The organism is Cellulosimicrobium sp. SL-1 (assembly GCF_011033075.1).
Classification (GTDB): domain Bacteria; phylum Actinomycetota; class Actinomycetes; order Actinomycetales; family Cellulomonadaceae; genus Cellulosimicrobium; species Cellulosimicrobium funkei.
The window spans coordinates 113,368-228,452 of sequence record NZ_JAACJC010000010.1 but is presented as its reverse complement, the minus strand read 5'-3'; the positions used below and the strand labels follow the sequence as shown (position 1 = coordinate 228,452).

The window sequence follows — 115,085 nt, the reverse complement described above, 5'->3', positions numbered from 1 at the left end:
CCGGGACACGGGGATGGTCTGGAAGTAGTCCGTGGCCGCTCGCACGGTGTCGTCGAGCATGACGTGGCCGCTGCCCGTCGGGGGGTCGGTCAGCATGCCCAGCTCGGTGCCGTTGACGACCAGCTCCGTCGGCGCGGCGACCTGGATCGACGCGGCCGGGAGCGTCCCCGTCCGTCCACCGTCCGCGGTGAACGCGAGCGACAGGCCCGGGACCACCGCGTCCCAGGGCAGCTCGACGGTCCACGCCCGGTTGCTGTAGACGACGTCGCGACGACCCTCGGTGTCGGTCACGTCGTCGCGTGGGACGGCGCTCGGGGGTGCGAGGGGCAGCGTCGTGCGAGGCCGCCCGTCCACGGACACCGCGACCGTGAGCGACGACACCGCGGAGGTGGGGGTGACCAGGAGCAGCGCCGCGCGCTCGGCCACGAGCGTCGGCATGTTGCGCGCGGTGTTGCCCGCGGGGTCGATCGTGTGGCTCTGGGCGAGCTGCACCATGGCGCCGAGCGCGCCTGTGAGGTCGTTGCGCACCGGGCGGGGCGACCCGTCGGCGCGTGTGTCGTAGAAGCCGAGCGGGCCCGGGTCCTCGGGGACGGCGCCGGCCGCCGCCGTCCCGGTCGGCGCCCAGGGCGGCGCGGCCGTGGCCGCAGCGGCGGCGGCCAGGAGCGTTCCCGCTCCGACCGCCGAGAGAAGGGCGAGCGCCGCGGCCGTGCCGAGGCGTGCGAAGCGGCGGGGCGGACGCTGGTGTCGGGTCACGGGTGGGTCCTCTCGCTGGCGGAACGTCGTTGTCCGTGCTCTGCGAAGGGGCGTGCCGGCGCCCTGCTCACGAATCGATGTTCGTGAGCGATCCTGCGTGATTTCACACTAGAACTGTCACGCTCGCGCTGTCCAGTGGTGGTGTTCTTCCGCCATCGCGCCCAGCCGGGTCGCCGCGGCTGCCACCGTCGTGCCTGGAGGCCTAGGCTCGGTCCATGTCGTCCTCCTCCCGGTCCGGCCTCACCGTCGGCTACGCCGCCATGCTCGAGCAGTTCCACCCGACCGAGGCCGTCGCGCTCTCGGCCTACGCGGAGGAGCACGGCTTCTCCGGGACCATGGCGGCCGACCACTTCCAGCCGTGGGTCCCGGCGCAGGGCGAGTCGTCGTTCGTGTGGAACGTGCTCACGGCGCTCGGCGAGCGGACCCGGGGCGACCTGGGCCCCGGGGTCACCGCGCCGACGTTCCGCTGGCACCCCGCGATGGTCGCCCAGGCGTCGGCGACGCTCGCCGCGATGTACCCCGGCCGGCACTGGCTCGGGCTCGGCTCCGGGGAGGCGCTCAACGAGCACGTCGTCGCGGGCTACTGGCCCGAGGCGCCCGAGCGCATCAACCGCATGTTCGAGGCGATCGACGTCATCAAGAAGCTGTTCCAGTCCGGGCTCGACAACAAGGACGTCAAGCACTCCGGGCAGTTCTACAAGATGGAGTCCACGCGGCTGTGGACCATGCCCGAGGTCGCCCCCGAGATCCTCGTCGCGACCGCCGGCCCCGTGACCGCGAAGCGCGCGGGCCGCCACGCCGACGGCCTCATCACCGTGGGAGCGCCGCTCGAGAAGATCTCCATGCTGTTCGGCAAGTTCGACGACGGCGTGCGCGAGTCCGGCCGCGACCCCGAGGCGATGCCCAAGGTGCTCCAGCTCCACCTCTCCTGGGCCGCGACCGACGAGGAGGCGCTCGCGAACGCGATGACCGAGTGGCCGAACGGCGGCATGAAGTTCCCCAAGGCGGACATCCGCTCGCCGCACGACTTCGAGCAGATGGCCAAGCTCGTGCGCCCGGAGGACTTCGAGGGGCGCATGGTCATCTCCGCCGACCCGGACGAGCACCGCGCGTACATCCAGAAGTTCGTCGACCTCGGGTTCGACCGCATCTACCTGCACAACGTGGGCCGCAACCAGCGCGAGTGGATCGAGGTCTTCGGCCGCGAGGTGCTCCCGAAGCTCACGCGATGAGCGAGCACGACACCGCACCCGGCGGGCCCGACGGCGGCGCGGGCCCCGACCGGTCCGCGCGCCTCACGGTGTGGGCGCCCGAGGGCCTCGGCGAGGTCCGTCCGGGCGACGACCTCGCCGCGCTCGTGGGCGACCTGCTCGCGAGCGAGGCGCTCGCGGAGGGCGACGTCGTCGTCGTGACGAGCAAGGTCGTCTCGAAGGCCGAGGGTCGCGTCGTGGCCGCGGCGGACCGCGAGCAGGCGATCACGGACGAGACGGTGCGCGTGGTCGCGACGCGCGAGCGTCCCGGGCAGCCGCCGCTGCGCATCGTCGAGAACCGGCTCGGCCTCGTCATGGCCGCGGCGGGCGTCGACGCGTCGAACACCCCGGAGGGCACGGTCCTGCTGCTCCCGCTCGACCCCGACGCCTCCGCGCGGGGGCTGCGGGGCGCGCTCCGCGAGCGGTTCGGCCTCGACCGGCTGGGCGTCGTCGTGACGGACACCTCCGGCCGGGCGTGGCGCGACGGCCTCGTCGACATCGGCATCGGGGCCGCCGGGGTCGTCGTCGCGGAGGACCTGCGCGGCGGCGTGGACTCCCACGGGCGGCCGCTGTCGGTCACCGTGACCGCCGTCGTCGACGAGGTGGCGGCCGCGAGCGAGCTCGTGCGCGGCAAGGCGGCGGGGCGGCCCGTCGCCGTGGTGCGCGGGCTCGGGCGGTACGTCGGGAGCGAGGACGGTCCGGGCGCCCGTGTGCTCGTGCGCGGCTCGGGCGACGACCTGTTCCGCGAGGGCAGCGTCGAGGCGTACGCCCGCGGGCAGGCCGACGCCCGCCGCGACCAGGAGGGCGACGCCGCGCGGGAGGCCGCGTACGCCGACGGCTACCGCGCCGGGTTCGCCGAGGGGTACCGCGAGGGCTCCGGGAACGAGCCGGTCGCGGACTGAGGTGGGGCGCGCCCGCGGCGGCGAATCCCCTGGCGTGCGCCCCGTCGTCGCCGCTAGCCTGCCCGGATGCTCCCCTCCGACTGGATCGCGCACCGCCGCCCCGACGACCGCGAGCACGTGGGCTGGATCCGCCCCGAGGGCGACGCCTGGGTGGCCGTGTCGCTGCTCGGGCACGAGCTCACCGGACCGGTCGACTGGCTCGAGGCCGAGGAGGCGCTCGACGCGAGCAGCCTCGCGTGGCTCGCCGACGTCTGGGTGCTCGAGCAGGACGACGCGCCGCCGCTGCGGGTCCGGCTCGTCGAGGTCACGCCGGACGGCGTCGTCGTGCAGACGGACGACTTCGGGGCGATCGACGTCCCCGTCGAGCGCTACGACCTCCCGTGGCCGCCCCCGCCCACGCTGCGACCGCGCCGGCCCGACGACCCGGACGGCCGCGTCCTGTCGTCCCGACCCTGACGGCCGTGCGGCTGCGCGCCGCGCGCGGTCAGCCCGCGTCCGTCGTGCCTTCGTAGAGGCCGATCTGGTTCCCGTCGGCGTCCTCGAACGCGGCCCACCACGAGGTGGGGCTGATCTGCGACTTCTCCAGCACGACGCGCCCGCCGAGCTCACGGACCTTGGCGAGCGTCTCCTCGATGGAGTCGACCTCGATGTAGCTGCGCGGGCTCGTGAAGCCCTCGGAGCGTGGGGCGAGGCCGCCGCCGCTGATCTTGTTCGGGGCCTGCCACATGGGGTAGCCCTCGAAGCCGGGAACCTCCGCGATCTGCCAGCCGAAGAGCTCGCCGTAGAACTGCGTGGCCCTGCCGTTGTCGCTCACCGGGATGTCGATGTGCGTGATGTCTCCGTGCGCCATGGTTCCTCCCCGTGCCGGTGACGGGCGGACACCCGCCGAGCACCAGCCTAGGGACGGCGGTGCCGCGCGCACCAGGGCCCGGCCGGACCGTGCGACCGGGGTCAGCGCTCGTCCGGCGCCGGGGAGCGCTCGACGGCGGAACCCTCAGGCTCCACCTGAGGGTCGGCCTCGGGGTCCGCGGGCTCCGACGGAGCGGCGTCGTCCCCGTCCGGTACGGCGTCGGCGGCGGGAAGGGAGTCCGTGCCGCGCAGGTCCTCGGCGGGCCGCGGCGCGTCGTCGCCGGAGAGCCACCGCAGCCAGCCCGAGCCCGGGTCGGGCTCCAGCACGAGCGCCCGGACGAGCAGCGTGAGCGGGATCGCGAGGATCGCCCCGAGCGGCCCGATGACGAACGTCCAGAAGACGACGGACACGAAGCTCAACGTGAGGCTGAGGTTCACCGCGTCGGCGACGAACTTCGGCTGGACGAGCACCTGGAGCACGACGTTCACCACGCAGTAGACCGCGACGACGGCGAGCGCGAGCTGCCAGCCCCCGACCACGAACGCCATGACGACGGGCGGCACGAGCCCCAGGACGAAGCCGATGTTCGGGATGAAGTTCGTGACGAACGCGAGGATCGCCCACACGGTCGGGGCCGGCACCGACAGGAGCCACAGGGCGACGCCGTCGATCACGGCGACGACCGCGCCGAACGACGCGTTGACCACGAAGTAGCGCCGCACCCCGCCGCTGAACCGGGTCGCCCGGTCGACCGTCGCGGCGCGCTCGGCGCCGAACACCGAGCCGGCGGTGGAGTACCGCGCGGCGTCGGCGGCCATGAAGATCGCGTAGGCGAGCACGAAGAAGAACGCGGTCGCGATGCCCAGGGCCATGCCGGACACGTTGCCCGCGAGGCTGACGACGCGTCCCGGGTCGAGCCACGACGTGGCCGCCTCGGCGATGTCCGTGTCGATGCCGACCGCGGCGAGCTGGTCCACCACGTCGTCGACCGCGCGCACGAGGGCGGGGAGATACTCGCGGACGAGATCCACGAACCGGACGCCTGCGAACGCGAGCATCGCGACGAGCGCCGCGAGGATGAGGTACGCGACCGTGACGACGGCGGACGTCGCGGCCCACCGCGGCCAGCCCCGACGCTCCAGGGGGAAGCGCACGGGGTGGCAGATGATGACGATGACCGCGGCGAGGAACATCGGGGCGAGGACCTCGCGGGCGGCGTGGACCCCGGCGAGGACGACGACGCCGGCGGCGAGGGCCAGGAGCGTGCGCGTGGCGGGAGGGAGCCCCGGGGCGGGAGGCGTCGTCGTGGTCACGCGCCGACGATAACCGCCGGGGTGCGTCGCGCACCCGGGCGTCCGCGCGCGGCGCGGCGGGTCAGCCCTTCGCGGCCTTGGCGGCGGCCTTCTGGGCCTTCTTGAACGTGCGCACCTCGGCGAGCGACTCGGGGCTCGTGACGTCGGCGATGGACCGGCGGGAGCCCTCGTCCCCGTAGTGGCCGGCGGCCTCGCGCCACCCCGCGGGCCGCACGCCCCGCTGCTTGCCCAGGAGCGCGAGGAAGATGCGCGCCTTCTGGTCGCCGAACCCGGGCAGCGCCCGCAGGCGCGCGAGCACCTCCGCGCCCGTCGGCTCGCCGTCCGCGCCCGGCGCGGTCCAGATCCGGGTCGTGTCGCCGTCGTACTCGTCGACGACGACGCGCGCGAGCTCCTGCACCCGGCCGGCCATCGAGCGCCCGTAGCGGTGGATCGCGGGCGGCGTCGTGGCGAGCGTGACGAACGCGTCGGGGTCGGTGTCCGCCACGGTGCGCGGGTCGATCGAGCCGAGGCGGTCGCGGATCTTGCGGGGCCCGGCGAACGCGTGCTCCATCGGGTACTGCTGGTCGAGCAGCATCCCCACGAGGAGCGCGAACGCGTCGTCGCTGAGCAGCGCGTCCGCGTCGGGGTCGCCGGTGATCCAGAGCTGGTCGGTCATGCCCCCATCATGGCAGCCGGCTGCCCGGGAGCACGGCGCAGCCGTCCGGTCCGGAACTCGTCGACGCCCGCGCGCCGCAGGACCGCGCTCGTCCAGCCGGGCAGGAGCCGCAGGCCGTCCGCGCCGGTCACGCGACGCACGTCGTCGACGACGTACTCCACGCCGCGGCGCTCGAGGACGAGCTCCCCGGCCGCCTCGACGTTGCGGACCCAGTCCACGTCGGGGCCGTACGTGAGGGCGAACGCGACGCGGACCGGACCGCTCGGGTCGTCGCGGTAGGCGAACGCGAAGACCGGGGTGCGGTACTCCCGCCCGCTGCGCCGCCCGACGTGGCGGACGACGGCCATCGGCCCGACGCCCGTCGCGACGCGGAGCACGACGGGGTTGAGGAAGCGCCTGTTGCTGCGGGTCACCCAGCGCGGGATCGGCATGGGCCCATCGTCACCCGGCGTGCCCCCGGCCCGCGACCTATCGTGGCGGCGTGCCCACCCGACTCCTCCTGCTCAGCGACACGCACGTCCCGGTCCGCGCCCGGGCGCTCCCGGACCAGGTGTGGCGCGCGGTCGACGACGCGGACGTCGTCGTGCACGCGGGCGACTGGGTGAGCGCCGACCTGCTCGACGCGCTCGAGGCGCGCGCGGCGCGCCTCGTCGGGGTCGCGGGGAACAACGACGGCCCCGACCTGCACGCGCGCCTGCCCGAGGTGGCGCGCACCACGGTCGAGGGGCTGCGGCTCGCCGTCGTGCACGAGACGGGCGGGAAGGACGGGCGCGAGCGTCGAGCCGACGCCGCGTTCGGGGACGTGGACCTGCTCGTGTTCGGGCACAGCCACATCCCCTGGGACACCACGTCGCCGGGCGGCCTGCGCCTGCTCAACCCCGGATCGCCGACGGACCGCCGTCGGCAGCCGGTCGGGACGTTCCTCACGGCCGTCGTCGACGACGGCGCGCTGCGGGACGTCGAGCTCGTGCCCGTCGCGCGCTGAGTGCTCACGCCGCGCCGGCGCGCGCCCGGTGCTCCGCCGGGCTCACGCCGCGCACGCGCTTGAACGCGGCGCTCAGCGCGAACGGCGTCGCGTACCCGACGGCGCGCGCGACCGCGGAGAGCGTCGCGTCCGGCTCGAGGAGGAGGTCGGCGGCCAGGTCGAGCCGCCAGCCGGTGAGGTAGCCCATCGGCGGCTCGCCGACGAGCGCCGTGAAGCGGCGCGAGAACGCCGCCCGCGACAGCCCCACCTCCCGCGCGAGCGCATCGAGGGTCCAGGCGCGCGCCGGGTCGTGGTGGATGAGCCGGAGCGCGGCCCCGACGACGGGGTCGGCGTCGGCGCGGTACCAGCCCGGTGCGTCGTCGCGCGAGAGCCACGTGCGCAGGCACGAGATGAGGAGGAGGTCGAGGAGGCGGTCGAGCACCGCCTCCTGGCCGGGGAGGTCCTGCACGACCTCCCGGGCGAGCATCTCGACGAGCGTCCCGTCCACGTCCCCGCGGCGCAGGACCACGCGCTGGGGCAGGACGCGCAGCACCCGACGCCCGACCTCGCCGTCGAGCGGGTACGTGCCCGTGACGATGACGGTCTCGCCGTCCGGGTCGTTGCCCCACGACCGCACGCCGAGCACGGTCATGGGGGAGGGGCCGCCGTCGACCGCCCGGCACATGTCGGACGCCGGGCCGACGACGACCTGGGGCGCCGTGGTCGGCGCGTCGGCGACGACGTAGTGGTCCGGGCCGCGCAGGAGCACGACGTCGCCCGCGGCGACGTGCTCGCCCGGGTCGGACGACGTGCCCCCGGCCCCGGGGCCGACCCACCCGGACCCGCGCAGGACGGGGACGATCGTCAGCGGCGCCTCGTCCTCGATGCGCATGCCCCACGGCGCGCGCAGGTGGCTCCGCAGGAGGAAGGCCCCGCGGGCGCGCGGCCCGTCGAGCAGCCCGGCGACGACGTCCATCGCGCCAGCGTACGCCGGGGCGTGGCGAGACGATTACGTATGCGCGCGAGCCGGTCGGCCATGGAACGTCTCGCGGCGCGGCGGTTGGGTGGGACCCGTACCGCTCCACCACTCGCACCTCGGGAGACACCATGCCTGCCTCGACCCCGCCCACCGCCGCCCCGTCGGCGGCGCCCGCCCGCACGACGGCGCCGACCGCCGCACCGGCACCTGCGCCCGGCACCGTCCTCGTGCTCGGCGCGACCGGCAAGACCGGCCGCCGCGTCGCGGACCGGCTCGACGCGGCCGGCGTCCCCGTGCGCCGGGCGTCGCGCTCCGGCGACGTGCGCTTCGACTGGGACGACGACACGACGTGGGAGCCCGCGCTCGCGGGGGCCGCGGCCGTGTACGTCGCGTACGCGCCCGACCTCGCGGTCCCCGGGGCCCCGGAGACCGTGGCCCGTCTCGCGGCCCGCGCGCACGACGCCGGTGCGCGCCGCCTCGTGCTGCTCTCGGGGCGCGGCGAGGACGAGGCGCAGCGCGCGGAGGAGCTCGTCGGCGCGGCGTTCCCGGCGCGCACGGTCGTGCGGTGCGCGTTCTTCGACCAGAACTTCAGCGAGAGCTTCCTCCTCGAGCCCGTGCTCGACGGCGTCCTCGCGCTCCCGGTCGACGACGTCGCGGAGCCGTTCGTCGACCTCGAGGACGTGGCCGACGTCGCGGTCGCGGCCCTCACGGACGATGCCCTCGCGGGGCGCGTCCTCGAGCTCACCGGGCCGCGCGCGCTGACGTTCCACGAAGCGGTCGCGGAGATCGCCGCCGCGAGCGGGCGCGGCGTCCGCTACGAGCCCGTCGCCATGGAGGCGTTCGTCGCGGGCCTCGCTGCGGCCGGGCTGCCCGACGACGTCGTCGACCTCATGCGGTACCTCTTCACCGAGGTGCTCGACGGGCGCGGGACCCCCGTGACCGACGGCGTCCGCGTCGCGCTCGGCCGCGAGCCGCGGGACTTCCGCGAGTACGCGGCCCGCGAGGCGGGCGCGTGGGTCGCAGGCACCGGCGCCGGCACCCGCACGGTGGAGACCACGCCATGACCGCGTTCGCGACCCTCGTCGTGGCGGCCGCCGTCGCGACGGGGCTCGCGGGCGGCGTGCTCTTCGCGTTCTCGACGTTCGTGATGGGCGGGCTGCGCCGCCTCCCGCCGGGCGAGGGCGGAGCCGCGATGGTCGCGATCAACCGCGACGCGCTCCGGCCGCCGCTGATGCTCCTGCTCGCCGCGAGCGTCCTGCTCCCCGCGGCGGCGGCCGTCGTCGGGCTCGTCGGCGGGGACTCCGGGGCGGGGCGGGCGCTCGCGGGCGCGGTCGTCGCGGTCGTCGGGATCCTCGGCGTGACGGCCGTGGGCAACGTCCCGGTCAACGAGCGGCTCGACGCCGCGGCCCGCGAGGGCGACCTGGCGGCGGCGTGGACGGCGTTCCTCCCGCGCTGGCTCGCGTGGAACCACGTGCGCACGGTGGCCGGCGCGGCGTCGAGTGCGCTGCTCGCCCTCGCGCTGGTCTGAGGTGCGCGGGTGCCCGCGCCGGGTCCCGCCGCGGAATAGCCGCGGCCGGGACCCGGTTGCGCACGACATGAGCGACGTCACAGCGGCCGTGCCGGCCGACGAGCAGGACACCGTCCGTCGGGTCCTGGAGGGCACCGAGACCTGGGCCGTCGTCGGCCTGTCGAACAACACCGCGCGCGCCGCGTACGGGGTCGCGCGCGTGCTGCAGCAGCACGGCAAGCGGGTCGTGCCCGTGCACCCGTCGGCGGAGACCGTCCACGGCGAGCAGGGGTACGCGAGCCTCGCGGACGTCCCGTTCCCCGTCGACGTCGTCGACGTGTTCGTGCGGTCCGAGCTCGCGGGCGACGTGGCCGACCAGGCGATCGCGATCGGCGCGAAGGCGGTGTGGTTCCAGCTCGACGTGATCGACGAGGACGCCGCGCGGCGCGTGCGCGACGCGGGCCTCGACATGGTCATGGACCGCTGCCCCGCGATCGAGCTGCCGCGCCTCGCCGCGGCCGAGGAGGCCTGACCGTGCCCGCGGTCGACACCACGACGCGCCTCGGCTCAGGCGCTGCGGCGCGGCTCGCCGACGAGCAGGTCGTGTGGCTCGTCACGGTGGACCCGCACGGCACGCCGCAGCCGACGCCGGTCTGGTTCCGCTGGGACGGTGCCGACGAGATCGTCGTGAAGTCCCAGCCGCGCACGGCCAAGCTGCGCAACGTCCGCGCGAACCCCCGCGTCGCGGTGCACCTCAACAGCACCCCGTCGGGCGGCGACGTCGTCGTGCTCACCGGCACGGCGTCGGTCGACGACGACGGTCTCTCGGCCGCGGAGCGCGCGGCGTACGACGCGAAGTACGACGACGGCATCCGCGGCCTCGGCACGACGCCCGACGGCTTCCACGACGACTACGCCGTGACGCTGCGCGTGCGCCTCGAACGGCTGCGCGGCTTCTGAGGGTCCCTCAGGCCGGGGGCTCGAACGTCAGCACCGGCCTGCCGGTGCGCGGGTGCGTGAGGACCTCGCACCGCACGCCGTAGACGGGGTCCAGCACGTCGGGCACGAGCACGTCGTGGACGTCGCCCGCCGCGACGACGCGGCCGTCCGCCAGCACGACGACGTGGTCGCACGTCTGGGCCGCGAGGTTGAGGTCGTGGAGCGCGGCGAGCACGGTGACGCCGCCGTCCGCGAGGTCGCGCAGGACGCGCATCGTGTCGAGCTGCGCGGCGATGTCGAGGTGGTTGGTCGGCTCGTCGAGCAGCAGGAGCGCGGGCTCCTGCGCGAGGGCGCGCGCGAGGTGCACGCGCTGGCGCTCGCCGCCGGAGAGCGTCGCGACCTCACGGTCCGCGAACCCCGCCATCCCGACGCGGGCGAGCGCCGCCCGGGCGAGCTCGCGGTCGGTCGCGGAGTCGCCCGCGAGGAGCGAGCGGTGCGGGATGCGGCCGAGCAGCACGGCGTCGAGCACGGAGAGCGGGAGGTCGGTCGTCGCGTCCTGCTCGACGAGCGCGAGCACCCGCGCCCGCTGCCGACGCGGCAGCGCGAGCAGGTCGGCGCCGTCGAACCGCACGCGGGCGCCGTCCCGGCCCGGGTCCGCCGACGGCGCCCGGACGCCCGCGAGCACGCGCAGGAGCGTGGACTTCCCGGAGCCGTTCGGGCCGAGCAGCCCGCTCACCGCACCCGCGGGCGCGGTGCAGTCGACGCCGTCGAGGACGAGGCGACCGTCGACCGACCACGACACGCGCTCCGCGTCGAGCCCGGTCGTGCCCACGACGGCGGGGGCGCTCACGCGGTCCTCCGTCCGCGCCACAGCAGCAGGGCGAACACCGGGGCGCCGATCGCGGCGGTGACGATGCCGACGGGCAGCTCGCGCGGCGCGAAGACCGTGCGCGCGAGCGTGTCGGCCCAGACGAGGAACGTCGCGCCGAACAGCGCGGAGAGCGGGAGGAGCAGGCGGTGCCGCGCGCCGGTGAGGAGCCGGACCGCGTGCGGCAGGATCAGGCCGACGAACCCGATGGACCCCGACTGGGACACGAGCGCGCCGGTGAGCAGCGCGACGCCCACGAGGAGCGTCCAGCGCACGCGCGCGACGTCGACCCCGAGCGCGGAGGCCGCCGTGTCGCCGAAGGTGAAGGCGTCGAGCACCGAGCCGGTCGACGCGAGCAACGTCCCGAGCACGAGCGTCGCGCCGCCCGCGACCGCGACGGAGGTCCACGTCGCGCCCGCGACGGACCCCATGAGCCACGACAGGATCTCGCGGTACGAGTCGCCGGTCGCGGACCAGAAGATGACGAAGCTCGTCGCGGCCGCCGCGAGCTGGCTCACCGCGAGCCCGGCGAGCACCGTCCGCGTGGGCGTGAGCGCCCCGAGCGCGCCCGCGAGCCCGAGCGCGGCGACGAGTGCGAGCACCGCGCCGCCGAAGGCCGCGACGGGGAGCAGGACCGTCCAGCCCGCGACCAGCACGAGCACCGCGCCGAGCGACGCGCCGGACGACAGCCCGAGCAGGTACGGGTCGGCGAGCGGGTTGCGCGTGAGCGACTGCATGACGACGCCGCACACGGCGAGACCGGCCCCCACGGCCGCGGCGGTGAGCACGCGGGGGAGCCGCAGCTGCCACACCATGCCGTCCTGCAGGGCGCCGAGCGGCTCCAGGCCCAGCAGCCCGCCGAGCCCGAGGTGCGTCGCGACCGAGCGCCACACCTCGCCGACGGCGAGGTCGGCCGGCCCGATCGTCACCGTGACGAGCACCGTCGCGACGAGCGCGACGACGCCGGCCGGCACCCACCAGGCCGCGCCACGCCGCGCGCGACCGGCCGGGCCGGTGCCGTCCGGGCGACGGTCGGCCGCGGCGGGCGCGGGCCGGGTGCGCAGGGTCGTCACAGGTCGAGCGCCTCCAGCTGCGCGGCGAGGTCCACGACGGCGTCGACGTTGCGCACGCCCGCCTCGGTCGCCGGGAACGGGATCGTCAGGTAGCGGCCCTCGCGGACGGCCGTCATCTCGGCCGTGGCCGGGTTGGACTCGAGCCGCTCGATCTTCGCCTCGGCGGTGTTCCAGGCGGCGTCGACGAGGACGAGCACGTCCGGGTCGGCGGCGACCGCCTCCTCCCACGCGTACGACGTCCAGGTGTCGTGCACGTCGCCCGCCACGTTCTCGAGCCCGACGGCGTCCATGATCATCTGCGGCGCGCCGATGCCCGCCCCGACGTACGGGATGTCGTCGCCCGACGAGTACCACAGGGCGGTCAGGCCGCGGTCGTCGCGGACGACGCCGTCGAGCGTCGCGCGCTGCTCCGCGACGAGGTCCGCCGCGGCGTCCTGCGCGTCGAAGATCGTGCCGACCTCGGTGATCTCGGCGAACACGTCGTCGAACGTCAGCGGGTCGGGCATGTACTCCGGCGCCTTGCACGCGGCGGGGGAGACGTAGGTCGCGACGCCGAGCTGCGCGAGGGTCTCGCGGTCGCCGGCGCCGTCGGCCGTGAGGTTGGACTCCCAGCCCGCGTACACGAGGTCGGGCTCGGTCTCCAGGACCGCCTCGGCACCCGGGACCTGGTCCGAGAGCGGCTCCATGACGGCGGGGACGTCCGCGGCGGCGTCGGCCAGCGACTCGGGCACCGGCCCGTCGGCGAACGCGCTCGCGACGATCCGGTCGCCGAGCCCGAGGGCCAGGAGCATCTCCGTGGTGCTCGACTTGATCGTCACGACGCGCTCGGGCGCGGCGTCGAACGTCACCTCGAACCCGCAGTCGTCGAGCGTGAGCGGGTACGCGGTGCTCCCGGGCGTGCTCGACGACGTCGCGCCGCCCGCAGAGGTCGGGTCGCCCCCGGGCGTCGTGCCGGACGAGCAGGCGGCGAGCGCGAGGGCGAGCGCCGCCGCGCCGACGGCGGCGCGGACGGGTCGGCGAGAGGCAGGGGACGGCGTGGGACGCGAGGGCACGGAGCTGCTCCGGGTGCGAGGCGGGGAGAGAGCCGGACGGCGGTCCCCGGGCGGGGACGCGGGCTCTCCAGGGTCGGACGCGCCATCTCGCGTCGGGCGGACCCGCGACCCAAGGACGAGGTCGCTCCGGCGAACGATCGAGGGGTTCGCGGTCCGTCGTCCAGCCTACACACGCGACCGTGACAGAGTGTGCGTCGTGACCGAGCCGTCGAACCCGCCCGCCCCCGACCCTGCGACCTCGCCCCTGCGCGCCGTGGTGACCGGCGCGTCGTCGGGCATCGGGGAGGCGTGCGTACGGTTCCTGCGCGCCCGGGGCTGGGACGTCGTGGCGTTCGCGCGCCGCGCGGACCGGCTCGCCGAGGTCGCGGAGCGCACGGGCGCCCACCCCGTGGTGGGCGACGTGACCTCCGACGACGACGTCGCGCGCCTCGTCGCCGAGGCAGGTGCTCGCGGGCCCGTGCACGCGCTGCTCAACATCGCGGGCTTCGGCCTCGGCGTCGACCCGGTCGACGAGGCGAAGATCGACGAGTGGCGCGCGATGTACGAGACGAACGTGCTCGGCACCGTGCGCGTGACCCGGGCCTTCCTGCCGCTCCTGCGCGCGTCGCGCCGCGGCGACATCGTGCTCATGACGTCGACCGCGGGCCACGACACGTACGTCGGCGGCTCCGGCTACGTCGCGTCCAAGCACGCGCTGCTCGGCGTCGCGAAGACGCTCCGCCTCGAGCTCGTGGGCGAGCCGATCCGCGTCATCGAGATCGCGCCGGGCCTCGTGCACACGCCCGAGTTCTCGCTCAACCGCTACCACGGGGACCAGGCGGGGGCCGACGCCGTCTACGAGGGCGTCGTGGACCCGCTCACCGCCGACGACGTCGCCGACGTCGTGACGTTCGCCGTCACGCGCCCGCACCACGTGAACATCGACTCGCTGATCCTGCGGCCCGTCGCGCAGGCCTCGACGTACTCCCTGTGGCGCGCGCCGCTCGTCCCGAAGGGCGTGGAGCCCGCGCGCGACGCCGACGCGTCCGCCCGCTGACCGGGACCCGTCCGGGAGCAGAGCCGCTCCGAACCGACGATGGCGCCCGGGGCCGGCCCGGCGTCTACTGGACCACGGGAGGACGCGCATGACGGGGCAGCGGCAGGCAGCCGGGCAGGCGGGCGGACGGGCGGCGCTCGCGGGCGTCGTCGCGGCGGCCGTCGGGTTCGCCGTGGCCGAGCTCGCCGCGGCCGTCGTCGCGCCCGGGTCGAGCCCGCTGTTCGCCGCCGGGGCGGGGGTCGTCGACGCGGTGCCGGGGCCCCTCAAGGACTGGGCCGTCGCGACCTTCGGCACCGCGGACAAGGCGGTGCTGCTCGGGGTCTTGGGCGTCGTGCTCGCCGCGGGCGCGGCCCTCAGCGGCTGGCTCGAGCTCCGCCGTCCGCCGTCCGGCGCACTGCTCCTCGCCGCCGTCGGGGCGGTCGGGGCGGTCGTCGCCGCCACCCGGCCGGGCGGGGACGTGGCCTGGGCGCTGCCCAGCCTGGTCGGCGTGGGGGTCGCCGTGCTGCTGCTGCGCGCGTCGCTCCGGACGCTGCGCGGCCCTGCCGCGCCCTCCGGCGCCGACGACGCGGCGACGACGCCCGACGGCCTCGACCGCCGCAGGTTCCTCCTCGTCACGGGACTGGCCGCGGCGGCCGGCGTCGTCGCGCTCGCGACGTCGCGCGCGGTGTCCGTCGGCTCGCGAGCCGTGACGGCCGCGCGCGCCGCGCTGCGGCTGCCCGCCCCCGCGACCCCGGCCCCCGCCGTGCCCGCCGGGGCGGACCTGCGCGTCCCCGGGCTCGCGCCGTACGTCACCCCGAACGCGGACTTCTACCGCATCGACACGGCGCTGCGCGTGCCGCAGGTGGACCCGGCGTCGTGGACGCTGCGCGTCTCGGGGCTCGTCGACGACCCGTTCGAGATCACGCTCGACGAGCTGCTCGCGCTCCCGCTCGTCGAGCACCACCTCACGCTCACGTGCGTGTCCAACGAGGTCGGCGGGGACCTCGTGGGCAACGCGCGGTGGCTCGGGTACCCGGTGCGCGAGCTGCTCGCGCGCGCGGGAGTGCAGGACGGCGCCGACATGGTGCTCTCGACGAGCGCCGACGGGTGGACGGCGAGCACGCCGCTCGACGCCCTCACCGACCCCGACCGGGCGAGCCTGCTCGCCGTCGGGATGAACGGCGAGGCGCTGCCGGCCGAGCACGGGTTCCCCGCCCGGCTCGTCGTGCCCGGGCTGTACGGCTACGTGTCCGCGACGAAGTGGGTCACCGAGCTCAAGGTCACGACCTTCGCCGACGACGTCGCCTACTGGTCCACGCGCGGGTGGTCGGAACGGGGACCGATCAAGCTCGCGTCGCGCGTCGACACCCCGCGCGACGGCGCGGCCGTGGAGGCGGGGGAGGTCGTCGTCGCGGGCGTGGCGTGGGCCCAGCACACGGGCGTCGAGGGCGTCGAGGTGCGTGTGGACGACGGCCCGTGGCGCGCCGCGACGCTCGCCGCCACGGTGGGCCCGGACACGTGGCGGCAGTGGTCGTACGCGTGGGACGCGACGCCCGGGGAGCACCGGCTGACGGTCCGCGCGACCGACGCCGACGGGCGCACCCAGACGGCCGACGTCGCCCCGCCTGCGCCCGACGGCGCCTCGGGCTGGCACGAGGTCGCCGTCCGCGTCCGGTGACCGGCCCGACGAGGGGCCAGGCGAGTGGCCCGGGTCCTGGACCGGAGGTTGTCCCGCGACGGGCGTGCTGGCACCATGTGCGGGTGACCTCCGCGCGCCCCACGAGCAGCACGCTCGTCCTGGCGCGCCCGCGGGTCCTCCCCGCCACCTGTTGTTGAGGGCTCGCGGCGCCCTGCGCAGCCTCGACCTGGTGTCCGCGAGCAGCCTCCCGCCCCTCCCTCCCTGCGACGGGGCGTGACGGTCGCCGGTCCCGCGCCACGGCTCAGCGATGAGTCCGACGCCACGACCGGGTCTGCACCCACGGACGCCAGCCGAGCACAGGACGCGAGACCACCATGTACGTTCCCCCGCACTTCCCCCGCTACCGCCCGACCACCGTGCCGTCGTCGGCACCCGCCCTCCCCGCCCTCACCGCGTCGGCTGCCGCCGGGCCCCCGCTCACGCTCGAGTGGCTCGTCGCTCGCGACATCGACGCCTACACCGCGCGCCGCCGGGCGGCGGCTACCATGGAGGCACAGGCGTCGACCCGGCCATCACCGGCGAGCCTCCGGAAGAACGGGAACCCCGCCGCGGGGCAGGCCTGACGGCCCGCGGCAGGTCCTCACTAGACCCGGACGGGTGGGCCCGTCACAGCCTGCGACGAGCGGTCGGCGACCGCCCGTGGTGCCCGACGACGTCGGGCACCTGCGGGGACGGCGCCGGCAAGCGAGGTGGTACCGCGGCGAGCCCGCCCCAGGTGGGGGAGTCGTCCTCGCAGGAGAGCACGACCGACCCGTACCACCACGGCGGACACCCCGCCGGCCGCTACCTCACCGGAGTCCTCGAGACCATGGCCTATCCGCTGCACCGCGCACCCTCGTCCGCCGCCGACTCGCACCCCGGGGCCGCGTTCGGCGTCCCCGCGTCCCCGGACCTGCCCGCGATCGAGCGCGAGGTCCTCGCCTACTGGGAGGCGGACGACACGTTCCGCGCCTCGGTCGAGCGCAACCCCGCCGGGGAGAACGGCAGCAACGAGTTCGTCTTCTACGACGGCCCGCCGTTCGCCAACGGCCTGCCCCACTACGGGCACCTGCTCACGGGCTACGCGAAGGACGTCGTGCCGCGGTACCAGACGATGCGCGGCAAGCACGTCGAGCGTCGCTTCGGCTGGGACACGCACGGCCTGCCCGCCGAGCTCGAGGCGATGGACCAGCTGGGGATCAAGACCAAGGAGGAGATCCTCGAGCTGGGGATCGAGCGGTTCAACGACGCGTGCCGCGCGTCGGTGCTCAAGTACACGAGCGAGTGGCAGGACTACGTGACCCGCCAGGCGCGCTGGGTCGACTTCGAGCACGACTACAAGACGCTCGACCCGACGTTCATGGAGTCGGTCCTGTGGGCGTTCAAGCAGCTCTACGACAAGGGCCTCGTCTACGAGGGCTTCCGCGTGCTGCCCTACTGCTGGAACGACCAGACGCCGCTGTCCAACCACGAGCTGCGCATGGACGAGGACGTGTACCAGGTCCGCCAGGACCCGGCGGTCACCGTCGGCTTCCGGCTCGAGACGGGCGAGCTCGCGCTCATCTGGACGACGACGCCCTGGACGCTGCCGTCGAACCTGTTCGTCATGGTCGGCCCCGACGTCGAGTACGTCGTCGTGGAGTCGTCGTTCACGGGCGTCAAGGAGCGCTACGTGATCGCCGCCGAGCGTCTCGAGGCGTACGCGCGCGAGCTCGCCGACGAGGGCGTCGAGGACGTGACGACGCAGGTCGTCGAGCGGTTCACGGGTGCCGACCTCGTCGGGCGGTCGTACACGCCGCCGTTCTCGTACTTCGCCGGGCACGCCGGTGCGCACCGGGTCGTCGAGGCAGACTTCGTCACGACCACGGACGGCACCGGGCTCGTGCACAACGCCGGCGCGTTCGGCGAGGAGGACAAGGTCGTCTCCGACCGCGAGGGCGTCGAGCCGGTGCTCCCGGTCGCGTCCGACGGCAAGTTCGTCTTCCCCGTCGTCGACTACGAGAGCCTCCAGGTCTTCGACGCGAACGCGCTCATCATCGACCACCTCAAGGGCCGCACGCGCCACGACGCCGCGGCCGCGCAGGGGGAGGAGACGCCGGACCTCCCGCTCGGCGCCACGAGCCCCGGCACGGTGCTGCTGCGCCGCGAGTCGTACGCGCACTCCTACCCGCACTGCTGGCGCTGCCGCAAGCCGCTCATCTACATGGGCGTCTCGTCGTGGTTCGTCGCGGTGTCGAAGTTCAAGGACCGCATGGTCGAGCTCAACGAGCAGATCTCCTGGACGCCCGACCACATCCAGCACGGCCAGTTCGGCAAGTGGCTGGAGAACGCGCGCGACTGGTCGATCACGCGCAACCGGTTCTGGGGCAGCCCGGTGCCGGTGTGGCGCTCGGACGACCCGCAGCACCCGCGCGTCGACGTGTACGGCTCGTTCGCCGAGATCGAGCGGGACTTCGGCACCCTCCCGCGCAACGAGAAGGGCGAGCCGGACCTGCACCGGCCGTTCGTCGACCGCCTCACGCGCCCCAACCCGGACGACCCGACGGGCCGCTCGACCATGCGCCGCGTCGAGGACGTCATGGACGTCTGGTTCGACTCGGGGTCCATGCCCTACGCGCAGGTGCACTACCCGTTCGAGAACACCGACTGGTTCGAGCACCACAACCCCGGCGACTTCATCGTCGAGTACATCGGCCAGACGCGCGGCTGGTTCTACACGCTGCACGTGCTCGCGACCGCGCTGTTCGACCGCCCGGCGTTCCGCTCGGCCGTCTCGCACGGCATCGTGCTGGGCTCCGACGGCCGCAAGATGAGCAAGTCGCTGCGCAACTACCCGGACGTCAACGAGGTCTTCGACCGCGACGGCTCCGACGCGATGCGCTGGTTCCTCATGAGCTCGCCCATCCTGCGCGGCGGCAACCTCGTCGTCACCGAGGACGGGATCCGCGACGCGGTGCGCCAGGTGCTGCTCCCGCTGTGGAGCACGTACTACTTCTTCACCCTGTACGCGAACACGTCGAAGGCGCAGGCGCGGGCGGGCGAGCCCGTCGAGCCCGCCGGGTACGTCGCGCAGAAGGTCGCGCCCGAGCGCGTGGCCGGGCTCCCGGCGCTCGACCGCTACCTGCTCGCGCGCACCCACGACCTCGTGGTGCGCGTGACCGGGCAGCTCGACGCGTACGACATCGCGGGCGCGTGCGAGACCGTGCGCGAGCACCTCGACGTCCTGACCAACTGGTACGTGCGCACCCAGCGCGACCGGTTCTGGGCGGAGGACGCCGACGCGTTCGACACGCTGTACACGGCGCTCGAGACGCTCACGCGCGTCATGGCGCCGCTCGCCCCGCTGCTCGCGGAGGAGGTGTGGCGCGGCCTGACCGGCGGGCGCTCGGTCCACCTCACCGACTGGCCGGCGTCCACCGAGGAGGTCGGCGAGCGGTTCGTCGGCGAGGACGGCTCGTCCGCCGTGGCCGTGCGTCACGTCCCGGACGCGTCCCTCGTCGCCGACCCGGCGCTCGTCGCCGCGATGGACGAGGTCCGCGCCGTCGCGTCGGCCGCGCTCGGCCTGCGCAAGGCGCACCAGCTCCGGGTGCGCCAGCCGCTCGCGCGGCTCACGGTCGTCGTGGACGACCCGGGGGCGCTCGCGCCGTACACGGACCTGCTGGCGCGCGAGCTCAACGTCAAGGCCGTCGAGCTCGAGTCCACCGACTCGGACGCCGCGGAGCGCTTCGGCATCACGCAGCGCCTCGCGGTCAACGCCCGCGCCGCGGGCCCGCGCCTGGGCCGCGGGGTGCAGGCCGTCATCAAGGCCGCCAAGGCCGGTGCGTGGCGCGTGGACGACGCCGGGGAGGTCGTCGTGACGACGGACGACGGCGACGTCGCGCTCCTGCCCGCGGAGTACGAGCTGACGACGGTGGTCGCCGACCGCGGCGTCGCCGAGGGGGAGGCGCCGAGCATCGCCGCCGCGGTGCTCGCGAGCGGCGGGTTCGCCGTCCTCGACCTCGCGCTCGACGACGCGCTGCTCGCCGAGGGCTACGCGCGCGACGTGATCCGCGACGTGCAGGACGCGCGCAAGGCCGCCGGGCTCGACGTCGCCGACCGCATCCGGCTCTCGCTCGACGTGCCGGGCGAGTGGCTCGCGGCCGTCGAGGAGCACCGTGACCTCGTCGCGCGCGAGACGCTCGCGGTCGAGGTCGTCGTCGAGACGTCGCCGACCGACGTGCGCTCCGTGCGCGTCGAGAAGGCCGACGGCACCGTCCCGGACGCTGGCCCCGTCGAGGAGGCGAACCTGTGAGCGCCGCACGCAAGGACTCCGGCGCCGCACGACGGCAGAGCGCGAAGGACGCCCGCGCGGCGGCGGAGGACGCCGCCGCGCAGGCGGACCTCGAGCGCGTCTACCAGCACATCGTGTCCCGTGCTCCCGAGCACGACTTCGACCCGACGATCGACCGGGTGCGGCGCCTGTTCGAGCTGCTCGGCGACCCGCAGCACGCGTTCCGGACGATCCACCTCACCGGGACCAACGGCAAGACGAGCACCGCGCGCGTCGCGGAGCGTCTCGTGCGTGAGCACGGCCTGCGCACCGGCCTGTTCACGAGCCCGCACCTGACGAGCGTCACCGAGCGGATCGTCGTCGACGGCGAGCCGCTCTCGGCGCGCCGGTTCGTCGAGGTGTGGGAGGACGTCTACCCCTACGTGCAGGTCGTCGACGCGGAGCTCGCGGAGAGCGGGCAGTCACAGCTCAGCTTCTTCGAGGTCCTCACGGGCGTGGCGTTCGCCGCGTTCGCGGACACGCCCGTCGACGTCGCGATCGTCGAGGTCGGTATGGGCGGCGAGTGGGACTCGACCAACGTGGTCGACGCGGAGGTCGCCGTCGTGACACCCGTCGCGCTCGACCACGAGCGGTGGCTCGGGAGCACGCTCGAGGAGATCGCGACGGTCAAGTCGGGCATCGTCAAGGAGGGCGCGACCGTCGTCTCGGCCGCGCAGCGCCCCGAGGTCGAGGAGGTGCTGCGGGCCCGGGCGGAGCGCGTCGGCGCGCGCCTGCTGCGCGAGGGCGTCGACCTCGACGTCGCCGCGCGCCAGGTCGCGGTCGGCGGCCAGCTCCTCGACCTGCGCACGCCCGCTGCGCTCTACACCGAGGTGTTCCTCCCGCTGCACGGCGAGCACCAGGCGCACAACGCGCTGCTCGCGCTCGGCGCGGTGGAGGCGTTCCTCGGCGGCCGGGCGCTCGACGGCACGCTCGTCGAGGCGGCTTTCGCGGACGTCACGTCGCCGGGACGGCTCGAGGTCGTGCGGTCCAGCCCGACCGTCCTCGTCGACGCGGCGCACAACGCCGCGGGGGCCGAGGCGCTCGCGACGGCGCTCGGCGAGGCGTTCGACCTGCGCCACCTCGTCGGCGTCGTCGCGATCATGGCCGACAAGGACGCCGAGCCGCTCCTCGCGGCGCTCGAGCCGGTGCTCGCGGAGATCGTCGTGACGCGCAACAGCTCGGAGCGCTCGGCCGACCCGACGGAGCTCGCCGAGCTCGCGGCCGACGTCTTCGGCGAGGACCGCGTGCACAGCACCGAGCGCCTCGACGAGGCGCTCCAGGTGGCGGTCGACCTCGTCGAGCGCGACGACGCCGTGGGCGTCGGCACGGGCACGGGCGTCCTGGTCACGGGCTCGGTCGTGACGGTGGCCGACGCGCGCGTCCTGCTCGGTCGCGGCTGACGCCCGGACGCCGCGCGGCGCGCGGCGGCCGGGTGTTTGATGGAGGCGACGACGGCGGCGGGCACGCCGGGCGCGGCCTGCCGACGTCGCGGGGGCTGTCGGCGCCCGGAGCACCGGGCGCACGGACCGATGGAGGGATGACCGGTGAAGAAGCTGCTCAACGATCCCCAGGACGCGGTGACGGAGTCCCTCGAGGGCTTCGGCCAGGCGCACGCCGACCTCGTGCAGGTGCACCTCGCGCCCCCGTACGTGTCGCGCGCCGGCGGCGCGGTGGCCGGCAAGGTCGGGCTGGTCTCGGGCGGCGGCTCGGGCCACGAGCCGCTGCACGCGGGCTTCGTCGGGCCGGGGATGCTCGACGCCGCGGTGCCGGGCGCGGTGTTCACCTCGCCGACGCCCGACCAGATCGTCCCGGCGATCCTCGGCGCCGACTCGGGCGCCGGCGTGCTCGCGATCGTCAAGAACTACACGGGCGACGTGCTGAACTTCGAGACGGCGGTCGAGCTCGTCGAGGCCGAGGGCACCGAGGTCACGAGCATCCTCGTCAACGACGACGTCGCGGTCGAGGACTCGCTCTACACCGCGGGTCGGCGCGGCGTCGCGGGGACGGTCGCGGTCGAGAAGATCGCGGGCGCGGCGGCCGAGCGCGGCGACGACCTCGGCACCGTGACGGAGATCGCCGGGCGCGTCGTGGCGAACGTGCGCTCGATGGGCGTCGCCCTCACGGCGTGCACCGTGCCGCACGTGGGCAGGCCGAGCTTCGACCTCGGCGACGACGAGGTCGAGATCGGCATCGGGATCCACGGCGAGCCCGGGCGGCACCGGATCCCGCTCGCGTCGGCGGACGAGATCACGCAGCGGCTGGTCGATCCCGTGGCCGACGACCTGGGCCTCGCCGACGGCGAGGACGTGTTGCTGTTCGTTAACGGAATGGGCGGTACCCCGCTGTCCGAGCTGTACGTCGTCTATCGTCAGGCGAGGAGGCTGCTCGAAGGGCGCGGCGTACGCGTGACGCGCTCGCTCGTCGGCAACTACGTCACGTCGCTGGAGATGCAGGGTGCGTCGGTCACCGTGCTGCGCCTGGACGACGAGCTCACCGCCCTGTGGGACGCTCCCGTCCACACGGCCGCGCTGCGCTGGTGAGCGGGTGCCCTTTCGTGCAGTCTCCTGGAGTCGGCGCACCGCCGGCTCGACGGCGAGGAGAGGTGGGGCATGACGCTGGACGTGGCCTGGGCCGAGCGATGGACCCGGCTGAGCGCGGAGCGGATCGCGGCGGCGCGGGACGAGCTGACGGAGCTGGACCGCCAGATCGGTGACGGCGACCACGGCGAGAACCTCGACCGGGGTTTCCGCGCGGTGGTCGCCAAGCTCGACGGGGCGGCCGACGGCGAGCAGCCGCCCGGCCAGATCGGCGACGTGCTCAAGCTCGTGGCCACGACGCTCATGTCGTCCGTCGGCGGCGCCTCGGGCCCGCTCTACGGGACCGCCTACCTGCGCGCCGCGAAGGTGACCGGCCTCGCGGAGCTCGACGCGCACGGCGTCGTCGCGCTGCTCGAGGGAGCGCTCGAGGGCATCTCCGCGCGCGGCAAGGCGCAGGTCGGCGAGAAGACGATGGTCGACGCCTGGCAGCCCGCGGTCGACGCGGCGGAGGCCGCGGCCGACGCGGGCGGCTCGACGGCCGACGTCCTCGCGGCCGCCGCCCGGGCCGCGCGCGAGGGCGCCGAGGCCACCGCGCCGCTCGTGGCGACGAAGGGCCGGGCGAGCTACCTCGGCGAGCGCAGCGCGGGCCACCAGGACCCGGGCGCGACGTCGACCGCGATCCTGCTCGAGGCCGCGCGCGACGCGGCGGCGGCGTGAGCGGCGTGGCCGGACCGGTCGGCACGCGGGCCCGGGTCGCGCTCGTCCTCGTCTCCCACTCGCAGCGCCTCGCGCAGGGGGCCGTCGAGCTGTCCGCGCAGATGGCGCCCGGCGTCCTGCTGCTCGCGGCGGGCGGGACGGACGACGGCGGCCTCGGCACGAGCTACGACCGCGTCTCCGGCGCGATCGACGAGGCGCTGCGCGTCGCGGACGGCGTCGTCGTGCTCGCGGACCTGGGCTCGGCCGTGATGACGGTCGAGTCGGTGCTGGACCTGGAGGACGGCTTCGACGGGCGCGTGCTGCTCGCGGACGCGCCGTTCGTCGAGGGCGCCGTCGCGGCGGCCGTCACCGCGCACGGCGGCGGCGACGTGGCCGAGGTCCTCGCGTCCGCGGAGCACGCGGGCGGCACGTTCGCCGTCCCCGCCGCGGCACCGGAGGCGGGGGAGGAGAACCCTGCGGACGGCGCCCCGCCGGCGGGGGAGGCCCGCGCCGTCGTGACGTTGCGCAACCCGCTCGGCCTGCACGCCCGGCCCGCCGCCGTGCTCGCCCGCCTGGTCGCCGGGTTCGACGCGAGCGTCGCGATCGACGGCGTCAACGGGGCGAGCGTCCTCGAGCTCATGAAGCTCGGCGCGACCGGCGGGCAGGAGCTCACGGTCACGGGGGAGGGCCCGCAGGCCGCGGACGCCGTGCGCGCGGTGGTCGAGGCGGTGGAGGGCGGGTTCGGCGAGGTCTGACGCCGCGGAGGTGTGACCTCCGTCACCCGATATTGCAGTTGATGCAAAATTGCAGGGGATGCAAGAATGCTCCTCGTGCCGACGACTCCGCCTGACGTGCCCGCTCGCCCCTCCGTGGCCGAGCGGGCCGCGGCATGCCTCGTGCCGTCGCCCGGCGGGCTGCGGGAGCGCAAGAAGCGCGCGCGCCGCGAGGCCCTCGTCGACGCCGCGCAGACCCTCGTCCTCGACCGCGGCCTCGACGCCGTGACGGTCGAGGACATCTGCGCGGCCGTCGGCGTCTCGCCCCGCACGTTCTTCAACTACTTCCCCGCGAAGGACGACGCCGTGCTCGGCCTCGAGGAGTTCTCGGTCCGACCGGACGTCGTCGCGGCCTTCGTCTCCGGCGGTCCGACGGGCGCGCTCCTCGACGACCTCGAGGTCGTGGTGGCCGACGTGCTCGCGCACGAGGTCGTCACTCCCGAGCGCATGGCGCGCACGCTCGAGCTCGTGCAGCGCGAGCCGCACCTCGTCGCGCGCCACGTCGCGTGGGTCGAGGGCCACCGTGCGGAGCTCGTCGAGATGCTCGTCGCACGTCGCGCGGTCCGGCCGTTCGTCCCGGACCCCGAGCTCCTGGCGCTCGTCGTCATGAGCCTCCTGCGGGCGAGCACGGTCGAGTGGCAGCAGCGGGGCCGCGAGGGCGAGCCGGTGGACCACCTGCCGGGCGTCGTCGACCAGCTCCGCGCGCTGCTCCGCGACACGCGCGCCCCTGATCCCGCGGCCCCCTGACCGCAGCCCCTCGCCCCGCGCGAGGACACCACCGCTCGGGTCTCCCGCCCGACCTCCCGCACCTCACCAGCCCCCACCCGACGACGGGCCGCGCCCGTCGGCGTGCGCCCGTCCGTCCCGACCGAACCGGATCCTCATGGCCTCCTCCACCGCAGCACCACACGTCGACGGCGGCAAGCCGCTCGTCGTGCTCACCCCGCGCACCGTGTGGGTGATCTTCGGCGCGCTCATGGCGTCGATGTTCCTGTCCTCGCTCGACCAGTCGATCGTCGGCACCGCGATGCCGACGATCGTCGGCGAGCTCCACGGCGTCGAGCACCAGGGCTGGGTCATCACGGCCTACATCCTGGCGATCGCCATCGTCATGCCGCTCTACGGCAAGTTCGGCGACCTCTGGGGCCGCCGCTGGCCGTTCCTCGTCGCGATCGGCCTCTTCACGGTCGCGTCGGCCGGCGCCGGGTTCGCGCAGTCGTTCCCCGAGCTCGTCGCCTGGCGCGGCGTCCAGGGCCTCGGCGGCGGCGGTCTGATGATCCTGTCGCAGGCGATCATCGCCGACATCGTCCCCGCCAAGGACCGCGGCAAGTACATGGGTCCCATGGGCGCGCTCTTCGGCATCGCCGCGGTCATCGGGCCGCTCCTCGGCGGCTGGTTCACCGAGGGCCCGGGCTGGCGCTGGGCGTTCTGGATCAACGTGCCCATCGGCGTCGCCGCGTTCGTCGTGGCGTGGGTCGCGCTCAAGCTCCCCTCGCACCGCGCGGGCCGCAAGATCGACGTCGCGGGCATCTTCTTCCTCGTCGTCGCGACGTCCGGCATCGTCCTGGTGACGAGCTGGGAGTCCCTGACGACGTCGTCGGGCTACGACTGGTCCGACCCGTGGCTGCTCGGCCTCGTCGCGGCCGTCGTGGTGTCGGTCGTCGCGTTCGTCCTCGTCGAGAACCGCGCCGAGGAGCCGCTGCTCCCGCTGCACCTGTTCAAGAACCGGACCTTCACCATCGCGACGCTCATCGGCCTCGTGCTCGGCATGGGCATGTTCTCGGCGCTCGCGTTCCTCCCGACGTTCCTGCAGATGTCCACGGGCGCCGGGGTCACCGAGTCCGGGTTCCTCATGCTCCCGATGATGGTCGGCGTCATGATCACGGCCATCGGGTCCGGTATCGCCATCACCAAGACCGGGCGGTACAAGATCTACCCGGTGGTGGGGCTCGCGATCACCGCGGCCGGGATGGTCTGGCTCACGCGCATCACGGGCGACATGTCGATGTGGCTCTTCGGTGCGATGATCTTCGTCATGGGCGCCGGGATGGGCCTCGTCATGCAGACGATCGTGCTCGCCGTGCAGAACTCGGTCGACCCGCACGAGATCGGGACCGCCACGAGCGCGAACAACTTCTTCCGCGAGATCGGCGCGGCCGTCGGGACGGCGCTGTTCAGCACCATCTTCACGTCGCGGCTCGCCGACAACCTCGAGGGCGTCTTCGCGGGCGTGCCGGGCGGTGCGGCCCCCGCCGGCGCGGAGGGCTCCTCGCTCACGCCCGAGCTGGTGCAGCAGCTCCCGGAGCCGATCCACACGGGCGTCGTCGACGCGTTCACCGACGCGCTCGCCCCCGCGTTCTGGTACCTGGTCCCCCTCGTCCTCGTCGGGTTCGTGCTCGCGCTGTTCCTGCGCGAGGTCAAGCTGTCCGACGTCGCCGGGATGGTCGCGCGCGGCGAGGCCGTCGCGGACCACGGCGACCTGCGCGAGGACGCCCCCGCGACGGGCCAGGTCGACGGTGCCGCGGTCGTCGTGCCCGCGGGCGGCGGTGGACCGGACGACGAGCGCCCCGGGAGCCGGGAGCGCGACGGCGCGCCGGTATCCTGACCGGGTGAGCACCTCACCGTCGCAGCCCGCCGCGCAGCCGTCCCGCCACGGCCGCGCGGCGGGCCCGGTGCGTCCGTCCCCGGGCGACCGCATCAAGCCCAAGAAGCCCGCGAAGGTCCAGTTCGCGTCGACCACGCTCCTGCTCGAGGCGTTCCTCGTCGTGTTCGCGACGCTCGTGGCCTACGGCCTGCGCGACGTGCCCTACTCGCGCGGCCCGCTCGAGCTGCCCTCCGCGACGTCGATCTGGGTCGTGGGCGGGGTGCTCGCCGTCGTGCTCGTCGTGCTGTCGCGCATGGTGGGCACGCCCGGCGGGTACGTCGCCGGGTCCGTGGTCCAGGTGCCCGTGCTCGCGCTCGGGCTGGTCGTTCCCATGATGTTCCTCGTGGGCGGCCTCTTCGTCGTCCTGTGGATCGTCTCGATCCGCCTCGGCGGGCGCATCGACCGCGAGCGCGCGGCCTACGACGCCGAGCACCCCGAGACCGCGCCCAACGCCGGCTGACCCGCACGGCGCGCGCGGCCCTGCGGCCGCCCGCCGGGCGCGGCGCACCGGCCTGCGGCCGGTAGGCTCGGCGACCATGACCGACGTCGCACCCGCACTGACCGAGACCATCGAGCGCACCCTCATCCTCGTCAAGCCCGACGGCGTCCGCCGCGGCCTGTCCGGCGAGATCCTCCGGCGCGTCGAGGCCAAGGGCTACACGCTCGCCGCCGTGCGCCTGCTCGACGCGACGCCCGAGCTGCTCGCCGCCCACTACGCCGAGCACGAGGGCAAGCCGTTCTTCCAGCCGCTCGTCGACTTCATGCTCTCGGGCAAGATCCTCGCGGTCGTGGCCGAGGGCCAGGGCGTCGTCCCCGGCTTCCGCTCGCTCGCCGGCGCGACCAACCCGACCGAGGCGCTGCCCGGCACGATCCGCGGCGACCTCGGCCGCGACTGGGGCCTCAAGGTCCAGCAGAACCTCGTGCACGGGTCGGACTCGCCCGAGTCCGCCGCGCGCGAGATCGCGCTCTGGTTCCCAGAGCTCGGCTGACCCGCACGCGCACGTCCGCCCCGTCCCGGGCCTCCGGGGCGGGGCGTTCGCGTGCCCGCCGCGGTGTGCGCGGTCCGCCACGGCCGGTCGCGGACGTCCGCAGGATCGTGGGAGCGCCGCACTAGGCTCGGGTCCGTGCACCTCAAGACCCTGACGCTGCGCGGCTTCAAGTCGTTCGCGTCCGCGACGACGCTGAGCTTCGAGCCCGGCGTGACGTGCGTCGTCGGGCCGAACGGCTCGGGCAAGTCGAACGTCGTCGACGCGCTCGCGTGGGTGATGGGGGAGCAGGGCGCCAAGACCCTGCGCGGCGGCAAGATGGAGGACGTCATCTTCGCCGGCACCTCCGGCCGGCCCCCGCTCGGGCGCGCCGAGGTGTCCCTGACGATCGACAACACCGACGGCGCCCTGCCGATCGACTACACCGAGGTGACGATCTCCCGCACGCTGTTCCGCAGCGGCGGGTCCGAGTACGCGATCAACGGCAGCGCGTGCCGCCTGCTCGACATCCAGGACCTCCTCTCCGACTCGGGCCTCGGCCGGGAGATGCACGTGATCGTCGGCCAGGGGCAGCTCGACGCCGTCCTGCGCGCGACGCCCGAGGACCGCCGCGGCTTCGTCGAGGAGGCCGCGGGCGTCCTCAAGCACCGCAAGCGCAAGGAGAAGGCGCTCCGCAAGCTCGACGCGATGCAGGCCAACCTCACGCGGCTCGCGGACCTCACGACGGAGATCCGGCGCCAGCTCGGCCCGCTGGGACGGCAGGCGGAGATCGCGCGCAAGGCCGCCACGATCCAGGCCGACCTGCGCGACGCGCGGGCCCGGCTCCTCGCCGACGACCTCGCCCAGCTCACCGCGACGCTCGAGCAGGAGATGGCCGACGAGGCGGCCCTGCGCACGCAGCAGGCGGAGGTCGAGCGCGCGCTCGCGACGGCGCGCGACACGCTCGGCCGGCTCGAGCGCGAGGCCGCGGAGGCCGCGCCCGCCCTCGGGGCCGCGACCGACGTCTGGTTCCGGCTCTCGTCGCTGCGCGAGCGGCTGCGCGGCACGCGCACGCTCGCCGAGGAGCGCGTGCGTCTCCTCGGGCGCCCCGAGGCGGCGCCCCGCGGGCAGGACCCGGACGAGCTCGAGGCGCAGGCCGAGCGCGTGCGCGCGACCGAGGCGGAGCTCGAGGCGGAGGTCGCCCGCGCGCGCGACGCGCTCGCCGCCGCGGTCACCGACCGGGAGGACGCCGAGCAGGCCGCGGGGGAGGCGGAGCGGGCCGTCGCGACGCTGCTGCGCGGTGCCGCGGACCGCCGCGAGGGTCTCGCGCGGCTCGCGGGGCAGGTCGCGGCGCAGCGCACGCGCGTCGAGGCGGCGGAGGCCGAGATCGGACGGCTGCGCGAGTCGCTCGCGGAGGCCGAGCACCGGGGCACGCAGGCGCGCACCGAGTTCGCGGTGCTCGAGACCCAGGTGGTCGGCGCCGAGGAGGGCGAGGAGGGCCTCGACGCCGAGCACGAGGCCGCGGCGGACGCGGTCGAGCGCACGAGCGCCGCCGTGACCGGCCTGGAGGCGGACGCGACGGCCGCGGACCAGGAGCGCGCGACGTGGAGCGCGCGCATCGAGGCGCTCGAGCTGAGCCTCGACCGCAAGGACGGCGCGGGCGCGCTGCTCGCGGCGGACGGCGTCGGCGTCGTGGGGTCGCTCGCGGCCCTGCTCGGCGTCGAGGCGGGCTACGAGGACGCGGTGGCCGCGGCGCTGGGCCCGGCCGCCGACGCGGTCGCGGTCGAGTCGGTCGACGCCGCGGTCGACGCGCTGCGGTACCTGCGCACGGAGGACGCCGGGCGCGCGGGCCTCGTCGTGGCGACCGCGGAGCCCGGTCCGGGCCCCGCCGCCGTCGACCTGCCCGACGGCGCACGCTGGGCCGTCGACGTCGTCACCGCCGCCGGGGGCGTCGGCGAGGCGGTGCGGTCCCTGCTCGCGGGCGTGGCCGTCGTCGACGACCTGGGCCAGGCGCGCGCGCTCGTGGCGCGGCACCCGGACGTCGCCGTCGTGACGCGGGGCGGGGACCTCCTGGCGACGACGCGCGCGTGGGGCGGGTCGGCGTCGGCGCCGAGCGTGCTGCACCTGCAGTCGGCGCTCGACGAGGCGCGCACGGCGCACGCCGACGCGACGGCCCGCGCCGAGCGCGCCCGGTTCGCCCTCGTGGGCGCGCGCGAGGCGGCGCAGGAGGCGCGCGCCCGGTACGAGGACACGCTCGACCGGCTCAACGAGTCCGACGCGCAGCTCGCCGCGGTCGCGGAGCAGCTCGGGCACCTGGGGGCGACCGCGCGCTCGGCCGCCGCGGAGGCCGAGCGCGTGCGCGCGTCGCTGGAGCGGGCGTCCCAGGGTCTCGACGACGCACGCGAGACGCTCGCCGGGCTCGTCGAGCGGCTCGAGGTCGCGGAGGCGGCGCCGGAGCAGTCCGAGGACGCGGTGGCGGAGGCGAGCGCCGAGCGCGACCGCCTCCTCGCACGTGCCTCGGCGGCGCGCACGGCCGAGACCGAGGCACGGCTCGCCCTGCGCACGAGCGAGGAGCGCTCGCGGGCGGTCGCGGGCCGGGCCCAGTCGCTGGCCCGGGCTGCCGCCGCGGAGCGCGACGCGCGCGAGCGGGCCGCGCGGCGCGAGGCGGCGCGGGTGCGGCAGGCGGGCCGCGCGTCCGCGGTGCGCGACGGCGCGACGCTCGCCCTCGCCGCGATCGACCGGTCGCTGGCCCGGGCGGGCGCGGAGCGGGACGCCGCGGAGGCGGCGCGGGCCGAGCGCGACACCGCGGTGACCGCTGCGCGCCGCGAGGTCGACGACCTGGCGGCGCGCCTGCGCGAGCTGACGGACGTCGCGCACCGCGACGAGGTGGCGCGCGCGCAGCAGCAGCTGCGCATCGAGCAGCTCCAGGCGCGCAGCGTCGACGAGCTCGGGCTCGACCCGGCCGTCCTGGTCGAGGAGCTCGGCCCGCACCGCGAGGTGCCCGTCCCCTCCGACGACGGCGAGCAGCGCACGGTCCCGTACGACCGCGCGCAGCAGGAGAAGCGGCTGCGCGCCGCGGAGCGCGACCTAGGCCGCCTCGGCAAGGTGAACCCGCTCGCGCTCGAGGAGTTCGCCGCGCTCGAGGAGCGGCACAAGTTCCTCGCCGACCAGCTGGCCGACCTCAAGAAGTCGCGCGCCGACCTGCTGGAGATCGTCAAGGAGATCGACGAGCGCGTCGAGCGGGTGTTCTCGGACGCGTACCGCGACACCGCCGAGCAGTTCGAGCGCGTGTTCGCGCGCATGTTCCCGGGCGGCGAGGGGCGCCTGGTCCTCACCGACCCGGACGACATGCTGACCACGGGCATCGAGGTCGAGGCCCGTCCCGCGGGCAAGAAGGTCAAGCGCCTGTCCCTGCTGTCCGGCGGCGAGCGCTCGCTCACGGCGGTCGCGCTCCTCGTCGCGATCTTCAAGGCGCGGCCCTCGCCGTTCTACGTCATGGACGAGGTCGAGGCCGCCCTGGACGACGTGAACCTCGGCCGCCTGCTCGAGATCTTCCGCGAGCTCCAGGAGGACTCGCAGCTCATCGTCATCACGCACCAGAAGCGCACCATGGAGATCGCCGACGCGCTCTACGGCGTGACGATGCGCGGCGACGGCGTCACGACGGTCATCGGCCAGCGCATGTCCGAGGCGCGCGAGGAGGTCCCCGCGTAAGCCGCGCGGGGCGGTCCGTCCGCCTCGTCCGCACCTGGGCGGAACCTCCAGGATCGTTGCAATTCCGGGCCTTGTGAAGATGTGGTGCTGATCGCCGAGCCCCGGCGTGGCTGCGGTCGCGACGCGTTCGGGCGCCCGGATACTGGAGGGCATGGTCTGGATGTTCGTGTGGCTGGGGCTCACGCTCGGCGTCGCCGCCGTCGTGTTCCTGTTCGCGAGCGTCGTCGCGCGCGCCGAGGCGCAGTCGACCGGTGCGGCGGGTGACCGACGGGACGGCGAGCAGGGCATGCGCGCCTTCTGGCGGGACTTCCGCTCGGGGCTGCGGCGGCGTCGCCGCCGTGGTGACAACCCGGGCCAGCACGTCGCGACCGTGCGCATGCCGAGGCCGGTGGACACGAGCATCGACGACTTCTTCACGGCCACGCAGGTGTCGTCCAACGCGTACGTCGACGCCGAGGAGCTCACCGACGTCCTGCACCGCGCGCGCGAGCGCGTGCGCCCGCTGCACCCGGGGGAGCGCCCTCCCGAGGCGTGAGCACCGCGTCGGTCTGAGAGACTTCCGGGGTGAACGACCTCCTCCCGCTCTGGATCGTCCTCGGCGTCCTCCTGGTCGTCGGCCTCGTCACCGCCGGGACCGTGTCGGCCCGTCGCCGCGGTCGCCGCGACCTCGTCGAACCCCCGCCTTCGGCCCCTGCCGCGCCCCCCGCGACCGCGCCGGACGCCGTGGAGGCGCCGCCCGGAACGGCGACCGTGGAGGCACCGCCGGAGCCCGACGTCGCCGCCCCGCCCGCGCTCGAGCGCCCGGAGCCGGTCGGTGGCCGGCTCGTCCGGCTGCGCGAGCGCCTCGCGCGCTCCGGGTCGCCGCTCGGCGCCCGCCTGCTGTCCGTCCTCTCGCGGGACCACCTCACCGAGGACGACTGGGACGAGCTCGAGGAGACCCTCCTCCTCGCGGACGTCGGCGCCGGGCCGGCCGGCGAGCTCATCGACGCGCTGCGCACCAAGGTCCGCGTCCTCGGGGTGCGCGACGCCGCGAGCGTGCGCGACCTCCTGCGCACCGAGCTCGTCGCGCTCGTCGACCCGACGCTCGACCGCTCGCTCGCGACGTCCCCGCGCACCGCCGAGGACGGGTCCACGGTGCCCGCCGTCGTGCTGGTCGTCGGCGTGAACGGCACCGGCAAGACGACGACCGTCGGCAAGCTCGCGCGCGTGCTCGTCGCCGAGGACCGCAACGTCGTGCTGGGCGCGGCGGACACGTTCCGCGCCGCGGCCGCCGACCAGCTCGAGACCTGGGGCTCGCGCGTCGGGGTCCCGACCGTGCGGTCCGACCGCGACGGCGCCGACCCGGCGGCGGTCGCGTTCGACGCCGTGCGGCGCGGCCGCACCGAGGGCGCGGACGTCGTGCTCGTCGACACCGCCGGGCGCCTGCAGAACAAGCAGGGCCTCATGGACGAGCTGGGCAAGATCCGGCGCGTCATCACCAAGGAGGCCCCGCTGTCGGAAGTGCTCCTCGTGCTCGACGCGACGACGGGGCAGAACGGCCTCAACCAGGCACGCGTCTTCGGCGAGGTCGCGGGCGTCACGGGCATCGTCCTGACGAAGCTCGACGGCACCGCGCGCGGCGGCATCGTCGTCGCGGTCCAGCGCGAGCTGGGCGTGCCCGTCAAGCTCGTCGGCCTGGGGGAGGGGCCCGACGACCTCGCCCCGTTCGACCCCGAGCAGTTCGTCGACGGGCTCCTCGGCGCCTGAGGCACGGGCGCGGCCGGGTGCGACGCCCGGCCGCAGTGCCCGGCAGGGTGCCCGGCCGGGTGCCGGTCCGGGTCGCCCGGCGGGTCACGGTCGTGTCACGGCGCGATCACGGCCCGGTCGCGGCGACGGGCTCCGGGCGCCCGCGCGGTGCGGCGAAACCGAACGTTTACGTCCGGGCCGCCCTTGTCACGCCGGCGTAACGCGGCGACACCGCCGGGGAAACCCGCCCGCACCACCGTAGTCCCCGACCGGCCGCCCGGCCGGCGAGGGGAGATGATCCGATGGAGTGGGACACCGGGGCGACCGCGTGGATGCTGACCTCAGCATCCCTCGTGCTCCTGATGACGCCCGGACTGGCGTTCTTCTACGGCGGCATGGTCCGCGCCAAGTCCGTGCTGAACATGATGATGATGTCCTTCGGCGCGATGGCCGTCGTGGGCGTCGTCTACGTGCTGTGGGGCTGGTCGATGTCCTACGGCGAGGCCGGGACGGGTGGCCTGTTCGCCAACCCGTTCGCGCAGTTCGGTCTCTCGGGGGCGATCACGGACGCCGACGGCAGCGCCGTCGCGAGCACGCTCGGCAACTACCCGAACGTGGTCGACATCGCGTTCCAGGTGACGTTCGCGATCATCACGGTCGCGCTCATCTCGGGTGCGCTCGCCGACCGCGTCAAGTTCGGCACGTGGCTGGCGTTCACGGCGATCTGGGTCACGGTCACGTACTTCCCGCTCGCCCACATGGTGTGGGGCGGCGGCTTCCTCTCGGCCAACGAGAACGGTCTCGCCGCGAAGGTGTTCGGGGTGACCGACGGCGCCGCCACGGTCGCGCCGATCGACTTCGCGGGCGGCACCGTCGTCCACATCAACGCCGGTGTCGCGGCGCTCGTGCTCGCGCTCCTCATCGGCAAGCGCAAGGGCTTCGGCACCGAGCCGATGCGCCCGCACAACCTGCCGTTCGTCATGCTGGGCGCGGCCCTGCTGTGGTTCGGCTGGTTCGGCTTCAACGCGGGCTCCGCGTTCGGCGCGAACGAGACGGCCGGCCTCGCCTGGATCAACACCACGAGCGCCACGGCGGCCGGCATCATCGGCTGGCTCGTCACGGAGAAGATCCGCGACGGTCACGCCACGTCGCTCGGTGCCGCGTCCGGCGTCGTCGCGGGCCTCGTGGCGATCACGCCCGCCGCCGGCGCGCTCAACCCGGTCACGTCGATCGTCCTGGGCCTCGTCGCCGGCGCGCTCTCCGCGCTCGCGGTCGGCCTGAAGTACCGCTTCGGCTACGACGACTCGCTCGACGTCGTCGGCGTCCACCTCGTCTCCGGCCTCTGGGGTACCGTCGCGATCGGCTTCCTCGCGACCGACACGGGCCTCTTCTTCGGGGGCGGCGCGCAGCAGCTCGTCGTCCAGGTGCTCATCGCGCTGGTCGCGATCGTCTTCACCGCGATCACGACGACGGTCATCGGCCTGATCCTCAAGGTCACGATGGGCTGGCGCGTGAGCGAGGACGCGGAGGTCGGCGGCATCGACCTCGCGGTCCACGGCGAGACGGCGTACGAGTCCATCCAGCAGGGCAGCGTCATCAGGGAGGTGCGGGCATGAAGCTCGTCACGGGAATCATCCAGCCGCACCGGCTCGACGACGTGAAGTCGGCGCTCGAGGCCGCGGGCGTGCGGGGCATGACGGTCAGCGAGGCCAGCGGGTACGGCCGCCAGAAGGGCCACACCGAGGTCTACCGCGGCGCCGAGTACACGGTGGACCTGGTCCCGAAGGTCCGCATCGAGGTCCTCGTCGACGACGCCGACGCCACCGCGGTCACCGAGGTGATCGTCAAGGCGGCGCAGACCGGCAAGATCGGCGACGGCAAGGTCTGGACGGTGACCGTGGACGACGTCGCCCGGGTGCGCACGGGCGAGCACGGCCCCGGCGCCCTGTGAGGAGACGGACCCTCGGATGACCCACCACGCCGACACCCCGACCACGGGCGGGGTCGCAGGGGGATCGGCGGGGCGCCCGGCAGGGCCGGGAGAGCACGGCACGCAGGTCCCGCACCCCGACGGGGTGCGGGACCTGCGTGCGCGGATGCTCGACGTCGCGCGGTCCATGAGCGGACCGGGCCGCAGCGGGGTCGCGCGCCGCGCCGCCGTCGTCGACCTGGTCACCTCCTCGCTCGCGGGCCTCTGGCTCGACGCGACCGACGGCGTCGCGCCCGAGGGGCTCGCGCTCGCCGCGGTCGGCAGCCTCGGGCGGGGCGACATGGGCCCCGCGAGCGACCTCGACCTCGTCCTCGTCCACGACGGCCGCACCCACTCCGCCGAGGACGTCGCACGCGTCGCCGAGCGGCTCTGGTACCCGCTGTGGGACGCGGGCGTCGACCTCGACCACGCGGTGCGCTCCCTCTCGCAGTGCCGCCAGGTGGCGTCGAAGGACGTCCCCGCCGCCGTCGGGTGGCTCGACGTGCGGGCGGTCGCGGGGGACGCGCTCGTCGTGCACCGCGCCTCGTCCGCGGTGCTCACCGACTGGCGCTCCGCGTCGCGCCGCCGCCTGCCCGACCTGCTCTCCTCGACGCGCGAGCGCGCCGAGCGGTCCGGCGAGCTCGCCTACCTCATCGAGCCCGACCTCAAGGAGTCGCGCGGCGGCATCCGGGACGCGGTCGTGCTCTCGGCGCTCGCGGCGACGTGGCTCACCGACCGCCCGCACGGGTCCGTCGACCGGGCGCACGCTCACCTGCTCGACGTCCGCGACACGCTCCAGGTCGTCACGGGCCGGCACACGAGCCGCCTCCTGCTCGCCGACCTCGACGAGGTCGCCGCGCTGTCCGGGTACGACGACCCCGACGAGCTGCTCGCGAGCCTCGCCGCGGCGGGCCGCGAGATCTCCTACGCGCTCGACACCACGGTCCGCCGGGCCCGGCAGGCGCTCCAGCGGCCGTCGGTCGCCCGGCGCCCGGTGCTCGTGCGGGGACGCCGCGCGGCGCCACGGCTGCGGCCGGTCGGCGACGGCCTCGTCGAGCACGACGGCGAGCTCGTGCTCGCCGTGGACGCCCACCCCGAGTCCGACCCGCTCCTGTCGTTGCGCGCCGCGGCGACCGCGGCGCGCACGGGCCTGACGCTCTCGCCCGTGTCCGTCGCCAGCCTCGCGCGCTGCCCCGCCCTGCCGGAGCCGTGGCCGCGCGCCGCGCGGGCCGCGTTCCTCGCCCTGCTCGGGTCCGGCCAGGCGCAGGTCGCGGTGTGGGAGGCGCTCGACCTCGCGGGCGTCGTCACGACGTGGATCCCCGAGTGGGCGGGCGTGCGCAACCGGCCGCAGCGCGCGGCCGTGCACCGGCACACCGTCGACCGGCACCTCGTCGAGGTCGTGGCGCGCGCCGCGCGCGCCCGCAAGGAGGTCGAGCGCAGCGACCTGCTGCTGCTCTCCGCGGTGCTGCACGACATCGGCAAGCGGGCCGGCGCCACCGACCACTCCGTCGAGGGCGCACGGCTCGTGCCCGCGATCCTCGGCCGCATGGGCTTCGAGCCGGACGTCGTGGCCGACGTCGAGCGCCTCGTGCGCCACCACCTCACCCTCTCGCGCCTCGCCGTGAGCGAGGACCCCGACGACCCGGCGACGGTCGCGGAGCTCGCGGACGCCGTCGACCACCGCGCCGACCTGCTCGTGGTGCTCCGCGCGCTCACGGAGGCGGACGCGTCGTCGCTCGGCCCGAGCGCGTGGACGGCGTGGCGCGCGCGCCTCGTGGACGACCTCGTGGGCGAGACGCTCCGTGCGCTGGGCGCCGTGCCGGGGGGACCGGGCGCCGCCGGGTAGGCTGGACCCTCGCGGACGGCCCGTCCCGTGTCCGCTCCACGTCTGCCGGGGAGCGGGGACGACGGAGGGCCGACGCGCACGAGACTTCCGACGACTGGTGAGGATGACGCGGTGTTCAACACGCTGTCGGACCGACTGACTTCGACCTTCAAGAACCTGCGTGCGAAGGGCCGGCTGTCCGAGGCGGACATCGACGCGACGATCCGGGAGATCCGGCGCGCGCTGCTCGACGCCGACGTCGCGGTGCCCGTCGTGCGTGAGTTCAGCGCGACCGTGCGCGAGCGCGCGCTCTCGGCCGAGGTCTCGGGGGCGCTCAACCCGGCGCAGCAGGTCGTCAAGATCGTCAACGAGGAGCTCGTCGGCATCCTCGGCGGCGAGAGCCGCGGGCTGCGCTTCTCCAAGACGCCCCCGACCGTCATCATGCTCGCGGGCCTCCAGGGCGCGGGCAAGACGACGCTCGCGGGCAAGCTCGCGCTGCACCTGCGCGAGCAGGGGCACACGCCGCTCCTCGTCGCCGCCGACCTGCAGCGCCCGAACGCCGTCACCCAGCTCTCGGTCGTCGCCGAGCGGGCCGGCGTCCCCGTGTTCGCGCCGCACCCCGGCAACCAGAGCGGCGTCGAGGTCGACGATGTGATCGGCGACCCGGTCGCCGTCGCGCGCGAGGGCGTGGAGACGGCGCGGCAGCGCCAGCACGACGTCGTCATCGTCGACACCGCGGGCCGCCTCGGCCTGGACGCCGTCCTCATGCAGCAGGCGTCGGACATTCGCGACGCCGTGCAGCCCGACGAGGTCCTGTTCGTCATCGACGCGATGATCGGTCAGGACGCCGTCGCCACCGCGAAGGCCTTCGAGGAGGGCGTCGACTTCACGGGCGTCGTGCTCACGAAGCTCGACGGCGACGCGCGCGGCGGTGCCGCGCTCTCGGTCCGCGGGGTCACCGGTCGCCCGATCCTCTTCGCGTCCACGGGCGAGAAGCTCACCGACTTCGAGGCGTTCCACCCGGACCGCATGGCGTCGCGCATCCTCGACATGGGTGACGTCCTCACGCTCATCGAGCAGGCCGAGAAGGCGTTCGACGCCGAGCAGGCCGCGAAGATGGCCGAGAAGGTCGCCACGGGGCAGGACTTCACGCTCGCGGACTTCCTGGTGCAGATGCAGCAGATGAAGAACATGGGCTCGATGAAGAAGATGCTCGGCATGCTGCCGGGCATGGGCCAGATGCGCGAGGCCATCGAGAACTTCGACGAGCGCGAGGTCGACCGCATCGAGGCCATCATCCGGTCGATGACGCCCGCGGAGCGGGACAACCCGAAGATCATCAACGGCTCGCGGCGCGCGCGCATCGCCCGCGGCTCCGGCGTGACGACGAGCGACGTGAACCAGCTCCTCGAGCGCTTCGCGGGCGCGCAGAAGATGATGCGGCAGATGAGCCGTGGCGGCGGCATGCCGGGGATGCCGGGCATGGGCAGCCTCCCGGGCATGGGCGGCAAGAAGGCGCGGGGCCGCCAGGCGCCGCAGCGCAAGGTCAAGGGCAAGTCGGGCAACCCGGCGAAGCGGGCCGCGCAGGAGCGCGCGGCCGCCGCGCGCGCGGCGGGGGAGCTCACCGGTCCCGCGGCGCCGTCGGGCTCCGCGTTCGGCGTGGGGGGCACGGACGCGCCGTCCACCCCGACGCCGGACGACCTCCAGCTCCCGCCCGGCTTCGAGAAGCTGCTCGGCGGCCGCTGAGCCGCGGCCGTCCCGGACGGCCGTCCTCGAGCCCGGGTGCGACCCGCAGCCGCCCGGGCGCTAGGTTATGTCCGTGGCACCGCCCGGTGCCGCACCGCGCCCCCGACCGGGCCGCCTCCCCGTCCCGTCCGTCCTCACCCAGGAGCCGCATGTCCGCGCTGGAAGGCCCCACGCTGCACGTCCGCGGCCACGTCATCGTCGGCGACGACCGCGAGGTGGGCGACCTGTGGGTCAAGGACGGGCGGATCAGCCTCACCCGGCCGTCGGCGCAGGGCACCAACATGGTCGAGCTCGAGGGCTGGGCCCTGCCCGGCCTCGTCGACGTGCACTGCCACGTCGGGTTGGGCGCCCAGGGCGCCGTCGACGCGACGACCGCGCAGGAGCAGGCGCTGACGGACCGGGACAGCGGGGTGCTCCTGGTGCGCGACGCCGGCTCGCCGCTCGACACCCGGTGGGTGCACGGCCGTCGCGACCTGCCGCGCCTCGTGCGGGCGGGGCGCCACCTCGCCCGGCCCAAGCGCTACCTGCGCCACTACGGGCTCGAGCTCGACGACGTCGCCCAGCTCCCCGAGGCCGTGCGCCGCGAGGCGCGCCAGGGCGACGGGTGGGTCAAGATCGTGGGGGACTGGATCGACCGCGACCTCGGTGCGCAGGGCGACCTGCGGCCGCTGTGGCCCGACGACGTCCTCGCCGAGGCGGTCGCGGCCGCGCACGCCGAGGCGGCCCGTGTGACCGTTCACGCGTTCTCCGACGAGGTGATCCCGTCGCTCCTCGCCGCGGGCGTCGACGGCATCGAGCACGGAACGGGGATCCACCCCGACCTCATGTACGAGATCTCCGAGCGGGGCGTCGCGGTCACTCCGACGCTGCTGCAGGTCGGGCAGTTCGAGAACATCGCGCGCCAGGCGGACGCCCGCTACCCGGTGTTCGCGGCGCGCATGCGGCGCCTGCACGAGCGCCGGTACGAGCAGGCCCGGGCGCTGTACGAGTCCGGCATCCAGATCCTCGTCGGCACCGACGCGGGCGGGACGATCGGGCACGGCCGCCTCGCCGACGAGTGCGCCGAGCTCGTCGCCGCGGGCATCCCCGACGCCGCCGTCGTCGCGGCCGCGAGCTGGCAGGGCCGCGAGTACCTCGGCTACACGTCGCTCGTCGAGGGTGCGTCTGCCGACTTCGTCGTCTACCCGCAGGACCCGCGCCAGGACGTCGGCGTCCTGCGGGCCCCGACCGCCGTCGTGCTGCGCGGCGAGATCGTCGCGCCCGCCGCCTGACGCGGTCCGGCGCCGCCCGCGGGTTGGTCGATGCCCCCGCCGTCTGGCACAATGTCCCGGTACTCGGCGTGCCCCGGCCCCTCTCTCCGGCGCGTGCCGTGTCCTGAACCCCTTCCTCGTCCTGTCCCCACGGGACGATCGCGGGTTCGCCCGAAACAGAACCAGGAGAGACCACCACTGTGGCCGTCAAGATTCGTCTGAAGCGTCTCGGCAAGATCCGTGCGCCGTACTACCGTGTCGTCGTCGCCGACTCGCGCACCAAGCGCGACGGTCGTGTGATCGAGGAGATCGGCAAGTACCACCCCACCGAGGAGCCCTCGTTCATCGAGATCACCTCGGACCGCGCCCAGTACTGGCTCGGCGTCGGCGCGCAGCCGACGGAGCAGGTGCTCGCGCTCCTCAAGGTCACCGGCGACTGGCAGAAGTTCAAGGGCCTGCCCGGCGCCGAGGGCACGCTCAAGGTCAAGGGCGAGAAGGTCGACCCGACCGCCGCCATCGAGGCCGCCGCCGCGGACGCCGAGAAGGTCAAGGCCAAGGCTGCCGAGAAGAAGACCGAGGCTCCGGCCGAGGAGACCGCCGACGCGGCCGACGAGGCCGCTGCCGACGAGCAGGCCTGATGATCGCCGAGGCCCTCGAGCACCTCGTGCGCGGCATCGTGGACAACCCGGACGACGTCCGCGTGGCCACGAAGACGCTGCGTCGCGGTGACCTGCTCGAGGTCCGGGTGCACCCGGAGGACCTCGGCCGCGTCATCGGTCGCGGCGGGCGCACCGCCCGTGCCCTGCGCACGGTCATCGGCGCGCTCGCGACCGACGGGCCGGTCCGTGTCGACGTCGTGGACGTCGACCGCCGCTGAGGCCCGCACGACGACGCCCCGCGAGGGGCGACGGGCAAGGCCCGGCCCGCCACCGGCGGGCCGGGCCTTCCTGCGTCCGTCGCCGGAGGACCGGCGCGCACCGTCCCATCCAGCACCACACGAGGAGTCACGACGATGGAGCTGACCGTCGCGCGCGTCGGCAAGGCGCACGGGCTGCGGGGCGAGGTCGCCCTCGACCTGCGCACCGACGACCCCGAGGAACGCCTCGCGGTGGGCGAGCGTCTGGAGACGCGGCCCGCCGACGCCGGCCCCCTGACCGTCGCCACCGTGCGCGTCCACCAGGGCCGCTGGCTCGTCGGGTTCGAGGGCGTGCGCGACCGCACGGGCGCCGAGGCGCTGCGCGGCGTCGAGCTCGTCGTCGAGGCCGAGGCGTCCGACGAGGAGGACGCGTGGTACCCGCACGAGCTCGCCGGGCTGCGCGCCGAGGGCACGGACGGTCGCGTGCTGGGCCGCGTCGAGGGCCTCGAGCACCTGCCCGCGCACGACGTCCTCGTGCTGCGCGAGCCGGACGGCGCCCGCACGCTCGTGCCCTTCGTCCGGCAGATCGTGCCGGTCGTCGACGTGGCCGGCGGCCGGGTCGTGCTCGACCCGCCCGGCGGGCTGCTCGCGTCGGACGCGGAGCACCTGGAGGTCGCGGCGCCGAGCGCCGGCGACGCGGCGGCCGAGCTCGGGTCGCAGGACACCTCCGCCGACGGCGAGGCCTGACGTGCGGATCGACGTCGTCACGATCTTCCCCGACTACCTCGCCGCGCTCGACCTGTCGCTCGTCGGCAAGGCCCGCACGGCCGGGATCCTCGACCTGCGCGTCCACGACCTGCGCGACTGGACGACGGACCGGCACCGCACGGTCGACGACACGCCGTTCGGCGGCGGCGCGGGCATGGTCATGCGCCCCGACGTGTGGGGGCGGGCGATCGACGACGTGTCCGGCCTGTCGACCGACGCGGTCGCGGGAGAGGCGAGCGCGGTGCACCTGGTCGTGCCGACGCCGTCGGGCGCGACCTTCACCCAGCGCACCGCCGAGGAGCTCGCGACGGAGGAGCACCTCGTCGTCGCCTGCGGACGCTACGAGGGCATCGACGCGCGCGTGGCGGAGCACTACCGTGCCGCCGGGATGCGCGTCAGCGAGCTCTCGATCGGCGACTACGTGCTCAACGGCGGCGAGGTCGCGGCGCTCGTGATGATCGAGGCTGTCGGGCGCCTGCTGCCGGGCGTCGTGGGCAACCCGGAGTCGCTCGTCGAGGAGTCGCACGGGGCCGCGGGGCTCCTGGAGTACCCGGTCTACACGAAGCCGCCCGTGTGGGGCGACCTCGAGGTGCCCGACGTCCTGCTGTCCGGGCACCACGCCCGGATCCGGCGCTGGCGCCGAGACCAGGCCCTGCGTCGTACCGCCCGCCGCCGCCCGGACATGGTGCGCGCGCTCGACGCCGCCGCCCTCGACCGGCACGACCTGGAGGTCCTCGCGGGGGCCGGCTGGGGCGTCGTCGACGGCCACCTGGAGCGCACCGAGCCTGCCGACGGCTGAGCGGGGACCCTCCCGGCGCGCGCCCGTGACCCGCGAGGGCTGCCGCCGGGGTCGACGGGTGTGGCAGAATGGTCGATCGGTGTGTGCCGCCCCGGACCTCTGCCACAGGGGAGCCCGCGCCCGATCCTCGGGCGGACTGGCACGACGGACCCGACGACCGCGAGGTCGACGACCGTCCACGCCCAGCACGGCACACCCCACCGATACGACGACGGCCCGGTCTGCCCGGGCCACGAGCACGCGTCCGACCTGTGGCGGGCGAGGAGAAGCACCATGCACACGCTGGACAGCGTCGACGCAGCATCGCTGCGCAGCGACGTCCCGGAGTTCCGCCCCGGTGACACGCTCAAGGTCAACGTCAAGGTCGTCGAGGGCACCCGCTCCCGCGTCCAGGCGTTCCAGGGTGTCGTCATCGCCCGTCAGGGCAGCGGCGTCCGCGAGACGTTCACGGTCCGCAAGATCAGCTTCGGCGTGGGTGTCGAGCGCACGTTCCCCGTGCACTCGCCGTCCATCGAGTCCGTCGAGGTCGTGACGCGCGGTGACGTGCGTCGCGCCAAGCTGTACTACCTGCGCGCGCTGCGCGGCAAGAAGGCGAAGATCAAGGAGAAGCGCGAGACCGCGCCCAACCGCTGATCGGCTGTCGGCGACACCGCCGCTCCGCTCGTTCCGACGGCGGCCGTCCCTCCCGGGCCGGCCGCCGTCGGCGTACCCCGGGGCCGCTGTCCGCGGGCCGGTTCCGTTTCCCGGATCGCCTCCCGAGGTGGCATTGTGAACGCGTGACCGACAGCGCCCCGCCCCGCGGCCCGCACCCCGACGCCGGCACCGAGCGCGCGGCGCTCGGCCCCGAGGACGACGGGCGCCCCCCGCACGGCCAGCACCTCGCGGCCGAAGGGGACGAGGTCGCCCCGCGCGAGCGCCCGCGCAGGTCGTCGCTGCTGCGCGAGACCGCGATCATCGTGGTCAGCGCGCTCGTGCTGTCCCTGCTCATCAAGACGTTCCTCGTCCAGGCGTTCTTCATCCCGAGCGCCTCGATGGAGGACACGCTCGTCGAAGGCGACCGCGTGATGGTGTCCCGTCTCGTGCCCGGCGCGTTCGACGTGCACCGGGGCGACATCGTCGTGTTCAAGGACCCGGGCGGCTGGCTGCCGCCGCAGGAGCCCCAGGACGAGAGCCCGGTGTCCGAGGCGGTCCGTGCGGCGCTGACGTTCGTCGGCCTCTTGCCGCAGGACACGGGGGAGCACCTCATCAAGCGCGTCATCGGCGTGCCGGGCGACCACGTCGTGTGCTGCGACGCGGAGGGCCGCGTGAGCGTCAACGACGTGCCGATCGACGAGACGTACATCAAGCCGGGGTCGATCCCCAGCCAGGACGCGTTCGACCGCACGGTCCCCGCCGACATGCTGTTCGTCATGGGCGACAACCGGCAGAACTCCGCGGACTCTCGCTACAACCAGGGCAAGCCCGGAGGCGGGTTCGTGCCGATGAGCAACGTCGTGGGGACGGCGTTCGTCAAGGTGTGGCCGCTGTCGCACGTCGGTCTGCTGCGCAACCCCGGCGACGTGTTCGCCGACGTCCCCGAGGTGGAGCCGTGACGCTCGACGCCGTCGCGCGTCCGGAGCCCGCGCGGGCACCGGCGCGCCGGGCACCCGCGCGTCGCCGGCCCGACCTGCGCCAGGAGCGCGCCATGCTGCGCGACGGCGCCCGCCTCGTCGCCGGGATGGACGAGGTCGGTCGCGGCGCGCTCGCCGGGCCGGTGTCGGTCGGGGTCGTGATCGTCGACCTCGCGACGAAGCCGTGCCCGCCCGGGCTCACGGACTCCAAGCTCCTCACCGCGGCAGCGCGCGAGGCGCTCGTGCCCCTCGCGCGGTCGTGGTGCGTCGCGTGGGCGGTGGGCCACGCGGGTCCGGCCGAGATCGACGCGCACGGGATCGTGGGCGCGCTGCGGCTCGCGGGCCGCCGTGCGCTCGCCCAGGTGCGCCGGACGGTCGGCGACGTCGACGCGGTCCTGCTCGACGGCAAGCACGACTGGCTGAGCCGCCCCTCGGCGGTAGATCTCTTCGAGGCGTTCGACCTGGACCCGCACGACGACGTCCGTCTCGTCGACCCGCGCGTGCGCACGCTCGTCAAGGCGGACCTGCAGTGCGCGTCGGTCGCCGCCGCGAGCGTGCTCGCGAAGACGGAGCGCGACGGCCTCATGACGAGCCTGGCGCGCCAGTACCCCGCCTTCGGGTGGGACCAGAACAAGGGCTACGGGGCGGCGGCGCACGTCGAGGCCCTGCGCGAGCACGGCCCGACGCCGCAGCACCGGCGGTCCTGGCGACTGCCCGAGCGCGGTGACGAGGGCATCGGCGTCCCGGCGTACGGCGACCCGGTCGACGTGCTCGAGCTCGACCCCGAGGCCGGGCTGCCGACGAGCTGACCGGGGTCCTCCGTCCGGTCCGGCGGCCGCCGATGGTCCATGATGGAGCCGTGAGCGCCGAAGACCTGGAGAACTACGAGACCGAGATGGAGCTCGCGCTGTACCGCGAGTACCGCGACGTGGTGGGCCTGTTCTCGTACGTCGTGGAGACCGAACGCCGCTTCTACCTGGCGAACCAGGTCGACCTCCAGGTGCGTTCCGCCGCCGGTGAGGTCTACTTCGAGCTGCGGCTCGCCGACGCGTGGGTCTGGGACGTGTACCGCTCCGCGCGGTTCGTGAAGTCGGTGCGCGTCGTGACGTTCAAGGACGTCAACGTCGAGGAGCTCGCGAAGGCCGAGCTCCAGCTCTGACGCCCTTCGTGGCCGTGCACAGGACCGCTGCCTGACGGCGGTCCCACAGGCCGCCCGGCGCCCCTGGCGCCGCTCCCGCGCCGTGCCCCACGGTGGGCCGCGGAGGTGAGCCCATGGGAGCGAACGACGCCGTCGGGCGGTACGGGGAGAGGGTGGCCGCGGCCCACCTGGTCGAGGCGGGCTGGACGCTCCTCGACCGCAACTGGCGCGGGACGCGCGGCGAGCTCGACGTCGTCGCGCTCGACGGCGACGTGCTCGTGGCCGTCGAGGTCAAGACCCGGCGCGGCACGGGGTTCGGGCACCCGGCGCAGGCCGTCACGCCCGCGAAGCTCGGCCGTCTGCGCCGGCTCACGGGGGAGTGGCTCGCGACGCACGACGTCCGCGCCCGGTCGGTTCGCATCGACGTCGTCGCGGTCCTCGTGGCGCGCGCCGGTGCGGCACGGGTCGAGCATCTCGTCGGGGTGAGCGCCTGATGGGGCTCGGGACCACTCGCGCCGTCGCGCTCGTCGGGCTCTCCGGTCACGTCGTCGAGGTGCAGGCTCACCTCGCGGCGTCCGTCCCCGGCTTCGTCCTCGTCGGGCTGCCGGACACCGCGCTCAGCGAGTCGCGCGACCGTGTGCGCGCGGCCGTGACGTCGTCGGGCATCGCGTGGCCCCAGCGCAAGGTCACGATCAACCTCTCGCCGGCGGCGCTGCCCAAGTCCGGGACGGGTTTCGACGTCGCGATCGCCGTCGCGCTGCTCGCCGGTGCCCAGGTGCTGCCCGCGGGCGCGGCGGACGGCGTCGTGCACCTCGGCGAGCTGGGCCTCGACGGTCGGCTCCAGCCCGTGCGCGGCGTCCTGCCGGCCGTGGCGGCCGCGGTCGCGGCGGGGTTCCCGGACGTCGTGGTGCCGGCGGCCGACGTGGCGGAGGCGCGCCTCGTGCCCGGGGCCCGGGTGGTCGGGGCGGCGAGCCTCGCGGACGTCGCGCGGCTCCACGGCGCGTCGCTCGAGGGCGCTGACGAGGCGGCCGCGCCGGTCGTGGTCCCGCGCCCCGTCGTGCCCGTGGCCCGCCCCGGGGACCTCGCGGAGGTCGTCGGGCAGGACGAGGCGCGGCACGCGCTCGAGGTGGCCGCCGCGGGCGGCCACCACCTGCTCCTCGTCGGGGCTCCGGGCGCGGGCAAGACGATGCTCGCCTCACGGCTCCCCGGGATCCTGCCGGACCTCACGGAGAGCGAGGCGGTCGAGGTCACCGCCGTCCACTCCGTGGCCGGGGTGTTCGACCCGGGCGCGGGACTGGTCCACCGCCCGCCCTACGAGGACCCGCACCACACCGCGACGCCCGCCGCCATCGTCGGCGGGGGCAGCGGCCTGCCCCGGCCCGGGGCCGCGTCGCGGGCGCACCGGGGCGTGCTCTTCCTCGACGAGGCGCCCGAGTTCGGCGCGCGCGTGCTCCAGACGCTGCGCCAGCCGCTCGAGCACGGCGAGCTCGTCATCCACCGGGCGGGCGGGACGGCGCGCTACCCCGCCCGGTTCCAGCTCGTGCTCGCCGCCAACCCGTGCCCGTGCGGCCAGGGCGTCGGCAAGGGGCTCGAGTGCTCGTGCTCGTCGGTGGCGCAGCGACGGTACTTCGGTCGGCTCTCCGGCCCGCTCCTCGACCGGGTGGACGTGCAGGTCGAGGTCCGGCCGGTGACGCGGGTCGAGCGCGCGAGGGCCGCCGCCCCGGAGCCGAGCGCGGTCGTCGCGGCCCGGGTCGCCGCGGCCCGGGAGGCGGCCGCGTCCCGGCTCGCCGGCACGCCGTGGCGCACGAACGGCGAGGTGCCCGGCACGTGGCTGCGCGAGCGGCTCGGCCCCGACGCGGGCCTCCTGGCCGACGTGGACCGCGCGCTCGACCGCGGCACGCTCAGCCTGCGCGGCGCGGACCGCGTCCTGCGCCTCGCCTGGACCGTCGCCGACCTCGCCGGGCGCGCCGCGCCCACGAGGGCGGACGTCGGGACCGGGCTCGCGCTGCGCACGCGGGGCTACCGTGCCTGAGCGCGGGTCCGGGGACGGGCGCCCCGTGTTCGACGTCCTCGACGAACGCCTCGCGCGCGCGGCGTGGTCGCGCATCGCGGAACCGGGGGACCAGGTCGCGGTCGCGCTCGTCGACCAGCTCGGCGCCGGTCCGGCGCTCGAGTGGCTCCACGAGGCGGCGCGTGACCCGGCCGGTGCGCGCCGCGCGCTGGTCCGTCTCGCCGACGACGGCGCGCCGGGCGGTGCCTCTCCGGCACAGGAAGGGCCGACGGGCGTCCCCGTGGTCGGTCCTGCTCCCGGCGCCCGCGAGGACGCGCCCGACCCGGCGGCACGGTCGGCCGGCCGGCGCGCGGCCGAGCGCGACGCGGTGGGACGGTCGACCGACGCACGCGTGACGGACCACGACCCGCGCGCCCGGTCGGTGGCGCGGCTCCTGCGGGCCGTCGGGCGCTGGGCTCCCCGCCTCGACGGGCTGGACCCGCGCCGTGAGCTGCGCGTGCTCGAGCGCCTCGGCGGCACGCTCGTCGTGCCGGGCGACGACCGGTGGCCGTCCGGCCTCGACGACCTCGGGCCCGTCCGCCCGCTCGCGCTGTGGGTGCGGGGGAGCGCAGCGGTGCAGGACCTCGCGGCGCGCTCGGTCGCGGTGGTCGGCGCCCGCGCCTGCACCGACTACGGCCGCCGCGTGACGGGCGAGATCGCAGCGGGCCTCGCGGCGCGAGGGTTCACCGTCGTGTCCGGAGGCGCGTACGGGATCGACGCGGCGGCGCACCGGGCGGCGATCCTCTCGGGTGGACCGACGGTCGCGTTCCTCGCGGGGGGCGTGGACCGGTTCTACCCGGCCGGGAACGTCGAGCTGCTCCGCTCGGTCGTCGAGTCGGGCGGCGCGGTCGTCTCGGAGGTCCCGCCCGGGTCCGTCCCGAGCCGGGTGCGGTTCCTGCTGCGCAACCGGCTCATCGCGGCGTTCGCGCGGGCGACGGTCGTCGTCGAGGCGGCCTGGCGCTCGGGCTCGCTGAGCACGGCGTCGCGCGCCGCGGAGCTCTCCCGGCCGGTCGGTGCCGTGCCGGGCCCCGTGACGTCGATGGCGTCGACCGGGTGCCACCGGCTGCTGCGCGACGGCGTGGCGGTGTGCGTCACCGACGCGGACGAGGTCGTCGAGCTCGCGGGCGACCTCGCGCGGGACGCGGCGCCCGCCGCGCCGGCCGCGACCTCGTGGCGAGCACCCCACGACGCCCCGTACGACGACCTGGACCCCGTCGAGACGCGCACGTGGGACGCGCTCCCGCTGCGTGCGGGAGCCTCGACCGAGGCGATGGCCCGCGCCGCAGGTCTTGCCGTGGCGGACGTGGTCGGTGCGCTCGGAAGGCTCGAGGCCCGAGGGCTCGCCGAGCGGGCGCCCGTCGGCTGGCGGCGCGTGCGTGAGCCCTAAGTCGGGAGCGGTGCGGGATGTGCTGAGCATGCGTGAGTCATGAGTCATGAGTCATGAGCCGTGCGAGGTGCGCTGAGCGTGCGTGGGCCCTGAGCGGCGAGCAGAGCGGAGCGCCTCCCCGGGCCAGGGCTCGCCGCGCGCGAGACTGGGGGCGTGACACGAGCAGACACCTCCGAGGAGCACCCCGCGGACGAGCGCGTCGCGGAACCCGCCGTCGCGCTGCCCGAGGCGATGCGTGCGGCGCTCGCGGACTTCGAGGTCCACCTCGAGGTGGCACAGGGGACGTCGGCGCACACGGTCCGCGCCTACACCGGCGACGTCGAGTCGTTGCTGCGGCACGCCGTCCGCCACGGCGCGGCGGCCCCGCGCGACGTCGACCTCGCCGCGCTGCGTGCGTGGCTCACGACGCAGTCGGAGCGCGGGTTGGCCCGGGCGACCCTCGCCCGACGCGGCGCGGCGGCGCGCGCGTTCTTCGACTGGGCGCGGCGCACGGGGCGTGTCGACTCCGACCCGGCGGCGCGGCTCGCGAGCCCGCGCGTGCCCCGCACCCTGCCGACCGTCCTCGCGGTCGACGCGGCGGCGCGCCTGCTCGACGCCGCGCGCGAGGCCGCCGTCGAGGGTGAGCCGGCCCGGTTGCGCGAGTGGGCCGCCGTCGAGCTCCTCTACGGGGCCGGGATCCGCGTCGGCGAGCTCGCGGGGGTCGACGTCGACGACGTGGACCTCGCGCAGCGCGTGGTCCGGGTGCTCGGGAAGGGCGACAAGGAGCGCGTCGTGCCGTTCGGCGTGCCGGCGGCGCGGGCGGTGACCCGCTGGCTCGACGTGGGACGGCCCGCCCTCGTCACCGCGCGCTCGTCCCCCGCGCTCCTGCTGGGCGACCGCGGGGGACGCTGGGGGCAGCGGCAGGTCCGCGAGGCGGTGCACCGCCTCGCCGCGGCGGCGGGCGTCGACGACGTCGCCCCCCACGACCTGCGGCACAGCGCCGCCACGCACCTCCTCGCCGGGGGCTCGGACCTGCGCAGCGTGCAGGAGATCCTCGGGCACTCCTCGCTCGCGACGACGCAGCGCTACACGCACGTGACCGCGGAGCGGCTGCGCACCTCGTTCGAGCAGGCGTTCCCGCGCGCCTGACGCTGGCCGTGGTCCGCCGTGGTCCGCCGTGGTCCGCCGTGACCCGCCGCGGCCCGCGCGGTCAGGCCTCCCCGAGGGGAAGCAGCACGATCGGCGGCCGGTCGCCGAGGAGAGCCAGCGGGTCGAGGTAGCGCTCGCCGCGTCGCACGCCCCAGTGCACGCACGTGGCGGCGCAGTGGCTCCCCGCGGCGCTCTCCGCGGCCTGCACCGTGCCGAGCACGGACCCGGACGTCACGCGCTCGCCGCGCCCGACCGACGCCGTCACGGGCTCGAGGGAGGTGCGCAGCCCGTCGTCGTGCAGGACGACGACCACGTCGCGCCCCGCGACGGGCCCGGTGAACGAGACCACGCCGGGGGCAGGGGAGCGGACGGTCTCCGCGGGGGCGGCCGCGAGGTCGACGCCCCGGTGCCCCGGCAGCCAGTCGTGCTCCGGCGGGTCGAACGGCGCGAGCACGTCCAGGTCGGCGACCTCCCGGTCGAGCGGGGGAACCCACCCGCGCGACGCGGCTCCCTGCCCAGGCCCGGGAGTCGACGCCGCTCCTGCCACGGGTGCGGCGAGGACCACGAGCGCGCCGAGCACGAGGACGGCGCCGCGGAACCGGGCAGGACGCATGGTCGTGCCGCCAGACTGCCCGACGGCCGGGTGCCCGGGCAGGTGATCGGTCGTGCGGCCGGACGGCCCGTCGGCGAGACGGACCGCACGGCGGGCGGGCGGGTGAGCGGACGGGAGACGAGCGCGGTCGAGGGTCACGGGGTCAGGGTGCCGGAGTCACGCCGACGGGCGCGGACGCGTCGGGCTCGGCTGTGGACGAGCGGCCCGCGCGACGGCGCACGACGGCGGCTGTGGTCGGCCCTGCCGTCGGGTAGACTTGCCGCTGCGACCGGCGCGTTCGCCGTGCCCGGCCCGAGGGACCACCTCGGCCGAGGACGGAGCCGGTCGACTTCGCGCGTCACGTCCTCGCCCTCGTCTCCCGGTTCGTCCGGGTCGGGGTGGGGCCGCGTCCGGCGTCGGTCCTGCTCGCACCGTCCACGGTGCGTCGCAGGCGTCGGCACGGGTGGCGCCAGGGGTGCGACCACCAGGGTCGTCACCGACAACCGCACCGCGGTCCGTCCCACGGGAGGGGCCGCCAGAAGCGTGCGCGCACCGGGTGGATCCCGGGCCGCACGGCGAAAGGACGTGTCATGGCCGTCGTGACCATGCGCCAGCTCCTCGAGAGCGGTGTCCACTTCGGGCACCAGACCCGCCGTTGGAACCCGAAGATGAAGCGCTTCATCTTCACCGAGCGCAACGGCATCTACATCGTCGACCTCCAGCAGTCGCTGTCGTACATCGACCGCGCGTACGAGTTCGTCAAGGAGACCGTCGCGCACGGCGGCTCCATCCTCTTCGTCGGCACCAAGAAGCAGGCCCAGGAGCCCGTGGCCGAGCAGGCCGCGCGCGTCGGGATGCCCTACGTGAACCACCGCTGGCTCGGCGGCATGCTCACCAACTTCACCACGGTGCACAAGCGTCTCCAGCGCCTCAAGGAGCTCGAGGAGATCGACTTCGACGACGTCGCCGGCTCGGCGCTCACGAAGAAGGAGCTCCTCGTCCTGCGTCGCGAGAAGGACAAGCTCGCCCGCACGCTCGGCGGCATCCGCGACATGGCGAAGGTCCCCTCCGCCGTGTGGATCGTCGACACGAACAAGGAGCACCTCGCGGTCGACGAGGCGCGCAAGCTCCACATCCCGATCGTCGCGATCCTCGACACGAACTGCGACCCGGACGTCGTGGACTACAAGATCCCGGGCAACGACGACGCGATCCGCTCCGTGACGCTGCTCACGCGGGTCATCGCGGACGCCGTCGCCGAGGGTCTGCTCCAGCGTCACTCGGGCCGTTCGGGCGCCGAGGCCGAGGCGGGCGCCTCCGCCGAGCCGCTGGCCGAGTGGGAGCGCGAGCTCCTCGCCGGCGCCGAGCAGCAGCTCGAGGCGGACGAGAAGGCCGCCGAGGCGAACGTCGAGGCCGCCGCGGCCGAGGGCGTGGCCGAGGCTGCCGCCGAGGTCGCCGCCGAGGAGCCGGGTGACGCCACCGCCGAGGTCGTCGAGGAGGCCGCCGCCGAGGCTGCCGTCGTCGCGGACGCCGAGGCCGTGGTCGCCGACGCCGAGGCCGACGAGACCAAGTGACGTCCCGGGGTGGGCGACGGGCGACCGTCGCCCACCCCGTGCCGTACCACCGGCGTACCGGGCACCCACGCGGTGCCGCCAGCACGTCGCTTGTGACGAAGTACCCGTGACGAACCACGAGTGAGGAACCACCATGGCGAACTACACCGCCGCTGACATCAAGGCCCTGCGCGAGCGCACCGGCGCCGGCATGCTCGACGTCAAGAAGGCTCTCGACGAGGCGGGCGGCGACGCGGACAAGGCGCTCGAGATCATCCGTGTGAAGGGTCTGAAGGGCGTCGCCAAGCGCGAGGGCCGCTCGACCTCCGAGGGCCTCGTCGCCGTCGACATCCGCGACACCGAGGGTGGCCAGGTCGCGACGCTCATCGAGCTCAACTCCGAGACGGACTTCGTCGCGAAGAACGACACGTTCATCTCCCTCGCGGACCGCGTGCTCAAGGCCGCGGCCGAGGCCGGTGCGCGCGACGCGGACGCGGCGCTCGCCGCGGACGCGGACGGCGAGACCGTCCAGCAGGTCATCGACAACCAGGCCGCGACGCTCGGCGAGAAGATCGTCCTGCGCCGCGTGACCCGCGTCGCGGGCGAGCGCGTCACCGCGTACCTCCACCGCACCGCGCGCGACCTGCCGCCGTCGATCGGCGTCGTCGTCGCCACGGACGCCGCGGGCGAGGCCGTCGCGAAGGACGTCGCGCAGCACGTCGCCGCGATGTCCCCGACGTACCTCTCGCGCGACGAGGTCCCGGCCGAGACGGTCGAGAACGAGCGCCGCATCGCCGAGGAGACCTCGCGCAACGAGGGCAAGCCCGAGGCCGCGCTGCCGAAGATCGTCGAGGGTCGCCTCAACGGCTTCTTCAAGGACGTCGTGCTCGTCGACCAGCCGCTCGCGAAGGACCCGAAGAAGACGGTCGGCCAGGTCGTCTCCGAGGCCGGCGGCACCATCACGGAGTTCGTGCGCTACCGCGTCGGCGCCTGACGCCCCCGTCGGCCCGGCCCCGTCGTCTCGTGGACGGCGGGTCCGGGCCGACCGCGCACCCGGGCCAGGCCCGGGCGCGCGACGACCGCCGACGTGCCGCACCATCAGGTGGACGACGGCGGAGCAGGACCACCCCGCCCCACCGGGCCAGGACGAAGGACAGGTGTCGACAGTGACGGCAGGCGAGCAGACCGAGCCCCGGACGGGGACCGAGCACCGGCGGGTGCTCCTCAAGCTGTCGGGCGAGACGTTCGGCGGCGGGCAGATCGGCCTCGCGCCCGACGTCGTCCAGCGCGTCTCCCAGGAGATCGCGGCCGCGGTCGAGCAGGGCGTCCAGGTCGCCATCGTGGTCGGTGGCGGCAACTTCTTCCGCGGGGCGGAGCTCTCCCAGCGCGGGCTCGACCGCGCGCGTGCCGACTACATGGGCATGCTGGGCACGGTCATGAACTGCCTCGCGCTCCAGGACTTCCTCGAGCAGGCCGGGGTGAAGACGCGCGTGCAGACCGCCATCGCGATGGGCCAGGTCGCCGAGCCGTACATCCCGCTGCGCGCGATCCGGCACCTCGAGAAGGGCCGCGTCGTCATCTTCGGCGCCGGCGCCGGGATGCCGTACTTCTCGACCGACACGGTCTCCGTGCAGCGCGCCCTCGAGACGCACTGCCAGGAGGTCCTCATGGGCAAGAACGGCGTGGACGGCGTCTACACGGCGGACCCGCGCACGGACCCGTCGGCCACCAAGCTCGACCACCTCACGTACACCGACGCGCTCGTCAACGACCTCGGGGTCATGGACGCGACGGCGCTGAGCCTGTGCCGGGACAACGACGTGCGCATGCGCGTGTTCGGCATGAGCGAGCCGGGGAACGTCACGCGCGCCCTGGTCGGCGAGAATATTGGCACACTGGTCACGACCGACTGACACCGGTGCGACCAGGCCGGTGACCCCGGCCACGACCGCACGGACCGACCCACGACGAACGACGAAGGAGCACTGGTGATCGACGAGACCCTCCTCGAGGCCGAGGAGAAGATGGACAAGGCCGTCGAGGTGGCCAAGGAGGACTTCGCCGCGATCCGCACGGGCCGTGCGAACGCCGCGATGTTCAACAAGATCACGGTCGACTACTACGGCGCCCCGACCCCGCTGCAGCAGCTCGCGTCGTTCACGGTGACCGAGGCGCGCACGATCCTCGTCTCGCCGTTCGACAAGAGCTCGATGACCGCGGTCGAGAAGGCGCTGCGCGACTCCGACCTCGGGGTGAACCCCTCGAACGACGGCAACGTCGTCCGGGTCGTCCTGCCCGCCCTCACGGAGGAGCGCCGTCGTGACTTCGTGAAGCTCGCGAAGTCGAAGGCGGAGGACTCGCGCGTCGCGATCCGCAACGTCCGCCGTCGGGCGAAGGAGGAGCTGGACCGCATCGCGCGCGACGGCGAGGCCGGCGAGGACGAGGTCGCGCGCGCCGAGAAGGAGCTCGAGGTCCTCACGAAGGCGCACGTCGACCAGGTCGACGCGCTGCTCGCGGGCAAGGAGAGCGAGCTGCTCGAGGTCTGAGCACCTCGTCCGGCGAGCTCCTCCACGCACCGATGACCGACACCTCCTCGACGTCCGCAGGCAAAGGCACGACCGCGGCGCGCGCACCCAAGGCGGGCCGCAACCTCCCCGTGGCGATCGCGGTGGGCCTCGGCCTGCTCGCGCTCGTCGCGGTCAGCCTCGCCTTCCGGCCCGAGCTCTTCGTGCTGCTCGCGACCGTCGCGGTGGGCGCGGCGCTGTGGGAGCTCGCCCAGGCGTTCCGGCGCCGCGACCTGCACCTCCCGCTGCTCCCGCTCCTCGTGGGCACGGTCGGCATCCTCGTCTCCTCGTACTACTCGGGGCCCGAGGCGCTGCTCGTCTCCTTCATGCTCACCGTGGCGGGGGCGGTGGTCTGGCGCGTGATCGACGGGTCGGGCACGGCCGCCGTGCGCGACGCCGCCGCCGCGACCTTCGCGGCGGCGTACCTGCCGTTCATGGCGGGCTTCGTCATGCTCATGCTCGCCGCACCGGACGGGCGCGTGCGGGTCCTGCTCTTCATCCTGCTGGCGGTGGCGAACGACGTCGGCGGGTACGTCGCGGGCGTCCTGTTCGGACGGCACCCGCTCGCCCCGTCCGTCAGCCCCAAGAAGTCGTGGGAGGGGCTCGCCGGGTCGTTCGTGCTGGCGACCGCCGTCGGGGTCGTCGGCGCGGTGGTGGGGCTCGGCGCGAGCCCGCTGCTCGGCGTCGCGCTGGGCGTCCTGGCGCCGCTCACGGCGACGATCGGCGACCTCGCCGAGTCCATGATCAAGCGGGACCTAGAATTGAAGGACATGGGGTCGCTCCTGCCCGGCCACGGAGGCATCCTCGACCGGCTCGACTCCATGCTCCTCACCGCCCCGTTCGTGTACGTGCTGCTCGCCCTGGCCGTCTGACGGCCCGGCTCACGGCGCGGCGCACCCGTCCGCACCGCCCCCCACGCTTGGACCTCCTCATGACCGTCCGTTCCGTCCGCCCGTCCGCGGAGTCGAAGCCGCTGCCGCTCGTCATGTCGGCCCCGCGCCGCGGCAAGCCGCCGCGCCACTTCGCCGACCTCGCGCCCGAGGAGGTGCGGGACGTCGTCGTCGAGCTCGGCGAGAAGCCGTTCCGCGCCAAGCAGCTCGCGACGCACTACTACGCGCACCTCACGCGCGACCCCGAGGCGATGACGGACCTGCCGAAGGCGACCCGGGACGTGCTCGCCGAGGCGCTCTTCCCGCCGCTGCTCACGGCGGCGCGGCGCATGGAGGCCGACGGCGGCACGACCGTGAAGACGCTGTGGCACCTCTTCGACGGCGCGAAGGTCGAGTCGGTCCTCATGCGCTACCCGCAGCGCTCGACCCTGTGCGTGTCGAGCCAGGCGGGCTGCGGCATGGCGTGCCCGTTCTGCGCGACGGGGCAGCTCGGCCTGACGCGCAACCTCTCGGTCGCGGAGATCGTCGAGCAGGTGCGCTCCGCGGCCCGATCGCTCGCGGACGGCGAGATCCCGGGCGGCCCGGCGCGCCTCAACAACCTCGTGTTCATGGGCATGGGCGAGCCGCTCGCGAACTACAAGGCCGTCATGGGCACGGTGCGCCGTCTGGTCGCCCCCGCGCCCGACGGGCTCGGGATGTCCGCCCGCAACATCACGGTGTCGACGGTCGGGCTCGTGCCCGCGATGCGCAAGCTCGCCGACGAGGGGATCCCGGTGACCCTCGCGCTGTCGCTGCACGCCCCGGACGACGACCTGCGCAGCGAGCTCGTGCCGATCAACACCCGGTGGAGCGTCGACGAGACGCTCGACGCGGCCCGGCACTACTTCGAGGTCACGGGCCGCCGCGTGAGCATCGAGTACGCGCTCATCAAGGACATGAACGACCACGCGTGGCGCGCCGACCTCCTGGGCGAGAAGCTCAACGCGCGCGGCCGCGGCTGGGTCCACGTCAACCCGATCCCGCTCAACCCGACGCCCGGATCGATCTGGACGGCCAGCGACCCTGCCGTCGAGGCGGAGTTCGTGGCACGATTGCGCGGTCACGGGATCCCGACGACGATCCGTGACACCCGCGGCAGCGACATCGACGGCGCCTGCGGGCAGCTCGCTGCAGAGGAGGACGAGTGAGTTCGCTGTTCACCACGGTGTCGAAGACCCGGAACGGGTACGACCCCGAGGAGGTCGACGACTTCTTCGAGCACGCTCGTGACGTCTACGAGGGCCGGGTGTCGGAGCGGCTCACGAGCACCGAGATCCAGGCGTCGGTCTTCGACCTGGTCCGTGGCGGCTACGACACGCACGAGGTCGACGCCGCCCTCGACCGGCTCGAGGGCGCGTTCATCGCGCGCCAGCGGGCCGAGTACGTCGCGGCGCACGGGCAGCAGGCGTGGATGAACGCGCTCGCCGAGCGCGCGCGGACGCTCTACGGGCGCCTCGGTCGTCCCGACGGCGAGAAGTTCACGCTCGCGGAGCGCGGCAAGCCGGCCTACGACATCGACGACGTCGACGACCTGTGCGACCGGCTCGTCGCCTACTTCGACCGCCAGGTCCCGATCACGGCGGCCGAGATCCGGTCCGCGACGTTCGGCCGGGCGCGCGGGCGCGACGGCTACGCGGAGGGTCCGGTCGACGCGTTCTTCGCGCGCGCCATCGAGGTGCTGCTCGGCGTCGAGTGACGACGCCCCGCCGCGCGTGAGCCTCGACCCCCGGGCGACGCCGATCCGTCCGCTGCGGCGCGCGGTCGCGTCGCTTGCGACGTTCAACGCCCGCCACCCCTGGAACCACAACGAGCACTTCCACGGCTGGGTCGTGCGGCGCGTGCCGCACGACGCCCGCGTCGTGCTCGACGTCGGCTGCGGCGCCGGCGTGCTCCTGGGCCGGCTGCGGGCCCGGGCCGCCGAGGTGCACGGGATCGACGCCGACGCGGGCATGGTCGCGCAGGCCCGGGCGCGGCACGCTGCCGACCCCGCCGTGACGGTGCGCCGGCTCCGGTTCGACGACGTCCGCTCGCCCGACGACGTCCGCTCGCCGGGCGGGACGCCCGGGCCGGGGACCGGTTCCCCGGAGCACCGCGGGTACGACGCGGTGGCGATGGTCGCGGTGCTGCACCATCTCGAGCTCGACGAGGCGCTCCGGCACGCGCGGGACCTCCTCGCGCCGGGCGGCCGTCTGCTGGTCGTGGGGCTCGCCCGGGTCGCCACGGCGCGGGACCTCGCCGTCGACGTCGCGTCCGCGCTGCTCAACCCGCTCGTGGGCCTCGTGAAGCACCCCCGCCGCGCCCGACCCGAGGACCCTGGGCCCGACGCGCCGGGCATGCCCGTCCGGGACCCGCGGCACACCGTGGACGAGGTCGCCCGCACGGCCCGGGTGCTGCTGCCGGGCGCGCGCGTGCGCCGTCGGCTGTTTTTTCGGTACACGCTCGAGTGGACGGCGCCGCGCTGACCGCACGACCTCCCGGTGCGGTGCACCGCCCGCGGCCTGGAAGGATGGGAACCATGCCCGACGGACCTGCACCCACCCCGCGCACCGTGACGATCCTCGGCTCGACCGGGTCGATCGGCACGCAGGCGATCGACGTCGTCCGGGCCCACCCCGACCGGTTCCGGGTCGAGGCGCTCTCGGCGGGCGGCGGCGACGTGGACCTGCTGGCGCGCCAGGCCGCCGACCTGGGCGTGCGCGCGGTCGGCGTGGCGGACGCGACCCGTGCGGCGGCCCTGGCCGAGGCGCTGTCGGCGGCCTGCGCCGGTCGCGAGGAGGTCCCCGAGGTGCTCGCCGGACCCGATGCCGCGGCCGAGCTCGCGGCGCGGGGGAGCGACGTCGTCCTCAACGGGGTCACGGGGTCGGTGGGCCTCGGCCCGACGCTCGCCGCGCTGCGCGCCGGGTCGACGCTCGCCCTCGCGAACAAGGAGTCGCTCGTCGCCGGGGGAGCGCTCGTCCGCGCAGCCCAGCAGCGCCCGGACCAGATCGTCCCGGTGGACTCCGAGCACTCGGCCATCGCCCAGTGCCTGCGGTCGGGGACGCGACCGGAGGTGCGCCGGCTGATCCTCACCGCCTCGGGCGGCCCGTTCCGCGGCTGGGAGGCCGACGCGGTCAAGGCCGCGACCGTCGACCAGGCGCTCGCGCACCCCACCTGGGCCATGGGCCCGGTCGTCACCGTGAACTCCGCGAGCCTCATGAACAAGGGTCTCGAGCTCATCGAGGCGCACCTGCTCTTCGACGTCCCGGCCGACGACATCACGGTCGTCGTGCACCCGCAGTCCGTCGTGCACTCGATGGTCGAGTTCGTCGACGGCTCGACGATCGCGCAGGCGTCGCCGCCGGACATGCGCCTGCCCATCGCGCTCGGGCTGTCGTGGCCCGACCGGCTCGACCCCGTGACGCCGCCGTGCGACTGGTCCGCCGCGACGTCGTGGACGTTCGAGCCGCTCGACGACGCGGCGTTCCCCGCGGTGAGGCTCGCGCGCGCGGCCGTGGCGGCGAGCGCCACGCACCCGGCGGTGTACAACGCGGCGAACGAGGAGGCCGTCGCGGCGTTCCTCAGCGGACGCGCAGGTTTCGGTGACATCGTGGCGACGGTCGAGCGCGTGCTCGCGGCGCACGACGGAACCCCCGCGGACGCGCTGACGTTGGAGCACGTGGCGGAGGCGGAGACCTGGGCGCGCGCGCGAGCCCACGAGCTGCTGGACCGCCGGTGACGAGCAACCGTCGGGGCGGGACGACCGCCCTGGACGTCGAGAGGGAGCAGAGGGAACGATGGCCACGCTGATCGGCATCCTGGTGATCGTGGTCGGGATCGTCGTCTCGATCGCGCTGCACGAGGTCGGGCACATGGTGCCCGCGAAGAAGTTCGGCGTCCGCGTGAGCCAGTACATGGTCGGCTTCGGCCCGACCCTGTGGTCGCGCACGAAGGGCGAGACCGAGTACGGCCTCAAGGCGATCCCGCTCGGCGGCTACGTGCGCCTCGTGGGCATGTACCCGCCCGCACCCGCGGGCGCCCGCCCCCGCGGCAGCGGGTTCTTCTCCCAGGTCGTGGCCGACGCGCGGGACGCCAGCACGGAGGAGATCCGGCCGGGCGAGGAGCACCGCGCGTTCTACAACCTCTCCGCGCCCAAGAAGGTCGTCGTCATGCTCGGCGGTCCCTTCATGAATCTCCTCATCGCGTTCGTCCTCATGGCGATCGTGTGCGTCGGCATCGGCCTGCCCGCGGTCACCACCACGGTCGGCTCGGTGAACGCGTGCGTCCCGTCCGCCGTGACGGACGAGGAGCAGGAGTGCGCCGCCGACGCCGACCCCTCGCCGGCCGCCGCCGCGGGGCTCCGGCCGGGCGACACGATCGTGGCGTTCGACGGCGAGGACGTCACCTCGTGGGACCAGCTCTCCGGCATGATCCGCGGCGCCGCCGGCCAGGCCACGCCGGTCGTCGTCGAGCGCGACGGCGAACAGGTCGACCTCACCATCACGCCGGTCGAGGTCGAGCGCCAGGTCGTCGCCGAGGACGGCACGCCCGTCGTCGACGACGACGGCGAGCCCGTCACGAAGCCCGCCGGGTTCGTCGGGTTCGCGCCGACCGTCGAACGCACGCCCGCCGGGATCGGCGTGGCCGCGGAGGCCACGTGGCAGCAGGTGAGCGGCACGGCGGGCATCATCGTCACCCTGCCGGTCAAGGTCTACGAGGCCGCCCAGGCCGCGTTCACCGACGCGCCCCGCGGGCAGGACTCCGTGATGAGCGTCGTCGGGGTCGGCCGGGTCGCGGTGGACGTCGCGGGCGCGGAGAGCCCGGTGCTCGACCGCGTGGTGACCATGCTCCTGCTGCTCGCCGCGCTGAACGTCGCGCTGTTCGTCTTCAACCTCATCCCGCTCCTGCCGCTCGACGGCGGGCACGTGGTCAACGCGCTCTACGAGGGAGCCAAGCGCACCGTCGCGCGCGTCCGCGGTCGCCCGCGCCCGGGACCGGCCGACCTGGCGCGCATGATGCCGGTCGCGTACGTGATGTTCGTGGTCCTCGTCGGCGTCGGCGCCCTGCTGATCCTCGCCGACATCATCGACCCCGTCCGCCTCACGTAGCCCGGCGCGTCGCCCGAGGCCTCTGCTCCACCGGGAGGCGTGCGTGGAGGTGCCGCGAAGATGTGCGGGACCGCGCGGAAAGGTGACGTCCCGGACACCCGGCGGTGCCCCGTTCGACGCTCGCCGGGGGATACTAGGGGCGTGAGCGTACCCATCAGTCTCGGAATGCCTGCCGCGCCGCCGCCGGTCCTCGCGCCGCGCCGCAAGAGCCGCAAGATCAAGGTCGGCAAGGTGGACGTCGGCGGCGACGCGCCGATCAGCGTCCAGTCCATGACGACGACGCCGACGACGGACATCAACGCCACCCTCCAGCAGATCGCGGAGCTCACGGCGTCGGGCTGCGACATCGTGCGAGTCGCGGTGCCGAGCGCGGACGACGCGCTCGCGCTGCCGGCGATCGCGAAGAAGTCGCAGATCCCGGTGATCGCCGACATCCACTTCCAGCCCAAGTACGTGTTCGCCGCGATCGACGCGGGCTGCGCCGCGGTGCGCGTGAACCCGGGCAACATCCGCAAGTTCGACGACCAGGTCAAGGAGATCGCGAAGGCGGCGTCCGACGCGGGCGTGTCCCTGCGCATCGGCGTGAACGCCGGCTCCCTCGACCCGCGCCTGCTCGCGAAGTACGGCAAGGCGACGCCCGAGGCGCTGGTCGAGTCGGCCGTGTGGGAGGCGTCGCTGTTCGAGGAGCACGGCTTCCACGACTTCAAGATCTCGGTGAAGCACAACGACCCGGTCGTCATGGTGCGGGCGTACGAGCTGCTCGCCGAGGCGGGCGACTGGCCGCTGCACCTCGGCGTGACCGAGGCCGGCCCCGCGTTCCAGGGCACGATCAAGTCGGCCACGGCGTTCGGCGCGCTGCTGAGCAAGGGCATCGGCGACACGATCCGCGTCTCGCTGTCCGCGCCCCCGGTCGAGGAGGTCAAGGTCGGCAACCAGATCCTCCAGGCGCTCAACCTGCGCCCCCGCAAGCTCGAGATCGTCTCCTGCCCGTCGTGCGGCCGCGCCCAGGTGGACGTGTACACGCTCGCGGAGAAGGTCACGGCCGGGCTCGAGGGCATGGAGGTGCCCCTGCGCGTCGCCGTCATGGGCTGCGTCGTCAACGGCCCGGGCGAGGCGCGTGAGGCGGACCTCGGCGTCGCGTCGGGCAACGGCAAGGGGCAGATCTTCGTCAAGGGCGAGGTCGTCAAGACGGTCCCCGAGTCGCTCATCGTCGAGACCCTCATCGAGGAGGCGCTGCGCATCGCGGAGACCATGACGCCGGAGAACGACGCGCAGGCCGGTCCGCCGGTCGTCACGGTCGGCTGACCCCCTCGTGAGCCGCTGGCGCCCGTCGGTCCCGGCACTGCGGCCACGGGCGCGCGCCGGGTCGGGCGACGACGCGGCCGAGCGGGCCCGCGTGCTCTCCGACGCGGACGTCCCCGAGGCGCTCGCGGTGTGCGCGGGCGACCCGGTCGCGTCGACGCTCGCGGCGGCGCGGCTCGCCGTCGCGCAGCACGCCGGCCTGCACGCCGCGGGCGGCCAGGCGTGGGGCTTTCCCGCCGTCGGTCCGCTCGAGGCGGTGTGCTGGGCCGGGGCGAACCTCGTGCCGGTCGTCCCGGCGTCGCTCGACGCCGACCGCGCCCGCACGGCGGTCGCGGCGTTCGCCGCGCTCGCGCGGCACGCGGGGCGGCGGTCGTCGTCGGTCGTGGGCGAGCGCGACGCCGTGCTGGCCCTGTGGGACCTGCTCGCCCCGCACTGGCCGGCGCCGCGCGAGATCCGGGCGAACCAGCCGTCGCTCGCGATCGACCGCGACCCGGACGTCGAGCCCGACCCGCACGTGCGCCGCTCCGTCCCGGCGGAGGTCCCCGTGGTGCTGCCCGCGTGCGTGCGCATGTTCACCGAGGAGGTCGGCTACTCGCCGGTCGAGGGCGGGGGCCGCGCGTACGAGGAGCGCGTCCGTTCGCTCGTGCTCGCGGGCCGGTCCTTCGTCCGCATGGCCGCGGAGCCCGGCCGCTCGCCGCACGTGGTCTTCAAGGCGGAGCTCGGCGCGGTGACGCCGCGCGTCGCGCAGGTGCAGGGCGTGTGGGTCGACCCGCGGTACCGCGGGCAAGGGCTCGCCGCTCCGGGGATGGCCGCCGTCGTGCGTCTCGCGCGCGAGCCCGGGCTCGCGGACGCGGCGCGCGGTGCGGCGCCTCCCGTGGTGTCGCTGTACGTCAACGACTACAACGCGGCCGCGCTCGCGACGTACCGCCGGGTCGGGTTCGAGCAGGTCGGGACCTACGCGACCGTGCTGTTCTGACGGCGCCCGCCCCGGAGCGCGCGCCCCGCCCGGCGGGTCCTCACTTGAGCAGGCGCGACATCCGCCGGTCGGCGAGGACCTGGCCCCCGGTCTGGCACGTCGGGCAGTACTGGAGGCTGCGGTCGGCGAAGCTCACCTCGCGCACGGTGTCGCCGCACACGGGGCAGGGCAGCCCCGTGCGCCCGTGCACGCGCATCCCCGCGCGCTTCGCGTCCTTGAGCTCGGCGGCCGGCTTGCCCGACGCCGCCGCCACGGCCTCGGCGAGCACCTCGCCCACGGCGGCGTGCACGCGCGCGACCTCGTCGGGCGTGAACGAGCGCGTGAGCTTGAACGGGCTCGTGCGCGCCGCGTGCAGGATGTCGTCCGAGTAGGCGTTCCCGATCCCGGCGATCGACGACTGGTCGCGCAGCAGCCCCTTCACCTGCTGGTTGCGCGCCGCCATGAGCGCCCCGAGCGCCTCGGGCGTGAAGGCCGGGTCGAGCGGCTCGACGCCCAGCGTCTCGATCGCCCGGACCTCCTCCGGGTGGCGCACGACGTGCACCGCGAGCCGCTTGCGCGTCCCGGCCTCCGTGAGGTCGAACCCGGAGCCGTCGTCGAACCGCACGCGCAGCGCGAGCACCGCGGCCTTCCCGCCACCGCTGCCGCCGAGGCGCGGGCGGACGGGCGTCGTCGGCGCCTTCTCGGACCAGCGCAGCCACCCGCCCCGGGCGAGGTGGAACACGAGGTGGACCTCGGCGTCGGGCCCGGGCGCACCGGTCCCGTCGGCGGCCTCGGCGAGCACGAGGTCGAGCCACTTGCCGTGCCGTCGGGCGCCCGTGACGACCCGCCCCACCAGGGCCGAGATCGGCGGGTCGAACGTCTTGAGCGCGGCGATCTGCGCGACGTCCGCGGCCACGACCGTGCGGCCGGTCGCGCGGTCGTCGAGGAACCGGACGAGGGCCTCGACCTCGGGCAGCTCGGGCATGGGGACATCCTCCCCGCCGGTAGGGTGGGGCGCATGTCTTCCGTCACGTCCGGCGCGCCCGCCGCGGCCTCCACCCGCGTCCGGGGCGCCGACCTCCTGCGCCTGTCCACCCTGTTCGTCCGGACGCTGCGCGAGGACCCGGCCGACGCCGAGGTCGCGAGCCACCGGCTCCTCGTGCGGGCGGGCTACATCCGTCGCGCCGCCCCCGGCATCTACACCTGGCTCCCGCTCGGCCTGCGCGTGCTGCGCAAGGTCGAGGACGTGGTCCGCGAGGAGATGGCGGCCGCGGGCGCGCAGGAGGTGCACTTCCCGGCGCTGCTGCCCAAGGAGCCGTACGAGGCGACGGGCCGCTGGACGGAGTACGGGCCGAACATCTTCCGCCTCAAGGACCGCAAGGACGGCGACTACCTCCTCGCGCCCACCCACGAGGAGATGTTCACGCTCCTCGTCAAGGACCTGTACTCGTCGTACAAGGACCTGCCGCTGACGATCTACCAGATCCAGACGAAGTACCGCGACGAGGCGCGTCCCCGCGCGGGCCTCATCCGCGGGCGCGAGTTCGTCATGAAGGACGCGTACTCGTTCGACACGACGGACGAGGGCCTCGAGCGCTCGTACGAGGCGCAGCGCGCGGCGTACCGGCGCATCTTCGACCGGCTCGGGCTCGAGTACGTCATCGTCGCCGCCACGTCCGGCGCGATGGGCGGGTCGCGCTCCGAGGAGTTCCTCACCCCGACCGCGATCGGCGAGGACACGTTCGTGCGCTCGCCCGGGGGCTACGCCGCGAACGTCGAGGCCGTCGTCACGCCGGTGCCCGAGGCGGTCGACTACGCCGACGCGCCGGCCGCGCACGTCGAGGACACGCCCGACACCCCGACCATCGCCTCGCTCGTCGAGCTCGCGAACGCGCGCTACCCCCGCCAGGACCGCGCGTGGACGGCGGCCGACACGCTGAAGAACGTCGTGCTCGCGCTGACGCACCCGGACGGCCGCCGCGAGGTCGTCGTCGTCGGGCTGCCGGGCGACCGCGAGGTCGACCTCAAGCGCGTCGGCGCGGCGTTCGAGCCCGCCGAGGTCGAGCCGGCCACGGACGCCGACTTCGCCGCCCACCCCGAGCTCGTCAAGGGCTACATCGGCCCGCAGGTGCTCGGCCCGAACGCGCGCCGCGAGGCGCCCGCGGACGGCGCGTCCGACGCGCCGGCGGGGGAGACCCCCGAGCGGCACTCGGTGCGCTACCTCCTCGACCCGCGCGTCGTCGCCGGCACGCGCTGGATCACCGGCGCGAACGCGCCCGGCCGCCACGTGTTCGACCTCGTCGCCGAGCGCGACTTCGCCGCCGACGGCACGGTCGAGGCCGCGGAGGTGCGCGCGGGCGACCTCGCGCCCGACGGCTCGGGCCCGCTCGAGCTCGCGCGCGGCATCGAGATCGGCCACATCTTCGCGCTCGGCCGCAAGTACGCCCAGGCCCTCGGCCTCACGGTGCTCGACGAGAACGGCAAGCAGGTCGTCGTGACGATGGGCTCCTACGGGATCGGCGTCACGCGCGTCCTCGCGGCGCTCGCGGAGGCGAACCACGACGACGCCGGGCTCGCGTGGCCCGCGCACGTCGCGCCCGCGCAGGTGCACGTCGTCGCCACGGGCAAGGACGCGAGCGTGTTCGAGGAGGCCGAGCGCCTCGCGACCGAGCTCTCAGGTCGAGGCGTCGAGGTGATCTACGACGACCGGCCCAAGGTCTCGCCCGGCGTGAAGTTCAAGGACGCCGAGCTCCTCGGCGTGCCGCTCCTGCTCGTCGTGGGCCGCGGCCTGGCCGACGGCGTCGTCGAGGTCCGCCCGCGCGCGGGCGAGGCGGCGCAGGTCACCGTCGAGGACGCCGTCGAGCACGTCGCGGGCCGGGTCGCCGAGCTCCTCGGCTGACCGTCCGAGCAGCCTCGGGGCGCCCCGGTCCGGATCCCCGGGCCGGGGCGCTCTGCTGCGCTCACGGCCGCGCGGTGTGGCGCTCCGGGTGCGCGCTGCGCGGGGTCGTCGGTGCACCAGGCCGCCCGCGGGAGTCGGCCTCGCGCCCGTGCGTGCGAGCCGGGCGCGCTCAGCCTGCCGTCTGCTCCGGCAGGCCCGGGAACGCGACGGGCGCCTCGCCCCACGCGACGGCGCTCGCCCACGCGTCCGCGAGGAGCGCGACGGCCTCGGCCCGGGACGTCGGCGCCGCCGCGGCGACGAGGCTCGCGTACGTCTGCGCGAGCCCCGACTCGACCTGGCGCGCGAGCGCGGCCGCGTCCGTGCCGTCGGGCAGCGCGTAGGCGACGCGACGCGGGTCCTGCGGCGTCCCGTCGGTGCCCGCGGCGAGGGCCCAGCCCTGCGCGCGGGCGCGGTGCTGGGCGGCGCGTGCGACCGCGGCGGTGCGCACGTCGCCCTCCGACTGCGCGGCACGCACCTCGTAGCCGTACCCGGCGGCGTCCTCCGCCTCGACGAGCGTCGCGAGGTCCGCGGCGCCGACGCCGCCGGGCGCGTCGTCGACGGGCGGCGGCTCGGCGAGGCCCGCCGCGGCCGTCGAGCCCGTGGCCGCGGCGAGCCGCTGCGCCGAGACGTGCTCCGAGGCGGCGACCGACGCGAGGAGCCGCGCGAGCCGCGCGTCCGGCGAGGCGTCCGCCGCCGCGCCCGTGCGCTCGGCCGCGCCCACGAGCGCGGTGACGACGTCGTCCGTCGTCGCGGTGCCGGGGGCGGGCGTGCCCGCCGCGTCCGTGCCCGTCCCCGGGGCGTCGGTCCCCGCGGTGCCGGTCTCGGCGTCGCCCGCGACGTCGCCCTCGGGCTCCGTGGGCTCCTCGAGGCCCGAGTCGTAGACCCCGCCGAGCGCGTCGACGTGCCGGTCGGCGAACGCGGCGGCCTCGCCCAGCACGGCGAGCGCGGCCGGGTCGGTCACCCGGGGCGTGACGTCCGCCACCAGCGCGGCGACCGCGAGCGCGTCGTCGACGGCCCCGGAGCGGAGCACCTCGACCGTGTCGGGGGAGGGCTCCGTGGGCGGCGGCGTGTCCAGCCGGACGCCGCACCCGGCCGCCAGGACGCCCGTCGCGAGCACCGTGACCACCGCGAGCAGACGGCGGGCACGGGCCGCGGGACGGGTCCGCCGGGCTCGGGGGGCGGCGTCGGCCGCGGTCGCGTGGGGAGTCATCGGGGGCGATGATGTCACGTCCGGGGCCCGCGAGTCGTTAGGCTGGTCCCCGTTCCGACGTCCCGCGAGCGGGGGTCGGAGCACCCGAGACAACAACACACCGGTCGTCTGGCGTACCCGGCGTGGGACACGGACAGGAGCTGAGTCATGGCAGGGCAGGCGGGCGGTCAGTCCGGCAGAGGGTCCGGAGGCGACGCGGCGGCGCACGCGCTCCGGGAGAGCGTCCGCGAGGCGGTCGAGCCCGCGGTCCGCGACGCCGGGCTCCACCTCGAGGACGTCACGGTGTCGCGCGCGGGTGCTCGTTCGGTGGTGCGCGTCGTGCTGGACCTCCCCGACGACGTCGAGGGCAGCCTCGACCTGGACGCGGTGGCCGAGGCCACGCGCCCGATCTCCGCGGCGCTGGACACGGTGGACCCGCTCCACGGCGCGTACACGCTCGAGGTCTCGACGCCGGGCACGGACCGTCCGCTCACCGAGCCGCGCCACTTCCGGCGCGCCCGCGGCCGTCTCGTGCGGCTCGTCCTGACCGACGGCGGCACGCTCGAGGGTCGCCTGCGCTCCGGTTCTGCGGTCGAGACCGAGCTGGTCCTCGACGTCCCCGGCGCGCGCGGCGCGGTGACGGAGCGCGTGGTGCCGCTCGCCGACGTCGTGCGCGGCGAGGTGCAGGTCGAGCTCAAGCGCGCCCTCGAGGCGGACCTGCCCGAGCTCGACGGCGCCGCCGACGAGACGACCGACCACGACGAGGAGGCCTGACGATGGACGTGGACATGAGCGCGCTGCGCCTGCTGGAGCGCGAGCGGGACATCAGCCTCGACGTGCTCGTCGCCGCGATCGAGCAGGCCCTGCTCTCGGCGTACCACCGCACCCCCGACGCGTACACCCGTGCACGCGTCGAGCTCGACCGCAAGACGGGCCACGTGACGGTGTGGGCGCGCGAGGAGCTGCCGGCTCCCGAGACCGACGACGAGGACGCCCCGCGCGGCCCCGTCGAGTACGGCCCCGAGTTCGATCACACGCCCGCCGACTTCGGGCGCATCGCGACCTCGACCGCACGCCAGGTCATCGTCCAGCGCCTGCGCGACGCGGAGGACGACCAGATCCTCGGCACGTTCCGCGGCAAGGAGGGCGAGGTCCTCGCGGGCGTCATCCAGCAGGGCCGCGACCCGCGCGTCGTGCTCGTGGACGTGGGCGGCACGGAGGCCGTGCTCCCGCCGCACGAGCAGGTCCCCACGGAGGAGTACGTGCACGGCGAGCGCCTGCGCGCCTACGTGCTCGAGGTCGCCCGGGGAATGAAGGGCGCGCAGATCACGTTGAGCCGCACGCACCCGAACCTCGTCCGCAAGCTCTTCGAGCTCGAGGTCCCCGAGGTCGCCGACGGCTCGGTGGAGATCACGGCCATCGCGCGCGAGGCGGGGCACCGCACCAAGGTCGCCGTCCGCTCGCGCGTCCCGGGTCTCGGAGCCAAGGGCGCGTGCATCGGGCCCATGGGCTCGCGCGTGCGCGCGGTCATGGCGGAGCTCCACGGCGAGAAGATCGACATCGTCGACCACAGCGACGACCCGGCCCAGTTCGTGGCCAACGCGCTGTCCCCGGCGCGTGTGTCGTCGGTCACGGTGGTCGACGAGGTGGCGCGCGCCGCGCGCGTCGTCGTCCCGGACTTCCAGCTCTCCCTCGCGATCGGCAAGGAGGGGCAGAACGCCCGCCTGGCCGCGAAGCTCACGGGGTGGCGCATCGACATCCGTTCGGACGAGGGCGGCGCCCCGGCCGAGGGGTCGGACGGTGCCGCTCCCGCAGGTCCTCGCGCTGCCGACCGGTAGCCGCGGGGCGTGGGACGGTCACGGATGACGGACCGGCGCGGTAGACTGTCATCGACCGGGCCGCGAGCCCGCACCTCGACCATGCCCCCGGACTCCACGACCCACCCCGTTCCCACGGGATCGGTTCCGGTCCGCACGTGCGTCGGGTGCAGGCAGCGCGACCTGCGGTCAGCTCTTCTCCGTCTGGTCCTCGACCGGTCCGGCGCGGGCACCGACGAGCCACGGCTCGTGGTGGACGCCGGGCGGTCGCTGCCGGGTCGCGGTGCGTGGCTCCACGCGTCGACCCGGTGCCTCGAGACGGCGGAACGCCGGCGGGCCGTCCCGCGGGCCCTGCGTGTCGCCGGGCCCCTCGACCTCGCCGCGGTCCGCGCCGCGATCGAGGCCCGTCCGGGAGAGCGTCTCTGAGCCATGCGTCACGGCCCCGTCCGTACGGGGCCGCCAGCACGACACGTCGACAAGGAAGCGGGTTAGAAGCCGATGGGCACCCGATGAGTACCCAGCGATGAGCACCCAGCACTAACGACGGTCCTCCCTGTCCGGGGCGGGCCGAGACAGGAGAGTTGTGGCAAAGGTCCGCGTCTACGAGCTCGCGAAGGAGCTCGGGGTGGAAAGCAAGACCATCATGACCAAGCTGACGGAGCTCGGTGAGTTCGTCCGCTCGGCATCCTCGACCATCGAGCCACCGGTGGTCCGCAAGCTGCGCGACGCCTTCCCCGCCGGAGGCGGCGGCGCGAGCAAGCCCGCGGCACCCGCCGCGCGTCCGGCCGCGCCGAAGCCGGCCCCGAAGCCGGAGGTCAAGGCCGAGCCGGCCGCGCCGGCTCCGCAGGCCCCGCAGGCCGCGGCCCCCGCCGAGCCGGCCGCGCCGGCCCCGAAGGCTCCGGCACCCGCCGCGCCCGCGGTGCCGGCCCCGAAGGCTCCGGCACCCCAGGCTCCCGCGGCGCAGCGTCCGACGCCCGCGCCCGCGCAGAAGCCCACCGCCTCGCCCAAGCCGGGCGGCGGCACGAACGCGTCCGCCCCGCGCCCCGGTGGCTCGGGCGGGCGTCCCGGCGCACCGCGTCCGGGAAACAACCCGTTCGCGACCAGCCAGGGCATGCCCCGGCAGGGCGGCCCGCGTCCGGGCGCCCCGCGCCCGGGGAACAACCCGTTCGCCCCGAGCCAGGGCATGCCCCGGCCCGGGTCGCGCCCCGAGCGCACCGAGGGTGCGGCGGCGGCGTCCGGTGAGCGCTCGGGCGGTCCTCGCCCGGGCGGCCCGCGTCCCGCGCCGCGTCCCGGCGGCCCGCGCCCCAACCCGGGCATGATGCCCGGCCGCACCTCGATCGGCCGTCCCGGTGAGCGTCCTGCTCCCGGTGGTCGTCCCGGTGGCGGTGGCGGCGGTCGTGGCGGCGGCTTCGGCGGTCGTCCCGGTGGTGGCGGCGCTCCCGGCGGTGGCGGCGGCTTCGCCGGCCGTCCCGGTGGCGGTGGCCGCGGTGGCGCCGGTCGTGGCTCGACGCAGGGCGCCTTCGGGCGCGCCGGCGGTCGCCCGGTCCGTGGGCGGAAGTCGAAGCGCGCGAAGCGCCAGGAGTTCGAGCAGATGCAGGCGCCGTCGCTCGGCGGCGTGCAGGTTCCCCGCGGGAACGGCTCGACCGTCGTGCGGCTGCGTCACGGCTCGTCGCTCAACGACTTCGCCGACAAGATCGACGCGAACCCCGCGAGCCTCGTGACCGTGCTGTTCCACCTCGGTGAGATGGCCACGGCGACGCAGTCGCTCGACGAGGACACGTTCGGTGCCCTCGCGTCCGAGCTCGGCTACGTCATCGAGATGGTCTCGGCCGAGGAGGAGGACCGCGAGCTGCTCGGGTCGTTCGACATCGACCTGGACGCGGAGCTCGAGGCCGAGGGCGACGACGAGCTCGCCGCCCGCCCGCCGGTCGTCACCGTCATGGGTCACGTCGACCACGGAAAGACCAAGCTCCTCGACGCCATCCGCCAGACGGACGTCGTCGCGGGCGAGGCCGGCGGCATCACCCAGCACATCGGTGCGTACCAGGTGCGCCACGAGCACGAGGGCGTCGACCGCGCCATCACCTTCATCGACACCCCGGGTCACGAGGCGTTCACCGCCATGCGTGCCCGTGGTGCCCAGGTGACGGACATCGCGATCCTCGTCGTGGCCGCGGACGACGGCGTGATGCCGCAGACCATCGAGGCGCTCAACCACGCCCAGGCGGCGAACGTGCCGATCGTGGTCGCGGTGAACAAGGTGGACAAGGAGTCGGCGAACCCGGCCAAGATCCGCCAGCAGCTCACCGAGTACAACCTGGTGGCCGAGGAGTACGGCGGCGACACGATGTTCGTCGACGTCTCCGCGAAGCAGAACATGGGCATCGACGACCTCCTCGAGGCCGTCCTGCTCACGGCCGATGCCTCGCTCGACCTGCGTGCGAACCCCGACAAGGACGCGCGCGGCGTCGCCATCGAGGCGAACCTGGACAAGGGCCGCGGCGCCGTCGCGACCGTCCTCGTCCAGTCCGGCACGCTGCACGTCGGTGACGCGATCGTCGCCGGCACGGCCCACGGCCGTGTCCGCGCGATGTTCGACGAGCACGGCAACGCCGTGACCGAGGCGGGCCCCGCCCGTCCGGTCCTCGTGCTGGGTCTCGCGTCCGTGCCGAGCGCGGGCGACACGTTCCTCGTGGCGCCCGACGAGCGCACGGCCCGCCAGATCGCCGAGAAGCGCGAGGCTGCCGAGCGCGCCGCCCTCCTGGCCAAGCGCCGCAAGCGCATCAGCCTCGAGGACTTCACGCAGGCTCTCCAGCAGGGCAAGGTCGAGACCCTCAACCTCGTCCTCAAGGGCGACGTGTCCGGTGCCGTCGAGGCCCTCGAGGACGCGCTGCTCAAGATCGACGTGGGCGACGAGGTCGAGCTGCGCGTCATCCACCGCGGTGTCGGTGCGATCACGCAGAACGACGTCAACCTCGCGACGGTCGACAACGCGATCATCATCGGCTTCAACGTGAAGTACGGCGAGCGCGTCGAGGACCTGGCCGAGCGCGAGGGCGTCGACGTCCGCTTCTACTCGATCATCTACCAGGCGATCGAGGACGTGGAGGCCGCGCTCAAGGGCATGCTCAAGCCGGAGTACGAGGAGGCCCAGCTGGGCACGGCGGAGATCCGCGAGATCTTCCGCTCCTCCAAGTTCGGCAACATCGCCGGCTCGATCGTCCGGTCGGGCGAGATCCGCCGCAACGCCAAGGCGCGCGTCCTGCGCGACGGCAAGGTCGTGGGGGACAACCTCACGGTCGAGTCGCTCAAGCGGTTCAAGGACGACGCCACCGAGGTCCGCGAGGGCTTCGAGTGCGGTATCGGTCTGGGCTCGTTCAACGACCTCCAGGTCGGCGACACCATCGAGACGTTCGAGATGCGCGAGAAGCCGCGCTCCTGACGCTCGTCACGCCCGGGGGCGGTCACGGTCATCGTGGCCGCCCCCGGGCGTTCGTCACCCCGCGGTCGTCATCACCCGCAGTCGTCAGTCAGCACCCCACCGCGGTCACCCACCCGGCCGGTGGGCGCCGTTCGACGTACGGTCGTCGGGACCGTCGCCGGAAGGCTCGGCACGAAAGGAAGAAGACATGGTCGACCACCCCCGGGCGAGGAAGCTCGCCGACCGCATCAAGGAGATCGTCGCGCAGATGCTCGACACGCGGATCAAGGACCCGCGCCTCGGGTTCGTCACCGTGACGGACGTCCGTGTCACGGGCGACCTGCAGAACGCCTCGGTGTTCTACACCGTCTACGGGACGGACGAGGAGCGGGCCGGGACGGCCGCCGCGCTGGAGAGCGCGAAGGGCCTCATCCGGTCGGAGGTCGGCAAGCAGACCGGCATCCGCCTCACGCCGGCGATCGAGTTCCACCTCGACGCGGTGCCCGAGACGGCGGCGCACCTCGACGCCGCGCTCGTCGAGGCCCGCCGGCGCGACGCCGAGCTCGCCGCCCTGCGCGAGGGCAAGCCCTTCGCCGGGGACGCCGACCCGTACCGCACGTCGGAGGACGCAGACGCCGTCGCCGACGACGACCGGGCCTGACCGCGTGGGCGCACGCCCGTCCGCGACCGACCGTCGGGAGCGACGCCCCGTCGCTCCCGACGGTCTCGTCGTCGTCGACAAGCCCGCCGGCTGGACGAGCCACGACGTCGTCGGCCGTGGCCGACGCCTCGCCGGCACGCGCAAGGTCGGCCACGCGGGCACGCTCGACCCCATGGCCACGGGCGTGCTCGTGCTCGGCGTCGGGCGCGCGACGAAGCTGCTGACGTACGTCGTCGGCGCCGACAAGGACTATGACGCGACGATCCGCCTCGGTGCGGCGACCACGACCGACGACGCGGAGGGCGAGGTGCTCTCGCGGGCGGACGCGTCCGCCGTCGTGCGGGCCGACCTCGACGCGGGGATCGCCGGTCTCACCGGCGAGATCCTCCAGGTGCCGAGCACGGTGAGCGCGATCAAGGTCGACGGGCAGCGCGCGTACGCGCGCGCCCGTGCGGGCGAGGAGGTCGCGCTGGCGGCGCGGCCCGTCGTCGTCTCGCGCTTCGACGTGCTCGCGGTGCGGCCCGTGGCGCCGGGGGAGCAGGGCCTCCCCGACGATGCGCCGCCCGCGCTCGACGTCGACGTCACCGTGACCGTGTCGTCCGGGACGTACGTGCGCGCGCTCGCGCGCGACCTCGGGTCGGCGCTCGGCGTCGGCGGCCACCTCACGGCGCTGCGGCGCACGCGGGTGGGCGGGTACGGGCTCGACGTCGCCTCGACGCTCGAGGAGCTCGAGGCCCAGGCGGACCGCGACGGCGTGCTCGCGACCCTGCCGCTCGCGCAGGCGGCCCGTGCGACGTTCCCCGTGCGCGAGCTGACCCCGGAGCAGGCGACCGCGCTGTCGTACGGGCAGTGGGTCGACGCGACCGGGACGCCCGGCACGACGGCGGCGATGTCCCCGACGGGCGAGCTCGTGGCGCTCGTGGAGGACACCCGCCGCGGCGGCAAGGACCTCGCTCGGCCGGTCCTCGTGCTCGCTCCCGCCTGACGCGTCCGGTTCGGCGTCGTGCCCGGGGCGTGGCAGTCTTGTCCAGCGCGGTCCCGGTGCCTCCCCGTCCGGTCCGCCGCCCCCCCGTCGGCACGGGCGGCCGCCCCGGGCGGCACCCGCGGCCTTCCTGCTCACCTGAGGAGTTCTCGCGTGCACCTGTGGACGGACCTGAGCCAGGTTCCCCCGGGTTTCGGCCCGTCGGTCGTGACGATCGGCAACTTCGACGGCGTCCACCGCGGGCACGCCCAGGTGCTCGGGCGCATCGTCGACCTGGCGCGCGAGCGCGACGCCCGCGCCGTGGCCGTGACGTTCCACCCGCACCCGTCGGCCGTGCACCGCCCCCAGAGCGCGCCCGAGCTCATCACGGGCATCGCGGACCGGGTCGAGCTGCTCGCCGCGACGGGCCTGGACGCGGTCCTGCTCGTGGAGTACACGCTCGAGTTCGCGCGGCAGACGCCGGAGGAGTTCGTGCGCACCTACCTCGTCGACGGCCTGCACGCGGGGGCGGTAGTCGTCGGGCACGACGTCCGATTCGGCCGCGACAACGCGGGCACCATGGAGACGATGGTCGCGCTCGGCGCGCGGTACGGCTTCGACGTGGTGGCGATCGACGACGTCGGCCAGCACCAGGGCGTGCCGGTCACCGACGAGGAGACGCCGGGCGACTCGCAGGTGCGCTGGTCCTCGACGGGCGTGCGCGCGCTGCTCGCGGCGGGCGACGTGCGCGAGGCGGCACGCATCCTCGGCCGGTCCCACCGCGTGCGCGGCACCGTCGTGCACGGCGACGCGCGGGGGCGCGAGCTCGGCTTCCCGACGGCCAACCTCGGCTCGATCAGCGGCATGGTCCCCGCCGACGGCGTCTACGCGGGCTGGCTCGAGCGACCGCAGCTCGCGGGCGCCGATCCCCGCCACGCGGACGTGCGCCTGCCGGCGGCGATCTCGATCGGCACCAACCCGACGTTCGACGGCGTCGAGCGCCGCGTCGAGGCATACGTGCTGGACCGCGCGGACCTCGACCTGTACGACGAGGACGTGGTCCTCGAGCTCGTCGAGCGGCTGCGCCCGACGCTGCGCTTCGACGGCATCGAGCCGCTCGTGGCGCAGATGCACGACGACGTCGCGCGCGCCCGCCAGATCCTCGCCGCCCCGGGCGGGGAGCCGGTCGCGACGACGCCGGGCGCCTGACCGTGGCCGCCCCGGCACCCGTGCTCGAGGCGCGCGCGCTGCGCGTCGGCTACGCGGACGTCGCGGTGTGCGCGCCCGTCGACCTCGCCGTGGCGCCGGGCGAGCTGGTCGTGGTGATCGGCGCCAACGGGAGCGGCAAGTCGACGCTCCTGCGCACGCTGCTCGGTCTCCAGGCGCCGCTCGGCGGTGCGGTGCGCGCGTTCGGGCGCGACGTGGACGAGCGCGAGCGCGACTTCCGGGCGCGCGTCGCGGGCGTGCTCGACGACGACGCGTTCTTCCCGGCGCTCACGGTCCGCGAGCACCTCGTCCTCGTCGCGCGGGGGCACGGCGTGCCGGGGGCCGGGTCCGTCGTGGACGAGCTGCTCGACCGGTTCGGGATCGCCGAGCAGGGTCGGTCGCTCCCGTCGGCGCTCTCCTCCGGCCAGCGTCGACGCTTCCTGCTCGCCTCGGGCTTCGTGCGGCCCCGTGAGCTGCTCGTCCTCGACGAGCCCGAGCAGCGGCTCGACCCGGGGATGCGCGAGCGCCTCGCCGCGCTGCTCGTCGAGGACGCGCGCAGCGGCGTGGCCGTGGTCCTCGCCACGCACGACCCCGAGCTCGTGGAGCGCACGGGCGCGCGCGGCCTGCTCGTCGGCGACGACCGGTGCGTCCCGCTCGCCCCGGCCGACGTCCACGCGGCGCTCCTTGCGGTGCGCTGACCGTGCCGCACGGAGCGAGCGCGCTGCGCTCCGACCCGGACGAGCTGCTGACGGGCCGCGAGCTGCGCCGTCTCACCGCCCGCGCCGCGGCCGCGCGGGCCGACGCCGGGCCGGGCGAGATCGTCGTCGACGTCGCCTACGCCGTGGTGTCCGTCGCGCTCGCGACGGGCTGGGTCGTCGGGCTCGCGTCGATGCTGCGCTCGACGCTCGCGACCGCCGCACCGGCGGGCGGGCCGCCCGTGCTGGGGCCGGGGGCCGTCCAGGCGCTCGGCACGACGGCGCTGCTCGCGTTCCTCACGGGCACCGCCGTGCGCCTGGGCCCGGTCGGCGTCGGCGGGGGCGGGGTGCGGTGGTGGGTGCCGACGCCCGCCGACCGGCGGGGTCTCGTGTCGCCGTCCTTCGCGCGCGCCGTCGTGCTGGGTGCCGGGCTCGGTGCGCTGGGGAGCGCCGTCGTCGCGGTCGCGGCCGGTCTGGACGCGGTGCCCGCGCTGCGGGCCGGTGCGACCGGCGGCGCCCTCGGCCTGCTCCTCGTCGCGGTCGCGGGACTCGCCCAGCCGTCGGCCCGCGCCGCCGGGCTGCTCGCGCGGACGTGCGACGTCGCGGTCGCGGCCGTGCCGGTCGCGGGCCTCGCGCTCGTCGTCGCCGGGCGCCCGGGTCTCCCGCCGCTCGGTGCGCCGCTCGTCGTCGTGCTCGGTCTGCTCGCCGTCGCGGCGCTGCTCGTGCTGCGGTGGTGGCGCGGGCTGGAGTCCCTCGGCGCGACGGTGCTGCGCGCGCAGAGCGCGGTCGCGGACCAGGTGGGTGGCGCCGTGCTGTCCTTCGACACGCGCGACCTCGGCCGGGCCCTGCGCCGTGCCGGCGCCGCCCGGGTCCGGGTCCGCCGGCCGCGCCGGTTCGCCGCGGTGCGCGGTCCCGTCGGCGCGGTGGCCGCGGCCGACCTCGTGCTGCTGGGCCGCAGCCCGTCGGCGCTCGCCCAGCTCGTCGGTCTCGCCGCCCTCACGGTCGTCGCGCAGCAGGTGCCCGGCCTGGGCTCCGGCTTCGGTCTCTTCGCCCTGCTCGTCGTGGCGGGCCTCGGCGCGGCGGTGCTCGGCGCGGAGGGGGCGCGCACGGCCGAGATGGCCCCGGTCGTCGACGCGCTCGTGCCCCTCCGCGCGCGCTGGACGCGGCTCGCGCGCGGCGTCGTCCCGACGCTCACCGCGACGGCCTGCCTCGTCGCGGGCGCGGCCCCGCTCGCGCTCGGGACGGGGGACGCACGCTGGCTCGGGGTCGCGGTGCTCGCGGCGGTCGTCCAGGGCGCCGCCGCCGTGCGCAGCGCCTACCGCGAGCCGCCGGACTGGGGCGGGCCGCTGCTCGCGACACCCTCGGGCGGCCTGCCGACGGGCGCCGCGGCCGTGCTGCGCAAGGGGCCCGACGTCGCGGTGCTCGGCGCGGTCCCGCTCGGGGTCGCGCTGCTCGTCGGTACGCCCGGGTGGGGCGTCGTGGTGGCCCAGGCGCTGGCCGCCGTCGTGGCGGTCGCGGTCGCGACCCACGTGCGCGCGGTCCGCTGACCCGACGGCGGCACGAGCGCGCCCTCAGGCCGCCGCGGGCGCCGGGACGAGGCGGCCGTCCGCGAGGTGGACCCGAGCGTCGACCGGGTCGAGCGTCGCCTCGTCGTGCGAGACGAGCAGCGTCGCCGCGTCGAGCTCGCGCGCGAGCCGCACGACCAGCTCCACCACCTGCACGCCCCGCTCGTGGTCGAGCGCCGACGTCGGCTCGTCCACGAGGAGCACCTCGGGGTCGTTCATGAGCGCGCGGGCGATCGCGACGCGCTGGCGCTGCCCGCCCGAGAGGTGCTCGGGCCGGCGGTCCGCGCGGTCGGCGACCCCGACGGCGTCGAGCAGCTCCAGCGCGTGCGCCCGGCGTGACGCGGGGGAGCGCCCCCGCAGGTGGCTCATGAGCTCGAGCTGCTCGAGCACGGTGAGCGACGCGACGAGCTGCGGCTGCTGGAACACGAGCCCGATGCGCTCGCGGCGCAGCGCCGCCGCCCGGTCCGCCGCGCGCCGCGCGCGCCGCCGGCCGCGCCGTCCGGCCGCGTCCCCGGGCTCGGTGCCGGGGTCGAGCGGTGCGCTGACGACGTCGGGACCCACCCGCACGACGCCCGACGTCGGCGGCGTGAGCGTCGCCGCGACGGCGAGCAGGCTGGACTTGCCGGCGCCGGACGAGCCGAGCAGCGCCGTCGTGGTGCCCGAGGGCACGGTGAGGGAGACGTCGTCGACGGCGACGAGGACGCCGTCGCCGTCGGGGTAGGTGAGACGGACACGGTCGAGGACGAGGTCCACGGGGAGCTCCTGAGGGTCGGTACGGACGAGAGGGAGAAGGGTCAGCGGGCCGCGAGCGCCGCGTGCGGGTCGACGCGCGCGACGCGCGTCACGGCGAGGACCGCGCCGAGGCCGCCGAGCACGACGAGCACGACGGCGGGCACGAGGGTCGTCGAGAGGTCGACGACGACCGGCATGACCTGGGACGCGAGCAGCCCCGCGCCGGCCGCGAGGGCCGTGCCGACGCCGACGCCCACGCCCAGCACGACGCCGGCCTGGCCGATCGCGTCGCGCAGCAGGTAGCGCGTCGAGGCACCGAGCGCGCGCAGCACGGCGACGTCGCCCGCGCGCTGGATGGTCCAGACGGTGAAGAACGCGCCGACGACGAGCGCCGAGATCGCGAGGAGGAAGACCTGCATGAGGGTCAGGGAGAGGTTCTCGGCGGTGAACGACGAGATGGCCGAGCGCGCCTGGCGCGGCGTCGCGGTCACGGTGCCGAGGCGCGCGTCCGTGGCGGCGAGCACGTCCGCGGTCGGCGGGTCGTCGCCGAACCGCAGGGTGACGACGGTGGCCACCTGCCCGGCTGCCGCGTCGTCGGACGAGGCGCCGCCGCGCGCTCCGACGGCCTGCCAGTCGTCGAGGGACACCCAGACGACCGGCGTGTGCGCGTAGTCCGCCTCGACGTCCGCGACGGCGGAGACCGTCAGGTCGAGCGGTCCGGCGTCCACCGGGTCGCCCACGTCGGCGCCGAGCGCGTCGGCCGCGCCGCGGGAGAGCACGACGGCGCCGGGGGAGACGTCGGCGCCGCCGTCGTCGGTGCCGGGCACGAGCCCCGAACCGGGCCGCACGCCGAACGCGGTGACGGCGGCGGTCGCGTCGCCGGACGCGCGCACGGTCGCGACGCCGAGCGGCTCCGCGGCGTCGACCCCAGGGACGGCGGCCCAGGCGTCCGTCTGCGCGGCGGTCACCTCGGACTCGGTAAAGGAGGGGGACGCACCCTCCTCCGGGGGCGAGAAGACGACGCGGTCGACCGGCAGGTCGGTGACCGCCGAGGTGCTCGCGCGGCCGAGGCCCGCGGTGAGCGCCGCGAGGAACGCGACGAGGAACGTGATGAGCGCGACGACGACCGTCATGAGCGCGAAGCGACCACGCGCGTGGCGCAGGTCGCGCAGGGCGAGGAACACGGGGGAGACCTCCGGGGTTCGAGGGCAGCGAGTGGGACAGAGTGCGGGGGCGGGGACGCGCTCCGGCGAGCACGAGCGGTCGTGCGTCGCAGGACTCGTCCCGACGTCCCGTCCACCGTCCCGCGTCAGGGCGCGCCGCGGATCACCGGTCCGACCGGTCCTGGGGCGCCGCAGGGACGAGCCCGGGATCGACCGTTCGGACGATGCCGGGCCGCGGCGCCGTGGCTAGGGTGACGGCGTGACCCCGCCCGGACCCGAGCCCGCCGAGCCTGCCGCGCTCGCGGGCCGTGCTGCGCCGACGGGCCGTGCGTCGTCGGGCCGTGCATCGGTCGACCGTGCGACGTCGGCGGCCGGTCGCGTCGCGCCGGTCGTGCCGGCCGCGACGCGGTGGCTGCGGCGCGGCCTGGACGTGCTGCTCGTCGGGCTGGTCGCGCTCGCGGTCGCGGGCGCGCTCGTCACGTCGACGGCGCGGGGCGTGGGCGCCGTGCTGCTCGGCGCGGCCCTGCTCGCGCTGTACGTGGTGGGCCGTCGTCGCGTCCCCGTGCCCGTCGACGTGCGCGCGCCGCGCGGTGCGTGGTGGCCCGCGGGCGCGTGGGTGACCGGTCTCGTGGCCCTCTGGGTCGGGCTGTCGCTCGTCACGACGACCGCCGTCTGGGTCGCGTTCCCCCTGATGTTCGTGGCGATGCACGTCCTCGGCCCGCGCCGGGGCCCGGTCGCGGTCGCGGTGGTCGTCGTGATCGTCGTGGGCGTCATGGCCGCGTGGACCGCGCGCGTCGCGCTGCCGTTCGTGCTCGGGCCGGCCATCGGCGGGGCCGTCGCGGTCGTCGTCGTCCTCGCGCTGGAAGCGGTCGTGCGGGAGTCCCAGGAGCGCCAGCGCACGCTCGACGAGCTCGTGCGCACCCGCGACGAGCTCGCGGCGTCGGAGCGGGAGCGGGCGGTGGCGGCCGAGCGCGAGCGCCTGGCGCGCGAGATCCACGACACGCTCGCCCAGGGGTTCTCGTCCGCCGAGCTGCTCCTGCGCGCGGCCCGGACCGCGCTCGACGCCGGCGACGCGGAGACCGCGCGCGGGTACGTCGAGCAGACGCGCGAGGTCGCGCGGCACAACCTCGCCGAGGCGCGCCGCGTCGTGCGCGCGCTGGCGCCGGCCGACCTCGCGTCGTCGAACCTCGTCGGGGCCCTGCGCCGCGTCGCGGACCGGGCGTCCGGACGCGCCGCCGAGGGCGGGCCGCGCGTCGTCGTGCGGGTGAGCGGCGAGCCCGTCCCGCTGCCGACCGAGGTCGAGGCCGCCCTGCTGCGCGTGGCGCAGTCCGCGCTCGCCAACGTCGAACGGCACGCCGGTGCGACGCGGGCCGCCGTCACCGTGAGCTTCCTCGCGGGCACCGGGCCGGGGGACGACGCGGTCGCGCTCGACGTGGTCGACGACGGGCGCGGCTTCGACCCGGACGCCCTCCCCGCGCCGGCGGCGGACCGGCCCGGCGGCTTCGGCCTCGGCGCCATGCGCGCGCGGGTCGCGGACCTCGGGGGCACGCTGTCCGTGGAGTCCGCGCCGGGGGCGGGCACGGCGGTGGCCGCCTGGGTGCCGCTCGTGGCGACGACCGGGACCCGGTCGGGCGCGGCTGCCGACCACCGGGCCGACGACCCGGCCGACGACCCGGCCGACCGCCCCGCCGACCGCCCGGCCGACACCCGGACCGAGACCGACGCCTGCACCGAGGAGGAGCGATGACCGGGCCCGCCGTGGACGTCGTCCTCGCGGACGACCACCCCGTCGTGCGGACCGGCCTGCGCGCCGTCCTGGATGCCGAGCCGGACGTGCGGGTCGTCGCCGAGGTCGGCTCGGCCGAGGAGCTGCTCGCGCGACTGCGCGCCGGGCTGCGGGCCGACGTCGTGCTGCTCGACCTGCAGTTCGGCCCTGGCCGCCTCGGGGGCGTGGACGCGGTCCGCGAGATCGTCGCGACGGACGGTCCGCCCGTCCTCGTCGTCACGACCTACGACGCGGACGCCGACATCCTCGCCGCGGTCGAGGCGGGCGCTCGCGGCTACCTGCTCAAGGACGCGCCGACCCACGAGCTCGTCGCGGCCGTGCGCGCGGCCGCGGCGGGCGAGGTCGCCCTCGGCCCGGCGGTGCAGCGGCGGCTGCTCGGCCGGCTGCGCAGCCCGGGCACGGCGCTCACGGCGCGCGAGCTCGAGGTCCTCGCGCTCGTCGCCGAGGGGCGCACGAACGACGAGATCGCGCACGAGCTGTTCCTCTCGCGCGCGACCGTGAAGACGCACCTCGTGCACGTCTACGACAAGCTCGGCGCGCCGTCGCGCACGGCCGCCGTCGCCGAGGCCCGGCGCCGCGGCCTCCTGCGGGGCTGAGCCCGGCCGGGCCGTCGCGGCGCGTCCGCGGGGTCCTCGCCCGAGACGTCGTGCGGGCGTCGTCAGGACGGCCCTCGACTCCGTCACCGCACCGTCCTGCGGGCGCTGCCCGGCCGTGTCACGACACCGGCACCGGGCCCTCCCTCCGGGTGAGCGGCGCCGTCGTGCACGGCGCCCAGGCGGCCGCGCGGTCCTCGGGCTGCGGCCCGGGGGCGGTCGCACCCGTCCCCGCGCGCGCAGCCCGCGGGGGCGCCGGCGGCCCGCCGCGCGGGCCGCACGAAGACCTCCGACAGAGAGGGCAGAGCCATGGAGGCTCAGCAGCAACCGGCGGCTCCCGTCGCCGAGACCGTCGTCGACGACGTCGCACCCGACGCCGTCGACCAGGCGTCCACCCCGGTCGGCCGGACCGTCCGCAGCGTCGGGCACGGGTCGGCCGTCGTCCCCGACGAGGTCGCGACCGACGCGGACGTGGACCCGGCGGAGTCGGACGCACCGCTCCTGCCCGCGGCCGAGGCCGCGGTGGCGCGGGACCTCGAGCACCACCGGTACGACTCCACGACCGCGTTCGACTACCTGTTCCCGCAGCTCGCGGAGCGCTTCCCGCGGTTCCACCTCCCGGTCGGGAACGGCGCGACGGCCGCGACCGTCGCCGCGCTGAAGACGCTCGGGGCGGCGATGGTCGCCCGGCCCGTCACCCCGCCCGGGCAGCCGCCGCGCAGCCTCGACTCGCACGTTCCGGCCGTGTACACGTACTGGGGCCAGTTCATCGACCACGACATCACCCTCAACACCAACGGCCCCGACACGACGACGGGCCGCGACGGGGACCAGGCGCTCGGCGACGTCGACGCGGTGCCCTTCCGGGTCTTCGCGCCGTGGGTCGTGGTGCGCTCGCTCCACAACGGGCGCCACCCGGCGCTCAACCTCGACTCCCTGTACGGCAGCGGGCCGCGGTTCGAGGGCGAGCGTGGGTACCGCACGACGCGCAGCGAGGCGTCGTACGTGCCGGGCTCGGCGAAGCTGCGGCTCGGCCGCATCTCCACCGAGCCGCTCGTCATCCCGGGCGGTCCGTCGTTCTCGCTCGTGGCGCCCGGCGACGACGCGCAGCGCGACCTGCCGCGCGACGACGGCGGCGCGCCGCTGATCCCGGACGGGCGCAACGACGAGAACCTCGTGGTCGCCCAGCTCCACCTCGCGATGATCCGGTTCCACAACGCCGTCGTGGACTGGGTGGACGACGTCGAGCCCTGGACCCGGCTCACGGGCGGGGAGCGCGGCGTGTTCGAGCGCGCGAGCCAGCTCGTGCGGTGGCACTACCAGTGGCTCGTGGTCAACGACTACCTGCGCACCCTCACCAAGCCGGGCGTGCTCGACGCGACGCTCCTGCGCGACACGTCGTTCTTCCGGCCCCGGTACCCGATCTCCATGCCGCTCGAGTTCGCGGTCGCGGCGTTCCGGTTCGGGCACTCGATGATCCGCGACTCCTACGACTTCAACGTCAACTTCACGGGCCCGCCGCCCGCGAACGCGAGCCTGACGCAGCTCTTCCAGTTCACGGGGAACGGCGGCAGCCTGCGTCCGGGACCGCAGGGCACCCCGGTCCTGCCGTCCAACTGGCCGATCGAGTGGGCGCGGTTCGTCGACAAGGGCGACCCGCGGACGTTCCGCGCGGCGGAGAAGATCGACACGTTCCTCGCGCCGAGCCTGGGCACGATGGTCAAGGAGGGGAACCTGCCGCCCGAGCCGCCCGCGCACACGCCGGCCCAGCTCGTCGCGAGCGCGCTCCAGAAGCAGCTCGCGCAGCGCAACCTGCTGCGCGGCTACATGCTCGCGCTGCCCACGGGCGAGGCCGTCGCGGCGGCCTTCGGGGTCGTCCCGCTCACCCCGGCCCAGCTCGAGGACCGGGCGAGCGACGACGTGAAGCAGGCGCTCGCGGCCCTGCGTGACGGCGACCACGGCGGCACCCCGCTGTGGTACTACGTCCTCAAGGAGGCCGAGCTCCAGGGCGACGGCAGCTTCCTCGGCGAGGTCGGCAGCCGCGTGCTCGCGGAGACGTTCGTGTACCTACTGCGCCAGGACGACACGTCGTACGTGCGCACGAGCAACCACTGGACGCCCGCGCAGGGCGTGCACTTCGAGGACGGGTCGCTCGTCCTCACGCTGCCGGACCTCCTCCGGTTCGCCGGGGTGCTGCCCGACGCCGCGGGCCGGTTCCGCGGTGACGGCACGGCCGGGCACGACGGCGCCCCCTGAGGCGCGTCGTGCGGGCCGGCCGGGCGGGCCGGGGCCGCGGCCGGCGACGGCGCGTCCGTTTGGTAGGGTGGATGCGCCGTCTGACCGGCCGCGGACAGAGAGAGCCCGGGAGATCCGTCCCGGCGCACCGCGCAACGAACCCGAAGGAGAACCGTGCCGCTCGACACTGCCACGAAGCAGCGCATCATGACCGAGTACGCGACGAGCGAGGGCGACACCGGTTCGCCCGAGGTCCAGGTCGCGCTCCTCACGCAGCGCATCAAGGACCTCACCGAGCACCTCAAGGAGCACAAGCACGACCACCACAGCCGTCGTGGTCTGCTCCTCCTCGTCGGCCAGCGCCGTCGCCTGCTCGGCTACCTGCAGAAGGTCGACATCAACCGCTACCGGAGCCTCATCGAGCGCCTCGGTCTGCGTCGCTGACACGACACCGCCAGCCCGGTCCCTGCGGGGACCGGGCTGGTCTGGTGTGATGTACCCGTCACACCCCGGCTGAGCACCACCCAGCCGCACACCACCCACCGCGCCGCCGGCCTCTCGTTCGGTCCTCGGTAGTGGCTCACGGACCCCCACGGCACCGTCCTCGGACGGAGCGGTGCGGGAACTGCCGTGGACCTCGATCGAAGACCGCCGAGCGTCGAGTGCGACCGGAGCCCCTGCGCCACGCGCCGGGGCGCGGACCGGAACCCTCGACAGGGCTACCCGGGCGGCGCTTCGAGAAAGGGAGGGCACCCGTGGAGGGTCCCGAGATCCAGTTCGCCGAGGCCACGATCGACAACGGTCGCTTCGGCACCCGCACCGTCCGGTTCGAGACCGGGCGCCTCGCCCGTCAGGCCGCAGGCTCCGTCGCCGCGTACCTCGACGACGAGACCATGCTCCTGTCGGCCACGACGGCCGGCAAGCACCCCAAGGAGCAGTTCGACTTCTTCCCGCTGACGGTGGACGTCGAGGAGCGCATGTACGCCGCGGGCCGCATCCCCGGCTCGTTCTTCCGCCGCGAGGGCCGTCCCTCGACGGACGCGATCCTCGCGTGCCGCCTCATCGACCGCCCGCTGCGCCCGCTCTTCGTCAAGGGCCTGCGCAACGAGGTCCAGGTCGTCATCACGGTCCTCGCGCTCCACCCGGACGACGCGTACGACACGCTCGCGATCAACGCCGCCTCGGCGTCGACCCAGATCTCCGGCCTGCCGTTCTCCGGCCCGGTCGGCGCGGTCCGCATCGCGCTGGTCGACGGCCAGTGGGTCGCGTTCCCCAAGTACTCCGACAAGGAGCGCGCGGTCTTCGACATGGTCGTGGCCGGCCGCGTCGTCGGCGACGACGTCGCGATCGCGATGATCGAGGCCGAGGCGACCGACGGCGCCTGGGGCCTCGTCAAGGACGAGGGCGTGGCGGCGCCGACCGAGGAGGTCGTCGCCGAGGGCATCGAGGCGGCCAAGCCGTTCATCAAGGCGCTGTGCGACGCGCAGTCGGCGCTCGCCGCGCAGGCCGCGAAGCCCGTCAAGGAGTACCCGGTCTTCCTGGACTACCAGGACGACGCGTTCGCCGCGGTCGAGGCCGAGGTCGCGACGGACCTGCGCGAGGCGCTCGCCATCGCGGACAAGCAGGACCGCGAGAACCGTCTCGACGAGATCAAGAACGAGATGGTGGGCAAGCTCCAGGCCGGGTTCGACGGCCGCGAGAAGGAGCTCTCCGCCGCGTACCGCGCGCTCCAGAAGAAGCTCGTGCGCCAGCGCGTGCTCACCGACGGCGTGCGCATCGACGGTCGTGGGCTCGCGGACATCCGCACCCTCTCGGCCGAGGTCGAGGTGCTGCCGCGCGTGCACGGCTCCGCGCTCTTCGAGCGTGGCGAGACCCAGATCATGGGCGTCACCACGCTGAACATGCTCCGCATGGAGCAGCAGATCGACTCGCTCGGTCCGGAGACGCGCAAGCGCTACATGCACAACTACAACTTCCCGCCCTACTCGACCGGCGAGACCGGCCGCGTGGGCAGCCCGAAGCGCCGCGAGATCGGCCACGGCGCGCTCGCCGAGCGTGCGCTCGTGCCGGTGCTGCCGAGCCGCGAGGAGTTCCCCTACGCGATCCGCCAGGTGTCCGAGGCTCTCGGCTCCAACGGCTCGACGTCCATGGGCTCCGTGTGCGCCTCGACGCTCTCGCTCCTCAACGCGGGCGTGCCGCTGCGCGCCCCCGTCGCGGGCATCGCGATGGGCCTCATCTCCGACACGGTGGACGGTGAGACCCGCTACGCGGCGCTCACCGACATCCTCGGTGCCGAGGACGCGTTCGGCGACATGGACTTCAAGGTCGCCGGCACGCGCGAGTTCGTCACGGCCATCCAGCTCGACACCAAGCTCGACGGCATCCCCGCCTCGGTGCTCGCCGGTGCGCTGACCCAGGCGCGCGACGCGCGCCTGACGATCCTCGACGTGCTCGCCGAGGCCATCGACGTGCCCGACGAGATGTCCCCGAACGCCCCGCGCGTCATCTCCGTGAAGGTGCCGGTCGACAAGATCGGCGAGGTCATCGGCCCCAAGGGCAAGATGATCAACCAGATCCAGGAGGAGACGGGCGCGGACATCTCCATCGAGGACGACGGCACCGTGTACATCGGCGCCGTCGACGGCCCGTCGGCCGAGGCCGCCCGCGCGGCGATCAACGCGATCGCCAACCCGCACGTCCCGGAGATCGGCGAGCGCTTCGTCGGCACGGTCGTCAAGACGACGTCGTTCGGCGCGTTCATCTCGCTCTCCCCGGGCAAGGACGGTCTGCTGCACATCAGCCAGATCCGCAAGCTCGTGGGCGGCAAGCGCGTCGAGAACGTCGAGGACGTGCTGTCCATCGGCCAGAAGGTCCAGGTCGAGATCGGCGAGATCGACCCGCGCGGCAAGCTCTCGCTGCACGCCGTGGTCGAGGACGAGGCTCCGGCCGACGCTCCCGCGACCGAGGACGCGGACGCCTGACGTGCCGTGGGACCTTCCGCTCGTCCCGGCGGGTGACGCCGGGGCCGAGCTGACCGCCGGGCAGGACGGCGCGACGATCCGTCGCTCCGTCCTGCCCGGCGGGGTCCGCGTGCTCACCGAGTCGATGCCAGGCCTGCGCTCGGCGACGGTGGGCGCGTGGGTCGGCGTCGGCTCGCGCGACGAGACCGACGGCCACTTCGGGTCGACGCACTTCCTCGAGCACCTGCTGTTCAAGGGCACGGCCCGCCGCTCCGCGATGGACATCGCCGAGGCGTTCGACGCCGTCGGCGGCGAGGCCAACGCGGCGACGGGCAAGGAGCACACGTGCTACTACGCGCGCGTGCTCGACGCCGACCTCCCCATGGCGGTCGACGTCATCACCGACATGGTGACCTCAGCGCGCCTGGACCCCGACGAGCTCGAGACCGAGCGCGGCGTGATCCTCGAAGAGCTCGCGATGAACGACGACGACCCCTCGGACGTCGTGCACGAGGAGTTCGCCGCGGCGGTCCTCGCCGGCCACCCGCTCGGGCGGCCCATCGGTGGGACCCCGGACACGATCAACGCCGTGCCCCGGGACGCCGTGTGGGAGCACTACCGCTGGCACTACCGCCCCGAGACGCTCGTCGTCGCGGCGGCGGGCGGCGTCGACCACGACACGCTGGTCGACCAGGTGGGCACGGCGCTGCGCGACGGCGGCTGGACGCTCGACGCGTCCGGCGCACCCCGCGCGCGGCGCGACCCCGCGGACCCCGCCCTGGTGGGCGTCGGGGCCGCGAGCGTCGAGCTGTCGGTCCACCGTGCGGTCGAGCAGGCGAACGTCGTCATCGGCGGCACCGGACTCGCCGCGACGGACGACCGCCGCTTCACGCTCTCCGTGCTCAGCGCCGTCCTCGGCGGCGGCATGAGCTCGCGGCTCTTCCAGGAGATCCGCGAGCGGCGCGGCCTCGCGTACTCGACCTACTCGTTCGCGTCCGGCCACGGCGGCATCGGCACGTTCGGCCTCTACGCCGGGTGCGCGCCGTCGAAGGTGGACGAGGTGACCGCGCTGCTGCACAGCGAGCTCGACCGCCTCGCGGCCGACGGCATCACCGGCGCGGAGCTCGACCGCAGCATCGGCCAGCTCTCGGGCGGCATGGTCCTCGGCCTCGAGGACTCCGGCTCGCGCATGAGCCGGCTCGGCAAGGCCGAGCTCGTCTACGGCGAGCTCCTGAGCGTCGAGGAGTCGCTCGACGCGATCCGATCCGTCACGGCCGACGACGTGCAGAAGCTCGCCGACGACCTCGCGTCGCGCCCGCGCTCCGTGGTGCGCGTCGGGCCGTTCGGCGACTGAGCCCGCCTCCACGCGTCTCGCGGCGGCCGTCCTCCTCGCGGAGGGCGGCCGCCGTCGTGCTGTGGGCAGACCCACTGCCCGGTGCGGCGGACGCGGCACCGGTCGACGCGCGCTGCGGCGATAGGGTGACGGGCGTGAGCGAGCAGAGCACCCCCGCGCCCGATCCCGCACCGACCGCCCCCGGCAGGGAGCCCGGTCGCCCGCTGCGGGTCGCCGTCCTGGGCGCCGCCGGACGCATGGGCGCGACCGTCTGCGCCGCCGTCGAGGGCGCGGCGGACCTCGAGCTCGTCGCGCGCCTCGACGCGGGCGACGAGGTCGCCGCCGCGACGCTCGGCGGCGCGGACGTCGCCGTCGACTTCACGGTCCCGGCCGCGACCGAGGCGAACGTCCACGCGCTGATCGACGCGGGCGTGCACGCCGTCGTCGGGACCACGGGCTGGACGGAGGAGAGCCGCGGTCGCGTCGTCGCGCACCTCGGTCGTGCTGCCGCGGCGGGCGCGCCGGGGCTCGGCGTGCTCATCGCACCCAACTTCGGGCTGTCCGCCGTCCTCGCGATGACGTTCGCCGCCAAGGCCGCGCGGTACTTCGAGTCGGCCGAGGTGATCGAGCTCCACCACCCGGACAAGGTCGACGCGCCGTCCGGCACCGCGCGGCACACCGCCGCGGCGATCGCCGCCGCACGGGCCGACGCCGGTCTCGGGACGGGCCCGGACGCGACCGAGACGGGCTGGGAGGCGCGCGGCGCCGACGTCGACGGCGTGCGCGTGCACGCCGTCCGTCTGCGCGGCCTCGTCGCGCACGAGGAGATCCTGTTCGGCAACACGGGCGAGCAGCTGGTCATCCGGCAGGACTCGTTCGACCGGGTCTCGTTCATGCCGGGCGTCCTGCTCGCGGTGCGCGAGGTCGTGGGCCGGCCCGGGCTGACCGTCGGCCTCGAGAACGTGCTGGACCTCGCGTGAGCCTGCCCGGCGGGTCGACCGGCCCGGACGGCCCCGGGCCCGGGGACGGCGGCTCGCGCGGCCGGTCGCGCGCCGGGCGCCCGTGGAAGGCGATCGTCGGGGCGGTCCTCGTCACGGTCCTGCTCGCGCTCTACGTGTGGCAGGTCGCGGGACGGTCCGCCGCCCTCATCGGCACGGGCGAGCCCGTGGCCATGGCGATCGGGGCCGGCGTGCTCGTGCTGCCGCTGCTCGTCGTCGGCCTCGTCGGGCGCGAGTTCCTGCTCGCCGGCACCGTGCAGCGCATGGCCGACGACCTCGCGGACCGCGGCCGCCTGCCCGTCGACGACCTGCCGCGCTCGCCGGGCGGCCGGATCGACCGGGACGCCGCCGACGCGGCCTTCGGCCCGTACCGGGATGCGGTCGACGCCGACCCGACGAGCTGGGAGGCGTGGTACCACCTCGCGTTCGCCTACGACGCGGCGCGCGACCGCCGTCGGGCCCGGGAGGCGCTGCGCAAGGCCGCGGCGCTCTACCGCGCGCGGCGCCGGGCCTGACGGCGCCCGGGCACGCGCGTCACAGGCTCGTCCAGCAGTAGAGCCGGTGCCCCGCGTCGTCGGCGCGGACGCACAGCGCCGCGAGCCGGTGCAGCGCGTCGGCGAGGCCCGCGGGGTCCGACCCCTCGAGCTCCTCCGTCGCCGCCCACCGCACGGCGACCTCGTCGAGCGCGGCGGGCGCCGCGGAGGCGAGCGCCCCGACGAGCACGTCCGTCACGGAGACCACCCACGGCCCCTCGTCACCTCCGGTCGCGACGAGCGAGCCGTGGCGGGCGTCCGCCGTGACCTCGGCGTACGGGCGGTCGGTGAGCAGGCTCGCCAGGGTGCCGAGGACGACGAACGGGTCGATGCCCTTGAGCTCCACGGTCGCGAAGCCCGGCTGCGTGGACAGCGGGTCGGGGGAGGCCGGTCCCGCCTGGGCGGCGAGCGCGGCCCGTGCGTCGTCCGGCGCGGCGAAGTAGTCGGTGAGGATGCCCATGGCGGACGATCCTCGCAGGTCACGGGGACGAACGGGTCACGGGCGTGTCACGGCTGCGTGACGCGGGACTCCGTGGTCGTCAGATCTCGGCCGTCCAGCGTCGCTCGACGACGTCCCGGAGCCCGGTCGCGAGCGTCCGGGTGCGCCCGTCGGGACCGAGCCCGGACCCGGCGAGGAACGCCTCGCGCGCGGCGTCGCCGTCCAGGACCCACGTGACGACCTCGTCCGCGCCGTCGCGCCGCAGCCGGTCGACGGCCGCCGCCAGCAGGCGCGACCCGTGCCCGCCGCGCTGGTGGCGCGGTTCGACCTCGAGCGCGAGGACCTGACCGGGCGCGACCGCGGCGAACCCCACGACGTCCGCCCCCGCGCACGCGACGAGCACCGCGAAGCCGGGACCGGGTGGCGAGGAGATCGCCGCGGCCCACTGCTCGCGCATCCGCACGGTGTCGAGCGCGTCGAGCACGTCGTCGCCGAGCACGTCGGCGTGCGAGGAGCGCCACGCCCCGACCTGGATCGCGGTCATCGCGACGTCGTCGCCGGGCACGGCAGGGCGGACGGAGACGTCGGCGGTCTCGCGGAAGAGGCTCACGGGTTCACCCTACGAGACCCGGCCGGGCGCCGGGACGGCCTCAGCCCCAGCCGAGCGCGCGCAGGCCCGCGGCCGTGACCGCGGCGAGGACCACGACGACGATGAACGGCGCGCGCAGCGCGAGCGCGACGGCCGCGACGCCCAGCGCGGGCAGGCGCGCGTCGACGACGAGGGCCTGCCCGTCGCCGACGGTCTGCACCGTGACGAGCGCCGCGAGGAGCGCGGCGGTGACGAGCGCGGCGGTGCGCGCGACGCGCTCGTCGGCGAGCCAGTGCTCGGGCACGAGGTGGCCTGCGAGCTTGAGCGCGAAGCACACCGCGGACGCGGTGAGCACGACGACCCAGACGGTCGCTGAGGTCACGAGGGCTCCTCTCCGCGGGGGCCGGCCGCGGTCCCCGCACGGTCGGCGGCCCGTCGGCGCCGCGCGTCGACCTGACCGATGACGACGGCGACCGCGGCCGCCGCGAGCACCGGCACGCCGCCCGGTGCGACCGGGACGAGCGCCGCGGCGACGACCACCGCCGCGGCCGCGGTGAGCTGCATCGCGCGCGTCGCGAGCCGCGGCCACAGCAGGCCGAGGAACGCGGCCGCCGCGGCGGCGTCGAGCCCCCACGCGCGCGGGTCGCCCAGCGCGTCGCCCGCGAGCGCCCCGACGAGCGTCATCGCGTTCCAGAGGACGAAGATGCCGACGCCCGTCCACCAGAAACCGGCCCGGACGGCGCGCCGGGACCGTTGCGCGGTCGCGACGGCGGTCGACTCGTCGATCGTGAACTGGGCCGCGACGACCTTGTGCCACGAGCGCAGCGCGAGCAGCGGGCCGAGCTGCGCGCCGTAGAGCGCGTTGCGGACGCCGAGGAAGCCCGCCGTGGTGATCGCGGCGACCGGCGCGCCCCCGGCGCCCACCACGCCGATGAGCGCGAACTGCGAGCCGCCCGAGAACATGAGCAGGCTCAGAGCCATGGTCTGCGCGACGTCGAGGCCCGCGACGACCGACAGCGCGCCGAAGGAGATGCCGTACAGGCCCGTCGCGACGGAGACGGACACGGCCTGGCGGACCGCGGCGCGGACCTCGTCCTCGACGGCCCGCTCGGCCACGTGCTCGACGGCGTCCGGCACCCCGACGACGTCCGGTACGCCGACGACGCTCGGGACCTCCGCTGCGTCTGCCCGCGCCCCCTCGGGCGCGGGGTCGGCGCGGGGGCGGGGGACGTCGTCGGGCCGGCTCATGCGTGCGGGTCGGCCGGGCCCTCGCCCGCGGCGGCGGCGTTCGCCGCGCGCTGGTGCGCGGTGAGGGACATGCGGTCGATGAGCGCGAGGGCGAGCGCCGAGAGGACGAACGCGAGGTGGATGAGCGTCTGCCACATGAGCTGCGTCGGCGTGTACCGGCTGCTGTCGATGAACGTGCGCAGCAGGTGGATCGACGAGATGCCGACGATGGACATCGCGAGCTTCGTCTTGAGCACGTTCGCGTTGACGTGGCTCAGCCACTCGGGCTGGTCGGGGTGGCCCTCGAGCCGGATGCGCGAGACGAACGTCTCGTAGCCGCCCACGATGACCATGATGAGCAGGTTGGAGATCATGACGACGTCCACGAGCCCGAGCACCGCGAGCATGATCTCCTCGGCGCCGAAGCTGACCACCTCGTGCGTCGCGTGGTCCGTCGCACGGCCTGTGAAGCCGCCCACGACGAGCAGCCACAGCTCCTTGAGGAACTGCCACACGTAGACCACCTGGGCCACGATGAGGCCGAAGTACAGCGGCGCCTGGAGCCAGCGCGACGCGAAGATCATGTACCCGACGGTGGTGACGCGGGCGCTGGGCGAGGGGACGTTCGGGCTGGTGGTCAACGCGGGCGTCGAGGGCACGGGCGTGGGCTCTCCGGGAGTCGGTGACGGCGGACGGCGACGACCGTCCGGCGCGCGGGGCACTGGTCACCGGTCGTCACCGGGGCGTCAGGGTACCAACGCCGCGTGAGGGCCCCGCAGGCCCGCCCGCGCTGCCGGAGACGAGGACGGCCCGGCCGCCCGTCGAGCACGGGGACGGCGACCGGGATCGTCGGATCCCGGTCCGTGACCCCGTGCTCGACGGCGGCGGCGGGAGGAGGGGGCGACGTCAGAGGGCGACGTAGACCGTCTCCAGGTACTCCTCCAGGCCGGCCTCGCCGCCCTCGCGGCCGAGGCCGGACTGCTTGAGCCCGCCGAACGGGGCGCTCGCGTCGGAGACGAGGCCGCGGTTGACGCCGATCATGCCGGCCTCGACCTCCTCGGAGACGCGCACGGCCCGGTCGAGCGACGTCGTGTACGCGTAGGCGGCGAGCCCGTACTCGGTCGCGTTCGCGAGAGCGATGCCCTCGTCGTCGTCGCCGAACGCGACGACGGGGGCCACCGGGCCGAAGATCTCCTCGGTGACGACGCGCGCGTCCGGGTCGACGCCCGACAGGACGGTGGGGGAGTAGAAGTACCCGGGGGAGCGGGGCCGCTCCGCGCCGGTGAGCACCTGGGCCCCGCCGTCGACGGCCGCGTCGACGAGCTCGGCGACCTTGTCGACGGCCTTCGCCTCGACGAGCGGCCCGACCTGCGTCCCGTCCTGGGCGCCCGGCCCGACCCGCAGGTCCGCGAACGCGGCGGCGAGGCGCTGGGAGAACTCCCGCGCGACGGCGTCGTGCACGAGGAACCGGTTCGCCGCCACGCACGACTGCCCCGCGTTGCGGAGCTTCGCGACGACGGCGCCCTCGACCGCCGCGTCGAGGTCGGCGTCCGCGAACACGAGGAACGGGGCGTTGCCGCCGAGCTCCATCGAGGTGCGCAGCACCTGGGCGGACGCCTTCTCGAGCAGCGTGCGCCCGACGGGCGTCGAGCCGGTGAACGACAGCTTGCGCAGGCGCTCGTCCGCGAGGAGCGGCTCGGTGACGTCGGCGGCGCGCGACGACGGGACGACGTTGACGACGCCCGTCGGCAGCCCGCGGTCGGCGAGCTCGGAGCGGATCACCTCGGCCACGAGCGCCGTCGTGAGCGGGGTGAGCCGCGCGGGCTTGACGACGACCGTGCACCCGGCGGCCAGCGCCGGGCCGATCTTGCGCGTCGCCATGGCGATCGGGAAGTTCCACGGCGTGACGAGCAGCGCGGGCCCCACGGGCCGGCGGAAGACGAGCTGGCGGTTGCCGCCCGCGGGCGCGGTCCGCGCGAGCCCGTCGGCGCGGACCGCCTGCTCCGCGTACCAGCGCAGGAAGTCGGCGCCGTAGAGCACCTCGGCGCGCGCCTCGGCGAGCGGCTTGCCGCACTCGGCCGTGATGAGCGCGGCCACGTCGTCGGCCCGCGCGACGACCCGGTCGTAGACGGCGCGCAGCACCTCGCCCCGCTCGCGCGGGGGCGTCGCGCGCCACGCGGGCGCCGCACGGTGCGCGGCGTCGAGCGCGCGCAGCGCGTCCGTCGGGCTCGCGTCCGCGACGTCGAACAGCGACTCCTCGGTCGCCGGGTCCTCGACCTCGAAGGTCCGCCCGCCCTCGGCAGGACCCCAGTGGCCGTCCACGAGCAGCCCGGTGGGCACGTGGGCGACGAGGGCGGGGGAGAGGTTCGACGTCGAGGCGGGGCGGGACATGCTCCGAGTATCGCCCTGGGGGTCGCGGGGACGCACCCGGGCGAGCGGTGCGGGGCGCCGTGCCCGTGCCCCGGGCGCCGCCCTGTCGCTGCCGGACGGGCGCGGTGCGACGACCCGCCGCACGGTAGTTTGTGCACATGGTCCTTCCCGCCACCCCCGCGCGCCCGTTCGGTGCCGTCCTCACGGCCATGGTCACCCCGATGACGCCCGACGGCGCCGTCGACCTCGAGGCGGCGGCCCGGCTCGCGAAGCGCCTGGTGGACGACGGGAACGACGGCCTCGTGCTGAGCGGCACGACGGGCGAGTCGCCCACGACCCACGCCCCCGAGAAGCAGGACCTCGTGCGCGCCGTCGTCGAGGCGGTCGGCGACCGCGCGGCGGTCCTCGCGGGCGCCGGGTCCAACGACACCGACCACGCGCTGCGCATGGCCGAGCAGGCCGCCGAGGCGGGGGCGGACGGGCTCCTCGTCGTCACCCCGTACTACTCGCGCCCCGGCCAGGAGGGCGTCTACCGCCACGTCGTCGCGATCGCCGAGGCGGCCGACCTCCCCGTCATGCTGTACGACGTCCCCGGCCGCACCGGGGTGCGCATCGCCCCCGACACGTACGCGCGCCTCGCGGCGCACGAGCGGGTCGTGGCGACCAAGGACGCGACGGGCGACGTCTACGCCGCCGCGAAGCTCGCGGCATCGACGGGCCTCGCCTTCTACAGCGGCGACGACGGGCTGCTGCTCCCGTTCCTCGCGCACGGCGCCGCGGGTATCGTCTCCGTGTCGGCGCACGCCGTCGCGCCGCAGTTCGCGGAGGTCGTGCGCCGCTTCGACGCCGGCGACCCGGCGGGCGCGCTCGAGGTCTTCCTCACCACGACGCCCGTCATCGACGCGCTCAACGGTGCCGGCTTCCAGGCCGTCATGGCCAAGGCCGCCGTCGAGCTGCTCGGCGTCACCGACAACCGTTTCCTGCGCCTGCCGAACATCGCGGCGACCGAGGACGACGTCGCGCTCGTGCGCGACGCCCTCGCCGCCGCGGGCGTGCTCGCGGGCGCGACCACCGCGGCAGACGCTGCCGCACCCACGAACTAGCGAGGGCAGGAGCCCTCGAAACCCCCGGCTCAGCCACGACAGGAGGCCCCGTGAGCCATCCCCACCCCGAACTCTCCCTGCCTCCCGAGCTCCCCGCCGGAGGGCTGCGCATCGTCGCCCTCGGCGGTCTCGGGGAGGTCGGCCGCAACATGGCCGTCCTCGAGTACGACGGGCGCCTGCTCGTCATCGACTGCGGCGTCCTCTTCCCCGAGGACAACCAGCCCGGCGTCGACCTCATCCTCCCGGACTTCGACTACATCGCGGACCGGCTGGACGACATCGAGGCGATCGTCCTCACGCACGGCCACGAGGACCACATCGGCGCCGTGCCCTACCTCCTGCGCCTGCGTCGCGACATCCCGCTCGTCGGGTCGCAGCTCACGCTCGCGTTCGTCGAGGCGAAGCTCAAGGAGCACCGCATCTCGCCCGTGACCCTCGCGGTCAAGGAGGGGCAGGTCGAGCAGCTCGGCGTGTTCCGCTGCGAGTTCGTCGCCGTGAACCACTCGATCCCCGACGCGCTCGCGGTCGCGGTGACGACCGGCGCCGGGACCGTGCTGCACACGGGCGACTTCAAGATGGACCAGCTCCCGCTCGACGGGCGCATCACCGACCTGCGCGCGTTCGCGCGCCTGGGCGAGCAGGGCGTCGACCTGTTCATGGTCGACTCGACCAACGCCGAGGTGCCCGGGTTCGTCACGCCCGAGGTCGAGATCGGCCCGGTGCTCGACAACGTCTTCGCCGCCTCCGAGAAGCGCATCATCGTCGCGTCGTTCTCGTCGCACGTGCACCGCGTGCAGCAGGTCCTCAACGCCGCGCACCACCACGGCCGCCGCGTCGCGCTCGTCGGGCGCTCGATGGTCCGCAACATGACGATCGCGTCCGAGCTCGGGTACCTCCACGTGCCCGAGGGCGTGCTCATCGACCTCAAGAAGGTCGACTCGCTGCGCGACGACGAGATCGTGCTCATGTGCACGGGGTCGCAGGGCGAGCCGATGGCCGCCCTGTCGCGCATGGCGAACGGCGACCACAAGGTCCAGGTCGGCCACGGCGACACCGTCATCCTCGCGTCGTCGCTCATCCCGGGCAACGAGAACGCCGTCTTCCGTATCATCAACGGCCTCACGCGCCTCGGCGCGCGCGTCGTGCACGGCGGCAACGCCAAGGTGCACGTGTCCGGCCACGCGAGCGCGGGCGAGCTCCTCTACTGCTACAACGTGCTCAAGCCCAAGAACGTCATGCCGGTGCACGGCGAGGTCCGCCACCTCGTCGCCAACGGGGCGCTCGCGGTCCGCACGGGCGTGCCGGCCGACCGCGTCGTGCTCGCCGAGGACGGAGTCGTCGTCGACCTCGTCGACGGGCGCGCGTCCGTCGTGGGTGCCGTGCCGTGCGGGTACGTGTACGTCGACGGGTCGAGCGTCGGCGAGATCACGGACGCCGAGCTCAAGGACCGCCGCATCCTCGGCGAGGAGGGCTTCGTCTCCGTGTTCGCCGTCGTCGACTCCGCGACGGGCAAGGTCCTCGCGGGGCCGCAGATCCTCGCGCGCGGGTTCGCCGAGGACGACAAGGTGTTCCAGGACATCCAGCCCGAGGTCGTCAAGGCGCTCGAGGACGCGATCGCCGGCGGCGCGACGGACACGCACCAGCTCCAGCAGGTCATGCGCCGCGTCATCGGCCGGTGGGTCTCCAACCGCCTGCGCCGTCGTCCGATGATCGTCCCGGTCGTCGTCGAGGCGTAGCCTCCGCGACCGGCGTCGGACCGGTCTCCGCCCAGGTCGGGGCGCCAGTATGCTGGCGCCCCGACCAGCGCAGGAGGCACCCTTTGACGCACCACGACCCCTCCGGGGTCCCGCCCTACGGACAGCCCGGCGGCCCCGTCCCCGGTCAGCCTTCGGCGCCCGGCCGGCCGGTACCGCAGTACGGCGCGTACGGCACCGCGCCCGTCCCCGCGTACGGGCAGGCGGCTCCCTCGCCCGCGGGTCCCTCCGCGCTGACGCCGCCCTCGGCACCCGTGTACGGGCAGCCGACGGCCCCGGCATACGGCGCGTACGGCGGCGGGAACGGCTACGTCCCGCGACCCCCCGTCCCCGGGGGCCTCGCGACGGGGACGATCGCGCTCGCGGTCGCGGTCACCGCCGTGCAGGTGCTGGCCTGGGTCACGTCGTTCGGCGCGGCCGAGGAGTTCGAGCGCGCCGCCCGCGCCGGCACCCCGAGCGCCGAGGTCCTCACCGGGTACGACGCCGTGGGCCTGCTGCTCCTTCCCGTCCAGCTCGCCGCGGCGATCGTGACGTGCCTGTGGCTGTGGCAGAGCCGCGTGCTCGCCGAGGCCGTGTCGCCCGCGCACGGGCACGCGCGCAGCCGGGTGTGGGTCTGGCTCGGGTGGATCGTGCCGGTCGTCGCGTTGTGGTTCCCGTACCAGGTCGTGCGCGACGTGCGCGCCGCGACCGTCGTCGCCCCGCGCCGCGGCCTCGGGTGGTGGTGGGCCGGGTGGATCCTGTGGAGCGTCGCGACGAACGTCGCCACGCAGCTGACGACGCTCTCCTCGGCCGGTGCGGCCGGGACCTTCGCGCTGCTGCCCGTCGCGGAGACGGTGGGCACCGCGGGCGTCGTCCTCGCGCTCGTCCTGTGGGTGCGCACCGTCCGCGAGATCACCGCGGGCCAGCGTGCCGCCACGGGAGTCGACGCCCGGTGACCGCGCGTCCGCTCGCCGTGGGCAGGCGGACGGGCCTGCTGCTCCCGGCCTAGGTGTCGGCGTCGCGTCGCACGAGCCCCGGACCGACGGCGGCGAGCGTCGCGGCGTAGCGCGCCGCCCGGGCGTCGTCCCCGCCGGGCACGAGGCCCGCGAGCTCGAGCGAGACCAGGCCGTGCACGAGCCCCCAGAGGCCGAGCGCGACGTCGGCGGCACCCGCGTCCTCGGGGACGAGGCGCGCGACGGCGTCGCGCAGCACGCGGAACGTGGGCTCCTCGACCGCCTCGGGCCGGTCCGGCCCCGGCCGGACGCCGCGCGCGAACATCACGGCGTAGAAGTGCGGGTCGGCCAGCGCGAAGTCGCGGTACGCGCGACCGAGGGCCGCCAGGTCGGCACCGGGGTCGTCGGTGCGGGGGACCGTGGCGAGGTGTGCGGCGAAGCGCCGGAAGCCCTCCGCGGAGACGGCGGCGACGAGCTCGTCGCGGCTGCCGAAGAGCGCGTAGACGGCCGATGCGCTCGTCCCGGCCTCGGTCGCGACCGACCGGACCGTCACCGCGGCCTCCCCGTGCGTGGAGACGGCGCGCGACGCCACGTCGAGGAGGCGGTCGCGCAGGGCGTCGTCGTGCAGTCGGGGTCGTGCCACGCGCCGAGTCTAGGGGCCTTGACGAGCGTTCGCGAACGATGTTCTATAACAGTGTTCGCAAACCGGTGCGCGAGCTCTCGCGCCGCTCCCTCGGAGGTCCCCGTGCTCGAGCTCACCGACGCCGCCCGCCTCACCGCCGGCATCGTCCTTCTCACCGTCGTCGGCATCGAGTCCGGCGGGGCCTTCCTCGTCCGGGTCGTGACACGGCGGGTCCCGGCCACCGCGTTCCAGACGTCGTTCTTTCGCGCCGGGCACGCGCACGCGGGGGTTCTCGTCATCCTCGGTCTGGTGTGCCTACTCCTCACGGAGGCCACGGGCCTCGCCGGCCCCTGGCGCTGGCTCGCGGCGACCGGCGTGCTCGTCGCGGCGATCCTGCTCCCGGCCGGCTTCTTCCTGTCGGCCGTCGGCCCCGGTCGCGAGACGCCGAACCGGGCCGTCGCGCTGCTGCCCGCGGGGGCCGTCGTCCTCGCGGCGGGCGTCGTGACCCTCGCCGTCGGCCTCTTCCTCGGCTGACCGCGGGACTGCGCCGTGGGTGCTGCCCGCTACGGTTCCGGCATGACCACCGCCGAGGACTTCGTCCCGCTCGACCCCGTCCGTCTCGTCACGCTGGCCCAGGGGTGGAGCATCATCTACTCGCCCGGCGGGCCGGAGTGGCACCACCACCAGGGTGCGCTCGAGCGGCACGGCGTCGAGGGCTCGGGCTACGACTTCTCCGGCGCGCTCCAGGCCACGCTGACCGACCACGAGCCGGACGTGCTGGGGGCCGTCGGGTTCGACCCCGAGGGCGGCATGGTGAGCGTCTACGGCTCCGACCTCGACGCCCTGCACGTCGCGGCGCGGCACCTGCACCGCCTCGTCACCGACGAGCGGGCCCTCGACGCGGCGCTCGCCCGGTCGGTCGAGCTCGGGCTCGACGACTGAGCGCGGAGCGCGGCGGGTCCAGGAGGCCTCGTGTCGTCGGACCGCGGCTCCGCGATCCGGGCACGACCGCTCGGGCGGCCTCAGCGCGCGCGCAGCGCGGCGAGCTGCTCGTCGTGCCACGTCGCGACGTAGCCGGTGAGCCGGTCGTCGGCCACCACGGCGTCCGTGTGCACGACCGCGTGCTCCAGCGCGTCGAGGTAGGCGCGGTCGGCCGCGAAGCGCGCGGCGACGGCGGCACGGCCGACGGCCGGGCTCCCGTGGCCCGGGACGAGCGCGTCGACGTCACGCGCCGCGAGCTCGAGCGCGTCGAGCGCCCCGCGGTACGTGCGCACCGGGTCGCGCGACCCGGTGTCGACGAGCGGCACCTCCACGTCCGAGAGCATGTCGCCCGCGAGCAGCACGCCCCGCACGACGAGCGCCGCGTGGCCCGGCGCGTGGGCGTCGTGCTCGACCACGACGACGTCGGTCTTCCCGTCGGCCTGCGCGTCGGCTCGCTCCTCGGCCTGCCCGGGGTCCGGTGCTGTCGGCCACGGCAGGCGTCGTGCGCCGCGGGGGAGCGGCGTGAGCGCGCCGACGAGCGTCGGGTCGTGGCCGGGCGCGGCGGCGTCGGTCGCGGTGACCAGGTCCGCTCCCCGCGCCCGGACGGCGTCGGCGCCGCGGGCCGTGGCGTAGCGTGGGGCGTCGCCCAGGGAGCGGGACCACAGCACGTGGTCCCAGTGCGGATGGGTCGCGAACCCGGCCGTCACGCGCCAGCCGCGGCCGTGGATGGCGGCTGCCAGCGCCTCGACCTCCTCGACCGTGACCGCGGGGTCGACGACGAGCGCCGCGCCGTCGGGCGCGACCACGACCGTCGACGTCGTGGCCCAGATCGTCGCGGTGGCCACCCAGACCCCCGGGCGGACCTCCACGAGGTCGCGCGCGTGCGCCTGCTCGCCGTCCGTGGTCGCGTCGGCGGTGCTGCGCCGCACGCCCGCGCGATCGTCCATCGGTCCTCCGCTCGTCCTCGCGGGACCGGGTCGCGGGCCCGTGCCCGAACCCCGGTCCGCCGGGGACACGCGCCCCGGGGTCCCGGGCGCCGTCGTCCCCCGCAGGTAGGTTAGGACCACTATGGCGACCCGCACGTCCCCGCAGGCACGTCGGACCGCGAGCAACCGCACACCAGCGCCCCGCACCGCGGCGCGCGGCGGTTCGTCCACGGCCCGCGGCACGTCGCGCGCCGGAACCGGTCGCGGACGGTCCTCCTCGTCCAGCGCGCGCCGCCCGGCGCGTCGCCCGGCGGCAGGGCCGCCGTGGCCCGTCCGGGCGGTGCGGGGGGTCTGGCTCGGCGCCGCGCACGGCGTGGGATCGCTCGTGCGCACCATCGGAAGAGGAGCAAGAGAGCTGGACCCGGCACACCGGCGCGACGGCGTCGCGTTCACCCTCATCGCCCTCGCGGTCGTCGTCGCGGCCCGCGAGTGGTGGGGCATCCAGGGCACGTTCGGCAAGGTCGTCCACGGCGTCGTCGCGGGGACGTTCGGTCTCGCCGGCGTCGCGGTCCCGGTCCTGCTGCTCTGGCTCGCGGTGCGCATCATGCGGCACCCCGAGCGCGCCCAGGCGAACTCGCGCGTCGCGATCGGGCTCACGCTCATCGTCGTGTCCGTGTGCTCCCTCGTGCACATCTCGGAGGACCTGCCCGCGCCGCGCGACGGCTTCGCGGCGGTGCAGGACGCGGGGGGCATCGTCGGCTACCTGGCGGCCACGCCCGTGACCGCCGGGCTGACACCGTGGTTCGCCGTGCCGATCTTCCTGCTGCTCGGGTTCTTCGGGCTGCTCGTCGTCACCGCGACGCCCGTGCACCGCATCCCGAGCCGGCTGCGCGGCCTCTACGACGTGCTGACCGGCAACCACCGCACCGAGGACGACGCTCTCGACGACGACGGGCTCCCGCTCGCGGAGGGCGTCTCGCGCCACGACGGCAGCGAGCCCCCGGCAGGTCGCCGACCGCGCAAGCCGCGGCGCACCAAGGCCCAGCGCGCGGCGGAGGCGGCGGAGATCGAGAAGCCCGAGGGCGGCTTCTCGGGCGACGAGGCCTTCGAGACGGCCGCGTTCCTCGACTACGAGGACGACGTGCCGCGCGGTCGGGGGAAGAAGCGTCGCGCGGAGGAGCCGGCCGCCGGTACCGCTGCCACGGAGGTGGTCCCCGCCGTCGGGCAGGGGGCCGCGCAGGACACGGCGGCGGCCGCGATGGGCGCGGTCGCGCCCTCCCCGGAGGACGGCGTCGGCAGCGTGCCGCCGCCCCCGCCCGGCCCGATGCCCCGGGGCGTGCAGCCCATGCTCGAGGGCGACACGGTCTACCTGCTCCCGGACGAGGACGCGCTCGTCAAGGGCGCGCCGCACAAGGTGCGCTCCGCCGCGAACGACCGCGTGGTCGAGGCGCTCACGCAGACGTTCGAGCAGTTCGAGGTCGACGCGAAGGTCACCGGGTTCACGCGCGGCCCGACGGTCACGCGCTACGAGGTCGAGGTCGGGCCCAAGGTCAAGGTCGAGCGCATCACGTCGCTGTCCAACAACATCGCGTACGCGGTGGCCAGCGCCGACGTGCGCATCCTCGCGCCGATCCCCGGCAAGTCGGCCATCGGCATCGAGATCCCCAACACGGACCGCGAGACGGTCGTGCTCGGCGACGTCCTGCGGTCGTCGGCCGCGCGGCGCACCGAGCACCCCATGGTCATGGGCGTGGGCAAGGACGTCGAGGGCGGCTATGTCGTCGCGAACCTCGCGAAGATGCCGCACATCCTCGTCGCGGGCGCGACGGGCGCGGGCAAGTCGAGCTTCATCAACTCCATGATCACGTCGATCCTCATGCGCTCGACGCCGGAGCAGGTGCGGCTCGTGCTCGTGGACCCCAAGCGCGTCGAGCTGACGATCTACGAGGGCATCCCGCACCTCATCACGCCCATCATCACGAACCCGAAGAAGGCCGCGGAGGCCCTCGACTGGGTCGTCCGCGAGATGGACGCCCGCTACGACGACCTCGCCGCGTTCGGGTTCAAGCACATCGACGACTTCAACGCCGCCGTCCGCGCCGGCAAGGTCAAGCCGCTGCCCGGTTCCGAGCGCAAGATCGCGACGTACCCGTACCTGCTGGTCGTCGTCGACGAGCTCGCCGACCTCATGATGGTCGCCCCGCGCGACGTCGAGGCCTCGATCCAGCGCATCACGCAGCTCGCGCGTGCGGCAGGCATCCACCTGGTGCTCGCGACGCAGCGACCGTCGGTCGACGTCGTGACGGGCCTCATCAAGGCGAACGTGCCGTCGCGGCTCGCGTTCGCGACGTCGTCCCTCGCGGACTCGCGCGTCGTGCTCGATCAGCCGGGCGCGGAGAAGCTCATCGGCCAGGGCGACGCCCTGTTCCTGCCCATGGGCGCGGCCAAGCCCATGCGCGTGCAGGGCGCGTGGGTCTCGGAGTCCGAGGTGCACGCCGTCGTCGAGCACGTGAAGAGCCAGCTCAAGCCCGTGTACCGCGAGGACGTCACGCAGGCGGCCACGAAGAAGCAGATCGACGAGGACATCGGCGACGACCTCGACCTGCTGCTCCAGGCGGCCGAGCTCGTCGTGACGTCGCAGTTCGGCTCGACGTCGATGCTCCAGCGCAAGCTGCGCGTCGGCTTCGCCAAGGCGGGTCGCCTCATGGACCTCCTGGAGTCGCGCGAGATCGTCGGCCCGTCCGAGGGGTCCAAGGCCCGCGAGGTGCTCGTGACGCCCGAGGAGCTGCCGTCGGCGCTCGCCCTCATCCGGGGCGAGCCCGCGCAGGACGTCTTCGACGGCCAGGCGCCCGCCGCGGCCCCCGCGCCGTCGGCCGCAGGGGGCGGCCACGACTACGGCGAGGGCACCGACGGGCACATGCCCCCGGCCGCGACGGAGTACCACGACGGCGCCGACGTGGAGTCGGGCTGGCGGTGACCCGGGCACCCGGTGGTGCCGCCGACGGTCGGCGCACCCCGGACGACCCCCTAGGCTGGTGACGTGGTCAACGCCGTCCCCTCGCCGTGGAACTCCGCGAACCTCGTCACCATGGCGAGGATCCTGCTCGTCCCGTTCTTCGCGTGGGCGCTCCTCGTCGACGGCGGGGAGTCCGTCACGTGGCGCCTCGTCGCGACGGGCATCTTCGTCCTCGCCGCCACGTCGGACCGCCTCGACGGCTACCTCGCGCGGCGCTACGACCTCGTCACGGACCTGGGCAAGCTCCTCGACCCCATCGCGGACAAGCTGCTCGTGGGCACCGCCCTCGTGCTGCTCGCGTGGCCGCTCGGCGAGCTGCCCTGGTGGGTCCCCGTCGTCGTGCTCGCGCGCGAGCTGGGCGTCACGCTCCTGCGGTTCGCCGTCCTCAAGTACGCGGTCATGCCCGCGTCTCGCGGCGGGAAGCTCAAGACCGTCCTGCAGACCGTCGCGATCACGCTCTTCGTGCTGCCGCTCGCGCACCTGCCGGCGTTCGTCGGCGTCGTCGCCTGGATCGTCCTCGCCGCGGCCATCCTCGTGACCGTCGTGACCGGCCTGGAGTACGCGTACCAGGGCTGGCGCCTGCGCCGCGACGCGGTGCGCGCGGCCCGGGTCGTCGAGCGGGGTCCGAGCACGGACGGCGCGCCCGTCTCGTGACCGACCACGCTCCCGTCGCGCCGGGGAGCTCGTCGGTCACCGGCCCGGACGTCCGGTCCGACGTCGTCGAGCTGCTCGGCGCTCTGGAGGCCCGCGGGTGGACCCTCGCGACGGCCGAGTCGCTCACGGGCGGCCTGCTCAGCGCGACGATCGTCGACGTGCCCGGCGCCTCGCGCGTGCTCCGGGGCGCCGTCGTCGCGTACGCGACCGACGTCAAGGAGTCGGTCCTCGGCGTCGACGGCGGCCTGCTCGCCGCGCACGGGGCCGTGCACCCGGAGGTCGCGCGCCAGATGGCCGAGCGCGTGCGCGGCGTGCTGGGGGCCGACGTCGGGATCGCGACCACGGGCGTCGCGGGTCCCGACCCGCAGGACGGCCAGGATCCGGGCACCGTCTTCGTCGCCGCGAGCGGACCGGGGGGCACGGAGGTGCGAGAACTGCACCTGGCGGGCGACCGCGCGGCCGTCCGCGCCGCCACCGTGGCCGCCGCGGTGGCGCTCGCGCGCGCGGCGTTCGGACCCCGGCCGCCGACGGCGTGACGATGCCCCCTGCCGGGTGAAATCGTCGGCGGGAGCGTCGGCCGCCCGGCCGGGCGTGGACCGGGCCGGAGGCGTCGTGGAGACGTCGTGAACGTGCCGCGGGGGAGCGGCCGGGAGGCCCGGCGCGGGAACAACACCCCACGTCGCGACGTTGCACAGCACGTGATCGCCAACAGGACCGTCAACCGACCGGTGGGACGCACGGACAACGCGCCCGCGCCCCGTCCCGCACGGGGCACCGGCGACGTGAGCGGCCCGCGGGCGGGGTACGGTAGGACGACCCCGTCACGCGGGGCAGTGAACAGGAAGACCGGCACGAGCAGTTCGCGCACCCGGGTGGGGGCCTCTCCGGCTCCCGGGGGCGCACGGGACACGGAAGGGGGTCGCCAGATGATTGTTCTTCGACGAGAGATCGGGGACGTGCTGCGAGACGCTCGCCAGCGACAGGGGCGCACCCTGCGAGAGGTGTCCTCCGCCGCACGGGTCTCGCTGGGCTACCTCAGCGAGGTGGAGCGCGGTCAGAAGGAAGCGTCGTCGGAGCTCCTCGGCTCGATCTGCGAGGCGCTCGACATCCCGATGTCGTTGGTGCTGCGCGAGGTCAGCGACCGGGTCGCCGTCGCCGAGGGTCTGCTGATCCCCGACACCATCCCGGCCGACTTCGCGACGGCCGTGCTGGGTCGCCAGCATCCCGAGGGCACGGCACGCCGCGAGGACCTGCAGCCCGTCGGCTGACGGTCGGGCCGGCACCGGCCGCACCGGGAGCGGGGGCAGCGACGCCCGCCGTCATCCTGCTGCGGGCGGTGCCTGGCAGGTCGGACACCAGAAGATCGGACGGTCGTACGGGGGCTCGTTCGCCGTACCTTCCGCGACAGGCGTGCCGCACACGTGGCACGCCTTTCGTGTGCGCCCGTGCACGTGCCGCACGACGCCGGCGCGCGGGTCGAACCCGTGCCGCACCGTGCGCTGCATGAGCGTGCGTGCCGTGAGCAGGAGGCCCTCGAGGTCCTCGACGTCGCGGACGGGCGTCCACGGGTAGACGTGCTCGGCGAAGAGCGACTCGGCCGTGTAGATCGTGCCGATGCCGGCGACGAGGTGCTGGTCGAGCAGGGCCTCCGCGACGGGCACACCCGTTGCGGCCCGCTCCGGCCGGTACCGGGGGCCGCTCCCGCCCGCCGCGTCGTCGGCCCGCATCCGCGCGGCCGCCTCGGGCAGCCCGGTCTCCGGGAAGTCGTCGCCGAGCACGTCGGGCCCCAGCGGCCCGACGATCACGCGCTCGTCCGCGGTGCGCAGCACGTGCAGCATGCCGATCCGGTTCCCGACCGCCGTCCACCACTCGTTCGCGAGGACGACGCGCACGTTCGGCTCCGCCCCGCGCGCGTCGTGCGTGCCCGTCCGGGCGAGCCGCCACGACCCCTCCATGCGCAGGTGCGTGTGCAGGGACCGGCCGTCGTCGAACCGCGTGAACAGGTGCTTCCCGTAGGCCTGGTTCCCGACGACCGACCGCCCGACCAGGTCGATCTCCGCGGCGCTCGGCCACCGCAGGTCCGAGCGGACCAGCACCCGGTCCTTGAGCGCCTCGTCGAGGCGGGCCGACACGAGACGCAGGATGTCACCCTCGGGCACGCGACCGCCCCCCGTGGCCGGGGGCGCGCGACGACCGCCGCACGTCAGGCCGCCCGCAGGCCGCGCGGCGTCGCGCGGAAGCCGGCGTCGAGCAGCGCGCGCACCGCGTCGTCCGCCGGGGTCCGGGTCGTGCCGGCGCCCGCGAGGGCCTCGACGCCGTCGACGCGCTGCACCACGATCTTCCCGAGCGTGCCCGCCCGCACGGCGCGGACCAGCGCCGCGCTCGCCTCGGCGAGGCGTGGGCCGTCCACGAAGGACAGCACGGACCGCCCGCCGCGCTCGACGTAGAGCGCGAGGTCGCCGTCGCTCAGCACGACGACGGCGCCCGCCTTGCGGCCCGGGCGGTGGCCGCGCGAGCCCTCGCCTGTCGTGCCGTCCGTGCCGTCCGTGCCGGGTGCGCCCGGTCCGGTCGACGGGCGGGCGGGCCACGGCAGCGCCGCGCCGTAGGGGTTCGCCGGGTCCGTCGCGGCGAGCAGCACGGCGCCGGGACGAGGACCGCCGCGCGACGTCCGCGCGTCGGGGAGCGGAGCGAACGGGTCGGTCGCGGCCGCCGCGGCGTCGGCCTCGAGCGCGCGCTCGCGGTCCTGCGCGTCGGTCCGGAGCTGGTCGACCGCGCCGGGGAGCGCGAACTGCGAGCCGCCGAGGTGCTCGACGAAGTACCCGCGCCGCGCCGCACCCGTGGCCTCCAGCTCGCTCAGCACGCGGTACACCGCGCGGAACGACCCCGCGACGCCCTCGGCGGGCGCGACGGCGCGCGTGAGCACGCCGTGGCGGTCGAGCAGGACGCGGGCGAGCGCGTGCGCCCGGCGGGTGGGGTCGGGCTCGCGCGGCGGCAGCGCCGACCACCGCCCGGCGCCGCCGCGCAGGACCGTCTCGGGCGACGTCGGCGGCCGCAGGCCCGCGAACCGGCCGCGCGCGAGCGGCCGGGCCCGCGCCGGGGCGCGCGGCGCGCGGTGGGTCCCCCCGGCGGCGCCGAGCCGCGCCCGCAGCGACCCGAGGCCGTCGTTCGTCACGTGGCCCGACCAGACGAGGTCCCACAGTGCCTCGAGCGTCGGGACGGTCTCCGCGCCGGCGCGCTCGGCCAGCCGCGGGAGGAAGTACCCGCCGGAGCCCTCCAGCAGGTCGAGCAGCGTGGCGTGGAGGCCGGTCTCGGGTGCCGGGCCCGGGTCGGGCAGCGTGAGCGGCGCCCACTCCGCGAGGTGGAGGCTGACGAGACCGTCGCCGCCGCCCGAGCCGGGCAGCGGGGCGTGCCCGCACCACACGACCTCGCCGGTCGTCGTCAGCTCGTCGAGCATCGTCGGGGTGTAGTCGCTGACGCGCGCCGGGAGCACGAGGGTCTCGAGCGCCGACGCGGGGACGGCCGCGCCCGAGAGCTGCTCGACGACGCGCAGCAGCCCGTCGACGCCGCGCAGCGCGCCGAGACCCTGCCAACGCGGGAGGAAGACGCCCAGCGTCTCGGCGGGGACGGGCTCCACCTCGGCGCGCAGCGCGGCGAGCGAGCGCCGGCGCAGGACGCGCAGCACCTCGGCGTCGCACCAGTCGTCGCCCGTGCCGCCGATCGCCTCCGGCCGCAGCCGCCCGCGCACGACGAGCCGGGCCGCCTCGAGCCGCTCGAGCGTCTGCACGACGACGGCGACGCCCAGCCCGAGACGTGCGGCGAGGTCGGCGGCCGTGAACGGGCCGTGCGTGCGGGCGTGGCGGCGCACGAGATCGCCGAGCGGGTCGGGGACGGGCTCGGTGAACACCTCGGGGATACCGACGGGCAGCGCGACGCCGAGCGCGTCGCGCAGACGGCCGGCGTCCTCCACGACCGCCCACTGCTGCGCGCGCTCGGGCGCGACCCCCGCGAGCCGCACGGGCATGATGCGGCGCGCGGCCTCGAGCTCGCGCAGCCAGGCCGCGACGTCGGCGCGCACGTCCTCGCGCGTCCGCGCGGCGACCTCGGCCTCGGTGAGCGGGCCCAGCCGGCGCAGCACGTCCCACACGTCCTCGGCGTGCCGCGCCTGCCGCTCGGGCGCGAGCGCGCCGAGCTCGGCCTCGGTCCGCTCGATCTGGGCGGGGTCGAGCAGATCGGCGAGCTGGGCCGCGACGCCGTCGCCGCCCAGCAGCTCGGCGAGGAGCGTGGGGTCGAGCGACAGCGCGGCGGCGCGGCGCTCCGCGAGCGGGGCGTCGCCGTCGTAGAGGAACTGGGCGGTGTACCCGAAGAGGAGGGACTGCGCGAAGGGCGACGGCGTCGGGGTCGTCACCTCGACGAGGCGCACGCGCCCGGCGGCGAGGTCGCGCATGAGGTCGGTGAGCGCCGCGACGTCGAAGTCGTCCTGCAGGCACTCGCGGGCGGCCTCAAGGACGATCGGGAACTCCGGGTACTCCGACGCCACCGACAGGAGCTGCGCCGAGCGCTGCCGCTGCTGCCACAGCGGCTGGCGCCGGTCCGGACGACGCCGGGGCAGCAGGAGCGCGCGGGCGGCGGCCTCGCGGAACCGCGACGCGAACATCACCGACCCGCCGAGCTCGTCGCGCACCGCGTCGAGCACGTCGTCCGGGTCGAGGAGCAGGTCCTCGACGCCGACGACGGGCGCGTCGCCGCCGAGGCCGCCCGAGCCGTCGGTCGCTCCCTCGAGCCACGAGTCCCCGGTGTCCGGGAGCCGCAGGACGATGCCGTCGTCGGCGTGCATCGCGGCGGCGTCGACCCCGTAGCGCTCGCGCAGCCGCGCGGCGAGCACGAGCGCCCACGGCGCGTGCACCTTCGCTCCGTACGGCGAGTGCACGACGACGCGCCAGTCGCCGAGCTCGTCGCGGAAGCGCTCGACGACGACCGTGCGGTCGTCGGGGACGCGCCCGGTCGCGTCGCGCTGCTCGCGCAGGTAGGCCAGCAGGTTGTCGCTCGCCCACGCGTCGAGGCCCGCCGTGCGGAGCCGGTCGGTCGCCGCGTCGGGGTCGGTGGCGGCGAGCGCGTCCGTCTCGCGCACCCACGCGCCGAGCGCACGGCCGAGCTCGGCGGGGCGGCCGGGGGAGTCGCCCTTCCAGAACGGCAGCCGCCCCGGGATGCCCGGCGCGGGCGTGACGAGCACGCGGTCGGGCGTGATGTCCTCGATGCGCCACGTGCTCGACCCGAGCGTGAACGTGTCGCCGACGCGCGACTCGTAGACCATCTCCTCGTCGAGCTCGCCGACGCGCTTGCCGCCGCGCGGGGCGCGGCCGCCCGCGGTGTCCGGGTCGCCCGCGACGGTCCCGGTCCCGGCGTCCGTCGCGAGGAACACGCCGTACATCCCGCGGTCGGGGATCGTGCCGCCGCTCGTCGCGGCGAGCCGCAGCGCGCCCGGCCGCCCGGTGAGCCGGCCCGACGCGCGGTCCCACACGATCCGCGCGCGCAGCTCGCCGAAGTCCTCGCTCGGGTAGCGGCCCGCGAGCATGTCGAGGACGGCGTGCAACGACGCGTCGCCGAGGTGCGCGTAGGGCTCGCTGCGCCGCACGAGCGTCGCGAGCTCAGCGACCGTCCACTCGTCGACCGCGACCATCGCGACGACCTGCTGGGCGAGCACGTCGAGCGGGTTGGCGAGCACGTGGAGCTCCTCGATGCCGCCGGAGCGCATGCGCTCGGCGACGACCGCCGACGGCACGAGGTCGCCCCGGTGCGTGGGGAACACCACGCCGTGCGACACGGCCCCCACCTGGTGGCCCGCGCGCCCGATCCGCTGCAGGCCCGACGCGACCGAGGGCGGCGCCCCGACCTGGACCACGAGGTCCACCGCGCCCATGTCGATGCCGAGCTCGAGGCTCGACGTCGCGACCACCGCGGGCAGCCGGCCGTCCTTGAGCTCCGTCTCCGTGCGCGTGCGCTCGGCCCGGCTCATCGACCCGTGGTGCGCGCGGGCGATGACGGGCTCGACGCCCGAGCTCGCGCCCGACTGCGCCTGCACCTGCGCCGCGGTGACCGTGCCCGGGTCGAGCACGTCCTCGCCCTGACGCTCGGCCCACAGCTCGTTCATGCGCGCCGTGAGGCGTTCCGCTCCGCGGCGCGAGTTCGTGAAGACCAGCGTGGAGCGGTGGTCGGTGACTAGGTCGACGACCCGCTCCTCGACGTGCGGCCAGACCGACGGGCGCGGCGGCCGGACGTCGGGCGCGCCCGTCGGGCGCGACGTCGCCGGGCCTGTGAGGTCGCGCTCGCCGGGGGGCAGGGGCGGCAGGCCGCCGTCCGACCGCGACCCGGCGTCCGGCACGAGCGCCGCCGTCCCGAGGTCCGAGAGGTCCGGGACGGGCACGACGACGTCGACCTCGATGTGCTTGCTCGACGGCGGCTGCACGACGACGACCTCGCGCCCGCCCTCGGCCTCGGGCCGGTGCCCGCCCAGGAAGGTCGCGACCGCCTCGACGGGGCGGACCGTGGCCGAGAGCCCGACGCGCTGCGCCGGGGGCCGCTCGTGCGCCTCGAGCAGCGCGTCCAGGCGCTCGAGCGACACGGCCAGGTGAGCGCCCCGCTTGGTGCCCGCCACCGCGTGGATCTCGTCGACGATCACCGTCTCGACGCCCACGAGCCCCGCGCGCGCCTGCGACGTCAGCACGAGGAACAGCGACTCGGGCGTCGTGATGAGGATGTCCGGCGGGTGCGTGGCGAGCCGGCGGCGCTCGCTCGTGGGGGTGTCCCCGGTGCGCGTGCCGACGACGACGTCCGGCACGTCGAGCCCGAGCCGCACCGCGGCCTGGCGGATGCCCGCGAGCGGCGAGCGCAGGTTCCGCTCGACGTCCGCGGCGAGCGCCTTGAGCGGCGAGACGTAGACGACGCGGCAGCGCGCCTCGCGCGCCGGGGCCTCCTCCGGGGGCGCGGCGAGGATCCGGTCGAGCGACCAGAGGAACGCGGCGAGCGTCTTGCCCGAACCGGTCGGGGCGACCACGAGCGCGTGCCGGTCGCTCGACACGGCCTCCCACGCACCGGCCTGGGCGGCGGTCGGCGCGTCGAACGCGCCCGAGAACCACGCGCGCGTGGGCGCGGCGAAGCGGGCGAGCGGGTCCGAGGTCACGCGCCCATTCTGGGGGTGCCCACCCACACGCGCCCGCCGCAGCGTGCCGGCGCCCCGGCGGCCCGCCCGTGCGCCTCGGTGACCGGGTGCGAACCCGGGCGACGCGGTGCGGCCCGCGCGTCCCGGCGCGCGACCGGGCGGCCGCGGATCCGTGCAAGGCTTGGTCCGTGCGCTACCGCGAGTTCTCCGAGCTGGTCGACGAGGTGTTCGGCGAGGCCCTGGGCCGCGCCTACGTGCGCGAGCAGGTGCTGTCCGCGCTCGACGACCGGACCGCCGCCCAGGCGCTCGAGGACGGGGTCGAGCCGCGCGTCGTCTGGCACGCGCTGTGCGACGCGCTCGACGTGCCCGACGCGCGGCGCTGGGGGAACGACGACCACCGCCAGGCGCCGCCGCGCCGCTGACCGGCCCGGCCCCGACCTGCGCGGCCCAAACCTGCCCCGACCTGCTCGGGACCCGGGGACGCCCGAGGGGCGCACCCTGCCGCGCCCCGCGATGATGGCGGCATGAGCGTTCCCGCCCGCGGCCGCCTCGCCACGCTGCGCCTCACCGCCGCCGACGTGCGCGGCGCGGCCTGGTCGCTCGTCTCGACGGCGGCCGGGCTGGGGCTCGCGATCTGGGTCGTCCCCGGGGTCGAGGTGACCAACCCCTGGTCGCTCGTCCTCGCGGCGCTCGCGGTGGCGGTGGGCGACGCGCTGCTGCGCCCGGTGCTGCGCGGGGTCGCGCGCCGGTCCGGCGTCGTCGGCGCGCTCGTGTCGGGCGTGGTCGCCCAGGTCGCGGTCGCGTGGGCGGCGCTCACCTACCTCCCGGGGTTCCGCAGCGGGACGTGGACCGACGTCCTCGCCGTCCTCGTCATCGCGGCCGTGCTCATGGCGCTCGGGCGCTGGGTCGTCGGGGCGAGCGACAACGAGTACGTGATCGGGGACCTGCTCCGGCGCGCGCGACGCCAGGCGGGCGTGCCCCGGGGAGCCGCCGCGGGCGCCGCCGCGGAGCGCCCGGCGGGCCTGCTCGTCGTCCTGCTCGACGGCGTCGCGCGCCCCACGCTCGACTACGCCCTCCAGGCCGGCCTGGCCCCGACGCTCGCGCGGTGGCTGGGCGACGGCACCCACCACCTCACGACGTGGTGGGCCCGCGTGCCCGCGACGACGCCGGCCTCGACCGTCGGGCTCCTGCACGGGTCGACCGAGCACGTCCCCGCCTTCCGGTGGTGGTCGCGCGCGCTGGGGAGGCTCGTCGTGACGAACCGGCCCGCGGACGCGGCGGCGGTCGAGGCGCGCACGAGCGACGGCGCGGGTCTGCTCGCGGGCGGCGGCGTGGCCGTCTCGACGATGTTCTCCGGGGACGCGGCGACGAGCCTGCTCGTCATGAGCCGGGCGCGCGAGGGCCTGGGGCCCGGGCAGATGTTCGTGCACTTCTTCGCGAGCCCGTTCGTCCTCGTGCGCGCCGTGGTCGTCGCGCTCGGCGAGCTGCTCAAGGAGCTCTACCAAGGTTGGCAGCAGGCCGTGCGCGGCGTCGAGCCCCGCGTCTCGCGCCTCGGCTGGTACCCGGTGCTGCGCGCCGTGACGAACGTCGTGCTGCGCGACCTCAACACGACGCTCGTCGCGGAGCAGCTCGTGCGCGGGGCGCCCGTCGTGTGCGTCGACCTCGTGGACTACGACGAGATCGCGCACCACGCCGGGCCGCTGCGGCCCGAGTCGCTGCGCGCGCTCGAGGGCCTGGACCGCGTCGTCGGGCTCTGGGAGCAGGTCGCGGCCGTCGCGCCCCGGCGCTACGACGTCGTCGTGCTCTCGGACCACGGGCAGTCGCTCGGCCCGACGTTCGAGCAGGTCACCGGGCGGTCCTTCCTCGACGAGGTGCGACGCCTCATGGCGCTCGACCCGCCTGGCGACGGCGCTCGTGCGGACGACGACGGCCGCGCCCGGGACGGCTCCGCGTCCGCCCGGGGCGAGGGCCGGCGTCGGGCGACGGCCCCGGACAGCGAGGCGTGGGGCCCTGCGAACACGGCCCTCAACGCGCTGCGTCCCGGGCAGCCGGACGCGCAGGCGGGCCGCATGCTCGTGGGCCCGGACCGCTCGGAGCGCCGCGCCGACGCCGCACCCGCCCTGCCCGAGCTGCCCGAGGTCGCGGTCGTCGGGTCGGGCAACCTCGGGATGGTGTGGTTCCCGCGCGAGCCGCGGCGCCTCACGGGCGACGAGGTCCGCGCCCGGTGGCCCGCGCTGCTCCCGGGGCTCGTCGCGAACCCCGCGGTCGGCGTCGTCGTCGAACGAGGCCCGCGCGGGGAGGTCCGGGCGCACGGCCGGGGTGGCTCGCGCGACCTGTTGACGGGCGAGGTCGTGGGCGCCGACCCGCTCGCGCCGTTCGGGTCGCGTGCGGCGGCGGACCTCGTGCGCGTCGCCGGGCTGGAGGACGCCGGGGACCTCGTGCTCGTGTCCAGCGTCGACGAGGTCGGGATGGTGCACGCGTTCGAGGGCCTGGTCGGGTCGCACGGCGGCCTCGGCGGGGCGCAGAACCAGGCGGTGCTGGTGCACCCCGCGCACCTCGCGGTGCCCGACGACGAGCTCGAGGACGTCGACGGCACGCCGATGCTCGTCGGGGCGGAGGCGGTGCACCGCCGGCTCGTCGCGTGGCTCACCGACCTGGGGGTGCGGCCGCCGGTGGCCGAGGACGCGCCGGGCCGGGGGAGCGGCGCGTGAGCGTCACCGTGACGTGGCTCGGCCACTCGAGCGCGGTCCTCGACGTCGCCGCGACCCCCGGCGGCCCGACGGCGCGGCTCGTGACCGACCCGCTCCTGCACCGGCACGCGGGGATGCTCCGCCGGCGCGGCGAGCAGCCGGCCCCGGTGTGGCGGGGCGGCGACGCCGTCCTGCTGTCCCACCTCCACCACGACCACGCCGAGCTGCGGTCGCTGCGGCTCCTCGGCGACGTGCCGGTCCTCACGGCGCCCGCCAACGCGCGGTGGTTGCGCGGCAAGGGGCTGCGCGGCGTCGGGCTGGGCGACGAGTGGCACGCCGTGGGGCCGGCGGGGGCCGGGGTCGAGACGCGGCTCGTCACCGCGGTGCACGGGCACCGGCCGATGCCGCACCGGCCCAACGCCGCGAACGGTCACCTCGTGCGGACCTCCGGTCCCGACGGCCTGCGCGTGTGGGTGGCGGGCGACACCGAGCACCACCCCGGGATGGCGCACCTCCCGGCGCTCGCGGGCGGCCCGGTGGACGTGGCCCTCGTGCCGGTCGGCGGGTGGGGGCCGCGGCTCTCGGGCGGGCACCTGGGCCCGGTGCAGGCCGCGCGGGCGTGCGCCGAGGTCGGGGTGCGGGTCGCGGTACCGGTGCACTGGGGGACGCTGCACGCGCCGGGCGGCCAGCACCTGCCGCGCGGCTGGATGGACCACGCGGGCGCGGCGTTCGAGGCGGCCGCGCAGCGCGAGGCGCCCGGGACGCGGGTCGTCGTGCTGCGGCCCGGCGAGTCGTGGTCCGCGGACGACGACGAGTGAGCCCGCGAGTCGCGGACACGCCGGGGCGGGTTCCGTGATCGAACACGTGTTCGGCTAGAGTTGTGCACAGGGCGCGCTCCGGCGGGCTCAGGACGCCGGTCCGGCACGACGGTCCCCAGGTCCGGGGCTCGTCGGCACCGCGTGTCGGTGGCTGCCCGTAACGTCGGGCCACAACGAACAGATGGACGTCGAACCGAAGGTGGACTGACATGCCCGCACCCGCAGACCGCGAGAAGGCGCTCGAGGCAGCCCTCGCCCAGATCGACCGGAGCTTCGGCAAGGGCTCCGTCATGCGCCTCGGCGAGGAAGGCCGCGCCCCCGTCGAGGTCATCCCCACGGGCTCCATCGCGCTGGAC

General features: G+C 75.4%; 107 protein-coding genes (2 of these 107 only partly in view). 83 read left to right on the top strand and 24 right to left on the bottom strand.

The features are described 5' to 3' along the window. Positions 1–753, bottom strand: partial view of a M66 family metalloprotease gene (locus tag GWJ10_RS16495; protein ID WP_163188572.1) — the 5' end (the start) only. 2,355 nt of this gene lie to the left of the window's left edge; 753 of the gene's 3,108 nt are visible here — the first part of the coding sequence; its start codon is at positions 751–753; the stop codon falls past the left edge of the window. Positions 754–968: 215 nt separating this feature from the next. On the opposite strand from GWJ10_RS16495, the gene GWJ10_RS16490 reads away from it, so the two are divergent. The 3 genes from GWJ10_RS16490 to GWJ10_RS16480 all read left to right on the top strand — a co-directional run bounded on the left by GWJ10_RS16490 (position 969) and on the right by GWJ10_RS16480 (position 3,361). After that, positions 969–1,985, top strand: coding sequence for a TIGR03557 family F420-dependent LLM class oxidoreductase (locus GWJ10_RS16490; protein WP_163188570.1), 1,017 nt, complete (start codon positions 969–971; stop codon positions 1,983–1,985). Continuing rightward, positions 1,982–2,905, top strand: coding sequence for a coenzyme F420-0:L-glutamate ligase (gene cofE / locus GWJ10_RS16485; RefSeq protein ID WP_163188567.1), 924 nt, complete (start codon positions 1,982–1,984; stop codon positions 2,903–2,905). The genes GWJ10_RS16490 and cofE overlap by 4 nt, the downstream gene beginning before the upstream one ends. Positions 2,906–2,971: 66 nt before the next feature. Then, positions 2,972–3,361, top strand: a complete 390-nt coding sequence (locus tag GWJ10_RS16480) for a hypothetical protein (RefSeq protein ID WP_163188565.1) — start codon at positions 2,972–2,974, stop codon at positions 3,359–3,361. A gap of 28 nt (positions 3,362–3,389) precedes the next feature. Here the strand turns inward: GWJ10_RS16480 and GWJ10_RS16475 are convergent, their stop codons facing one another. The 4 genes from GWJ10_RS16475 to GWJ10_RS16460 form a co-directional block, all read right to left on the bottom strand. Continuing rightward, a complete protein-coding gene (locus GWJ10_RS16475; RefSeq protein ID WP_163188563.1) occupies positions 3,390–3,755 on the bottom strand; it encodes a VOC family protein in 366 nt (121 codons plus the stop codon). Between the two features lie 101 nt (positions 3,756–3,856). Further along, complete coding sequence (locus GWJ10_RS16470) at positions 3,857–5,068, bottom strand: AI-2E family transporter (RefSeq protein WP_082774757.1); 1,212 nt, start codon at positions 5,066–5,068, stop codon at positions 3,857–3,859. A 61-nt stretch (positions 5,069–5,129) separates the two neighbouring features. Continuing rightward, a complete protein-coding gene (locus GWJ10_RS16465) occupies positions 5,130–5,723 on the bottom strand; it encodes an HhH-GPD-type base excision DNA repair protein (protein WP_163188561.1) in 594 nt (197 codons plus the stop codon). After that, positions 5,720–6,154: a nitroreductase family deazaflavin-dependent oxidoreductase gene (locus tag GWJ10_RS16460; protein WP_163188559.1), complete on the bottom strand. Its 435-nt coding sequence runs from the start codon at positions 6,152–6,154 to the stop codon at positions 5,720–5,722. Before GWJ10_RS16460 ends, GWJ10_RS16465 begins: the two co-directional genes overlap by 4 nt. Positions 6,155–6,204: 50 nt before the next feature. Here GWJ10_RS16460 and GWJ10_RS16455 point away from each other — a divergent pair, with 50 nt between their 5' ends. After that, a complete protein-coding gene (locus GWJ10_RS16455) occupies positions 6,205–6,708 on the top strand; it encodes a metallophosphoesterase (RefSeq protein WP_163188557.1) in 504 nt (167 codons plus the stop codon). A gap of 4 nt (positions 6,709–6,712) precedes the next feature. Here GWJ10_RS16455 and GWJ10_RS16450 read toward each other — a convergent pair whose 3' ends face one another. Then, entirely contained in the window at positions 6,713–7,663 is a 951-nt protein-coding gene (locus GWJ10_RS16450) for an AraC family transcriptional regulator (RefSeq protein ID WP_163188555.1), read from the bottom strand. A gap of 131 nt (positions 7,664–7,794) precedes the next feature. Here GWJ10_RS16450 and GWJ10_RS19625 point away from each other — a divergent pair, with 131 nt between their 5' ends. The 4 genes from GWJ10_RS19625 to GWJ10_RS16430 all read left to right on the top strand — a co-directional run bounded on the left by GWJ10_RS19625 (position 7,795) and on the right by GWJ10_RS16430 (position 10,133). Continuing rightward, positions 7,795–8,730: an NmrA family transcriptional regulator gene (locus tag GWJ10_RS19625; RefSeq protein ID WP_241005866.1), complete on the top strand. Its 936-nt coding sequence runs from the start codon at positions 7,795–7,797 to the stop codon at positions 8,728–8,730. After that, positions 8,727–9,194 (top strand): anthrone oxygenase family protein, encoded by a 468-nt coding sequence (locus tag GWJ10_RS16440; RefSeq protein ID WP_163188553.1) that lies wholly within the window; start codon positions 8,727–8,729, stop codon positions 9,192–9,194. Before GWJ10_RS19625 ends, GWJ10_RS16440 begins: the two co-directional genes overlap by 4 nt. A gap of 67 nt (positions 9,195–9,261) precedes the next feature. Further along, positions 9,262–9,705, top strand: a complete 444-nt coding sequence (locus GWJ10_RS16435; protein ID WP_021483339.1) for a CoA-binding protein — start codon at positions 9,262–9,264, stop codon at positions 9,703–9,705. Positions 9,706–9,707: 2 nt separating this feature from the next. Next, positions 9,708–10,133, top strand: coding sequence for a TIGR03667 family PPOX class F420-dependent oxidoreductase (locus GWJ10_RS16430; RefSeq protein ID WP_163188551.1), 426 nt, complete (start codon positions 9,708–9,710; stop codon positions 10,131–10,133). Between the two features lie 7 nt (positions 10,134–10,140). On the opposite strand, the gene GWJ10_RS16425 is transcribed toward GWJ10_RS16430, so the two are convergent. The 3 genes from GWJ10_RS16425 to GWJ10_RS16415 form a co-directional block, all read right to left on the bottom strand. Beyond that, complete coding sequence (locus GWJ10_RS16425) at positions 10,141–10,962, bottom strand: putative F420-0 ABC transporter ATP-binding protein (RefSeq protein WP_241005865.1); 822 nt, start codon at positions 10,960–10,962, stop codon at positions 10,141–10,143. Further along, positions 10,959–11,954 carry a putative F420-0 ABC transporter permease subunit gene (locus tag GWJ10_RS16420; protein ID WP_061269013.1) on the bottom strand — a complete coding sequence of 332 codons (996 nt, stop codon included), beginning with the start codon at positions 11,952–11,954 and terminating at the stop codon, positions 10,959–10,961. The genes GWJ10_RS16425 and GWJ10_RS16420 overlap by 4 nt, the downstream gene beginning before the upstream one ends. Positions 11,955–12,049: 95 nt before the next feature. Beyond that, a complete protein-coding gene (locus GWJ10_RS16415) occupies positions 12,050–13,105 on the bottom strand; it encodes a putative F420-0 ABC transporter substrate-binding protein (protein WP_163188549.1) in 1,056 nt (351 codons plus the stop codon). A 196-nt stretch (positions 13,106–13,301) separates the two neighbouring features. Between GWJ10_RS16415 and GWJ10_RS16410 the strand changes: the two genes are divergently transcribed. The 32 genes from GWJ10_RS16410 (at position 13,302) to GWJ10_RS16255 (ending at position 49,687) form a co-directional block, all read left to right on the top strand. Then, the gene (locus tag GWJ10_RS16410) at positions 13,302–14,141 is read left to right on the top strand and encodes an SDR family NAD(P)-dependent oxidoreductase (protein WP_241005864.1); all 840 of its coding nucleotides are present in this window, start codon (positions 13,302–13,304) and stop codon (positions 14,139–14,141) included. An 88-nt stretch (positions 14,142–14,229) separates the two neighbouring features. Further along, positions 14,230–15,798 (top strand): molybdopterin-dependent oxidoreductase, encoded by a 1,569-nt coding sequence (locus tag GWJ10_RS16405; RefSeq protein ID WP_163188545.1) that lies wholly within the window; start codon positions 14,230–14,232, stop codon positions 15,796–15,798. A gap of 335 nt (positions 15,799–16,133) precedes the next feature. Beyond that, a complete protein-coding gene (locus tag GWJ10_RS16400) occupies positions 16,134–16,382 on the top strand; it encodes a hypothetical protein (RefSeq protein ID WP_043658411.1) in 249 nt (82 codons plus the stop codon). Positions 16,383–16,627: 245 nt separating this feature from the next. Beyond that, a complete protein-coding gene (ileS, locus tag GWJ10_RS16395; protein WP_163188606.1) occupies positions 16,628–20,089 on the top strand; it encodes an isoleucine--tRNA ligase in 3,462 nt (1,153 codons plus the stop codon). Next, positions 20,086–21,507, top strand: coding sequence for a folylpolyglutamate synthase/dihydrofolate synthase family protein (locus GWJ10_RS16390; RefSeq protein ID WP_163188544.1), 1,422 nt, complete (start codon positions 20,086–20,088; stop codon positions 21,505–21,507). The genes ileS and GWJ10_RS16390 overlap by 4 nt, the downstream gene beginning before the upstream one ends. Positions 21,508–21,651: 144 nt before the next feature. Beyond that, positions 21,652–22,647, top strand: a complete 996-nt coding sequence (gene dhaK, locus GWJ10_RS16385; protein ID WP_076406418.1) for a dihydroxyacetone kinase subunit DhaK — start codon at positions 21,652–21,654, stop codon at positions 22,645–22,647. A gap of 69 nt (positions 22,648–22,716) precedes the next feature. Continuing rightward, the gene (gene dhaL / locus GWJ10_RS16380) at positions 22,717–23,361 is read left to right on the top strand and encodes a dihydroxyacetone kinase subunit DhaL (protein WP_076406420.1); all 645 of its coding nucleotides are present in this window, start codon (positions 22,717–22,719) and stop codon (positions 23,359–23,361) included. Continuing rightward, on the top strand, positions 23,358–24,095 hold the full coding sequence (dhaM, locus tag GWJ10_RS16375) for a dihydroxyacetone kinase phosphoryl donor subunit DhaM (protein ID WP_076406422.1): 738 nt from the start codon (positions 23,358–23,360) through the stop codon (positions 24,093–24,095). The genes dhaL and dhaM overlap by 4 nt, the downstream gene beginning before the upstream one ends. Before the next feature lie 75 nt (positions 24,096–24,170). Continuing rightward, positions 24,171–24,860 carry a TetR/AcrR family transcriptional regulator gene (locus GWJ10_RS16370; RefSeq protein WP_241005863.1) on the top strand — a complete coding sequence of 230 codons (690 nt, stop codon included), beginning with the start codon at positions 24,171–24,173 and terminating at the stop codon, positions 24,858–24,860. 136 nt (positions 24,861–24,996) lie between these two features. Then, on the top strand, positions 24,997–26,718 hold the full coding sequence (locus GWJ10_RS16365) for an MDR family MFS transporter (protein ID WP_163188540.1): 1,722 nt from the start codon (positions 24,997–24,999) through the stop codon (positions 26,716–26,718). A gap of 4 nt (positions 26,719–26,722) precedes the next feature. Then, positions 26,723–27,217 (top strand): DUF4233 domain-containing protein, encoded by a 495-nt coding sequence (locus tag GWJ10_RS16360; RefSeq protein WP_306303334.1) that lies wholly within the window; start codon positions 26,723–26,725, stop codon positions 27,215–27,217. A 76-nt stretch (positions 27,218–27,293) separates the two neighbouring features. Then, a complete protein-coding gene (gene ndk / locus GWJ10_RS16355) occupies positions 27,294–27,746 on the top strand; it encodes a nucleoside-diphosphate kinase (RefSeq protein ID WP_031317103.1) in 453 nt (150 codons plus the stop codon). Between the two features lie 135 nt (positions 27,747–27,881). Further along, positions 27,882–31,436 (top strand): chromosome segregation protein SMC, encoded by a 3,555-nt coding sequence (gene smc, locus GWJ10_RS16350; protein WP_163188538.1) that lies wholly within the window; start codon positions 27,882–27,884, stop codon positions 31,434–31,436. Between the two features lie 151 nt (positions 31,437–31,587). Next, the gene (locus GWJ10_RS16345) at positions 31,588–31,971 is read left to right on the top strand and encodes a hypothetical protein (RefSeq protein ID WP_055725692.1); all 384 of its coding nucleotides are present in this window, start codon (positions 31,588–31,590) and stop codon (positions 31,969–31,971) included. Between the two features lie 29 nt (positions 31,972–32,000). Beyond that, positions 32,001–33,182 (top strand): signal recognition particle-docking protein FtsY, encoded by a 1,182-nt coding sequence (ftsY, locus tag GWJ10_RS16340; protein ID WP_061268923.1) that lies wholly within the window; start codon positions 32,001–32,003, stop codon positions 33,180–33,182. A 281-nt stretch (positions 33,183–33,463) separates the two neighbouring features. After that, positions 33,464–34,777 carry an ammonium transporter gene (locus GWJ10_RS16335; RefSeq protein ID WP_021483029.1) on the top strand — a complete coding sequence of 438 codons (1,314 nt, stop codon included), beginning with the start codon at positions 33,464–33,466 and terminating at the stop codon, positions 34,775–34,777. Beyond that, on the top strand, positions 34,774–35,112 hold the full coding sequence (locus tag GWJ10_RS16330; RefSeq protein ID WP_021483028.1) for a P-II family nitrogen regulator: 339 nt from the start codon (positions 34,774–34,776) through the stop codon (positions 35,110–35,112). The genes GWJ10_RS16335 and GWJ10_RS16330 overlap by 4 nt, the downstream gene beginning before the upstream one ends. Positions 35,113–35,128: 16 nt before the next feature. Next, the gene (locus GWJ10_RS16325) at positions 35,129–36,976 is read left to right on the top strand and encodes a [protein-PII] uridylyltransferase (RefSeq protein WP_163188536.1); all 1,848 of its coding nucleotides are present in this window, start codon (positions 35,129–35,131) and stop codon (positions 36,974–36,976) included. 111 nt (positions 36,977–37,087) lie between these two features. Next, complete coding sequence (ffh, locus tag GWJ10_RS16320) at positions 37,088–38,701, top strand: signal recognition particle protein (protein ID WP_034652454.1); 1,614 nt, start codon at positions 37,088–37,090, stop codon at positions 38,699–38,701. A 149-nt stretch (positions 38,702–38,850) separates the two neighbouring features. Next, entirely contained in the window at positions 38,851–39,972 is a 1,122-nt protein-coding gene (locus tag GWJ10_RS16315) for an amidohydrolase family protein (RefSeq protein WP_163188534.1), read from the top strand. A 179-nt stretch (positions 39,973–40,151) separates the two neighbouring features. Further along, a complete protein-coding gene (gene rpsP, locus GWJ10_RS16310) occupies positions 40,152–40,589 on the top strand; it encodes a 30S ribosomal protein S16 (protein ID WP_021482888.1) in 438 nt (145 codons plus the stop codon). Further along, on the top strand, positions 40,589–40,828 hold the full coding sequence (locus GWJ10_RS16305; RefSeq protein ID WP_061268928.1) for an RNA-binding protein: 240 nt from the start codon (positions 40,589–40,591) through the stop codon (positions 40,826–40,828). Before rpsP ends, GWJ10_RS16305 begins: the two co-directional genes overlap by 1 nt. A gap of 135 nt (positions 40,829–40,963) precedes the next feature. Beyond that, positions 40,964–41,554 (top strand): ribosome maturation factor RimM, encoded by a 591-nt coding sequence (gene rimM, locus GWJ10_RS16300; protein WP_163188532.1) that lies wholly within the window; start codon positions 40,964–40,966, stop codon positions 41,552–41,554. 1 nt (position 41,555) lies between these two features. After that, complete coding sequence (trmD, locus tag GWJ10_RS16295; RefSeq protein WP_163188530.1) at positions 41,556–42,374, top strand: tRNA (guanosine(37)-N1)-methyltransferase TrmD; 819 nt, start codon at positions 41,556–41,558, stop codon at positions 42,372–42,374. 273 nt (positions 42,375–42,647) lie between these two features. Next, a complete protein-coding gene (gene rplS / locus GWJ10_RS16290) occupies positions 42,648–43,007 on the top strand; it encodes a 50S ribosomal protein L19 (RefSeq protein ID WP_021483307.1) in 360 nt (119 codons plus the stop codon). Positions 43,008–43,150: 143 nt separating this feature from the next. Beyond that, positions 43,151–43,966, top strand: a complete 816-nt coding sequence (lepB, locus tag GWJ10_RS16285; RefSeq protein WP_241005862.1) for a signal peptidase I — start codon at positions 43,151–43,153, stop codon at positions 43,964–43,966. A gap of 92 nt (positions 43,967–44,058) precedes the next feature. Continuing rightward, complete coding sequence (locus GWJ10_RS16280; RefSeq protein WP_082774742.1) at positions 44,059–44,793, top strand: ribonuclease HII; 735 nt, start codon at positions 44,059–44,061, stop codon at positions 44,791–44,793. 50 nt (positions 44,794–44,843) lie between these two features. Continuing rightward, positions 44,844–45,143 (top strand): DUF2469 domain-containing protein, encoded by a 300-nt coding sequence (locus GWJ10_RS16275; RefSeq protein ID WP_024840525.1) that lies wholly within the window; start codon positions 44,844–44,846, stop codon positions 45,141–45,143. Between the two features lie 113 nt (positions 45,144–45,256). After that, positions 45,257–45,616, top strand: coding sequence for a YraN family protein (locus GWJ10_RS16270; protein WP_061268930.1), 360 nt, complete (start codon positions 45,257–45,259; stop codon positions 45,614–45,616). Further along, positions 45,616–47,154: a YifB family Mg chelatase-like AAA ATPase gene (locus tag GWJ10_RS16265; protein ID WP_061268931.1), complete on the top strand. Its 1,539-nt coding sequence runs from the start codon at positions 45,616–45,618 to the stop codon at positions 47,152–47,154. Before GWJ10_RS16270 ends, GWJ10_RS16265 begins: the two co-directional genes overlap by 1 nt. 25 nt (positions 47,155–47,179) lie before the next feature. Beyond that, the gene (dprA, locus tag GWJ10_RS16260; RefSeq protein ID WP_163188528.1) at positions 47,180–48,559 is read left to right on the top strand and encodes a DNA-processing protein DprA; all 1,380 of its coding nucleotides are present in this window, start codon (positions 47,180–47,182) and stop codon (positions 48,557–48,559) included. A gap of 231 nt (positions 48,560–48,790) precedes the next feature. Then, the gene (locus GWJ10_RS16255; protein ID WP_163188604.1) at positions 48,791–49,687 is read left to right on the top strand and encodes a tyrosine-type recombinase/integrase; all 897 of its coding nucleotides are present in this window, start codon (positions 48,791–48,793) and stop codon (positions 49,685–49,687) included. Positions 49,688–49,748: 61 nt separating this feature from the next. Here the strand turns inward: GWJ10_RS16255 and GWJ10_RS16250 are convergent, their stop codons facing one another. Further along, entirely contained in the window at positions 49,749–50,438 is a 690-nt protein-coding gene (locus GWJ10_RS16250) for a M23 family metallopeptidase (RefSeq protein ID WP_241005861.1), read from the bottom strand. Positions 50,439–50,869: 431 nt separating this feature from the next. On the opposite strand from GWJ10_RS16250, the gene rpsB reads away from it, so the two are divergent. The 12 genes from rpsB (at position 50,870) to GWJ10_RS16190 (ending at position 62,687) form a co-directional block, all read left to right on the top strand. Further along, positions 50,870–51,853 carry a 30S ribosomal protein S2 gene (gene rpsB, locus GWJ10_RS16245; RefSeq protein ID WP_034652460.1) on the top strand — a complete coding sequence of 328 codons (984 nt, stop codon included), beginning with the start codon at positions 50,870–50,872 and terminating at the stop codon, positions 51,851–51,853. Between the two features lie 133 nt (positions 51,854–51,986). Beyond that, on the top strand, positions 51,987–52,826 hold the full coding sequence (tsf, locus tag GWJ10_RS16240) for a translation elongation factor Ts (protein ID WP_034652463.1): 840 nt from the start codon (positions 51,987–51,989) through the stop codon (positions 52,824–52,826). A gap of 163 nt (positions 52,827–52,989) precedes the next feature. Beyond that, a complete protein-coding gene (pyrH, locus tag GWJ10_RS16235) occupies positions 52,990–53,745 on the top strand; it encodes a UMP kinase (RefSeq protein WP_061268933.1) in 756 nt (251 codons plus the stop codon). A gap of 75 nt (positions 53,746–53,820) precedes the next feature. Beyond that, positions 53,821–54,378, top strand: a complete 558-nt coding sequence (gene frr / locus GWJ10_RS16230) for a ribosome recycling factor (RefSeq protein ID WP_021482015.1) — start codon at positions 53,821–53,823, stop codon at positions 54,376–54,378. A gap of 32 nt (positions 54,379–54,410) precedes the next feature. After that, entirely contained in the window at positions 54,411–55,268 is an 858-nt protein-coding gene (locus GWJ10_RS16225; protein WP_163188526.1) for a phosphatidate cytidylyltransferase, read from the top strand. 59 nt (positions 55,269–55,327) lie between these two features. Continuing rightward, a complete protein-coding gene (gene rlmN, locus GWJ10_RS16220; RefSeq protein ID WP_061268935.1) occupies positions 55,328–56,473 on the top strand; it encodes a 23S rRNA (adenine(2503)-C(2))-methyltransferase RlmN in 1,146 nt (381 codons plus the stop codon). Then, positions 56,470–57,021: a DivIVA domain-containing protein gene (locus GWJ10_RS16215; RefSeq protein WP_163188525.1), complete on the top strand. Its 552-nt coding sequence runs from the start codon at positions 56,470–56,472 to the stop codon at positions 57,019–57,021. The genes rlmN and GWJ10_RS16215 overlap by 4 nt, the downstream gene beginning before the upstream one ends. 16 nt (positions 57,022–57,037) lie before the next feature. Next, positions 57,038–57,787, top strand: coding sequence for a class I SAM-dependent methyltransferase (locus GWJ10_RS16210; RefSeq protein ID WP_206158416.1), 750 nt, complete (start codon positions 57,038–57,040; stop codon positions 57,785–57,787). 53 nt (positions 57,788–57,840) lie between these two features. Next, positions 57,841–59,040 (top strand): 1-deoxy-D-xylulose-5-phosphate reductoisomerase, encoded by a 1,200-nt coding sequence (gene dxr / locus GWJ10_RS16205; protein ID WP_163188523.1) that lies wholly within the window; start codon positions 57,841–57,843, stop codon positions 59,038–59,040. Between the two features lie 58 nt (positions 59,041–59,098). After that, positions 59,099–60,409: a site-2 protease family protein gene (locus GWJ10_RS16200; RefSeq protein WP_163188521.1), complete on the top strand. Its 1,311-nt coding sequence runs from the start codon at positions 59,099–59,101 to the stop codon at positions 60,407–60,409. A 165-nt stretch (positions 60,410–60,574) separates the two neighbouring features. Further along, positions 60,575–61,714 carry a flavodoxin-dependent (E)-4-hydroxy-3-methylbut-2-enyl-diphosphate synthase gene (gene ispG / locus GWJ10_RS16195; RefSeq protein WP_021482273.1) on the top strand — a complete coding sequence of 380 codons (1,140 nt, stop codon included), beginning with the start codon at positions 60,575–60,577 and terminating at the stop codon, positions 61,712–61,714. Between the two features lie 7 nt (positions 61,715–61,721). After that, positions 61,722–62,687 carry a DUF4081 domain-containing GNAT family N-acetyltransferase gene (locus tag GWJ10_RS16190; protein WP_163188519.1) on the top strand — a complete coding sequence of 322 codons (966 nt, stop codon included), beginning with the start codon at positions 61,722–61,724 and terminating at the stop codon, positions 62,685–62,687. A 40-nt stretch (positions 62,688–62,727) separates the two neighbouring features. Here GWJ10_RS16190 and GWJ10_RS16185 read toward each other — a convergent pair whose 3' ends face one another. Beyond that, positions 62,728–63,651: a DNA-formamidopyrimidine glycosylase family protein gene (locus tag GWJ10_RS16185; protein WP_061268939.1), complete on the bottom strand. Its 924-nt coding sequence runs from the start codon at positions 63,649–63,651 to the stop codon at positions 62,728–62,730. Positions 63,652–63,684: 33 nt separating this feature from the next. Between GWJ10_RS16185 and GWJ10_RS16180 the strand changes: the two genes are divergently transcribed. Further along, positions 63,685–65,565, top strand: coding sequence for a proline--tRNA ligase (locus GWJ10_RS16180; RefSeq protein WP_163188517.1), 1,881 nt, complete (start codon positions 63,685–63,687; stop codon positions 65,563–65,565). Between the two features lie 169 nt (positions 65,566–65,734). Here the strand turns inward: GWJ10_RS16180 and GWJ10_RS16175 are convergent, their stop codons facing one another. Next, positions 65,735–66,814: a DUF4439 domain-containing protein gene (locus tag GWJ10_RS16175; protein WP_163188515.1), complete on the bottom strand. Its 1,080-nt coding sequence runs from the start codon at positions 66,812–66,814 to the stop codon at positions 65,735–65,737. Positions 66,815–66,961: 147 nt separating this feature from the next. On the opposite strand from GWJ10_RS16175, the gene rimP reads away from it, so the two are divergent. The 9 genes from rimP to GWJ10_RS16130 all read left to right on the top strand — a co-directional run bounded on the left by rimP (position 66,962) and on the right by GWJ10_RS16130 (position 77,101). Then, positions 66,962–67,567, top strand: a complete 606-nt coding sequence (gene rimP, locus GWJ10_RS16170) for a ribosome maturation factor RimP (RefSeq protein WP_076406457.1) — start codon at positions 66,962–66,964, stop codon at positions 67,565–67,567. A 2-nt stretch (positions 67,568–67,569) separates the two neighbouring features. Then, on the top strand, positions 67,570–68,631 hold the full coding sequence (nusA, locus tag GWJ10_RS16165) for a transcription termination factor NusA (protein WP_021482697.1): 1,062 nt from the start codon (positions 67,570–67,572) through the stop codon (positions 68,629–68,631). A 24-nt stretch (positions 68,632–68,655) separates the two neighbouring features. Then, positions 68,656–69,036, top strand: a complete 381-nt coding sequence (locus GWJ10_RS16160) for a YlxR family protein (RefSeq protein WP_163188513.1) — start codon at positions 68,656–68,658, stop codon at positions 69,034–69,036. A gap of 157 nt (positions 69,037–69,193) precedes the next feature. Further along, positions 69,194–72,052, top strand: coding sequence for a translation initiation factor IF-2 (infB, locus tag GWJ10_RS16155; RefSeq protein ID WP_163188511.1), 2,859 nt, complete (start codon positions 69,194–69,196; stop codon positions 72,050–72,052). A gap of 187 nt (positions 72,053–72,239) precedes the next feature. After that, positions 72,240–72,692: a 30S ribosome-binding factor RbfA gene (rbfA, locus tag GWJ10_RS16150; protein WP_043659091.1), complete on the top strand. Its 453-nt coding sequence runs from the start codon at positions 72,240–72,242 to the stop codon at positions 72,690–72,692. Between the two features lie 4 nt (positions 72,693–72,696). Then, entirely contained in the window at positions 72,697–73,677 is a 981-nt protein-coding gene (gene truB / locus GWJ10_RS16145) for a tRNA pseudouridine(55) synthase TruB (RefSeq protein WP_163188509.1), read from the top strand. A gap of 150 nt (positions 73,678–73,827) precedes the next feature. Continuing rightward, on the top strand, positions 73,828–74,862 hold the full coding sequence (locus tag GWJ10_RS16140; protein WP_163188507.1) for a bifunctional riboflavin kinase/FAD synthetase: 1,035 nt from the start codon (positions 73,828–73,830) through the stop codon (positions 74,860–74,862). 2 nt (positions 74,863–74,864) lie between these two features. Further along, positions 74,865–75,557: an ABC transporter ATP-binding protein gene (locus GWJ10_RS16135; RefSeq protein ID WP_114553193.1), complete on the top strand. Its 693-nt coding sequence runs from the start codon at positions 74,865–74,867 to the stop codon at positions 75,555–75,557. A gap of 2 nt (positions 75,558–75,559) precedes the next feature. Continuing rightward, entirely contained in the window at positions 75,560–77,101 is a 1,542-nt protein-coding gene (locus GWJ10_RS16130) for a DUF6297 family protein (protein WP_163188505.1), read from the top strand. Positions 77,102–77,125: 24 nt separating this feature from the next. On the opposite strand, the gene GWJ10_RS16125 is transcribed toward GWJ10_RS16130, so the two are convergent. Then, positions 77,126–77,872, bottom strand: coding sequence for an ATP-binding cassette domain-containing protein (locus tag GWJ10_RS16125; protein WP_163188503.1), 747 nt, complete (start codon positions 77,870–77,872; stop codon positions 77,126–77,128). A 41-nt stretch (positions 77,873–77,913) separates the two neighbouring features. After that, complete coding sequence (locus tag GWJ10_RS16120; RefSeq protein WP_163188501.1) at positions 77,914–79,035, bottom strand: FtsX-like permease family protein; 1,122 nt, start codon at positions 79,033–79,035, stop codon at positions 77,914–77,916. A 238-nt stretch (positions 79,036–79,273) separates the two neighbouring features. Here GWJ10_RS16120 and GWJ10_RS16115 point away from each other — a divergent pair, with 238 nt between their 5' ends. From GWJ10_RS16115 to GWJ10_RS16080, 8 genes are all read left to right on the top strand, one after another. After that, complete coding sequence (locus tag GWJ10_RS16115; protein WP_241005859.1) at positions 79,274–80,761, top strand: sensor histidine kinase; 1,488 nt, start codon at positions 79,274–79,276, stop codon at positions 80,759–80,761. Next, positions 80,758–81,396, top strand: a complete 639-nt coding sequence (locus tag GWJ10_RS16110) for a response regulator transcription factor (RefSeq protein ID WP_163188499.1) — start codon at positions 80,758–80,760, stop codon at positions 81,394–81,396. The genes GWJ10_RS16115 and GWJ10_RS16110 overlap by 4 nt, the downstream gene beginning before the upstream one ends. Positions 81,397–81,702: 306 nt before the next feature. Beyond that, a complete protein-coding gene (locus GWJ10_RS16105) occupies positions 81,703–83,649 on the top strand; it encodes a heme peroxidase family protein (RefSeq protein ID WP_163188497.1) in 1,947 nt (648 codons plus the stop codon). 153 nt (positions 83,650–83,802) lie between these two features. Next, positions 83,803–84,072: a 30S ribosomal protein S15 gene (gene rpsO, locus GWJ10_RS16100; RefSeq protein ID WP_021479897.1), complete on the top strand. Its 270-nt coding sequence runs from the start codon at positions 83,803–83,805 to the stop codon at positions 84,070–84,072. A 311-nt stretch (positions 84,073–84,383) separates the two neighbouring features. Continuing rightward, positions 84,384–86,609, top strand: coding sequence for a polyribonucleotide nucleotidyltransferase (locus GWJ10_RS16095; RefSeq protein WP_021479898.1), 2,226 nt, complete (start codon positions 84,384–84,386; stop codon positions 86,607–86,609). A 1-nt stretch (position 86,610) separates the two neighbouring features. Continuing rightward, positions 86,611–87,942 carry a pitrilysin family protein gene (locus tag GWJ10_RS16090; protein WP_163188495.1) on the top strand — a complete coding sequence of 444 codons (1,332 nt, stop codon included), beginning with the start codon at positions 86,611–86,613 and terminating at the stop codon, positions 87,940–87,942. Between the two features lie 203 nt (positions 87,943–88,145). Continuing rightward, on the top strand, positions 88,146–88,901 hold the full coding sequence (gene dapB, locus GWJ10_RS16085; protein WP_034656111.1) for a 4-hydroxy-tetrahydrodipicolinate reductase: 756 nt from the start codon (positions 88,146–88,148) through the stop codon (positions 88,899–88,901). A gap of 92 nt (positions 88,902–88,993) precedes the next feature. Continuing rightward, entirely contained in the window at positions 88,994–89,434 is a 441-nt protein-coding gene (locus GWJ10_RS16080; RefSeq protein WP_076406606.1) for a hypothetical protein, read from the top strand. Positions 89,435–89,453: 19 nt separating this feature from the next. Here GWJ10_RS16080 and GWJ10_RS16075 read toward each other — a convergent pair whose 3' ends face one another. From GWJ10_RS16075 to GWJ10_RS16050, 6 genes are all read right to left on the bottom strand, one after another. Further along, positions 89,454–89,912 (bottom strand): hypothetical protein, encoded by a 459-nt coding sequence (locus GWJ10_RS16075; RefSeq protein ID WP_163188493.1) that lies wholly within the window; start codon positions 89,910–89,912, stop codon positions 89,454–89,456. Between the two features lie 79 nt (positions 89,913–89,991). Next, complete coding sequence (locus GWJ10_RS16070; RefSeq protein WP_043658083.1) at positions 89,992–90,501, bottom strand: GNAT family N-acetyltransferase; 510 nt, start codon at positions 90,499–90,501, stop codon at positions 89,992–89,994. A gap of 40 nt (positions 90,502–90,541) precedes the next feature. After that, positions 90,542–90,862 (bottom strand): AzlD domain-containing protein, encoded by a 321-nt coding sequence (locus GWJ10_RS16065; RefSeq protein ID WP_043658086.1) that lies wholly within the window; start codon positions 90,860–90,862, stop codon positions 90,542–90,544. After that, a complete protein-coding gene (locus GWJ10_RS16060) occupies positions 90,859–91,728 on the bottom strand; it encodes an AzlC family ABC transporter permease (RefSeq protein ID WP_163188491.1) in 870 nt (289 codons plus the stop codon). The genes GWJ10_RS16065 and GWJ10_RS16060 overlap by 4 nt, the downstream gene beginning before the upstream one ends. Further along, a complete protein-coding gene (locus tag GWJ10_RS16055; protein WP_051028262.1) occupies positions 91,725–92,348 on the bottom strand; it encodes a TIGR00645 family protein in 624 nt (207 codons plus the stop codon). The genes GWJ10_RS16060 and GWJ10_RS16055 overlap by 4 nt, the downstream gene beginning before the upstream one ends. Before the next feature lie 265 nt (positions 92,349–92,613). After that, positions 92,614–94,098, bottom strand: coding sequence for an NAD-dependent succinate-semialdehyde dehydrogenase (locus tag GWJ10_RS16050; protein WP_163188489.1), 1,485 nt, complete (start codon positions 94,096–94,098; stop codon positions 92,614–92,616). Positions 94,099–94,235: 137 nt separating this feature from the next. Here GWJ10_RS16050 and dapA point away from each other — a divergent pair, with 137 nt between their 5' ends. The 3 genes from dapA (at position 94,236) to GWJ10_RS16035 (ending at position 97,869) form a co-directional block, all read left to right on the top strand. Then, positions 94,236–95,180: a 4-hydroxy-tetrahydrodipicolinate synthase gene (dapA, locus tag GWJ10_RS16045; protein WP_163188487.1), complete on the top strand. Its 945-nt coding sequence runs from the start codon at positions 94,236–94,238 to the stop codon at positions 95,178–95,180. Between the two features lie 50 nt (positions 95,181–95,230). Next, positions 95,231–96,916 carry a ribonuclease J gene (locus GWJ10_RS16040; protein WP_034655491.1) on the top strand — a complete coding sequence of 562 codons (1,686 nt, stop codon included), beginning with the start codon at positions 95,231–95,233 and terminating at the stop codon, positions 96,914–96,916. An 83-nt stretch (positions 96,917–96,999) separates the two neighbouring features. After that, positions 97,000–97,869 (top strand): DUF4328 domain-containing protein, encoded by an 870-nt coding sequence (locus GWJ10_RS16035; RefSeq protein ID WP_163188485.1) that lies wholly within the window; start codon positions 97,000–97,002, stop codon positions 97,867–97,869. A 49-nt stretch (positions 97,870–97,918) separates the two neighbouring features. Here GWJ10_RS16035 and GWJ10_RS16030 read toward each other — a convergent pair whose 3' ends face one another. Continuing rightward, a complete protein-coding gene (locus GWJ10_RS16030) occupies positions 97,919–98,509 on the bottom strand; it encodes a TetR/AcrR family transcriptional regulator (RefSeq protein ID WP_076406496.1) in 591 nt (196 codons plus the stop codon). A 102-nt stretch (positions 98,510–98,611) separates the two neighbouring features. On the opposite strand from GWJ10_RS16030, the gene GWJ10_RS16025 reads away from it, so the two are divergent. After that, positions 98,612–99,022: a hypothetical protein gene (locus GWJ10_RS16025; RefSeq protein WP_061267555.1), complete on the top strand. Its 411-nt coding sequence runs from the start codon at positions 98,612–98,614 to the stop codon at positions 99,020–99,022. A gap of 42 nt (positions 99,023–99,064) precedes the next feature. Then, positions 99,065–99,430, top strand: a complete 366-nt coding sequence (locus tag GWJ10_RS16020; protein WP_061267556.1) for an Imm51 family immunity protein — start codon at positions 99,065–99,067, stop codon at positions 99,428–99,430. An 80-nt stretch (positions 99,431–99,510) separates the two neighbouring features. Here GWJ10_RS16020 and GWJ10_RS16015 read toward each other — a convergent pair whose 3' ends face one another. Continuing rightward, on the bottom strand, positions 99,511–100,416 hold the full coding sequence (locus tag GWJ10_RS16015; protein ID WP_163188483.1) for an MBL fold metallo-hydrolase: 906 nt from the start codon (positions 100,414–100,416) through the stop codon (positions 99,511–99,513). Positions 100,417–100,537: 121 nt separating this feature from the next. Between GWJ10_RS16015 and GWJ10_RS16010 the strand changes: the two genes are divergently transcribed. The 4 genes from GWJ10_RS16010 to GWJ10_RS15995 all read left to right on the top strand — a co-directional run bounded on the left by GWJ10_RS16010 (position 100,538) and on the right by GWJ10_RS15995 (position 105,333). Continuing rightward, positions 100,538–103,372 carry a DNA translocase FtsK gene (locus GWJ10_RS16010; protein ID WP_241005858.1) on the top strand — a complete coding sequence of 945 codons (2,835 nt, stop codon included), beginning with the start codon at positions 100,538–100,540 and terminating at the stop codon, positions 103,370–103,372. Between the two features lie 63 nt (positions 103,373–103,435). Further along, complete coding sequence (gene pgsA / locus GWJ10_RS16005; RefSeq protein ID WP_021483781.1) at positions 103,436–104,065, top strand: CDP-diacylglycerol--glycerol-3-phosphate 3-phosphatidyltransferase; 630 nt, start codon at positions 103,436–103,438, stop codon at positions 104,063–104,065. 71 nt (positions 104,066–104,136) lie between these two features. After that, positions 104,137–104,601: a CinA family protein gene (locus tag GWJ10_RS16000; protein WP_241005870.1), complete on the top strand. Its 465-nt coding sequence runs from the start codon at positions 104,137–104,139 to the stop codon at positions 104,599–104,601. Positions 104,602–104,991: 390 nt separating this feature from the next. After that, positions 104,992–105,333, top strand: coding sequence for a helix-turn-helix transcriptional regulator (locus GWJ10_RS15995; RefSeq protein WP_021483863.1), 342 nt, complete (start codon positions 104,992–104,994; stop codon positions 105,331–105,333). Positions 105,334–105,384: 51 nt separating this feature from the next. Here the strand turns inward: GWJ10_RS15995 and GWJ10_RS15990 are convergent, their stop codons facing one another. Beyond that, a complete protein-coding gene (locus GWJ10_RS15990; RefSeq protein ID WP_163188477.1) occupies positions 105,385–106,224 on the bottom strand; it encodes a DNA-formamidopyrimidine glycosylase family protein in 840 nt (279 codons plus the stop codon). 44 nt (positions 106,225–106,268) lie between these two features. Then, positions 106,269–111,242 carry a DEAD/DEAH box helicase gene (locus GWJ10_RS15985; RefSeq protein ID WP_163188475.1) on the bottom strand — a complete coding sequence of 1,658 codons (4,974 nt, stop codon included), beginning with the start codon at positions 111,240–111,242 and terminating at the stop codon, positions 106,269–106,271. 167 nt (positions 111,243–111,409) lie between these two features. On the opposite strand from GWJ10_RS15985, the gene GWJ10_RS15980 reads away from it, so the two are divergent. The 4 genes from GWJ10_RS15980 to recA form a co-directional block, all read left to right on the top strand. Continuing rightward, a complete protein-coding gene (locus GWJ10_RS15980) occupies positions 111,410–111,643 on the top strand; it encodes a DUF3046 domain-containing protein (RefSeq protein ID WP_076406506.1) in 234 nt (77 codons plus the stop codon). Between the two features lie 102 nt (positions 111,644–111,745). Further along, a complete protein-coding gene (locus tag GWJ10_RS15975; protein ID WP_163188473.1) occupies positions 111,746–113,932 on the top strand; it encodes an alkaline phosphatase family protein in 2,187 nt (728 codons plus the stop codon). Next, the gene (locus tag GWJ10_RS15970; RefSeq protein WP_163188472.1) at positions 113,929–114,729 is read left to right on the top strand and encodes an MBL fold metallo-hydrolase; all 801 of its coding nucleotides are present in this window, start codon (positions 113,929–113,931) and stop codon (positions 114,727–114,729) included. The genes GWJ10_RS15975 and GWJ10_RS15970 overlap by 4 nt, the downstream gene beginning before the upstream one ends. Before the next feature lie 209 nt (positions 114,730–114,938). Further along, positions 114,939–115,085: the 5' end (the start) of a recombinase RecA gene (recA, locus tag GWJ10_RS15965; protein WP_034655657.1), read on the top strand. 966 nt of this gene lie beyond the right edge of the window; 147 of the gene's 1,113 nt are visible here — the first part of the coding sequence; its start codon is at positions 114,939–114,941; the stop codon falls past the right edge of the window.

Excerpts from the sequence above, each read along its gene's own strand:
- GWJ10_RS16490 (WP_163188570.1), top strand. The coding sequence starts at position 969 with ATGTCGTCCTCCTCCCGGTCCGGCCTCACCGTCGGCTACGCCGCCATG.
- cofE (WP_163188567.1), top strand. The coding sequence starts at position 1,982 with ATGAGCGAGCACGACACCGCACCCGGCGGGCCCGACGGCGGCGCGGGC.
- GWJ10_RS16480 (WP_163188565.1), top strand. The coding sequence starts at position 2,972 with ATGCTCCCCTCCGACTGGATCGCGCACCGCCGCCCCGACGACCGCGAG.
- GWJ10_RS16475 (WP_163188563.1), bottom strand. The coding sequence starts at position 3,755 with ATGGCGCACGGAGACATCACGCACATCGACATCCCGGTGAGCGACAAC.
- GWJ10_RS16465 (WP_163188561.1), bottom strand. The coding sequence starts at position 5,723 with ATGACCGACCAGCTCTGGATCACCGGCGACCCCGACGCGGACGCGCTG.
- GWJ10_RS16460 (WP_163188559.1), bottom strand. The coding sequence starts at position 6,154 with ATGCCGATCCCGCGCTGGGTGACCCGCAGCAACAGGCGCTTCCTCAAC.
- GWJ10_RS16450 (WP_163188555.1), bottom strand. The coding sequence starts at position 7,663 with ATGGACGTCGTCGCCGGGCTGCTCGACGGGCCGCGCGCCCGCGGGGCC.
- GWJ10_RS19625 (WP_241005866.1), top strand. The coding sequence starts at position 7,795 with ATGCCTGCCTCGACCCCGCCCACCGCCGCCCCGTCGGCGGCGCCCGCC.
- GWJ10_RS16440 (WP_163188553.1), top strand. The coding sequence starts at position 8,727 with ATGACCGCGTTCGCGACCCTCGTCGTGGCGGCCGCCGTCGCGACGGGG.
- GWJ10_RS16435 (WP_021483339.1), top strand. The coding sequence starts at position 9,262 with ATGAGCGACGTCACAGCGGCCGTGCCGGCCGACGAGCAGGACACCGTC.
- GWJ10_RS16405 (WP_163188545.1), top strand. The coding sequence starts at position 14,230 with ATGACGGGGCAGCGGCAGGCAGCCGGGCAGGCGGGCGGACGGGCGGCG.
- GWJ10_RS16400 (WP_043658411.1), top strand. The coding sequence starts at position 16,134 with ATGTACGTTCCCCCGCACTTCCCCCGCTACCGCCCGACCACCGTGCCG.
- ileS (WP_163188606.1), top strand. The coding sequence starts at position 16,628 with ATGGCCTATCCGCTGCACCGCGCACCCTCGTCCGCCGCCGACTCGCAC.
- dhaL (WP_076406420.1), top strand. The coding sequence starts at position 22,717 with ATGACGCTGGACGTGGCCTGGGCCGAGCGATGGACCCGGCTGAGCGCG.
- GWJ10_RS16365 (WP_163188540.1), top strand. The coding sequence starts at position 24,997 with ATGGCCTCCTCCACCGCAGCACCACACGTCGACGGCGGCAAGCCGCTC.
- ndk (WP_031317103.1), top strand. The coding sequence starts at position 27,294 with ATGACCGACGTCGCACCCGCACTGACCGAGACCATCGAGCGCACCCTC.
- GWJ10_RS16345 (WP_055725692.1), top strand. The coding sequence starts at position 31,588 with ATGGTCTGGATGTTCGTGTGGCTGGGGCTCACGCTCGGCGTCGCCGCC.
- GWJ10_RS16335 (WP_021483029.1), top strand. The coding sequence starts at position 33,464 with ATGGAGTGGGACACCGGGGCGACCGCGTGGATGCTGACCTCAGCATCC.
- GWJ10_RS16330 (WP_021483028.1), top strand. The coding sequence starts at position 34,774 with ATGAAGCTCGTCACGGGAATCATCCAGCCGCACCGGCTCGACGACGTG.
- GWJ10_RS16325 (WP_163188536.1), top strand. The coding sequence starts at position 35,129 with ATGACCCACCACGCCGACACCCCGACCACGGGCGGGGTCGCAGGGGGA.
- GWJ10_RS16315 (WP_163188534.1), top strand. The coding sequence starts at position 38,851 with ATGTCCGCGCTGGAAGGCCCCACGCTGCACGTCCGCGGCCACGTCATC.
- GWJ10_RS16305 (WP_061268928.1), top strand. The coding sequence starts at position 40,589 with ATGATCGCCGAGGCCCTCGAGCACCTCGTGCGCGGCATCGTGGACAAC.
- rimM (WP_163188532.1), top strand. The coding sequence starts at position 40,964 with ATGGAGCTGACCGTCGCGCGCGTCGGCAAGGCGCACGGGCTGCGGGGC.
- rplS (WP_021483307.1), top strand. The coding sequence starts at position 42,648 with ATGCACACGCTGGACAGCGTCGACGCAGCATCGCTGCGCAGCGACGTC.
- GWJ10_RS16280 (WP_082774742.1), top strand. The coding sequence starts at position 44,059 with ATGCTGCGCGACGGCGCCCGCCTCGTCGCCGGGATGGACGAGGTCGGT.
- GWJ10_RS16270 (WP_061268930.1), top strand. The coding sequence starts at position 45,257 with ATGGGAGCGAACGACGCCGTCGGGCGGTACGGGGAGAGGGTGGCCGCG.
- GWJ10_RS16265 (WP_061268931.1), top strand. The coding sequence starts at position 45,616 with ATGGGGCTCGGGACCACTCGCGCCGTCGCGCTCGTCGGGCTCTCCGGT.
- GWJ10_RS16255 (WP_163188604.1), top strand. The coding sequence starts at position 48,791 with ATGCGTGCGGCGCTCGCGGACTTCGAGGTCCACCTCGAGGTGGCACAG.
- rpsB (WP_034652460.1), top strand. The coding sequence starts at position 50,870 with ATGGCCGTCGTGACCATGCGCCAGCTCCTCGAGAGCGGTGTCCACTTC.
- tsf (WP_034652463.1), top strand. The coding sequence starts at position 51,987 with ATGGCGAACTACACCGCCGCTGACATCAAGGCCCTGCGCGAGCGCACC.
- GWJ10_RS16225 (WP_163188526.1), top strand. The coding sequence starts at position 54,411 with ATGACCGACACCTCCTCGACGTCCGCAGGCAAAGGCACGACCGCGGCG.
- rlmN (WP_061268935.1), top strand. The coding sequence starts at position 55,328 with ATGACCGTCCGTTCCGTCCGCCCGTCCGCGGAGTCGAAGCCGCTGCCG.
- dxr (WP_163188523.1), top strand. The coding sequence starts at position 57,841 with ATGCCCGACGGACCTGCACCCACCCCGCGCACCGTGACGATCCTCGGC.
- GWJ10_RS16200 (WP_163188521.1), top strand. The coding sequence starts at position 59,099 with ATGGCCACGCTGATCGGCATCCTGGTGATCGTGGTCGGGATCGTCGTC.
- ispG (WP_021482273.1), top strand. The coding sequence starts at position 60,575 with ATGCCTGCCGCGCCGCCGCCGGTCCTCGCGCCGCGCCGCAAGAGCCGC.
- GWJ10_RS16185 (WP_061268939.1), bottom strand. The coding sequence starts at position 63,651 with ATGCCCGAGCTGCCCGAGGTCGAGGCCCTCGTCCGGTTCCTCGACGAC.
- GWJ10_RS16180 (WP_163188517.1), top strand. The coding sequence starts at position 63,685 with ATGTCTTCCGTCACGTCCGGCGCGCCCGCCGCGGCCTCCACCCGCGTC.
- GWJ10_RS16175 (WP_163188515.1), bottom strand. The coding sequence starts at position 66,814 with ATGACTCCCCACGCGACCGCGGCCGACGCCGCCCCCCGAGCCCGGCGG.
- rimP (WP_076406457.1), top strand. The coding sequence starts at position 66,962 with ATGGCAGGGCAGGCGGGCGGTCAGTCCGGCAGAGGGTCCGGAGGCGAC.
- nusA (WP_021482697.1), top strand. The coding sequence starts at position 67,570 with ATGGACGTGGACATGAGCGCGCTGCGCCTGCTGGAGCGCGAGCGGGAC.
- GWJ10_RS16160 (WP_163188513.1), top strand. The coding sequence starts at position 68,656 with ATGACGGACCGGCGCGGTAGACTGTCATCGACCGGGCCGCGAGCCCGC.
- rbfA (WP_043659091.1), top strand. The coding sequence starts at position 72,240 with ATGGTCGACCACCCCCGGGCGAGGAAGCTCGCCGACCGCATCAAGGAG.
- GWJ10_RS16110 (WP_163188499.1), top strand. The coding sequence starts at position 80,758 with ATGACCGGGCCCGCCGTGGACGTCGTCCTCGCGGACGACCACCCCGTC.
- GWJ10_RS16105 (WP_163188497.1), top strand. The coding sequence starts at position 81,703 with ATGGAGGCTCAGCAGCAACCGGCGGCTCCCGTCGCCGAGACCGTCGTC.
- GWJ10_RS16075 (WP_163188493.1), bottom strand. The coding sequence starts at position 89,912 with ATGGGCATCCTCACCGACTACTTCGCCGCGCCGGACGACGCACGGGCC.
- GWJ10_RS16060 (WP_163188491.1), bottom strand. The coding sequence starts at position 91,728 with ATGAGCCGGCCCGACGACGTCCCCCGCCCCCGCGCCGACCCCGCGCCC.
- GWJ10_RS16050 (WP_163188489.1), bottom strand. The coding sequence starts at position 94,098 with ATGTCCCGCCCCGCCTCGACGTCGAACCTCTCCCCCGCCCTCGTCGCC.
- dapA (WP_163188487.1), top strand. The coding sequence starts at position 94,236 with ATGGTCCTTCCCGCCACCCCCGCGCGCCCGTTCGGTGCCGTCCTCACG.
- GWJ10_RS16020 (WP_061267556.1), top strand. The coding sequence starts at position 99,065 with ATGACCACCGCCGAGGACTTCGTCCCGCTCGACCCCGTCCGTCTCGTC.
- GWJ10_RS16015 (WP_163188483.1), bottom strand. The coding sequence starts at position 100,416 with ATGGACGATCGCGCGGGCGTGCGGCGCAGCACCGCCGACGCGACCACG.
- GWJ10_RS16010 (WP_241005858.1), top strand. The coding sequence starts at position 100,538 with ATGGCGACCCGCACGTCCCCGCAGGCACGTCGGACCGCGAGCAACCGC.
- GWJ10_RS15995 (WP_021483863.1), top strand. The coding sequence starts at position 104,992 with ATGATTGTTCTTCGACGAGAGATCGGGGACGTGCTGCGAGACGCTCGC.
- GWJ10_RS15975 (WP_163188473.1), top strand. The coding sequence starts at position 111,746 with ATGAGCGTTCCCGCCCGCGGCCGCCTCGCCACGCTGCGCCTCACCGCC.